The following is a 113288-nucleotide window of genomic DNA, read 5'->3' on the forward strand; positions in this document are numbered from 1 at the left end:
GATTTCGTCGAAGTCCTCCAGGAGCTCCTGGTAGTCGTTCAGTTCCATCAGACCCTGGTAGAGGGGGAAGGAAAAGAGCAGCCAATCGCCGAGCAATGAAACGAAAGCAATGAAATAAGCCATAGCTCCGCACCTTTCCGTATGCAATAGAGACCATTGAAGTGTACTAAAGACGAGCGATTGCTCAGATCATGAGATACAAACAACCATCTTCTTCATTCGACCGACCGATAAGCGACAATCTTCCGAATTCCGGCCCGACTTGACGACCAGATGCAAGGACGCACATTATAATGCAGTTTACATTGTGCTCCGTGGATTGTCACCACTTTCCCAAGATATGTCGGAGCATGACACTCCGATCTTCAAGGTGATAAGAGTCACATACAAAGCAGTCTCAAATTCATCGGGGACCCAACGGAACCGAAAGATCGGCCATGATCGGAAACACGGCGAATCTGCCACGGTGAGAAGCCCGGGACGGGACTGATAGCTGAAAAGGTGGGCCGCCCCTGCCCGACCACCGGCATCCTTCCAATGATTGGTATTGCAGACTGACATGCTATGGAGAATCGCATTGGCTGGTTTCCATCCATGTTCAATATCAGGAAGCAGGGGATGGTAGGGGCCAGAAGCCATGGGACGAGCATCCACCGTCGGGGGGCGTGGGAAGCCCGTAGGGGATGAGGTTGTTTCTGTGACGTTTTGAAGGAATGCCACACCTGTCACAGGTCGCTGCCGTTCTGCTTGCTCTGGCTCCGCCTATCGGACCCTGCAGTCGGCGACAGCCCTGTTTCTTCTGCCGCATCCACAGCGTCCGCGGACTCTGAAATAGCACGGTGGGGGGGGGGGGGTCGATGAATCTCAGCCCCCTCCCGTAGACCAGGGTCGACAGAACCCGCCAAAGATAGATAACCCCTCAACCGCTTCTTCACAGGACAAGGCACCGACACCGGCGGCATCACCACCGGCCGGCGTTCCGACCAGCCCGATCTTGCCACCGGCAAAGGAACCGACGGGACCCTTGTCGATGCTGTCACCGTTGACGGGCGTCGGCACTCAGCCATGGGTCCCCTCGACCTTTACGATCACCTTCGATACGAACCATGTGATGCTCCTACGCCGAACACACAGACCATCAACTGGGGGGGGGGGGGGGGGGGAAGAGAATCAAGAAAAAGGCCCCGGATATCACGAGGCCTTGCTGCGGACAGGGCGGGATTCGAACCCGCGGAACTTTCGTTCAACGGTTTTCAAGACCGTCTCTTTCGGCCGCTCAGACACCTGTCCATCAGCCCGATTTACCGGGCACGTCTACCATGATACGACACCCCGAAACCCGACATTCCGCCGGGGCGTCTTTCGACCCTGCCGGGTAGGCCCCTGAATCAGGCCTCCCAAGTGGTGGGCTCGATGAGCTCCTTGCCCCCCATATAGGAACGCATGGCCTGGGGCACCTCGATGGAGCCGTCCGCCTGCTGGTGATTCTCCAGGATGGCGACAAGCCAGCGGGTGGTCGCCAGTGTGCCGTTCAGGGTGCTGACCGGACGGGTGGACCCATCGTCCAGACGTTCACGCTCGTTCAGACGACGGGCCTGGTACTCGGTGCAGTTCGAGGTGGAGGTCAGCTCACGGTACCTCCCCTGTGTCGGCACCCAGGCCTCGCAATCGAACTTGCGTGCGGCCGAGGAACCCAGGTCGCCGGCCGCCGTATCGATGATCCGATAAGGTACATCGACCTTGGCCAACATCTCCTGCTCCATGGCCAGGAGCTGCCGGTGCTGGTCGCGGGAATCCTCCTGCCTGCAGTAGACGAACATCTCCACCTTGTTGAACTGATGGACGCGGATGATGCCCATGGTGTCCTTTCCTGCGGCCCCGGCCTCACGCCGGTAGCAGCTGGACCAACCGCAGTAGCGCAGAGGCCCGTCCGACAGGTCCATGATCTCATCCTCGTGCATGCCGGCCAGGGCCACCTCGGAGGTGCCCACCAGGTACTGGTCGTCGGGTTCACGCAGACGGTAGATTTCATCGGCATGGGAGTTGAGGAAGCCCGTGCCCGCCATGACCTCGGGACGGACGAGGGTGGGGGTGATGGTGGGAATGAACCCGTGCTGCTGGGCCTGGTCGACGGCCATGGTCAGCATGGCGATCTCCATACGGGCCACGTCACCACGCAGGAAGTAGAAGCGGGAGCCGGAGATCTTGACGCCGCGGCGCATGTCGATGCCGGCGACGCCCACACCAAGGTCCAGGTGATTCTTGGGCTCGAACCCCTCGTCCTCGAAATCGCGGGGGGTGCCGACTTTCTTGACGACCACATAGTCGTCTTCGCCACCCTCGGGGGCCTCGGCTTCAACCAGATTGCTGAACCGCCAGAGCAGGTTCGTGTACTCCGCCGTGGCCTCCTCGGAAGCCGATTTGTTCAGCCCGACCTGCTCGGCCAGCTTCTTGGTCCTGGCAATCAGTTCAGCCTTGGAGTCACCCGAGGCCGAGGCGACCTGCCTGCCCAGGGACTTCTGCTCGGCCCTGGAGCTCTCATAGGTCTGGAGCGCGGTTCTGCGCTCGTCATCGGCCTTGAGGACCTCGTCCACCAGCTGCACGGACTCCCCACGTTTACGCTGGGATTCCTTGACGACATCGGGATGCTCACGAATGAACTGAATATCTAGCATAGTTGGATTCTACTGCCGCCAAGCGACACGGGGGCATCGGGCCAGGGCCGGGGGACCGGGCGTCTTCATCCCAGGCAACCGGTCGGTCCCGGCAGGCCTAATCGCCGAAAATTGTCTTGCGGAACTCGCTGCCGACGGGGGTGCCGGCCAGGCCACCGACCCCGGTCTCGCGCAGGGAGGCGGGCATGGCCTCGCCGATGGACTTCATGGCTTCCACCACCTGATCCGCCGGAATCTTGTTGGTGCCTCCCGATAGGGCGATGTCGGCACAGATCAGGGCATTGGCCGTCCCTATGGCGTTCCGTTTGACGCAGGGGACCTCGACCAGTCCGGCAACAGGGTCACAGACCAGGCCCAGCAGGTTGCTCATGGCCATGGCGAAGGCCTCGGCACAGGTCTGCGGATCACCACCCGCCGCCTCGACCGCGGCGGCTGCCGCCATGGCCGAAGCGCTGCCGACCTCCGCCTGGCAACCGCCCGTCGCTCCCGCGATCATGGCATTGTTGGCGGTGACCAGACCGAAGGCGCCGGCGGTGAAGAGGCACCTTACCTGGCCCTCCCTGGAGAGGTCGATCCGTTCCCGCAGGGCTGTTATGACACCCGGCAGAGTACCCGAGGATCCGGCGGTCGGCGTGGCGCAGATGACCCCCATGGCGGCGTTGACCTCGTTGGTGGCCATGGCGGCCACCAGGGCCCGAACCATGGTGTCCCCACTCAGGGTGGTCCTCTCACGTCTGTACTTATCCAGAAGAGCCGCCTCTCCCCCGCTCAATCCTGTCTTGGAAAAGACCCCCCGGCCCTCGGAACCCCTCTTGACCGCAGCCAGCATGACGTCCAGGTCACGGTCCATCCTCGACCAGACCTGGTCACGGGTCCGACCGGAACCGGCGCACTCCTCCCGGATCATCAACTCGGAGATGGGTTCCCCGGATTCCTCGGCGGCACTCACCAGATCAGCGATCGAACCGAACATGACACATTCCTTTACTCGAGATACATGATTCTCGACGAGAGGGAGCCGATCCTCTCCCGCTGTGCCGCGGAGAGGGGGTGATCCAGGTCGAACCCGACCATGCGCCGGTCCTCATCATCCACCATGGGGTAGATGGTCTTTCGCACCGGTTCGCCTTCCTGCCCCAGCACCGCCTGAATCCTTGCAAGGGACGCGTCAACATCGTCCTGCCTCCCATCCTCCTCGACGAAGAGCATGGGGAGCGGACCGGACGGGCGCACGTCATAGCCACCCAGGCGGATTCTACGCACTTCAATGGTTCCTCCGCCGATGGAGCAGGCCCAGAGTGATATGGTCTCCCCGGCCCTGACCATATCAAGAACGACCGTATTGGGATGGTGGATGGGACTGTCACCATCCTCCTCGACGAATTCAATATCCACACCCACGGCGCGGGCGATGGCCATGGCATTGGGCACCTTGGGGTCATCCGGATCCAGACCCAAAAGCCCGCTGACGATGGCATAATCGGTGCCGTGACCCCTATGGGTACGGGCGAAGGACTCATAATATCGAATGATGACCCTATCGGGCATGCCCCCGGCCAGGATATGCCCGATCCGCCCAATGGAAACGGCCCCGGCGGTATGGGAGCTGGAGGGCCCGATCATGACCGGGCCGATGATATCGAACACACTGCGATATTTACCCATCATCACGTCCCATCACTGCTTCCTCCCGACACCTGAAGCCCCGTCCGGCAGCAAGCGGCCAATCTCACCAAAGCATTGTTTACACCCCGCGGGCCGAATGCGCAAGAAGCCCGGCAACGTAGAGGATTCGTTCATGTCTGACACGCCTTGACCGCCCCCTCCCACAGGGAAAGGCACAATGGAACCATGCCAACTCCAGCACTCATAATCCTGTGCATTCTGGCAGGATTGGCCATCGTCGCAACGATGGTGGTCCTCCTTTCGCGCGCCTACAGGAGGCGGGAGTTCGCCCGCAGGATGGAAGCCAGGGATGACGACCAGGTCAGCTACGCTTTCATCATCAACCCATCCAAGCCCCAGGCCGCCCAGACCCGCTGGCACATCCAGAATTACTGCAGGGCCAAGCACATCCAGGATATCCGCTTCATCGAAACACAGCTGGACAAGGACGGAAGAGCCTGTGCACGAATGGCCCTGGACCAGGGGACCGAGGTGGTCGTGGCCGTCGGCGGAGACGGCACGGTCCGCACCGTGGCGAGCGCCATGGCAGGCACGGGCCACGCCATGGGAATCATCCCCATCGGAACCGGCAACCTCTTCGCCCGGAACATGGGCATCCCCGTCGGCGATCTGGACGCAGCCCTTGCCGTGGCCACCTCCCACGGGTCCAACCTGGTGGATGTCGGGCGCATGTACCTCCTGGACGGGAAGGAGAAGGACCGCGGCCATGCCTTCCTGATCATCGCCGGCATCGGCTTCGATGCCCTGATGATCGACGACACCGATCCCAACCTGAAGAGGACCGTCAGCTGGCTGGCCTACTTCATCAGCGGGGCCAAGCATCTCTTCGCCCCCAAGTACACAGGCGACATCTCGATCACCCGCCAGGACCAGGTGACCCAGACCAACACCTCGGTGACCTTCCGCACCTTCATGGCCGGCAACTGTGGCGAAATACCAGGCTTCTCCCTGATGCCCAACGCCTCCTGGAACGACGGGCTCCTGGACTTCGAAATCATCGACACCTCGGCCGGACTGATCGGCTGGGCCAATCTCTTCGGCGATGTCATGCACCAGACCATCACCAGGAAGGCCAGCCAGTCCCCCTTCTCCACCAATTCGACCATCGTCCAGCTCCAGGGTGCCCGGGCGGAGATTCGACTGGAGGACCCTGCCCTGGCCCAGGTCGACGGCGACATCCTGGGAGAGACGCAGCATATAGCCCTTGAAGTGGAGCAGCGGGCCTTGAACGTTCGGGTCCCCCAGACCGACTGACCCCGCCTGGGGGGTCATCCCGGAAGTGGTTTCTCGCATACCGGTGGCATGATGGAAGGCATGACAGCACAGAATGCGGGTATGCCCGCCACCCCTGACGACCTGATCGATCTGGATGACCTGATCGGCAAGTATTATGACCTGGTCCCCGAACCCGGCAACGATGCCCAGAAGGTCTCCTTCGGCACCTCCGGTCACCGCGGATCGTCCCTGACCACCTCCTTCAACGAGGCCCATATCGTCGCCATCAGCCAGGCCATCGCCGAACGACGCAAGGCCGAGGGGGTGACCGGTCCCCTCTATTTGGGGCGGGATACCCATGGTCTCTCCCTGCCGGCCTGGAAGACCGCCATCGAGGTACTGACGGCCAACGGGGTCCGGGTGCGGATCGATGCAAACGACGACTACACCCCAACCCCCACCATTTCCCAGGCGATCCTGACCCATAACCGGGCGACCGACGGCACCCAACGCTTCTCCGGCGAAGACCTGGCGGATGGCATTGTGGTCACCCCTTCGCACAACCCGCCCACCGACGGCGGGTTCAAGTACGATCCGCCCACCGGCGGCCCGGCATCGGCCGGGACCACCAACGCCATCGCCCAGCGCGCCAACGAACTCCTGGGCGACTACCGGCAGGTCAGACGGATCCCCTTCGAGCAGGCCATCAGGTCCGACCTGGTGGAACGGTTCGACTTCCGCGAGCACTATGTGGCCGATCTGGGCAACGTCATCGACTTCGACCTGATTCGCTCCTCGGGCGTGCGCCTGGGCATCGACCCCCTGGGAGGGGCCTCGGTCAACTACTGGCCCTTGATCAACGAGAAGTACGGGTTGAGCATCGGAGTGGTGAACCCCGAGGTGGACCCGACCTGGCGGTTCATGACCATCGACCATGATGGGAAGATCCGCATGGACCCCAGCTCCCCTTACGCCATGAAAGGCCTGGTCGACAGACTCAACTCCGGGGCCTGGGGCTCATACGACCTGGTGGGCGGCACCGACCCCGACGCTGACCGACACGGCATCGTCTGCCCGGACAGCGGGGTGATGAACCCCAACCACTACATCGCCGTCTGCGTGGACTACCTCTTCTCGGGCAACAGGCCCGGGTGGCCCCGGGACGCAGGAGTCGGCAAGACCCTGGTCTCGTCCTCCCTGATCGATCGTGTGGCCGCCTCCATCGGGGCCAGGCTGATCGAGGTTCCGGTGGGCTTCAAGTGGTTCGTCGATCCCCTCTTCAAGGGCGAGGTTGCCTTCGGGGGCGAGGAGAGCTCCGGGATGAGCTTCCTGCGCCGGAACGGCCGGGTCTGGACGACCGACAAGGACGGGCTGATCCCCGATCTCCTGGCCGCCGAGATCACGGCCCGCACCGGAAAGAACCCGGCCCGGCTCCACCAGGAGCAGGCCGAGCGCTTCGGCCAGAGCTGGTACAAGAGGGTTGACACCCCCACCACCCTGGAGCAAAAGCAGAAGTTCGCCCACCTGAGCGGCGATGACGTGACCGCCTCCACCCTGGCCGGGGAGCCCATCACGGCCAAGCTGACGGAGGCCCCCGGCAACCAGGCCAGGATCGGCGGCCTCAAGGTGACCACCAAGAACAACTGGTTCGCCGCCCGCCCCTCCGGAACGGAGAACATCTATAAGGTCTACGCCGAGTCCTTCGTCTCCCCCGAGGCCCTGGACCAGGTCCTGGACGAGGCCGGGCAGGTGGTCGACAAGGCCCTGAACTGAGCACTCTCCAGGGCTGAATCGAACCCAAGCGAAACCCCGCAACCAAGGTATTCGGTTGCGGGGTTTTCTCATGCCCTGTCTAGGCTTGGATACATGAGCAACGAGATGGAACTGGTGGTTTCGACCGATGGCAGCGCGCTGGACAACCCCAACGGGCCCATGGGGTGGGCCTGGGCCGATCACAGGGGCGGGGATGCCGATGCCGGCGGCGCCAGCAATGGAACCAACCAGATCGGAGAACTGTGCGCCGTCCTCCAGGCCCTGAGGGCGCATCGTGGAAGCCGTCCACTGGTCATCGAATCGGACTCCCAATACGCGATCAACTGCTCCTCCAAGTGGGTGCACAGTTGGAAGAGGAAGGGATGGAAGAACTCCCAGGGCAAGCCGGTCAAAAACCGCCAGCTGATCATGGCCATCGATGAGGAGATCCGCCAACGCAAGGGATCGGTCAGGTTCGTCTGGATCAAGGGCCACGCAGGGGACCGGTTCAACGAGAAGGTCGACACCCTAGCACGCGGCTATGCCGCCGATGCCCGGGATGGCAGCCGCCAGGGTTCACTGCCCATCGAGGGATGGCAGTCCCTGCTGGATTCCGACTATGCGGAGGGGCTGGATGTTCCCGACCCGGTTCGTCAGGAATTGGATGGCGGCCCCACCGTCCTGGATGACCAGGGACGCAGACGGGATAGGATGAGCCCGTCCGAGCAGACCTCCCTGGCAGAGGATGCGGGCGAGTCGGGCGCAGCGGATACCGCGGAGGCGATGGACGACGTCACCACGATGAGCGAGGCCAAGGATACCAAAACGCCTGATCCGGTGGACGAGGAAGGGACCGACCAGGCCTACGACATCGACCAGGACCAGGAGACCGTCTCTGAAGGGCAGGTGGAGCCGATAACCGATACCTCCGATAAGAATCCGGATACGTCCGGGACCGGCTCCCAGGCAAGGGGACTCCAGGCCACCGGCAGGGTCCGGATCACCCCTCCCCCTTCGGGCAGCACCAGATTCGCCGGGCAGGCCTTGCACATTTCGGGTCGGATCGAGCTGGATGCGGATATAGCACCGGACGGAACGGTGATCATCGATCAGGCCCCCTTCCGGCTTCACAGCATCGAGACTCGGGACTGAAGGGGACATCCTGGAGGCCAACGCGTAGGATGGGAAGCACTTGAGTGTTGAGTTGCGCCGCCCGAACGGGAGCGCGTAAAGGAGTTCACATGGATAAGTCCGAACAGGATGCGTTGAAGAAGGCCGCCGGCATCGAGGCCGCCAAGCTGGTCGAGGAGGGCATGGTCGCCGGTCTGGGCACCGGTTCGACCGTGCGCTTCTTCGTCGACGAGTTGGGCCGCCGCGTCCAGGAGGAGGGCCTGGAGTTCACAGGGGTGACCACCTCACGCCGGACGAAAGAGCAGGCGGAGGGGTACGGCATCAAGATCGTCGATGTGGATGATGTGGACCACATCGACGTCACCATCGACGGGGCCGACGAGGTGGACAGGAACTTCGACGGCATCAAGGGCGGTGGTGCGGCCCTGCTCTGGGAGAAGATCGTCGCCACCAATTCCCGCAAGATCGTATGGATCGTCGACGAGTCCAAGGTGGTCGACACCATCGGCCGCTTCCCCCTGCCCGTGGAGGTCATCCCCTTCGGCGAGCGCCACGTGCTGGACCGCTTCAAGGAGCGCGGCTACCAGCCCGTCCTCCGTCTGGATACCCAGGGCCAGCCGGTTCTGACCGACGAACACAACCACATCATCGACCTGCACATGGAACGGATCGACCACCCCCGGGACCTGGCCGAGGACCTGATCACCACCGTGGGTGTGGTGGAGCACGGACTCTTCCTGAACATGGTCGACACGGTCATCGTCGGAGACCCCAACGGCCCCAGGATCATGACCAATTCCAACAAGTAGGCGCGGACCAGATCCGCGGAACCCCTCCGAGCATTCCATGGATTCGGAGGGGTTCGTTGCTTGTATGGGTCGTCTGACCACCGTGTTCGATTGGCTGAGCATATCCCTTTGCCGGTGGTAACATAGACATCGAGACGTGGTTTCAGCGGAGAATCCGGCCGGTGGGGGCCATGCGGATGGGGGTGGGCCAGCAATGGATGACTTCTATGCTGAAATAGGCGGCCTGGCACTGATTGTCGCATCAATTCTGATACTGATCTTGGGCACACGCATGCGCAGGGGAAGTGTTCATCGCAGCGCCATGCTGAGTGGACCGTCACGATACTATCGCACGGATTCCCTGTGGAGGCACGTGCAGAAAGCAGAATCAACCGGAATGCTGATTATGGGCACCATCTGGTTCAATTTCGGCATCGCCATCCTGATCCTCCCCAACATGGACTCCCTGTCTTTCATGATAGGCCTGGGCGCATTCAGCATCGAGACGGTGCTGGCCATCTGTGATATGAATTTCGCCGCGCGACGCACATACCGAGCATCCACCGCGGCTGGCCATGACCCGGCATGAGTCCTCACATGACGGATGACTGTGCCCAACCTCTCCTGGCGAACCCGGGTGGACCGCCGACGGGCGCCAATACACGAAGTCCCCGGATCGGTATGATTCGGGGACTTCTTCAGGCCCAAAAGCCATAAGTCATAAAGCTACTTGCGCTGGTGACGAGTCTTGCGCAGCATTTTACGGTGCTTCTTCTTGCTCATCCGCTTGCGGCGCTTCTTGATGACAGAACCCATCCGAGCCTCCGATCCTTATATACCTGGAAGTGTCCAACTTGCCCAATCGTACACCGTTTGCGGGACTACTAGAGCGGGAATGCCCTGTAGAAGGCTTCCAGAGCCGCCTTGGATCCCTGTGCCTGAAAGACGACGGTATCGTTCTGCCATACGGCCTGAGCCGATTTGGCATCCCCGGCCACCTCCTTCTCCACATAGGAGCCGGTGGCACTACCCCCGGCCTTGACCTTGCCGGAGGCCAGCTCCTTACCGGTCATCCCGGTCGTCAACGAATCATAGGCCTGCCTGGCATCTTCGGCCTTGGTCCATTGGGCCAGGTGGAGGGTCACATCCTTGCCGGGCTGCCCCGTGGAATAGATCAGGGTGTACTCCTCAATGGGGGTCCTGGATCCCCACTCCGTAGCGGGATCCGCCTTGGTGCGGGCGAAGTCGGCAACGGTGTCGGGCATGGCCTTGAGCAGTTCGCTGGCATTCTGCGGCAGCGGCTGGGCGTCTATCTTCGGCTTGGGCCTGCCCTGACCCTGGCTCTGACCGGAGGTGGTGCCGGCGCTGGGTTCCTGCCCCTTCACGGCCCAGTGCGGCCAGACGAATGCGGACAGGAGGACCAGGACCACCACGGCGGCCAGGGCCATGACCAGGGTGATACGACGACGACGAACTGTTGATGATGGAGTAGTGGACATGGCTCCATTCTCTCATAGGCCGGGTGATGTCAATGCGAAGAGTCGATGCAGCCGCTTCGCTTTCAGGTGAACCACGGGGCCGGTAACGAACAGGTCTGGCCCTTGTCGCTCAAATTGGATAGCGTGCAGGTATGGCCAAGACTGCGATGCAATACGTCTGCACGGACTGCGGATGGACCGGAGGCAAGTGGTTCGGACGCTGCCCGCAGTGCGGGCAGTGGGGTACCGTTGAAGAGTTCCGCGAAGCCCGGTTCGGCAGCGCCGAGGGACCGGGGGCCACGGCAGGCGGAAGCCACACACGCCCGGTCGCGCCCGGCTCGCTCCAGGCGAGGCCCATCACCCGTGTGGGGCCGGGCCGTCTGACCCGTGTGCCGACCGGATTCGCCGAGTTCGACAGGGTCCTGGGCGGGGGAATCGTCCCCGGATCGGTGATCCTGGTGGCCGGGGAACCAGGCATCGGCAAGTCCACACTCCTCCTGGAAGCGGCAGGGAAGGTGGCCGGAAGTGATGGGGCCGGAGCCAAGGTCCTCTATGTCTCCGGCGAGGAATCCCAGGCCCAGGTAAGGATGAGGGCAACCAGGGTCGGAGCCGTCAAGGAATCCCTCCTCCTCGCATCAACCACCGACCTGGCCACGGTCCTGGGGCTGATCGAGCAGGAAAAACCCGACCTGGTCATCGTCGATTCGGCCCAGACCGTCGTCTCCGACAAGGTGGATGGAATCTCAGGGGGCTCCACCCAGGTACGGGAGGTGGCCATATCGCTGATCGACATGGCCAAGACCTATGGCATCCCCGTTCTTCTTGTCGGGCATGTGACCAAGGACGGGTCCATAGCAGGTCCACGCACCCTGGAACACCTGGTCGACGTGGTCTGCCAGTTCGAGGGAGACCCCCAGACCGCCCTGCGCATGTTGCGGGCCGTCAAGAACAGGTTCGGACCGACCGACGAGGTCGGCTGCTTCGACATGGGCGAGCAGGGCATCGAAGAGGTGAACGACCCCACCGGGCTTTTCCTCTCCACCTCCCATGACCAGGTGGACGGGACCTGCGTCACCTTCACCCTGGACGGTCACCGGAGCCTGCCCATTGAGATTCAGGCCCTGGTGACCGGGTCCGTCCTGCCCACGCCCAGACGCAACACCAACGGTATCGACCCCAACCGCCTGGCCATGCTGGCGGCCGTCCTCTACCGGCACGGGCATGTCAACCTGCTCACCAAGGACCTCTATGTATCGACGATCGCCGGTGGCCTGGCCAAGGAACCCGGGTGCGACCTGGCCATCGTCTCCGCCCTGACCAGCGCAGCCAGGTCCAAGCCCATCGAAAAGACCACCTGTGCCATCGGCGAGATCTCCCTGACCGGCCAGGTCCGGCCCGTACCCCAGTTGAATCATCGACTGAGTGAGGCCGCACGGCTGGGCTTCACGAAGGCACTGGTACCGGTGACCAGGGGGAAGCGGGCCACCAAACCCGTTCCCGGTCTGGAAACGATCGAAGTCGCCACCCTGGCCGATGCCCTGGAGGCCCTGGAGGTTCGTTGAACACCGACCACGGCCGGTCGCCTGCCGCAGTCCACCACCCAGGCAGGTAGCGTTCCGGCGCTTTGGGGAATACCGGCGCAAAGAGATAACGCCCCGCCCCCGCCCATGCGGGTGGCGCCGGTGCCGACACACTATAAGATGGCAGCAAACCCGGACCGTCAGGAGACAGTATGGCCAAGAATCAGATGCCCGAAGAGGATATGGACTTCCCCATCTGGGCGGCAACCATGTCGCAGTCCAGCAACCGTTCCCTGGCCGGGGCCAGGCTGGTTCCCCCCCTCGACGCCTTACATGGCCGGGAGCTGAGCGAAAGGGTGATCAGCCAAGCCGGGCAATGGGGGATGATCATCGCGGACGCCGATGGGACCGAACACCCGGATGTCACGCATGCCAAGGCGAACCAAGGGGTGTCAGCCGAATCCGGATGCCCTGGACCGGCACGGCCCTGCGATGAGGAGGGCAGGGGCGTCACCGACCCGGATCCTGACGGTTCCCTGCATCCCGGAACCAAGCCGGCAGGAAGCCCACAGGCCACCACCGCCAGTGATTTCGACATGACATTCGGTTCCGTCGAGACGATGAACGACATGCGCCGGGTCAGCGGGGCCGAAGCCATTGCCTGGGCCCAATCCCGAATGCCCGTCCTGAGAGGGCTCCTGGAGGAGCTCCGGACCGAAGTGGATTTCGGGTCGGCACGAATCGCGGCCTGCCTGATCCTTGAACCCAAGACGGCCGTCCTGCTCAGGGAGTTGAAGCGGGCGGGGGCGCAGGTGGGCGTCTACTGCGAACCCGGAGCCGTGGATCAGAGGGTGGCCGAACAGCTCAAGAGGGAAGGAATCACCGTCTGCGCCGATTCCTCCTGGGATGATGATGAGGCCAGGCAGGGGGCCCTGGACCTGATGGACAGGATTCAACCCAACCTGATCATCGACGACGGTGCCTCCTTCGCCCGCCTGGCCCTCCGCGACCGCCCGGAACTGGCGGCCAACCTGATGGGTGTGGCGGAGGAGACCACATCCGGGGTCAGGGCCTTCGCCGCCATGGAGGAGGATGCCGCCCTGACCTTCCCGGTCATAGCCGTCAACGACAGCCGGATGAAGACCGATTTCGACAATGCCCATGGCACCGGCGAGACCTGCCTGACCACCATGCAGGACCTCCTTGGGGCCCAGTGCTTCCAGGACCAAAGGGTCCTGGTCATCGGCTACGGACCGGTGGGGCGCGGCTTCGCCCTGGGCGCCCGGGCCCTGGGTGCCCGGGTGAGCGTCAGCGACATCGACCCCCGGGCCGCTCTGCGGGCCGTCTTTGACGGATTCCCCGCCCTGGACACCCCACAGGCGCTCCCCCGGGCCGACATGGTCATCTCGGCCACAGGGGTCGTCCATACCGTGGACCTGGACGACATGCGGGCCATGAGACCCGGAGCCGTCCTGGCCGTCATAGGCGGTATCGCCAATGAGATAGCCCTGGACCGCCTTCCCGGGCGGGACTTGTCCCAGGAGGACCAGGTCTCGACCATCGAGGTTCCGAACGGACCGGAGCTGACCCTGCTCAGCCATGGGGACGGGGTCAACTACACGGCCGGGGGAGGCAACCCGATCGAGATCATGGACCTGAGCTTCGCCGTTCAGGTCTCGGCCCTGGCCCACCTGCTCCGGCAGGGACGGAACCTTGCCCACCGGGTCCACAAGCTCCCCGACCAGGTCGACAGACGCATCGCCTCCCTGGCGCTGAAGGTCCGTGGCCACCAGGCCCGAAGGCAGGCATGTCCCTCCGCGCAGGACTGGAGAACCACCCGATTCGATGCCCGAAGGGGGTCGAGAGAGGCATGAGCACCACATCATCGACACTGGGCAACCTGGGTCTGGGCGAGGACAGCCTGGCCAATGTGACCGTCTACTCGGCCAGGATGGTCATACCCGTCACCGCACCGGTCATCCTCAATGGAGCCGTCGCCGTCAGCGGTGACCGGGTCATCCACGTGGGCACGCGCGCATGGGTCATGCAGGAACTCAAGGGGGAAGCCCCCCGGGGCAGGGTGACTGAACGGCACTGGGACGGGATCATCATGCCCGGGCTGGTCAACGCCCACACCCATCTCCAGTACACCGGCATGGCCGAGGTCGGCCAGGGCGAGTACGAGGACTTCCACGCCTGGGAGGAGGCCTTCAACCGAATCTACGATGACGAGACCCGGCCACACGCCTGGCGGTCCTGGGCCATGGAGGGTGCCAGGCAGTGCGTCGAATCCGGAACCACGGCGGCTGCCGACATCGTGACCGACCTGGATGCGGCGGCGGGTATGGTCTCCCAGGGCATGCACGGCATCACCTATTGGGAGGTCATGGGCTGGGGAAACCGGGAATGGGATGACCGGGGCAAGTACCGTCTGAACCTCCAGCTGCGGCGGCTGGAGGAGGAACACGTCCGCCACCTCGGCATCAGCCCCCACGCCCCCTACACACTGGAGGCGGAGCCCTTCGTGGATCTGCCCGACATCGCCCGCCGTCTGAACATGCGCCTGCACATCCACCTGGCCGAGACACCCCTGGAGGCCGGATTGGAGGCCGACGGGTCAAGGCCCGCCAGGTCGACCGCCCTCCTGGGCGACATGACCTGGTCCAGTTACAGGGAACTCAAGAGGGAGGGGCAGGGACTCTCGGCCATCCAGTTCGTGGACCAGTTGGGTTCACTGGGGCCCGATGTCCACATCGCCCACGGTGTCTGGGCCGACGAGGAGGACCGGCGCACCCTCCGTCAGCGTCAGGTCTCGGTGGCCCTGTGCCCCCGATCCAACCGGATCACCAACACCGGCAGGGACGCACCCGTCAGCCGGTACCTGAAGGAAGGCAACGCCCTCTGCCTGGGAACCGACTCCCTCTCCAGCTCCCCCAGCCTCGACCTGATGGATGAAAGCGCGGCACTGTACCGGTTGGCACGCCAGCAAGGCTATGGGGGACGCGACCTTCCCCGCCGCCTGATTCACATGATGACCCTGAACGGGGCCGCCGCCATGGGTCAGCACCTGGCCGCCAACCGAATCGGGCAGATCAACGCCGGAGCCCTGGCCGACCTGGCCTTCATGGACATACCCGTCCAGGCGGCAAACGCCGAGGCCATCGACCGGACACTGGAGGAACTGGTGGCCTCGGGCGGAGGTCACAACAGGGCCACCCTCATTTCCGGGCAGGTGGCTTACAATGCCGGTATCTTCTGACCGTACCGGAAGGATGGAGAGACCCTTATGAGCATCGCACTGCAGGATATGAGCGCCTACGCACGATCCCTGGTGGACCGCCTGGGCCTGACCCCCCACCCGGAAGGCGGCTGGTACACCAGCGACTGGCGGAGCCTCCACGAGGACGCCGCCAGCGGCCGACCACTGGCCTCCCTGATCTACTTCCTCCTGGCCGAGGGGGATGCCAGTGCCTGGCACAAGGTGGATGCCGACGAGATCTGGCTCTGGCACGGTCCGGCTCCGGTCCACCTCCAGCTGGGCGGGTACGGGGACTTCCCCTCCCAGGATTCCGCAGAGCTGACGGACATCACCCTTGGGGCGCAGCTGACCGGGGTGGGCGACATCGGTCCCGGCACCGACCCCTGCGGACACCACCTGGTCCCGGAGGGGTGCTGGCAGCGCACCCTCCCCGGCCGGGGCGACGCCTTGGTCTCCTGCGTGGTCAGTCCCGGCTTCACCTTTGAGGGATTCACCCTTCAGGATTCAGCAGACTGATCATCTTCAGGACCGTCCGTGCGGCTGTATCGGCTGCCCTGCCCATGTTCGCCTCACTCTTGTTCAGGTCGTCATAGGCCTGGCCGCAGGGGTTGCTGATGCCTCGCAGACAGAGGAAGGGCACCCCGCATTTTCCGCTGATCTGAGCGGCGGCGGCCTCCTCCATGGCCTCGCCATCCGCTTGGAACCTGGTGACCAGGTCATCAAGCACCTCAGGGTCGGTGTTGAAACGATCGCTGGTCGAGATGTTCCCGACCACGAAGTGGCCCCCTTGGCCCCCCGCCCCGGGGTCAGACTCCGGGGCGACCTCCGCGGCCGGTGCCGGCAGGGCGATGCGTCCCCTCCACCGACCCGACCCGACCAGGTCGCCCACGGAATCCGCCCGTCCGTACCCCAGGGCCTCGGCCGCCCGAATGGCGACCTTGAGGAGGTCGGGGTCGGCGGGGAAATACTCCAGATAGGGCGGGCATTCGGCAATGATGGCCGTATTGGACTCGGCATAGTGCTGCTCCGCCCCTATCAGCAGGTCACCGATGGTCAGGGAGGGGTTGATGGAACCCGCGATGCCACTGAATATGAGGGCCTGCGGGTTGAACCTGTCAATCAGGAACTGGGTGCAGGAGGCCGAATTCGCCACCCCCATCCCTCCGACGCAGACCACCAGATCCATGCCTGCGCAGGTCCCGATCGAGAGCCGATAGCCCATCAGGGTGAGCTCGCGGGCATGGTCCAGGGCGGCCAGGATCGGGGCTGCCTCCCTGTCCAGGGCGCACTGCACCGCAAGTGTGGTGACATTGTTCCTATCCATGGTTCGATGGTCCCCGACAAGGCCGACAAATGCGCGGCATTCATGAAACCTTGAAGCCGTTATAAGAAAAACCGAAGTGTCATCATCGGCCGTCCCGCCAAAACGGGTATCACCCGGTAGGGCTCTGCCGGTAGTATGGTTCAGTCCGAACGGTTGAGAAGTTGATTGCCGAGACCGGTTGTTGACCGGGATCGACCCAGTAACCGCCACCGTCATTGTCACTAAGGAGCAATCCACCATGACCCTCTTCAGCAGAAAGACGACGACCAGGTTGATGGTCGCGACCCTCACCTTCGCGACCCTGATGTCGGGGGCGGCCTGTGGTTCCGGCTCCTCGGGGGAGTCATCAGCCAAGTCCGGATCGATCACCGAGGAGACCATCAACCCGGGCACCCTGACCATCGCCACCGGAGATCCCGCATACACCCCCTATGTGCAGGACAACAAGCCGGAGTCCGGCAAGGGGTATGAAGCCGCCGTGGCCTACGCCGTGGCCGAGAAGATGGGATTCGGCAAGGACAAGGTGAAGTGGATCCGCACCTCCTTCGATGCCGCCATCGCGCCGGGAACCAAGGACTTCGACATGAACATCCAGCAATTCTCGATTACCTCGGAACGCAGGAACGCCGTGGACTTCACACCCAGCTACTACAACTCCACCCAGGCCCTGGTCATCCACAAGGGTTCCAGATTCGCCTCGGCCAAGTCCATCGACCAGCTCAAGGACGCCAAGATCGGCGCCATGGTCGGTTCCACCTCCTACACGGTGGCCCAGGACAAGATCAAGAAGGACATCCAAACCTTCAACGACAACGCCACACTGGCCCAGGCCCTGGATACCAACCAGATCGACGCCCTGGTCATCGATACCCCATCGGCCTACAACATCGTGGAATCCAAGCAGGTCAAGGAGGGTTCGGTCCTGGGCCAGATCAAGGGCTCCGAGGACCCCGAGGGCATGGGCATCGTCCTGCCCAAGGACTCCAAACTGACCAAGGCGGCCTCCAAGGCGGTGACCGACCTGGACAAGGACGGCACCCTGAAGAAACTCCAACAGCAATGGCTGCACGAGTACACCTCCACCCCCACCCTGGGCTGACCCAAGCAGGGCCAATCGAATCGGAATCGGTCAGGTATGTCATCAACCGCTCAAGTACACATCAGTGATGTCCAGAGGGAACGGGAGCAGTACGACCGTCGCCAGAACCTCCAATCCGTGGCCACCAGCATCGTCAGCACCCTGGTGCTGGCCTTCCTGGTGGCCCTGGGCCTGCATTACGCGCCTGGTTGGCCCAAGGTCAAGGAGTCGTTCTTCTCCGGCAAGTACTTCGCCCAGGCCTTCCCCAAGGTACTGCAAGGGCTCTGGCTGAACCTTCAGGTCCTCTTTTTCGCCGTCATCGGCGTGGCCATCCTGGGCACCCTCCTGGCCATGATCCGGACAAGCCGCTCACCCTTCCTCTTCCCGCTCAGGGCCCTGGCCCAGATCTACACGACCATCATGCGCGGCATCCCGATGATCGTGGTCCTCTACCTGATCGGGTTCGGCATCCCCGGACTGGCCATCTTCGGCCGCATCCCGGTGGCCCTTCTGGGAACCGTGGCCGTCATCCTCTCCTACTCCGCCTATGTGGCCGAGGTGCTCAGGGCCGGGTTCGAGGACGTGAGCCCTTCACAGCGGGCCTCGGCACGCTCCCTGGGGCTGACCTCCGGACAGACCCTGCGGATCGTGGTCATTCCCCAGGCCCTCCGCAAGGTGGCACCGGCCCTGATGAACGATTTCATCTCCATGCAGAAGGACGTGGGCCTGATCTCGGTCCTGGGTGCCGTCGACGCGGTCCGGGCCGCGCAGATCCTGGTTGCCACCAGCTACAACTTCACCCCCTATGTGGTGGCCTCGGTACTCTTCATCGCCACCTCGGTGCCTTTCATCCTTCTCAACGACTGGTACTCCAACCGGCTACGCAAGCGCGAACAGAGCGGAGGGATGGTATGAGCATTACGACCAGCACCCCTGAAACCGGACCGGAGGCCCCGGTCCTGCGCCTGGACCAGGTGCGGAAGTCCTATGGCGGCAATGAGGTCCTCAAGGGCATCTCCTTCGATATCAGACCCCATGAGACCGTGGCCCTGCTGGGTCCATCCGGGTCGGGCAAGTCCACCCTGATGAAGTGCATCAACCTGCTTGAGCGCGTCAATGACGGGCAGATCTGGCTGGGCGACACCGACATCACCGACCCCCGGGTCGACCGGGACCGGTGCCGGTCACGGATCGGGGTGGTCTTCCAGCAGTTCAACCTCTTCCCCCACATGAACGTCCTGAAGAACGTGACCCTGGGTGCGATCAAGGTCCATGGGGTTCCCAAAGACCAGGCCAGGGAGCGCGCACTGGAGCTCCTGGACAGGATCGGCATGCGGCAGAAGGCCAATGCCTACCCCGACCAGCTCTCCGGCGGGCAGCAGCAGCGTGTGGCCATCGTCCGGTCCCTGATGACCGACCCCGAACTCCTTCTCCTGGACGAGATCACCTCGGCCCTGGACCCCATGCTGGTCGGCGAGGTCCTGGAGATGGTCTCGGAGCTGACCGACAAGGGGACCACGATTCTCATGGCCACCCACGAGATGGGTTTCGCCCACCACGCGGCCGACAGGATCGTCCTCCTCCTGAACGGGGTCATCGCCGAGAACGGATCACCCCGCCAGGTCATGGACGAGTCGGAGAACCCCCGGACCAAGGAGTTTTTCAGCCACTTCCGTAGCCTCTAGGCGCACCTGCAGGCAAGGGCCCCACCAGTGGTTGACCTCTGGTGGATCCTGCATGTTCGCTTGCGCATGCAGGGTGCCGGTTCCGCTTGAACCGGCACCCTGCCTCCACCAGGTCAGCCCACCTCCCATCTGCCAGACTCCCAGGCCGACCCGGACCGAGTGTCCTTGTCGACCTGGTCGGGCCATATGAACCGGACCAACCGGACCAATGTGAGTCTGGCCACTCGAATCAGGCCGCCTGAATCCCCTTCGCCGCCTGGTCGGTCAAGGCCTTGGCCCGACCGGCATCAAGGGCCAGCTGGGTCTTGAGTTCCTCCGCACCGGCATACCGCTCCTGGGGGCGCAGGAAGTCCAGGAATTCGATACGAACCCGGTGCCCGTACAGCTCCAACCAGTCAGCGGTGATGACGTTGGCCTCCAACACCCGTTCCGCTCGTCCTCCCTCGGGCAGGAAGGTCTCCTTGGTACCGATTGAGATGGCCGCGGGCATCCGCCAGGGCGATCCAGGGGCCAGGCGGACATGAAGGTCGAGCCCCATAGACGAGTCCCGGGGCGGAACAGCCTTCCCATCCCCGCCTCCGGCAGCCCGGTACGGGCCCATGTCGACCAGCCAGCCGGCGTAGACCCCGTCCATCGGCATATAACCGCTGTGCTCCCGGCTCAGGTTGGCTGTGGGGAAGCCGAGCCCGCGTCCCCGCTGCTCACCATGGACCACCTCCCCCTCAACCGAATGGGGACGGCCCAGTATCACACCCGCCTCCCGCACACGGCCCCGGGCCAGGAGGTGCCGCAGGTTGGATGTACTCCAGGCCCTGATCTTCCTATGACCGGCGGGGGTGGATTCTCCCCTCTCCCCGCTACCACCTCGGGCCGGACCTGATGCCTGCCCATCCAAGGAGACGTACCCGGGGCCCCTGTCATCCACCAGGTCCAAACGGAACATACCCGTTTCCTCGGCCAGGTTCCCTATGGCCGTGACATCGCCGGCCCGTCCCGACCCCATCCGGGCATCCCTGCCCAGGACCAGGGTCTGCATGCCCAGCTTGTCGACCAGCTGCCTGATGAAGAACCGGTATGATTTGGCGGCGAAGGCCAGGGTGTAGTGAACGACCAGGGCCCGGTCCAGTCCCAGGTCCTCCATCAGGCGGATGCGCTCATCTACCCCCATGACCTCTTCCGGGTCATAGCCCAGCAGGCCATCGGGCAGGTCGGCCATGACATGGTCGGCCGCGTAGAGATGGACCCGCTTGGGACTGGGATCGAACATGATGGCCACCGAGGTGGAATCGGATTCCGCCGCCAGGTCGACCACGCGTTTCAGCAGGGCCTGATGCCCCCGGTGCACCCCATCGAACTCGCCCACGGTCAGCACGGAACCCCTGGTCGTACTCAACATCGGCCATTCCACTATCCCGGCCGGATTTGGTTTCAACCTGCTGACTTTCATCTGCTTCCCGTCGACTGTGGTGGCCCTCCCGGTATGGAAGAGGCCCGGTCAATTAGCACTTTAACCCAGGCCGGGAGCCCAGGCAATACACTTCACCATTGGGAACCGCGGTGGAAGACCACGTCCGGCTTGGCCAAGGAATCCTTATAAGGAACCAGGACCGCCGCCAGGTACGGGCCCTCGCCATCCCGGGCCACGGCAGCCGTCGGCCCATTGACCTGCGCCTTCAGGAAGCGCCCGTTGGCCAACATGGCCGCCTCCTCCCGGTCCACCTCGACTGTGGACATGATCAGGTTGGCTGCGTCGACCAGACTGATCGAGTCCCGCAGAATCTCCTCCGCGGGCTGTGCCAGGTCCACCCGGTTCCTGGTCTCCTCCTGGCCCTGGCGGTTCCTGTAGGTCCGGGAGGAGACCTGACCGGTGACGATCCTGCCTTGAAGGGCCGGGTCTCCTATATCGAACCGGCCCACCCGGGTTCGGCGCAGGCTGGTCAGGTGACCACCCGTGCCCAACAGGCCGCCCAGGTCCCTGGCCAGGGCACGTATATAAGTACCACTGGAGCAGGTCACCGCCACATCCAGATCGACCACTTCCGTATCACGTGCTTCAGTATCGACCACTTCCGTATCGACCCGGTCGGTCCCGACCGTTTCTGCCCCGGTCGCATCCGTCTTGCTCGCATCGGTACCGGTGAGGTCTCTGCCCTGATTCTGGGAGGTTTCGCCCGGTGGGCCGCCATGCAGGGTCAAGGGTCGATAATCCAGGACCTGGAACCGATCGATATGAATCGGCCGGGACTGCAGCTCGACCTCCTTGCCCTGCCTGGCCAGGTCATAGGCGCGGCGGCCGTTGACCTTGATGGCGGAGAAGGAGTCGGGGACCTGGTTGATGTCGCCGGTAAGGTGATCGGCGATGGTGCTCTCCACCATGGCTCGGCCAAGGTTCTTGACAGCCAGCCGCGAGTCCGCCTTGGCCGGCAGGATCTTACCGTCGGCATCGTCCGTGGTGGTGGCCTGGCCCAGCCGGATCGTGGCCAGATACGTCTTGTCATGCCCGACGATCACCTTGAGCAGGCGGGTGGCCTGGCCGAAACCGATGATCAGAAGGCCTGTGGCCATGGGGTCCAGGGTTCCGGCGTGCCCCACACGGCGTATGCCCAGGGTGGACCGTATGGCCGCGACCAGGTCGTGGCTGGTCACCCCTTTGGGCTTATCGACCAGGACGATCCCCGACCGGTCAGCCTGTTCGGGTCCTTTCATGCTATTCGCCTTTCCCGTCTCTCCTTGGCCCGAAATGACCCTGCCTCCACACGCTTTACGGCGTCCATGAACCGACCGCACGTCATCATTCCTCGTCGGGCCAGGACAGCATGGAGGCCGTTTTCACCGAAGCACCGCTTGGCTGATCGTCCTGTTCCTCTCGATCATCCAGATCGTTTCCTGAACGGCCGCCCCGGTCATCATCCCCGGGCCATTCACCGTCCCTGGTCGAGTCATCTTCGTCAAGGCTCGATTCGTCCTGATCGGCGCCATCAGGCTCTTGGTCCTCATCGTCGTCATGCCGGTAGGGGTCCGGGTCACCGGCGTACTGGGCGGTGGCCCTGGCCTTGGCGATCTCCTCGTCCCTGTGACGGGCGGCGGTGAGCACATCCTCGATCTCGTTGGCCTCGGCGGGCACCTCGTCATAGATGAACCGCAGGGTCGGGGTCAGACGGAGCCCCGCCCTGGCGCCAACCAGGGAACGCAGGCGTCCACTGGCCTGACGAAGGGCCTGTTGGGCCCGCTTCCGATCACCCTGCTCACGACCTTCCCGTCCCAGCTGTGTCCAGTAGATCTTGGCTATCTGCAGGTCGTTGGTCACCCGTACCTCGGTGATGGTGACACCGTTCAGCCGCTTGTCATGCAGTTGTGATTCCAAGGATGACGCAATGACCCGCTGAATCAGCGCCGCGACTCGTACGGCGCGCGGATTGGATCCCATCCCCGTTCCTTTCTCATGCCCTGTCATGGAAGTCCGCCCCGGTCGGGATGACCCGAACCGGGGCGGAGGACCAGACCCGGTGTCCGGTCAGGTCGACGACCGCTGCCGCCGACCTCCGGCCACCTTGTGTGTCTCTGGTTACTTGCGTTCGACCTCGCGCATCTCGAAGGTCTCGATGATGTCGCCGATTTCGATGTCGTTGAAGGAGCCCAGGTTGATGCCCGCCTCGTAGCCCTCGGAGACCTCGTTGACGTCGTCCTTGAACCGACGCAGGGAGGAGATCTCCAGGTCGTTGACGGTGACGACACCGTTTCGGGCGATACGGGCCTTGGTGCCGCGCTTGACGGTACCGTCCTGGACCATGACACCTGCGATGTTGCCGAACTTGGAGGAACGGAAGATCTCGCGGATCTCCGAGTGGGAGGTGGTGACCTCCTCGTACTCCGGCTTGAGCATCCCCTTGAGGGAGGCCTCGATGTCCTCGATGGCGTTGTAGATGACCGAGTAGTACTTGATCTCCACACCCTCGCGGTCCGCGAGCTCCTGGACCTGACGGTTGGGCCGTACGTTGAAGCCGATGATGACGGCCTTGTCGACGGTGGCCAGGTTGACGTCGTTCTGGGTGATGGCACCCACACCGCGATGGATCACCTGGATGCCGACCTCGTCGGAGACCTCGATCTTCATCAGGGAGTCTTCCAGCGCCTCGACGGAACCGGAGGAATCGCCCTTGATGACGATGTTGAGCATGTCGACCTCGGACTTGGCGAACTGCTCCTTGAGACTCTCCAGGGAGACCACCTTGCGGCGCTTGGCCAACTGGGCCGCACGGGCCGTGGCCTCACGCTTCTCTGCGATCTGACGGGCGGTGCGATCGTCCGGGGCCACCAGGAAGAGGTCGCCGGCGGTGGGCACGGAGGTGAGACCGAGCACCTGAACAGGAGTGGAGGGACCGGCGGCATCCATCTGATTGCCGTTCTCATCCAGCATGGCGCGGACACGGCCATAGGCCGAACCGGCGACGATGGCGTCTCCCACATGCAGGGTCCCCTGCTGGACCAGGACCGTGGCCACGGCTCCGCGGCCCTTGTCCAGACGGGCCTCGACCGTGGCGCCACGAGCGTCCATGTCGGGGTTGGCCCTCAGGTCCAGGTCGGCATCGGCCGTCAGAAGGACGGCCTCGAGCAGTTTGTCCACGTTGGTACCCAGCTTGGCGGAGATGTCGACGAACATGGTGTCGCCGCCGTACTCCTCGGAGACCAGACCGAACTCGGTGAGCTGGCCGCGCACCTTCTCGGGGTTGGCCCCGTCCACATCGATCTTGTTGACCGCCACGACAATCGGCACGTGGGCCGCCTGGGCGTGGTTGATGGCCTCGACGGTCTGGGGCATGACACCATCATCGGCCGCCACCACCAGGATGGCGACGTCGGTCAGCTCGGCACCGCGGGCACGCATGGCCGTGAAGGCCTCGTGACCAGGGGTGTCGAGGAAGGTGATCTTGCGGTCCTCGCCCTCCAGCTTGACTGTGGCCTGGTAGGCGCCGATGCGCTGGGTGATGCCACCGGCCTCGTGGGTGGTGGTGTTGGTCTTGCGGATGGTGTCCAGGAGTCGCGTCTTGCCGTGATCCACGTGGCCCATGACCGTGACCACCGGCGGACGGGGCTTCAGGTTCTCGTCGTCCTGGTCCTGACGCTCCTCGTCCAGGTCGATGTCGAACTGCTGGAGGAGTTCCTTGTCCTCTTCCTCGGCGGAGACGATCCTGATCTTCCAGCCGATCTCCTCACCAAGGATCTGGAAGGTGGCCTCGTCCAGGGACTGGGTGGCCGTGGCCATCTCGCCCAGGTGGAAGAGGACCGTGACCAGGGCCGCGGGGTTGACGTTGATCTTGTCGGCCAGGTCGGCCAGGGTGGCGCCCTGACGCAGCTGGACGGTACGACCGTTACCGGCGGGGATGCGGACACCGCCGATGACGGGTGCCTTCATCTCCTGGAATTCCTGCCTCTTGGCCATCCGGTTCTTGCGGGCCTTGGAGGACTTGCCTCCCTGACGACCGAAGGCACCTGCGGCACCACCACGACCACGACCACGGGGGGCGCCGCCACCGGGATGGAATCCACCCGAGGCGGGGGCTGAGGAGGCTTCGAACTTGCCGCCACCGCCACCCTGACGCTGCTGGCCGCCGGGACGGTTGTGGCCCCACTGGCCCGGACGTGCGCCCTGGCCACCATGGGGAGCGCCACCACGTCCATTGCGGAACCCGCCATGACCACCCCTGCGGGTGTCGTTGACGGTGGGCCTCGCCATGGGGTGCGGCCTGGGAATGTCAGAAGGAACCGGTGCCTTCATGCCCTGCTTGCGGCTGAAGGGATTGTTGCCCGGACGAGGCGAGGACGCACCCGGACGACCGGTGTGGTGTGCCCCCGGTGCGCCGCCTGCGCCCGGACGCCCGCCACGCTGCCCCTGCGGACCAGGGCGGCCCATGGGAGACGAGGGCCTGGCCTGACGGGACTCGTTGCCATCATGCCCCTTGGAGGGCCGGGCCGGGGACCCATGCTCGGATCTGTCCTCCTCGCTGGACGAGGAGGAACCGGGCTTGGGGAAATGAGTGTTCGAAGACTGCCGGGGCTGCGAGGTGGGAGCCTCGGTCTGTGCTGCTGGGCGGGACTGGCCCGGCTTGGGGCCCTTGGCGGTTGCCGTTGGGCCGGGCTTGGCGCTGGTGCGCTGTGGTGATGAGGAGGTATGTGCCGACTGCCCGGGCTTGGCACCCTTGGCGGTGGTCTGATCGGACCCGCTCTGCGGGAAAGCGCTCTTGAGACGGCGCACTACCGGTGCTTCTACAGTGGAGGAGGCCGACTTGACGAACTCCCCCATGTCCTTCAACTTTTCAAGGACAGTCTTGCTGTCCACGCCAAATTCCTTGGCCAATTCATACACGCGTGCTTTGGGCACTTACTTTTCTCCTAACCGGACCGCGCATATGAATGGCGCGATCACTCTTCCATGACGGCGAACATATCCTGTATCATCGTGCGACCATGATTGTGTTACCTCGTCTCAGTGCCGGAGCCGGGAGCATGGGCCACCCGGCTCGGAATATCACATTCAGCATACTCGTCCGACTGGATGTTGCAGGTCACTTCTCTTCACTGGCGGAAGAAGGCTGGTTCCTCTCCTGTTCACGCAGTTTCTGCTGACGTGCCTCCTCGGACTCGATTCCGATCTTCCAACCGGTCAGCTTGGCGGCCAGCCGGGCGTTCTGCCCCTCCTTGCCGATGGCCAGGGAGAGCTGGGCGTCCTTGATGAAGGCGATGGCTGTGTGGTTGGTCTCACTGACGATCTCGACCTGGCGGACCACCGCAGGCGAGAGGGCCGCGGCCACGAACTTGGCCGGATCATCCGACCAATCGACGATGTCGATCTTCTCCGGCCCCAGATTCTCCATGACGGCACGCACCCTGGCTCCGGCAGGCCCGATCAGGGCCCCTTTGGGGTTGACCCCCTTCGTGTTGGCGCGGACGGCGATCTTGGTGCGGGCCCCGGCCTCACGGGCGATGGACATGATGGAGACGGCCCCGGAGACCACCTCCGGGACCTCCCTCTCGAAGAGACGGCGGACCAGTTCGGGGTGGGAACGCGAAACCACGATCTCCGGCCCCTTGAGACCACGGTTCACGTTGACCACATAGACCCTGATCCGCTCACCGTGCTTGTAGCGTTCGCCGGGAACCTGCTCACGTCTGGGAAGAATGGCCTCCACATCGCCAACTGCCACGTGGACATTGCTGGGGTCGTTGGCATCCTGCTGGACGACACCGGTGATCAGACGTCCCTTCTGGCCGGAGAAAGCCCCGAAGATGCGCTCATCTTCCGCCTGGCGGAAGAGCTGACGGATGATCTGCCTGGCCGTGGAGGCGGCCAGCCTACCGAAGTCCCTGGGCGTGTCGTCGTATTCATCCCCAAGGTCGTAACCTGGGTGCGGGTCATCCTCAGTGGGTTCCCGGGGAATTTCATCCTGGGCCCAGACCGTGAAGGCGCCTGCCCGTGAGTCCAGTTCCACCCGGGCATGACGGGCTGCGTGCGGTGATTTTTGGTAGGCAAGCAAGAGGGCCTCGCCCAAGGCTTGGTCCAAGGTCTCGGCATCAATCCCTTGCTCATTTGCCAGCTGATGAATCTCAGCCAGGTCCAGTTCCATGTCAAGACCTCCTATGAAGTTATCAGACCGTGCTTCTTACTGGTCTGCAATCCCTACTATCCTAACCATTCATGCAGACACTCCAGGATTCTTGCCTCACCAGCGCAACAGGGCGTGCAAGGAGGAGGATCCTTCGTCTTCTGTCGGCAGGGCTGGTGGGGGTCCTGTTGACCCCTGCCGTATCGGCCTGCTCCAATCGCACCCCCATCAGGGTAGCCAGCCAGGAGCCCGACGGGCTGAAGACCAGTGCCTGTGAGTCCGCCTATTCCAGGGCCTCCATCAGGGAGCATCGGGACAGGGGTCCACTCGGCATCCCCACCCCGGAATCCTTCGAAAAGACCGCCCAGGCCTGGGTGGATGCGGCCGTCAATTGCCCGGCCAGGAGGGACGAGGCCACCGTCTACAGCGCCCGTGCCCACCTCCGGGCCTGGCATCAGAAGACCGGGGACGACCCCCGGGCCAGACCGTCCACGGACCTGACCGTCGCCTCATCGGCGGATCTGGATACCGCCGCCTCATCCATGGGGAAGGATGCGGCCACCCAGGCAGCCGAGGGCGAGGACCAGGCGGGGTTCGCCGTATCGGTCCTGGCCTCCCGTACCGCCGGAGCGGAGTGGATGTTGGCCCTCTCCGATGCCCATACCACGGCCGGGCAGACCCTGGTCTCCCACCTGGATGCCGACCCACGCCCCGGCACCTACTCGGTTCAGGAACTCCTTGCCCATCCCGATACCATCATCGACAAGGCCAACGGGCTCCAGGCCCCGACCATCGCCGTGGTGGAGATGAACGCCGCCCGGACCATCGTGGCCTCCATACATGCCATGACAAAGACCACAACCGGATTCAGGCAGAACGGCGAGCGCCATGGCGGTTCGGCCAAGCAGGCCGCCGGCGACCACCAGGAGTCCCTGCGCGTGTTGACCAACCTGGCCATCTCGCACCTGTATCTGTCCCTGGCTTTCGGCTACCCCGATGTCGAGGCCGCCATCTTCGAGCCAACCGTCAAATCCTGAACTCAGTCCCAAATGACGGGATCAACCACCTTGAAGCTTGTACTCCCCAGGAGCACAGTCTGCAGACCGGTGATATCATGGAACGTGTTCCATACGGTGATTCCGATGGGACAGGGGGGGTCACCCTCGTCAGGGTAGGGGATGACATGGCGGAAGCCTATATGTCATCCCCTACCCTGACGAGGGCCTGAACCGTGTTCGGCCATCGCCACCACAACCAGGATCAATTGGACCAGGGCCAGTGCGGCCATGGCCATGAAGGCCATACCAACCCCCCGGTATCCCTCGGCCAGGGTCTGGACCTCCATGAAGCCGGCCGAACCGAAAGCACCGCCAAGGGTCCTCAGGGAGGTCAGGAGGGCACTGCCATCGGTCACCTGGGCTGGGGTCATGGTTCGCATGCCCCAGGTCACTATCGGGGTCATGATGCACCCCACTCCCAGGAGCCTGATCAGGTAGCAGAGGGCCAGGAGCCAGAGCTGGTCTGGATCATTGACGGCGGCCGTGCCCAGGCAGGAGGCCAGGAGGAGAAGACTGCCGGGAATGGCCAGCCCCCTGATACCGTGACGGTCATATATGCGGCCTGCCAAAGGGCTCATCAGGGCCATGGCCAGGGAACCGGGCATCATGACCAGCCCGGAGACCATGGCGGTGTCTCCCATGGTCTCCTGAATCAGGAGGGGATAGATAGCGGAACCGCCCATCATGACCAGATAGAGAAGAATGCTGACGACAAGGGCCACCCTGAACTCCCTGTTGCCCAGTGCGCGCAGGTCCAGGAAGGGATGGGAGGACTTCAGCTGCCTGCTGACGAAAACCGGGCCTGCCACAAGCCCGACGGCCAACGGGACTACCATATTCGGCCAGGGGCTGACGGTCATCTGCCCCAGTCCCCACAGGAGACCAGTCATGGTCAGGGCGCACAAAACCATAGAGACCGGGTCAAAGTCCAAGGAGATGGTCTGCCCGATGTTTCCGACCAGGACCAGGGAGGGGACCAGGACCAGGAGGGAGAGGACCAGCGTGATCAGGAAGACGCTCCTCCATCCGTGGGCATCGACCAGTAGGCCGGTCAGGGTGGGGGCGATCACCGGGGCCGCACTCGCGGCCAGCCCGTAGATTCCCATGACCAGCCCCTGGCGGTCGGGAGGATAAGCGGTCATGACCACGACCTGCAGGAGGGGAAGGATCATGGCGCTGCCCAGGGCCTGGAGGACCCGACCGCCCAGGAGGATCGGGAAATTCCAGGCCACCAGGTCGAGGAGGATGCCCAAGGCGAAGAGGCTCATGGCTGAGATGAAGACCACCCGGGTCGGGAAGCGCTTGATCAGGTAGGCCGTGGCCGGGACCATGATGGCCATGGTCAGGCTGAAGGCGCTGGTCAACCATTGGGCCCTGTCGGCCGTAAGAGAGAAGTCGGCCATGATGGCCGGCAGGGCCGTGGTCAGGGCCGTCTGCAGGAGGGATGTGACAATGGCTCCGCTCAGCAGTGTGCCGAAGATGGCATTGAGACGACGTCCAGTCATGGAGGATGGACCTTTCCGCCAGACCCCGATGCCCTCGTATGACATCTGTCGGGTTTTCGATAATTGCTCAGACATTGTGGAACAATACAAATCAGGCAACAATCATCAATCATTCGAAAAGTGTTGGATTAATACCCGCACGGAAGGGGACCATCCATGGCCAACACCAGATACAACCAGCGATACCGGGATGCCGAGACCCGGATGGAGGCCGCCATGCTCCACCTGATGGAGCGCATGGACTTCGATGACATCACCATCACCACCCTCTGCCAGGAAGCGGGGGTCAACCGTTCGACCTTCTATGCCCATTTCAGCGACATGGCCGAGATGCTGGATGCCATGGAGACCACACTGAGCCAGGAACTCCTGGACCGCTACACCGGTTTCACCCCACCCGGTCGGGGAAGCAGACAGATCCTCTCCCTGGCCGCCCTCGGCCCCTTCCTGGAACACATACGCCGACATCGCTTCTTCTACAGTGTGATCCTGAGGACCAGGAAGACCTTCCCCATCGAGCAGGGACAGGAACGCCTCCTGGAGGAGGTAATAAGACCGGCCTGCCTGCGTGTCGGCATCGACCGGCAGGAGGATATCGACTATTACCTGATCTACTTCGAGGCGGGCTTCTCGATGATTCTCAAACATTGGGTGGAGACGGACTGCGCCAAGGAGGTTGATCAACTGGCCAAAACCATCCACGCCTGCATCCCCGCCGTCCTCCAGGGCACCGACGACACAGGTTGACTTGAACAGAACCGGATCGACATCAGGCAAGAAAAAAGCCCCGCAGGTTACCCGGGGCTTGGATGGCGGTTGAGGAGAGATTCGAACTCTCGGAGGGGGTTACCCTCACACGCTTTCGAGGCGTGCTCCTTAGACCGCTCGGACACTCAACCGATGTCGTTGCACGACGCTGCCGAACAACAACTTTTCCATTATGCCACACCTTCCCCGACCGGCAAACCGCGTGGCGCACTGATGGGGACACCTATGGAGGCCATGGGCCCTCGTGCCCGGCAAGCCCCCTGTTGCAACCCTCCGGAAAGACCGCAATGGTTCGCGTTTCCCGATTGATTCAAGCCGGTTGGCACATGGAATCAGGAAGTCTCAAGGGTCCGCTTGGCCCTGATGGATGCCGCCCTGGCGGCCAACCGGTCGTCCGAGGGATACCGCACATGCTCAAGGGTCAGTCCGCAGGCGGCGGCAGGGCCCGTCGCGCCCTCCCTGACCGGGTGCTCCACCTTCCGGCAGAACCAGGAGACGGTCTGCTTGCCCAGCCCGACCCTCAGGGAGGCGTTGACCAGTGAGCGCACCATGTTGTGGGCGAAGGCGTCGGCCACAATCGTGAAACAGACCAGGCCCGACTCCAGCACGGGGGTGTCGTAGGCAGGGCCGGCCCAGTTGGAAGACTCCCCAACCCCGGAAGGCCTTTCAAGCAGGGAGCGTCTCGGCACCCTGTCCCAGTGGGCATAGAGGACCTTGCGAATCGTGGTTCCACCCTCATTGGCCGTGGCGAAGGACCCGAAGTCGTGCAACCCTGGACAGGAGGCCACCGCCTGGTTCATGGATTCGAGATTCAGTTGTCCATCCAGGGGCAGGACGAATCCTCGCATCCTCGGGTCCAGGTCGTCCGGTCGGTCACAGACCCGGTAGACATAGGTCCGTTCCAGGGCAGAGAAACGGGCATCGAATCCCTCAGGAGCCAGGCGCAGGTCGTGGAGGGCCATGTCGGCCGGCAGGAGGTGCCGCAGGCGGCGTTTCAGCGCCTCCACCGGATCCACATCCATGTGCCCCTGGCCGGATTCCAACAGGGCCCTGGGAATATCCAGATGGCAGACCTGGTGGGAGGCATGCACCCCGGTATCGGTACGTCCGGCCACCACCAGGTGAGGGTTCCAGACCGGACCTTGATTTCCCGCCCTCCTCCCCCGCTGGTGGGTGACCACTGCCAGAGCCTCCTCCAGACAGCCCTGGACGGTCCTCAGCGTGGGCTGCCGTGCCCATCCATAGAAGGCCCCACCCTGGTAGGCGAGTTCTAGGCGCAGCCGGACGGTGCCGGTCGAGCCTTCCACCTGGGGCGCCCCGCCTTCTTTCCGAACTTCTGCCACCGGTTGTCCTTTGCTCTTCGTATCGCGCTGCCGTTTAGCCCCGACTTAGGGCCAGGCGGGACGGGATATAGGCCCACTGATAAGGAGAAGGGCCGGGAAGTGATTCCCGACCCTTTACACAGGTCCGAACCGGCACCTGCAGACTTCCCTGTGAGTCCTACTTCTTGGAGGCCTTCTTGGCGTCCTCGGCCACGTCGGCGTCCTCTTCGGCGGCTGCCTCGGCCTGGTCGGCCTCATCGGCCGTCTTCTCCAGGTCCTCGGCGGCCTCATCGGCCTGGGCCACGTCCGTGTCGGACTCGTTGGCCTCGACGGCCTGGTTCACGGCGTCGTCGGCGGCACCTTCGGCGACGGCTGCATCGGCTGCTGCGGCAACCTCGGCATCATCATCCTTGGCAGCGACCTTGGCTGCAGCCTCGGCCTCCTTGACGGTGGCCTTCTTGGCGGACAGAGGCTCGGTAACGAGCTCGATGACGGCCTGGGGGGCGTTGTCGCCACGGCGGGGGGCGATCTTGGTGATACGGGTGTAGCCACCCTCGCGCTGCTCCATCTGCTCGGCGATCCGGGTGAAGAGGATGTGGACCACGGACTTGTCGCGGATCACCCTCATGACCCTGCGGCGAGAAGCCAGGTCACCACGCTTGGCGAAGGTGATCAGGCGCTCGGCCAGGGGGCGAAGCCTCTTGGCCTTGGACAGGGTGGTGGTGATACGACCATGGGCGAACAGGCTGGTGGCCATGTTGGCCAGCATCAAACGCTCATGGGCCGGGCTGGAGGCCAGACGGGGGCCCTTGCTGGGTTTTGGCATTGGATTATCTCCTTACAGGCCCCGGTAATCAGGTGGGCATTCGCCCGAACATCCGATTCCGGGGATTTCTTACTTCAACGGGCACCATAACAGAACTCGGGCATCCGCTCCCACGAAGGTTGACGGCAACCTCACTCGTCGTCAGGCGAGAAGAAGGTGCCCCCCTCGAGATTGTTGGTGTCGAAGCCCAGAGGCGACGCCTTCAGGGAAAGACCCATGCCTTCGAGCTTCTCCTTGACCTCGTCGATGGACTTCATACCGAAGTTGCGGATGTCGAGCAGGTCCTGCTCGGTGTGCGAAACCAGCTCACCGATGGTGTGGATACCCTCGCGCTTGAGGCAGTTATAGGAACGCTGCGTCAGGTTCAGGTCCTCGATCGGCACTGACATCTCCGGATCGGCCTCTTCGACAACAGGCTCGGGCCCGACCTCGACACCCTCGGCCTGGGTGTTGAGCTCGCGGCAGAGACCGAAGAGCTCCACCAGGGTGGAACCTGCCGATGCCACGGCGTCGCGCGGCGAGATGGCGGGCTTGGTCTCCACATCCAGGACCAGCTTGTCGAAGTCCGTGCGCTGCTCGACACGGGTGGCCTCGACCTTATAGCTGACCTTGAGAACCGGGGAGTAGATGGAATCGACCGGGATGCGGCCGATCTCATCGCTGTCCTGCTTGTTGAGCTGGGCCTGGACGTATCCACGACCCCTCTCGACGGTGAACTCGATCTCCAGCTCTCCATCATCCGCCAGGGTGGCGATGTGGAGATCCGGGTTGGCGATGGTGACGCCTGCCGGCGGGGTGATGTCCCCGGCGGTGGCTTCGCCCTTGCCGCTCTTACGCAGATACATGACCACGGGCTCGTCGTACTCGCTGTTCAGCACGATGCCCTTGATGTTGAGGAGGATCTCGGTGACGTCCTCTTCCACACCCGGCAGGGTGGTGAACTCATGCAGGGCTCCGGAGATACGGACCGAGGTGACGGCCGCACCGGGAATGGAGCTCAGCAGGGTACGACGCAGGGAATTACCCAGGGTATAGCCGAATCCGGGTTCCAGGGGCTCGATGGTGAAGCGGGAGCGCTGGGCATTGACGACTTCTTCGGTAAGTGTCGGACGCTGTGCAATAAGCACTGTTGCTATCCTTTCAGCTCCGACCGGCGGTGCACACACCGGTCTTCGCGGGTGGATTCATGGTTTTTCTAGTGCTCAGACGCGACGGCGCTTGGGAGGACGGACACCATTGTGTGCCTGGGGGGTCACATCGGAGATGGACCCGACCTCGAGACCTGCGGACTGCAGGGAACGGATGGCTGTCTCACGACCAGAGCCCGGGCCCTTGACGAAGACATCGACCTTCTTGACGCCGTGCTCCATGGCCTTGCGGGCTGCGGACTCGGCTGCCATACCCGCTGCATACGGGGTGGACTTACGGGAGCCCTTGAAGCCGACATCGCCACCTGATGCCCAGGCGACGACCGCGCCGGAGGGGTCCGTGATGGAGATGATGGTGTTGTTGAACGTTGACTTGATATGCGCCTGCCCGACGGGAACCGACTTGCGGTCCCTGCGACGAGGCTTGCGCGCGGCCTGCTTTGCTGCTGCCATTGATCCTCGTTTCCTTCTAACGAATTACTGATTGCTTGCTCGGGATAAGCGGGGGCGAACCCCTGTCCCGAATCCGGCCTTACTTCGTCGCCTTCTTCTTTCCGGCGACTGTGCGCTTCGGTCCCTTGCGGGTACGGGCGTTGGTCTTGGTACGCTGACCGCGCACGGGCAGACCCCTGCGGTGGCGCTGGCCCTGATAGCAATTGATCTGGATCTTACGGCGAATATCGGCGTCAATCTCACGACGCAGATCACCCTCGATCTTGTAGTTGCCTTCGAGGTAATCACGCAGCGTAATCAGCTGCTCATCCGTGAGATCCTTGACGCGGGTGTCCGGATTCACTCCGGTCGCGGCAAGTGTTTCCTTGGCACGAGTACGCCCGACACCGAAAATGTAGGTGAGGGCTATCTCGATGCGCTTCTCGTTGGGGATGTCGACTCCGGCAAGACGTGCCATTGCGATTCCTTTTTGTTCTACGCAGGTCGTGCACCAAGTCTTCCGGTCTCCCGGCCCGGGCCTGCGCACCCGGGGTTCAGTCTGACGACTGTGACTCAGCGCCTTTGTGTTTCGTTGCCGCTGGAAATCCGCTCAGCCCTGGCGCTGCTTGTGGCGCGGGTTTTTGCAGATCACCATGACGCGGCCGTGTCGACGAATCACGCGGCAGTTCTCGCAGATTCTCTTCACACTAGGGCTGACCTTCATGGTTTTCCTTTACTTGTGTACCTATCACTTGTACCGGTACGTAATACGACCGCGGTTCAGATCGTAGGGACTCATTTCAAGCACCACCCTGTCCTGGGGCAGAATGCGGATGTAGTTCTTGCGCATCTTGCCTGAAATGGTGGCCAGGACAATGTGCTTGTTCTCGAGCTCGACGCGAAACATTGCATTCGGCAACGCCTCGACGACCCGCCCCTCAACTTCAATCACACCATCTTTTGCCATAAGCCTTCTATCCGATCCTCGGCTGATTACACAACGCGTCAGAAGACACGCCAAATTGCAAGTATAGCATCAATGGATACAACTCGGTTAAGTGGCGTGTTGATATAGCAAAGGGGCCGCACCAATGTGGCCTGCCATGCACAACCATCATAGCAGGACACCGGCGCGGTCCCTCCCGGATCGAAGAACAAACCGGAAAACCGCGGACCGACAGGGGGTGGAGAAATCCCGAATCGACCCGCGGAGCTCTTATACGGCTTTACCCCGGACCGTCGCCGGACCGGAGCAGAAAGCGGCCCTCAGTCCTCGATGGCGATGGACTGCTTGTTGTCGACCTGCTTGACGCTGGCCTTGGGCAGGCTGATCTCCAGGGTGCCGTTGGTGTACTTGGCGTGGATGTCCTCCTGGCGGACATTATCGCCGACGTAGAAGCTGCGTGAGCAGGAACCGGTGTACCGCTCGCGACGGATCCACTGACCCTTGTCATCCTTGTCGCCCTGATCGGCGTTCTTCTGGGCCGAGACCACCAGGTAGCCGTCCTCCAACCGCAGGGAGATGTCCTTCTTGTCGAAGCCGGGCATATCCACGTCGATCTGATACTGGTCATCCTTCTCACGAACATCCGTGTTCATCAGCGGGCCGGCCATGGCGACACCCTTGCCGTCATCCTGACGACGGGCGTCACGCCAGTTGTTGAAGAAGGGATCGTCAAAGAAATCACTGAAAATCGAGTTGTTCATCAATGCAGGGAACATTGCCATAATTGCACTCCTTAATGCTGTCAAGTCGTTACCGCGGCAAGCGCCCCGCCGATGCCGCCCCCAGAAACCTGCGACCGACGGGACATCCGAGGCCTGTGACCTCTTCCTTGCCTGTCACTATCTTCAATTCCCCGGGTGCCCTCTTCATGCCCGGTTTTCACCCAGGGAATAAAAAGTTGAGTCAGACAGACTCAACTTTGAATCTTGGTCTTTCCGGCTTTCGAGAGGCAAGTGCCCACATCCTAAGACACATTGCGGTCCGGCTCTTGTTCCAGGGGGGCGCAGGACTTTAGAATGAGACCGATTCACTCAATCACGACACCGGTGGATGGGGACACGGTTCCCGTCGCACAGCCGACTATCAAGAATCATCAAGACCTAAGGAGCCTTGCATGTTTACCAATGAATATGTCAAGCGTGTCTACCAGCAGGTAGAGCGCCGCGACGGGAACCAGCCCGAATTCCTCCAAGCCGTCCGGGAGGTGTTCGAGAGCCTGGAGCCGGTGGTGGCCAAGCATCCCGAATATGAGGCCAACGGCGTCCTGGAGCGCCTGGTCGAACCGGAACGGGTGGTCAAGTTCCGCGTGGCCTGGACGGATGACCAGGGCAGGGTCCAGGTCAACCGGGGGTACCGGGTCCAGTTCAACTCGGCCATCGGGCCCTACAAGGGTGGTCTGCGCTTCCACCCCACCGTGACCGAGTCGGTAGTCAAGTTCCTCGGCTTCGAGCAGATCCTGAAGAATTCCCTGACCGGCCTGCCCATGGGCGGCGGCAAGGGCGGCTCGGACTTCGACCCCAAGGGGCGTTCGGATGCCGAGGTCATGCGCTTCTGCCAGGCCTTCATGACCGAGCTGCAGCGCCACATCGGCCAGTTCACCGACGTGCCCGCCGGCGACATCAACGTGGGTGGCCGAGAGATCGGCTACCTCTTCGGCCAGTACAAGCGCCTGCGCGACGAGTACTCGGGCGTGCTGACCGGCAAGGACATGACCTTCGGCGGATCCCTGGCCCGCACCGAGGCCACCGGCTACGGCCTCTGCTACTACACCCAGGAGGCCCTGAAGGCCCTGCGGCAGGACTCCCTTCAGGGCAAGACCGTCTCCATCTCCGGCTCGGGCAACGTGGCCATCTTCGCCACCGAGAAAGCCCAGCAGCTGGGCGCCAAGGTGGTGACCGCATCCGACTCCGACGGGTACGTCTACGATCCCGATGGAATCGACCTGAACCTGGTCAAGGACATCAAGCTGGGTCACCGCGGCCGAATCAAGGAGTACGCCGACCGGGTCCAGGGTGCCGAATACCACGAGGGCTGCAAGGGCGTCTGGACCGTTCCCTGCGATATCGCTTTGCCCTGCGCCACCCAGAACGAGATCGACGAGGAGTCCGCCGGGACCCTGGTCGCCAACGGGTGCACCGTGGTCTGCGAGGGTGCCAACATGCCCTCAACCCCCGGGGCCATTGCCGTCTACCAGGAGCAGGGACTGCTCTATGGCCCCGCCAAGGCGGCCAACGCCGGCGGCGTGGCCGTCTCCGGTCTGGAGATGAGCCAGAACTCCCTCCGCCTCCAGTGGACCTTCGACGAGGTGGACCAACGGCTGAAGGACATCATGACCGACATCTTCCAGAAGTCCTACGAGGCCTCCAAGGAGTATGGCAAGCCCGGTGACCTGATGCTGGGCGCCAACGTGGCCGGCTTCACCAAGGTCGCCGATGCCATGGTGGCCCAGGGCGTGCTCTGAACCCACGGGCGGTGAGTCCGGAAAGGGCGCAGACCCGCCCCGGAACCCGCTGAGATACGAATGGAGGGGGTCGACCCATCGGGGTCGGCCCCCTCCACTGACATTCATGGCCCTCGCCCGTCCCCGGACCGGCAGGGAGACCTACTCCAGTTCCAAGGCTCCGGTATAGAGCTGGTAGTACTCACCGTGCTTGGCGATGAGCTCATCATGGTTGCCGCGTTCGATGATCCGCCCATGGTCCAGGACCATGATCACATCGGAGTTGCGGACCGTGGAGAGCCTGTGGGCGATGACGAAGACCGTCCTCCCCCGCATCAGGGCGTCCATACCCTGCTGGACCACCTCCTCGGTCCTGGTGTCGATCGAAGAAGTGGCCTCGTCCAGGATCATGGCCGGGGGGTCCGCGACGGCGGCCCTGGCAATGGAGATCAGCTGGCGCTGCCCCTGGGAGAGGCCGCTCCCATCCCCCTCCAGGACGGTCTGGTACCCCTGGGGAAGCATGCGGATGAAACCATCGGCGTTGGTCATCCTGGCCGCTTCCATACACTCCTGGTCGGTGGCGTCCAGGCGACCATAGCGGATGTTGTCCAGGACTGTACCGGTGAAGAGGTTGACGTCCTGGAGGACGATGCCCAGGGAACGACGGAGGTCCGGCTTACGGATGTTCCTCACGTCGATCCCGTCGTAGAGGATCTGGCCCTGCTGGATGTCGTAGAAGCGATTGATCAGGTTGGTGATCGTGGTCTTGCCGGCACCGGTGGCGCCGACCAGGGCCACCTTCTGCCCCGGCTTGGCGAACCAGGTGATGTCATGCAGGACGGGCTTCTTGGGGTCATAGCCGAAGCTGACATCGGTGAACCGCACATCCCCCTGGAGGAGGGTGTAGCGCCCGTCAGGCGAGGTAATGGCCTGGTCCTTGGCTTTCAGGGCCACATCACGGGCTTCCCCGGGTAGCTTCATGGCGGCCTCCAGCGAGCGCCTGCCGTCATCGTTCACGTCACGCTTCCAGGCCCAGTGCCCGGTCTCGTGGTCGACCGGGGTCATGGTGCGGCCGTCCGAGGCCAGCTCGACGCTGACCAGGCTGACCGTACCATGGTCGGACTCGGCGGGTTGGTCCATCAGGTCGAAGATCCGGGAGGCACCGGCCAGGGCCATCATGACCATGTTGAACTGCATGGAGACCTGACCGATGGGGTTGATGAAGGAGCGGGACAGGGTCAGGAGCGAGACGATGGTCCCCAGGGTGAGCGGCCCCGCCCCGGTCAGACCCGCATTCCTCATCCCCGCGATGCCGGCCAGACCACCGACGATGGCCAGGATGACATAGAGGAGGTAACCCATGTTGCCCACGACCGGCATGGTCACGTTCCCGTAGGTATTGGCCTGGGCCGAGGCATGGAAGAGCTCCTTGTTCCGGGCCTCGAAGACCTTGGCCGTGGCATCCTCATGGTTGAAGACCTTGATCACCTTCTGCCCGTTGACGGCCTCCTCGACAAAGGCGTTGACCTGGCCCAGATAGCGCTGCTGGTGGACGAAGTACCGTCCGCTTCGGGTGACCAGCACCCGGACGACCACGATCAGGACGGCCGAGAAGACCAGGGTCAGGACGGTGAAGGGGATGGAGAGCCAGAGCATGGAGATCAGGGCCGCCAGGGCGGAGAGGACCGAGGAGACCATCTGCGGGAAGGACTGGGAGATGGCCTGACGGAGGGTGTCTGTGTCGTTGGTGTAGCGGCTCATGGTGTCGCCGTGTTCATGGGTGTCGAAGAAGCCGATGGGCAACTCCTGCTGGTGGGCGAACATCTGGTCGCGGATGGTCTTCAGGGTGCCCTGTTCCACCTTGACGATCAACCAGTTCCAGAACCAGGAGCAGAAGGTCCCCACAGCATAGAGGCAGCCCATCAGGATCAGGGTACGCATCAGGGGGCCCCAGTCCGGGTCGGTGGCTCCCACCAGGGGAAGGATGTAGTGGTCGATCAGAGGCTGGAGGAAGAAGGCCGAGGCCGCCTGAGCCCCCGCGCTGATGATGATGCACACCACGATCACGACCAGCTGCCAGCGATAGGCCATCAGGTAGCCCAGGAGACGACGCGTGGTTCCCGGGGCGGCCCGGTCCAGGCGGGGCTTGCGGTCCTTGAATGATTCGTCACTCATGGTCCTCGTCCTCCTTGCCCCGGTTCCTGGTCTGCGATTCGTATATGGACCGGTATTCCCGACAGGTTCGCAGAAGGTCCTGGTGGGCGCCCCTGTCGAGGATCCGACCCTCCTCCAGGACCACGATCATGTCGGCGTCCTCGACCGAGGCCACGCGCTGGGAGATGATGATCTTGGTGGTGTCCGGAATCTCCTGGCTGAAGGCCTGGCGGATCAGCCGGTCGGTCTTGGTGTCGACGGCGCTGGTGGAGTCGTCCAGGATCAGGATGTTCGGCTTCTTCAGGAGGGCCCGGGCTATGCAGAGGCGCTGACGCTGCCCGCCGGAAAGGTTGGTGCCACCCTGGTCCAGGTGGGTCTGGTAACCGTCGGGAAACTCATTCACGAAACCATCGGCCTGGGCCAGGGTGCAGGCATGCACCAATTCCTCGTCGCTGGCCTGGGGATTGCCCCAACGCAGGTTCTCGGCGATGGTCCCGCTGAAGAGGACGTTCTTCTGGAGGACCATGGCCACCTGGTCGCGCAGGACGGCCAGGTCATACTGGCGCACGTCGACCCCGCCCACCTGGAGGGATCCCTCGGTCACGTCATAGAGGCGGGGAATGAGCTGGACCAGACTGGACTTGGAGGACCCGGTCCCGCCCACGATGCCCAGGGTGGAGCCCGAGGGGATGTCCAGGTCGATGTGGTTCAGGACCGGGCGCTCGGACCGGTCGGAATAGCGGAAGGTCACGTCCCTGAAGCTGATTGAACCGTCAGCCACCTCCATGACCGGGTTCGCGGGATCGTGCACAGTGCTGGCCTCGTCCAGGACCTGGCAGATGCGTTCGGCGGACGCCTGGGAGATGACGACCATCACGACGATCATGGAGACCATGTTCATGGCCATCATGATCTGGATGGCATAGGTGACCAGGGCGGTCAGGTCACCCGTGGTCAGCCCAAGGGAGGCGTTGTTCCCGGAGGCCACGATCTGGGAGGCGCCCATCCAGGAGATGACCAGAAGCGAAGCGTAGATGCAGAAGTTGAGCAGGGCAGGGTTCAGGCTCATGATCCGTTCGGCCTTGCAGAAGGCCCGGTATATGGCCAGGGAGATCCCGTCGAACTTGCGCTCCTCGTGGTCCTCCCGGTTGTAGGACTTGACCACCCGGATACCCTGGAGGTTCTCGTCGACCACGTTGTTGAGGTGGTCGTAGGTGTGGAAGACCCGCTCGAAGATCGGATGGACCAGGAGGGAGAGGCCGATGAGGCCGAACCCGAGGATGGGGATGGCAATCAGGAAGACCATGGATATGGGCCTGGAGATCCTGAAGGAGAAGATCCAGGCCACGATGACCATGATCGGGGCCCTGACCCCCACCCTGATGACCATCTGGTAGGCGTTCTGCAGGTTGGTCACATCGGTGGTCAGCCTGGTGATGATGGATCCGGTGGAGAAACGGTCGATGTTGGTGAAGCTGAAGGACTGGACCTTGGCGAAGAGGTCGCTGCGAAGATTCTTGGCCAGGCCCGATGAGGCGATGGCCGCGTACCTTCCGGACATGAATCCGGAGACCAGGGAAACGGCCGAGCAAGCCAACAGGATCAGGCCGAACTTGAAGATGGCCGGCATGGATCTCCCGGAGACACCCTGATCGATCAGGGAGGCCATGATGGTCGGGATGACGATCTCCAGGACGCTTTCCAGAAAGACGAAGGCCGGGGTCAGGAGGCTGGCCTTCCGGTATTCCCGCAAGGAGTGCAAAATGGTGCGGATGGTGTGCTGCGGATGGGTCGGTTCCTGCTTGTCCGATCTGAGCTCGGATGCCGTAGAACCCTTCAAGTCGCCCTCCCTCATTAGTTTCAACACAGTTTCCGGGCATTTCCGGCCCGAATCCGGTCGACCATCAGGCTATCACCAGGCCCGACCCGGGCCGCTCATTTCAGCCAACCGGTACAGATGATATGGGGGGGGGGGAAGAAGAGAGAAGGAAGAGAAAAAGCTCAATCTGAGCGTTCATTCGCTCGCGTCTGGAAATAAGAGGGCTCCGCGACGATTCGCCGCATCTTGCCATCCAAATCGTATCGTACCAAAAGAATGGCAATAAGGAGAACCATGACCAGAGGAACCCATACGAAGGTTCCCACCATGGCCGAAAGGGCCCTTTCTGTCTGGTGGCTGGTTTCGGCCTTGTAACCGGAAGCGGACAGGACCCAGGCTATGGCCGCCGACGATACCCCCATGGCCACCTTCATGGAGAAGCTGGAGGAGCTGAAGACCATTCCGTCCGAGCGGACACCGTAACGCCACTGGCCATAGTCCACAACATCGGCACTCATGGAATTCAACGATGCATTCAGAGGAACCATACCTGTCATCCTGAGTAGGATGGATAGAAAGAAAATGCCAAGGCTGGAGGAATCGATACGGATTAGCAGACTCCCCGCCACTACGAGAACCAGACCCGCCAGGGAAGTGGTACGCTTCCCGAACCGCGCAATGATGGGTCCTGACAGGGGCAGGCCGAGAATCATCGGCAAGACCGTGGCAAACCCCAATGCCGAGGTAAGGCTCGGATTACCAAGGACATACTTGGCCAAATAGGCCGCCATTCCATTTGCTATGCCGTTGTAGACCCATAGGAGGAAATTGAGTCCGAGGGTGATCCACCAGTACCGGTTCTTCGACAGGGCGGCAAACTGGCTGCCTAGGGTAACCCTGTCCTCCCGGCCACCACCAAGGTCCTGTTCGCGTGTCATCCGGAAGGTATACCAGTACCCGAAGGGAATCATGAACGCTATGCACCCGAAGAAGACGCCCCAACCGGTCGCACCCCCGCCGAGTCGAGCAATGAGTGGCATGGCCAGCAGGTAGACGAGCATGGCTCCGATGTTGGCCGTGGTCATCCGGAAGATGTTGAGCCGGGTTTTTTCGTCGACATCACTGGTTATCAGTGAGGTAAGGGAAGCGTATGCCACGTTCACCGTCGAGTAAGCCAGATTCACCAGGATGAAGGATATCCAGGCGTATCCGAGCCTGCCAGCGGACGTTCTGCACGGATCAAGGAAGAGCAGGAAAAAGCAGGGACCATAAAGGACACCCCCGGCCAGCATCCATGGCCGGGCCCTCCCCCACCTGGTCCTTGTTCGGTCAATCAACACGCCGACCACCACATCCCAGATCGCCGCCGCCAATCGCACCAGCAGGAGCATGAAGGCGACATTGGCAGGATTCAGATGAATCACATCCGTATAGAACATGGTCAGATAGGTAGCCATCGCGATGTTGCCGATGGATGTCCAGAAATCACCCATACCGAAGGCGAATTCCTCCGATAGGCCGACCCCTCCTCTACCGCTTCCCCGACACACCATCCTAGGCGACTCTGCTGAGTCGGACTGCCATGTACTGGCGCTGTCCCAGATTGACCCGGATCCGATCCCGACATTCTTCAGGCAGTGTCGTCACGGTCATGTTCCAGGTGTCAATCACATCAACCTTGTAGCGATGCCCCTCGGGAAGGGCGAACTCACGGTAGAGCGGCTGATACCAGCCGAAATAGACCAGGCTGTAATCAACGCCGCTACGAATCACAGGAACATCCCAGTACTGGCCGGCCTTCTCCCAGGCTGCATCACTGACGGCATTCGGGGCCTTGGGTGAGGACAGGGGCCAGACGGCATCCTGGGGCGTTCCCGCATCCAGGGGAGTTGCATCCCGTGGCATCTGCTCAAAGATGTCACGCATGAAGGCGATACGGGCAGGTGACTCCCCATGCAGACGACCTCCATGCGCCCACCAGATCTGAGGGCCCTTGTCGATGAAGGTCTCACCATGTGTTACATACCCGCACCTCATGCAACCCTGCCAGAACCGGCGCACCATCTCCTGGGCGGAGAGATTTCCCCAGCCCCAGTAAATGTTGCCCTCGTATCCTGCTTCATCACAGATTACGGGCTTGTGAAAGCGCTGCCTCCAATCCTCGATGTCCTCGGTGGTCCTGGTCACGTCCGTGCGCTGGATGGAACAATGGGTGCACCAAGGCTCGTTGTAATCGTATATCGTGAGGCAGTTGTGGATGGAGCGCAGATGGCCGAATGCATCGTCTGCCATAACGACCCTTGCATAGCTGCGCCAATCCTCGAGGGACTTGTGGGGCATGAGGTCATATTCATTGGCGAGTGACCACCAGACGTTCTTGTAGGCACCATATCTGCGGGCCATATAACTCAGATAGAACCTGTCCTCGTCGGTGGTCATCCTGGAGAACCCCCACTCCGGCTTGTCATAGGGATGCAAAAGGATGACGTCCGCCTGAATGCCAAGCTGGTCGAGCTGGGTTATGCGCCTGTCGAGATTCTCGAAGAAGTCCTCGTTGAACCTGCTGTGGTCAAACCCCTGGGCCATGGAACCCTGATAAGCGAACATGGGTGGATCGGCCGTGTTGAAGTCATAAAACTTGGGAAAGACACACATACGCACCTTATTGAAAGGCGATGTGGCCAGGGTCTGCAGGGTCTGGTCCTGAACGGCAGTGTCCTGGCTAATCCAGGCATAGCATGTGGTGCCGAAGGGGACGTAATCAGTGCCGTCCTCGTAAGCGAAGCGAAAGGGCAGCTCCCTGCCGTATACCTGGGCCCGCTCCCCTGAAACCACTTCCTTGGCCGGGAGGACACGACCGTGGTTTTCGCCTCGGGCCGGTGCGGCCTCAAGAGTACCCTGACAGTCATCCAGATTCGGATCATTGCTGTGGGTTTCGTAGGTCCACAAGCCGGTTGTCAATGGCATGAACCTGATGGAAAAATGCCCCTTGCCGCGATAAAATCCCTTGACGCTGATCAGCTCGCCGGTTTCCCGCGAACGGAAATCCGCCCTAAGCTGCGTCTCGACGTACGGGTTTCCCCGCTCGCTCCCCTGAAGGTTGATTTCATATAAGCCATATTGCTCTGTTGCCTCTGACTCTGTCATGATTCTGCCTCTCCTGAACCGGCGCACACCAACGTGCGCCTTATATACGGTTGTGGTAACCGATAAGCCCTGGATACCGGAACTGATCTAGTTATTATTAGTTACTGACGAGTAATTTAATTGAAGAGACAAGGACTGTCAACTAGAGGACGTGTCTCAGCGATACCCGGCCCAGATCGGCAGAGGGAAAAGGTAATCAGCGTAGCGATCCCACTCGGCCAGGAAATCGATGGTTTCAGGATTGGCCAGCCAGCGTCCCTCCAGGCCATACATGGCGGCATTGGCCAGCATATAGACGAACTCTCCATCCACCCCGTCGGGAAGGGCCCACTCATGCCTGTTGTATAAATCCGCCATGCGGGCAGGGCGGCTCGCAAAGTAATCATGAGCGGGATGATCGGGGGCCATGGCCTCGGAATTGAGCATCTCGAAGACCCTGACCAATTCAGGTTGACGCACATTCTGCTCAACCACGCACCTCAGCGCTTGTGGAATCCTGGGGAGCCGGCCAGCCATGGGGCCATTGTCTTCAAACTGTCCAAGGTAGGAATCAATGGCATCATCGCGATCGTAGTGTCGCTCAACGACCGCAATAAGGAGGCCCCGCTTACTCTTGACCCTATGGATCACCGCCGTCTGGGATATCCCTATCTCCTTGGCGACATCCTGCAGGGACATCCCGTAGTAGCCTTTTTCGCCGATCAGCCGTACGGCTACATCAACTATCTGCTCGAAGCGGTCCTCCGCACTCATACGCCTGGGATGGACAGGATGAGCCTGTTCACCACCGATCAGACGACTGATACTGGCTCGCTCTTCATCTTCCACAACCACACGACCAGACCCGCCTCTACCTGATTCGTCGGTGCTCTCCGGCATCCCAGTCTCCCCTCTCAACCCGAACAGACAAGACACAGACTGATTGTATTGGACCAGTATGAGAATCCAAATGAATTGAAGCCTTTATACCCAGTTTTTTGACAAGAGGTAAGGCACCGCCTATATTCTAAGTTACTTAGTAGTAATGGCTAACTACTAACCGGAACAGTGTTGTACCGATTCTTCAATGCCAAGGAAGGTGCGGGATGGAAACAGCAATTACAAACAAGGACGAACTGGCACCAGATACAGGCAAGCCAGTCAGCACATTGAATCTTGGACGTTTCGGCGCTGGATTCATATTCTTCTGCATCGTATTCATGATGTCCGGCACCATCGGCTCCACAGTTCTCCTCCCTGCCCGGTTCAACACCTTGGGCATTGGTCAGGGGGAAACGATCCTGGGCACGATGAATTCCATCGGTATCATCTTCGCCTTGATATCGAACGTGATCTTCGGCGCCTTGTCGGACGCCTCCAACAGCAGATTCGGCAAGCGCACCCCTTGGATCATCATTGGTGGCCCCATAGCCGGTATCGGGTTCTACCTGACCTCGATCTCACCTACGCTGGTCACCATCGTTGCCTCCTGGTCGCTGCTCCAAATCGGACTGAACTGCATGCTGGCACCTTGCGTGGCCATCCTGTCGGACCGAATCCCACAGAAGTACCGAGGCACCATGAGCGCCTTCTATGGAGCCGGCCAGATCGTCGGACAATCGCTTGGCACAATCATAGGTTCCGCTTTCATCAAGACCCCGACTGTCGGATTCCTTATAGGCACCATCTGCTGGTTCCTTTGCGGTGTGGGGACCGTCTTGCTGATTCCTCGCGAACTGCCCGGCAAGACCGCCGAGAACGAGCGCTTCAGCCTCAAACAGGTCATCGTCCAGTTCAGGCCCCCCACTCAAGGGGCCAGTGATTTCTACAAGGCCCTGATCGGCCGGTTGATGATGATCTTCGGCTACAACATGATTGTGGGCTATCAGCTCTACATCTGCATGAAGTACATCAAACAGAGCGACACGGTGGCGGCATCCACCGTGTCGACCATGGCCGTTATCACCATGTTCGTCTCCCTGGCTGTCTCCCTTCTGTCCGGCCCCCTTTCGGACAGAATCGGCAAGCGCAAGATCCCGGTCTTCATCTCCTCGGTCATCATCGCCGTTGGCATCGCCGTCCCCTGGCTCTGGCCCACCAAGATTTCGATGATGATCTATGCAGCGGTCATGGGACTCGGATACGGCATCTACATGGCCGTCGACCAGGCCCTGAACGTTGATGTCCTCCCCAATCCTGATGAGGCCGGCAAGGATCTGGGCATCCTCAACCTGGCCAACACCCTGGGCCAAGTCATCGCCCCCATCGTCACCTCATCCATCGTGGTTGCCACGGGTGGCTACTTCCTGGTCTTCCCGGTCGCCATGGCTGCCGTCTTGGTTGGTGCAGTGGTCATCATGTTCATCAAGAAGGTCCAGTAATCCATATTCCGCTAAACGAAAGGGTACGAACCATCCTATCTGCGGTTCGTACCCTTTGCTATCGACGCTCTGGAAGTGCCAGAAAGGATAAATACCCTCCGCGCCTTCAGCGCCTGTCCAGCTCGTCGACGATTGCCTTGGAGATCTGGTCGACCTCCCCCTGACCGTCCACGGCCATCAGGAGACCCCGTGACCTGTAGGTGTCCAGGAGGGGTGCGGTCTCCTTGGCATAGATGTCCAGACGCTTGGCGATGGCCTCAGGGGTGTCGTCGGCACGACCCTCCTCCTCGGCCCTCTTGGCGATGCGTTGCATAAGGATGTCGTGGTCCGCGTCCAGGGCCACCACGGCCGTCAGTGGGGTGCCCAACTCCTGGAGCATCTGGTCCAGGGCCTCGACCTGGGTGGCGGAACGAGGGTACCCGTCCAGGATCCATCCATGGGAGGCGTCATCCATGCCCAGGCGGTCCTTGACGATCTTGTTGGTCAGCTCATCGGGCACCAGTTCACCCTTGTCGGTATAGGCCTTGGCCTGTTTGCCCAGATCGGTCCCGTTCTTCAGGTTGTACCGGAAGATGTCACCGGTGGAGATGGCCGGAATCCCGTAATGCTTGCTGAGCAGGGCCGCCTGCGTGCCCTTTCCGACTCCCTGAGGTCCCATGATCAACAGTCGCTGTGCCATTCCTTGTCCTTTGCTTGATTCCTTGCTTTTCCGGTCCTCAGCGAATCGTCCGCCGGAACCCTCACCTACGTATGCTAGTGATTGCCCGGTCCAAGAGGGCGGACCGGTTCCCGAATTCAAGAAGGTCTGGTCAACGGACCGTACGAAACCGCTGGCCAGACCTTTCAGAGTCTGTGGTCGAATCCTCCCGAGAAGGACCCGGTCGGAGGGTTCAGCCCTCCTTGTGGTCACCTTCCAGGAGGAAACCGGTGTACTGGAATTGTTCGGTCTGTGCCTTGGCCTGGCGCAGGGTGTCCAGACCGACGCCCGCGATGATCAGGATGGTGGTGCCTCCGAAGGGCAGCTTGGAATTGATCTTGAGCAGCATGATCAGGACGGTGGGAATCAAGGCCACGAAGAGCAGGTAGACGGCACCCACGGTATTCAGCCTGTTCATGACATAGTTCAGATACTGGCTGGTGGCACGTCCGGCCCTGACACCGGGGATGAAGCCACCGTATTCCTTCATGTTGTCTGCTGTCTCGTCCGGGTTGAAGGTGATCGAGGTGTAGAAGAAGCAGAAGAAGACGATCATGACCGAGTACAGGACGATGTACCAGACCGAGGTGGTGTCGGCCAGATTCGCGTCGATCCACTTGACCCAGTTCTGATCGGACTTGCCGAACTGGGCGATCAGGGTGGGGATGGCCAGAATGGACGAGGCGAAGATGGGTGGGATGACGCCGGACATGTTGATCTTCAGGGGAAGGTAGGTGGATGATCCGCCATACATCTTCCTGCCGATCATGCGCCTGGTGTACTGGACCGGGATACGGCGCTGGGCCAGCTCCACGAAGTCCACGAAGATCAGGATGAAGACCAGGACAGCCACTACGATGCCGAACTTGGTCCAGTCGCCGTTCTTGCCGTTGGTGCCCCAGCCGATGTTCCAAAGCTGCGGCAGGAATCCGGAGCAGATGGAGGTGAAGATCAGGACCGACATACCATTGCCGATACCCTTGTCGGTGATGAGCTCGGCCATCCACATGATCAGGCCGGTGCCGCCGGTCATGATCAGGACCATGACGATCAGGTTCCAGACCGAGCTGTCGGGGATGACCTGGCTCTGGCATGCCCCATTGAAGAGGGCGCCGGACCTGGCGGTGACCAGGATGGTGGTGGACTGGAGGATGGCCAGGCCGATGGTCAGATACCTGGTGTACTCGGTGAGCTTGGCCTCACCCGACTGGCCCTCCTTGTGCAGGGCCTCGAACCGAGGGATGACCACACGCAGCAGCTGAACGACGATGGATGCCGTGATGTATGGCATGATGCCCAGTGCGAAAATGGAGAGCTGGAGGAGTGCGCCACCGGAGAACAGGTTGACCAGGCCTATGAAGTCCTCATTGCCGGCTGTGGTGATGCACTTCTGCACAGCGGGGTAATCCACTCCGGGGGTCGGTATGAATGAACCGATCCGGTAGATGATGATGATACCAAAGACGAAGAGGATCTTGTTCCTCAGCTCCTTGGTTCTGAAGGCCTGGATTAACGTCCTCACCTAAGTTCCTTCCCTACCGCGCCTGAGTTCTCCATAAGCCGCGCTCATCCTTGTGCTCCGACCAGCATAACCGATGGGTCTGTCAACCTTGGTCGAATCTGGAATCGGCCCTCGCCCGTAAGACGGGGAGGGCCGATGAACCATGTCCTGCCGTGCAGGTCAGTCCCTCCGATACTCAGCCTTCGGAGATGGACCCGCCTGCAGCCTCGATCTTGCTCCTGGCAGAGGCCGAGGCCTTCATGCCCTTGAGGGTGAAGGCCGTCTTGGCCTCACCTTCCCCGAGGACCTTGACCGGGTAACCCTTGCGGACCGCTCCGCCCTTGACCAGGTCGTCGACGGTGATCTCGCCGCCCTTGGGGAAGAGCTCGCTCAGTGCCCCAAGGTTGACGACCTGATACTGCTTCTTGAACGGGCTGCGGAATCCGCGCAACTTGGGCAGCCTCATGTACAGAGGCAACTGGCCGCCTTCGAATCCTGGACGCACCTGGTAACGCGCCTTGGTACCCTTCATGCCACGGCCCGAGGTCTTGCCCTTGGACCCTTCGCCTCGGCCCACACGGATGCGGTCGCGCTTGGCTCCGGGAGCCGGACGCAGATCATGCATCTGCAGGATCGTAGGCTCTTGCTTCTCGCTAGCCATTGTCAGTCAGCCTCCTCTACGGTGACCAGGTGGCGGACCTTATTGGCCATGCCCCTGTAGACGGGCGTATCCTCACGGATGACGGACTGCCCGATCTTGTGCAAACCAAGGGACTTGACGTTTTCCTTCTGGCGTGCAGTCGAATGCACCAGGCCCTTGGTCAGTGTGATCTTGATCTGCTTGGCCATCACTCACCTGCCTTAGCGTCATCGTTGGCCTTTTCCTTGGCCTCTTCACGCTCCTTACGGGCCTCGGCGATGCCGGCTGCGCGGGCACGGAGCAGGGAGTCGGGAGCAACCTCTTCCAGGGGCAGACCACGGCGGGCCGCGATCTCCTCGGGTTCCTCCAGCTGCTTGAGTGCATCCACAGTGGCGCGGACCATGTTGACGGCCGTTGCGGATCCCATGGACTTGCTGAGGATGTCGGTGATGCCGGCGCACTCCAGGACGGCGCGGACCGGGCCACCGGCGATAACTCCGGTACCGGGGGCCGCAGGCCTCAGGAGGACGGTACCTGCCGCATCATGGCCGATCACCGGGTGGGTGACGGTGCCACGGATGCGGGGAACCGTGAACATGTGCTTCTTGGCGTCCAGCTGGCCCTTGGAGATGGCAGCAGGAACCTCACGGGACTTGCCGTAGCCGACCCCGACGGTGCCCTTGCCATCGCCCACGACCACCAAAGCCGCAAAGCTGAAAGTACGTCCACCCTTGTGGACCTTGGACACACGGTTGATGGTCACGACCTTGTCCAGGAGCTCGTCACCACGGCGGTCGTCGCGATCGCGACGACCACGGCGACCGTCACGACGGCCATCGTGGGAGCCGCCGCGACGACCGCCACGGCGATCATCGTTCCGGTCGTTCCTGCCACCCCGGCCGGACTGAGTGTTCTTGGAATCTACAGTCACCTGGGTTGCTTCCTTCGTGTTCTCATTGTCGCTCACAGTGCCAAACCTCCCTCTCGGGCGCCTTCCGCAACCGCTGCGACCCTGCCATGGTACTTGTTGCCGCCACGGTCGAAGACGACGGCGGTGATGCCGGCATCCTTGGCCTTGGCTGCAATCTGTTCGCCCACCTTGCGGGCGGCTTCGGTCTTGGTCCCCTTGAAGGAGGAGTAGTCCGAGGCCATCGTCGATTCGCTGACCAGGGTGACCCCCTTGGAGTCATCGACTATCTGGGCGATCATGTTGCGGTTGGTACGGGTGACCACCAGGCGAGGGCGCTCGGCGGTTCCCACCACGTGCTTGCGCAGACGGGCGTGACGACGCAGGCGGGCGACCTTCTTGCCTTTACCTAGAATCGTGACTGTCATATCACTTACCAGCCTTTCCGGCCTTGCGCATGATGTGCTCATCGGCGTACTTGATGCCCTTGCCCTTGTAGGGTTCGGGGGCGCGCAGGCGGCGGATGTTGGCCGCTGCCTGGCCGACGGCCTGCTTGTCGATACCGGAAACGATGACCTCGTTGGCGTTCGGGGTCTCGAACGTGATGCCCTCCGGGGGGTTCACGGTGATGGTGTGCGAGTAACCCAGAGAGAACTCCAGGCCCTTGCCCTTGGTCACCACGCGGTAACCGGTACCCACGATCAGCAGGTGCTTGTTGTATCCTTTGGAGACACCCTCGACCATGGAAGCCACGATCGAGCGGCTCAGGCCATGCTTGGCCCGGGTGGGACGCTCATCATCGACGGGGGTCATGATGATCTGGTTGTCCTCGACCTTGCCGACCACCCCGTCGGGGATGGTGTAGCTGTCTGAACCCTTTGGACCCTTGGCCGTGAATTCCTGGCCCCTGATGGACACCTCCACACCCGCCGGTACGGCGATGGGGAGCTTACCAATATGCGATGCCATGTTCAGCTCTCCTTTCTCACCACACGTAGGCGACGATCTCGCCACCAATGCCCCGGTCGAGGCATTCCTTCTGGGTCATCAGTCCCGAGCTGGTCGAGATGATGGCGATTCCCAATCCGCCCAAGGGCATGGGCAGGGAGTCCGACTTGGCGTACCGGCGCAGACCGGGCTTGGAGACTCGCTTGATGCCCTGGATGGACTGACGGCCGTCAGGACCGTACTTGAGCGTGATCTCCAGATCCTGCCCGACGCGTGCATCCTTGGCCCTGAAATCGGCGATGTATCCCTCGCGCTTGAGAATCTGCGCGATGGCCGCCTTGAATTTGGAGTACGGCATGTCGACTGTTTCATGCTTGGCCGCACTCGCATTGCGCAGACGTGTGAGCATGTCTGCGATGGGATCTGTCATTGTCATGTGGGCTTATGCCCTTCCTCGCCGTGGTTTCCGCCGCCGTGCAGATTCCTGCTGCGACCGCGGACCTTCAGCGTCGATCTTTACCAACTGGACTTCGTAACTCCGGGCAGCTCGCCGCGGTGGGCCTTCTCTCGAAGGCAGATGCGGCACAGGCCGAACTTGCGATAGACGGAATGAGGACGACCGCAGACCTGGCAGCGCGTGTAGCCACGCACCTTGAACTTCGGCTTGCGTGCCGCCTTGTTTCTCAGAGCGGTTTTTGCCATATCAGTTCTCCTTGAAGGGGAAGCCGAGCTGCTTGAGCAGTGCCCTGGCCTCCTGATCGTTCTTGGTGGAGGTCACCACGGTGATATCCATACCACGCTGGTGATCGATCTGATCGGGATCGATCTCGTGGAACATGGACTGCTCCGTGAGACCGAAGTTGTAGTTGCCCTGACCGTCGAACTGACGGTCACTGATGCCGCGGAAATCGCGGATACGGGGCAGGGCCAGGGTCAGCAGACGGTCCAGGAACTCCCACATGCGCACGCCGCGCAGGGTGACGTAGGCGCCGATGGCCTGGCCTTCACGCAGGTGGAACTGAGCCACCGACTTCTTGGCCTTGGTGATCTTGGGCTTCTGGCCGGTGATGGCCGTCAGGTCCTTGACCGCACCCTCGATCAGCTTGGAGTCCCGAGCCGCGGCACCCACACCCATGGAGACCACGATCTTCTCGATCTTGGGGACCTGCATGGGGTTGGAGAAGCTGAACTCCTTCTCCAGCTCGGGCACGATCTGCTCGCTGTACTGCTGCTTCAAACGAGGGACTGCCGGTGCTTCAACGGTTGTATCGCTCATGACAGCTCCTTGCCTGACTTCTTCGCGAAGCGGGTGCGCACGGTCTTGACCTTGCCGTCACGCGCCTCCTCCTTGATGTTGACGCCGATACGGGTCGGCTTCTTGGTCTCGGGGTCGATCACCATCACGTTGGAGCGATGAATCGGGGCCTCGGTGGGGACGATGCCCGACTCCTGGCCCTGCTGGGTCGCCTTGACGTGCTTCTTGACGATCTGGACACCCTCGACGATCAGACGGTCGTTGGGGAGGATCCTGAGGACCTTGCCCTCCTTGCCGCGATCCTTGCCACGGATGACCTTGACCTGGTCGCCTGTCTTGATCTTGGCCACCATCTCAGATCACCTCCGGTGCGAGGGACACGATCTTCATGAAGCGCTTGTCGCGCAGTTCACGACCGACCGGCCCGAAGATACGAGTGCCGCGGGGTTCACGGCCATTACCCAGAATGACCGCCGCGTTCTCGTCGAACTTGATGTAGGAGCCGTCTGGACGACGGTGCTCCTTGACTGTGCGGACGACGACCGCCTTGACGACCTCGCCCTTCTTGACCGACCCGCCGGGAATGGCATCCTTGACGGTGGCGACGATGACGTCGCCAATGCCGGCATAGCGACGCTTCGACCCACCGAGCACGCGGATGGCCAGAATCTCCTTGGCACCCGTGTTGTCGGCGATATGAAGCCGCGATTCCTGCTGAATCATTGATTCTCCTTAGCCGCGCTGGTTCTCCGCAGACACCCTGCCCGAGGACGGATGGATGCGGAGCCTGGCCGAACTTGTTACTTGGCGCGCTCGACGATGGAGTCGAGACGCCAGCGCTTGGTCTTGCTCAGAGGCCGAGTCTCCATGATACTCACGAAGTCGCCAACATGCGCCTCGTTCTTTTCATCATGCGCCTTGACCTTGCGGTTGCTGCGGACGACCTTGCCGTACAGGGGGTGGGTCGAACGCTGCTCCAGCTCGACGGTGATGGTCTTGTCCATACCGTCGGAGACGACATATCCGGTGCGTACCTTGCGGAAGTTGCGCTCCTGCTTGTCAGCCATGCTTACTTCTCCTCAGCTTTGCTATCGGCCTCTGCTTCGGAGGGCGCCTGGCTGATGCCCAGTTCGCGCTCGCGCAGCACCGTGTACATCCTGGCGATGTCGTGCTTGACGGCCTTGAGGCGGGAGGTGTTCTCCAGCTGGCCCGTGGCGGACTGGAAGCGCAGGTTGAAGAGTTCTTCCTTCGACTTCTTCAGGAAGTCCTCGATCTCCGCATCGGTCTTCTCGTTCAGATTCTTGATGGAATATTCGGCTGTTCCGACTGACATCAGATGTCACCGCCTTCACGTGCAATAATCCGGCACTTCATGGGGAGCTTGTCGACTGCACGACGGAGGGCCTCACGGGCCACATCCTCCGAGACGCCGCCGATTTCGAAGAGCACCCTGCCGGGACGGACATTGGCCACCCAGAACTCGGGCGCCCCCTTGCCGGAACCCATTCGGGAACCGAGGGCGTGCTTGGTCAGGGGCCGATCGGGGAAGACCGTGATCCAGACACGACCGCCACGCTTGATGTAGCGGGTCATGGCGATACGGGCAGCCTCTATCTGACGATTGGTCAGGTAAGCCGGAGCCAGGGCCTGAATGCCAAAATCGCCGAAGGCGATCTCGTTGCCGCCCTTGGACATGCCCGAACGACCGGGACGATGCTGCTTGCGGTATTTAGTCCTCTTTGGGATAAGCACAGCTCACTCCTTTGCTTCCGTTGCGACGGGGGCCGCTGCGGTCTGTTCCTCAGCTGCCGCCGGCGGAGTCGCCACACCGCTGTTCTCCTGGGCTGCGTCCTGCTCGCGACGGGTGCGACCCTCGGCGGGGCGGGCACCACGGCGGGGACGACGGTCCCCCCGACGACCGGGACGGTTGTTCTGCTGAGCCTGCTGCTCCTCGAACTCACGCTCGGTCATGTCGCCCTTGTAGATCCAGACCTTGACGCCGATGCGACCGTAGGTGGTCCTTGCCTCGAAGAAGCCGTAATCGATCAGGGCGCGGAGGGTCTGCAGGGGTACACGGCCCTCGCGGTAGAACTCCGAACGGCTCATTTCGGCTCCACCCAGGCGGCCGGAGAGCTTGATCCTGATGCCCTTGGCCCCGGCGCGCATGGCGTCCTGCTGGGCCTTGCGCATGGCACGACGGAAGGTGACGCGGTTGGTCAGCTGCTCGGCGATGCCCTGGGCGACCAGCTGGGCATCGATCGAGGCGTTCTTGACCTCGAAGATGTTCAGCTGAACCTGCTTGCCGGTGATCTTCTCCAGCTTGGCGCGGACGCGCTCGGCCTCGGCACCGCGACGGCCGATGACGATGCCCGGCCTGGCGGTGTGGATGTCGACGCGCACCCGGTCACGGGTCCGCTCGATGACGATCTTGGAAACGCCGGCGCGCTCCAGATCCTTGTTCATCTCCTTGCGGATCCTGTCGTCCTCAAGCACGAAGTCGCTGTAGCGCTCCCCCGGCTTGTGGGAGTCGGAGTACCACTTGCTGCGGTGCTCTTCGGTGATGCCGAGTCGGTACCCAAACGGGTTGATTTTCTGCCCCATTACCGGGCTCCTTCCTTGTCGGCCACCACGACGGTGATGTGGCTGGTCCGCTTGTTGATGCGGGCCGCACGACCCTGGGCGCGGGCACGGAACCTCTTCAGGGTGGTGCCTTCGTCCACATAGGTCTCACGAACCACGAGCTCGTTCTCACGGAAAGGCTCATTGGCCTTGTCCGCCTTGACACGGGCGTTGGCGATGGCGCTCTCCAGGCACTTGCGGACCGGAATGGCCGCATCCTGGGGGGCGAACTTCAGAATGGTCACGGCCTCGGTCGCCTGCTTGCCTCGGATGAGGTCGACGACGCGGCGAGCCTTGCGCGGCGTCACGCGGACGTGACGTGCAATTGCCTTAGCTTCCATGTGTCTCTACTCTCCCTCGCCTCAGCGGCGTGCTTTCTTGTCGTCCTTCACGTGACCCTTGAAGGTGCGCGTGGGGGCGAACTCACCGAGCTTGTGACCGACCATGGCCTCGGTAACGAAAACCGGGACATGCTTGCGGCCATCGTGCACAGCGAAGGTGTGCCCGATGAAGTCCGGGGTGATCATGGAACGACGGGACCAGGTCTTGATGACGTTCTTGGTGCCCTTTTCGTTCTGCTCGTCGACTTTCTTCTGCAAGTGGGCGTCGACGAATGGGCCCTTCTTGATGCTACGAGTCATCTGTTCGGCACTCCCTTACTTGCGGTTCTTACCATTTGGACGGCGGCGCACGATCATCTTGTTGGATGCCTTCTTGGGCCTGCGCGTACGGACCTCGCCCTTGCCCCAAGGAGACACTGGCGGCTTGCCACCGCGAGTGCGTCCACCATGCGGGTGGTCGACGGGGTTCATGGACTCACCACGGGTGATCGGTCGGCGACCAAGCCAACGTGCACGACCGGCCTTGCCGAGCTGGATGTTGGCGTGGTCGGAGTTGCCGACCTCACCGACGGTAGCGCGGCAGCGGGCGTCGACGTTGCGAATCTCACCCGAGGGCATACGCAGCTGGGCGTATGCACCGTCCTTGGCGACCAGCTGAACGGCCGCACCGGCGGAGCGGGCGATCTTGGCACCGCCAAGTGGCCTCAGCTCGATGGCGTGGACGATGGTGCCGGTCGGGATGTTGCGCAGGGGCAGGTTGTTGCCGGGTTTGATATCGGCCTTGGGACCGGTCTCGATGGCGTCACCCTGCTTGATGCCCTGAGGAGCAATGATGTAGCGCTTCTCACCGTCTGCGAAGTGCAGGAGGGCGATGCGTGCCGAGCGGTTGGGATCGTACTCGATCTCGGCAACCTTGGCGGGCACGCCGTCCTTGTCCCAGCGACGGAAGTCGATGAGACGGTACTGGCGCTTGTGGCCACCACCGCGATGACGGCTGGTGACCCGACCGTAGGAGTTGCGTCCACCGGTCTTGCTGAGCTTGCGAACCAGCGACTTCTCGGGCTTGGAGCGCGTGATTTCGGCGAAGTCCGAAACCGATGCGTTGCGACGGCCCGCGGTCGTCGGCTTATATGTACGGATAGCCATAATGTAGTTCTTCCTTAACTTTTCTCGGCTAGCCTTCAGTTACCACTACCGAAGACATCGATCGACTGCCCCTCGGCCACCTTGACGATGGCCCGCTTCTCGCTGGCACGCTGGCCGTATCCGGTACGGGTACGGGTGCGCTTGCCCTTGCGGTTCAGGGTGTTGACCGACGTGACCTTCACATTGAAGATCTGCTCGATGGCCTGCTTGATGGCCACCTTGTTGGCGGAAGGATCCACCACGAAGGTGTACTGGCCGCGGTCCGAGTTGGCATAGCTCTTCTCGGAGACGACCGGGCGCAGGATGATGTCGTGCGCGGGCTTGTGGATTGCTGCCATGTGAATCAGGCCTCCTTGACGGTCTCGGACTTGGTGTCGCCCCTGGAAGCCAGGAAGGCGTCGAAGCCGTCCTTGCTGAAGACGACATCCTCGGCGGTGACCACGTCGTAGGTGTTGAGCTGATCGGCGAAGAGGACATGCACGGTGGGCAGGTTCCTCACGGAGAGCCACTCGTTGATGTTCTCACGGGAGAGCACGATGGTCGTGAAGCGGTTCTCGACCAGGGGCAGGAGTGCCGCCTTGGCGGCCTTGGTGGACGGGGTCTCACCGATGCCGAAATCAACCACGTGGATGCGCCCTGCATTGGCCCTGTCGGAGAGGATGTAGCGCAGTGCCGCAGCCTTCATCTTCTTGGGGGTGCGCTGGGAGTAGTCGCGGGGCTGGGGTCCATGGACCACGGCACCACCGGCCCACTGGGGGGCGCGGATGGAGCCCTGACGAGCACGGCCCGTGCCCTTCTGCTTCCAAGGCTTGCGACCGCCACCGGAGATGGTGGAACGGGTCTTGACCGAGTGGGTGCCCTGGCGGGCCGCGGCCAGCTGGGCCACGACGACCTGGTGGATCAGGGGCACATGGGCCTGGACCTCATCCTCGGCGATGCCGAAGATGTTCTCGGGGGCCTCAACCTTGCCGGCTGCCTTGCCCGTGGCGTCCGTGATGTTCAGAGTCAGCTTAGCCATGATTTCAAGCTCCCTTCACTGCCGAACGGACCAGGACGATGGCGCCGCGGGGGCCGGGGACGGCACCCTTGATGGCGATGACGCCCTTCTCGGCATCCGCGGAGACGATGGTCAGGTTCTGGACCGTCGAGGTGTCGTGACCCATGCGGCCGGCCATCCGCTTTCCCTTGAGGATGCGGCTGGGGGTTGCGCATGCGCCCACGGAACCGGGACGACGTTCGTTCTTGTGCGAACCGTGGGTACGGCGGTAGGACTTGAAGCCCCAGCGCTTGATGGTGCCCGCGAAGCCCTTGCCCTTGGTGGTGCCGGTCACGTCGACCTCACTGCCCTCGGGCAGCAGGTCCAGACCGAGCTCCTGGCCGGGCTGGTAGCTCTCGGCGTCACCGGTGCGCACCTCTACCAGGTGGCGGCGCGGGGTCACACCGGCCTTGGCGAAATGACCTGCCAGGGGCCTGGTCACCTTGGTGGGGTCGATCTGGCCGTAGCCGATCTGGATGGCCTGGTAGCCGTCCTTTTCCTCGTTCTTGACCGCGGTCACCACGTTGGTGGAGACATCCACCAGGGTCACCGGGACGAAGAAGCCGTTCTCATCCCAGACCTGGGACATGCCCAGCTTGCGGCCCAGGAGAGCCTTTCGGTTCCTCTGCTCTTCAGCCATACGGTTTCCTCCTCCCTTACAGCTTGATTTCGATGTTGACGTCCGCCGGCAGATCGATGTGCATCAGCGAATCCACCGCCTTGGGCGTGGGATCCACGATGTCGATCAGGCGCTTGTGGGTGCGCATCTCGAAGTGCTCGCGGGAGTCCTTGTACTTGTGAGGAGAACGGATGACGACATACACGTTCTTCTCAGTCGGCAACGGAACGGGGCCAACAACCGTTGCGCCCGCGTTCGTCACCGTCTCGACGATTTTCTTCGCCGATTGGTCGATGACCTCATGGTCATAGGACTTTAGCCTGATGCGGATTTTCTGTCCCGCCATTGCCGTCCGCCCTTTCTAGCGATCTATATAACTGGTTATCCAACCTGTTGCAAGGGCATCGAGGGCCGGGACTCAGCGGGTTTTCCACCCGGCAAGCCAAAACCGCATCCATGCACAGCCAACAGGAACCCAGTGGGGTAGGTTCCCGTGCTGCACCCGCTATTGTGAATTACAAATGTGCGAGCCCAAAACAGGCAACTTCCTTATTTAACCACGAGGGTACCCCTAGCATAATCCGGGCGTGTCGCACGGGCTTTGACCCCGGAGCCCGTCCGTACCATGGCTTTGGGCATGGCAAGGCCGGTCTCTCCACCGGGAGTTCACTCTCGGTGGAGAGACCGGCCGATCGATCATGCACTGGGCAGGTCAGATGCGCTGTGAGGCCTCTTCGGTGGCCGCCTCGCCCTCCCTGCTGACACGCAGACGGTGTCCCTCCTCCTGGGGGACGCCGTAGTAGGCGGCGATGGCGATGTCCTTCATGTCCTCGATCAGGGGGATCCGGGGGTTGGCCGGGGTGCACTGGTCTTCGTAGGCACGCATGCCGATCTGGTCCAGGACGCTCCAGAAGTAGTCCTCGTTCACACCGGCGGCCTGGAAGGACCTGTCCATGCCCAGCTTCTGGTCACGGTAGTCCTCGACGGCCTGGGCCAGGAGTTCCACACCCTCCTCGGGCGAGGAGGACTCGATGCCCAGGACGTGGGCCAGCTCCTGGTAGCGCTCGGCGGCGATGTACTCGCTGTATTTGGGCCAGGAGGTGGGCTCCTGGGGAATCTGCCCGTTGTAGCGGATCACGTAGGGCAGGAGGATGGAGTTGGTCCGGCCATGGGCGATGTGGCAGAGGGCGCCGATGGTATGGGCCATGCCGTGGCACATGCCCAGGAAGGCCGACCCGAAGGCCATGCCGGCCATGGTGGCCGCGTTGTGCATCTTCTCCTGGGCCCGGATCTTGGTCCTGCCGCCCTCGGTGCCGACCGAAACCGCCAGGTTGTCCCAAATCAGCTTGGCGGCCCTCAGGGCCATGGCGTCCGTGTAGTCGTTGGCGTAGACCGAGACGAAGGCCTCCATGCAGTGGGTCAGGGCGTCGAAACCGGAATCCGAGGCCAGGCGCTTGGGCTGGGTCCGGGCCAGGACCGGGTCCACGATGGCCACACTGGGGGTCAGGGCGTAATCGGTGATCGGGTACTTGTAGCCGGTCTTGTGGTCGGTGATGACCGCGAAGGGGGTCACCTCGGAGCCGGTGCCCGAGGAGGTGGGGATGCAGACCAACTTGGCCTTGGTTCCCAGCGGCGGGATCTTGAAGGCCCTCTTGCGGATGTCGAAGAACTTCTCGCGCACGTCGGCGAAGGAGATCTCCGGGTGCTCATAGAGGAGCCACATGATCTTGGCCGCGTCCATGGGGCTGCCGCCGCCCACGGCGATGATGGTGTCGGGACCGAACTCGTCACGCATCATCTCGGCTCCACGCTCCACGGTCTCGACGCTGGGCTCGGGCTCCACGTAGTCGATGATCCTGAAGGTGACGGACTCGGGGCGCGCCCGCAGCTGATCGATGATCTTGTCGATGATGCCCAGCTGCTCCATGACCTTGTCGCAGACGATGACGGCGCGGTGGATGCCGAACATGTCACGCAGGTACCGCACGGAATTCGGCTCGAAGTAGGTCTTGGGCGGCACCTTGAACCACTGCATGTTGTTGTTCCTCCGAGCTATGCGCTTGACGTTGATCAGATTGACCGCCTGGACGTTACCAGCCACGGAGTTTCCGCCATAGGAGCCGCAGCCCAGGGTCAGGGAGGGGGCGATGGAATTGTAGATGTCACCGATCCCACCCAGGGAGCTGGGCTGGTTCCAGACGATCCTGCAGGCGTGCATGCGCAGGCCGAACTCACGCACCAGTTTCTCGTTGTCGGTGTGGATGGCGGCTGTATGACCGGCACCGAAGTGGAGCATCTGCTCACACATGGTGAAGGCTTCCTCCTTGTTGCCGGCCCTGAGGACGGCCTGTACCGGGGCAAGCTTCTCCAGGGTCAGGGGTTCCATCTCGCCGACCTCCTGGCATTCGGCCGCCAGGATGGTCACATCCTCGGGGACCTCGAAGCCGGCCTCATGGGCGATGAACTGGGGCGATTTACCGGGAACCACCGAGTTCAGCTTGGGAGCGGGGGCATCCTTGCCGGCGTAGGCGGTGACTCCGAACATGTACTGCTCCAGCTTGGCCTTCTCCTCCTTGTTGACGAAGTAGGCACGGCGGCGCTTCATCTCGTCCACCACCCGGTCGTAAACGTCCTGGTGGGCGATGATGGCCTGCTCGGTGGCGCAGATCATGCCGTAATCGAAGTGCTTGGAGAGAATCAGGTCGTTGACCGCCCTGGGCACGCACACGTCCTTGTCGACGTAGGCGGGGGCATTGCCGGCACCGACGCCCAGGGCGGGCTTGCCGGAGGAGTAGGCGGCCTTGACCATGCCGGGGCCGCCGGTGGCCAGGATGGTGGCCACACCCGGGTGCTTCATCAGGGCCCCGGTGGCCTCGACGGAGGGGTGCTCGATCCACTGGATGCAATCCTCGGGGGCACCGGCCTCAATGGCCGCGTCACGGACGATCCTGGCGGCCTCCACGGAGCATTTCTGAGCGAAGGGATGGAAGCCGAAGACGATCGGGCAACGGGTCTTCAGGGCGATCAGGGACTTGAAGATGGCCGTGGAGGTCGGGTTGGTCACCGGGGTGACACCGGCCACCACACCAACCGGCTCGGCCACCTCGATGATGCCGTCCACGTCGTTCTCGTTGATGACGCCGACCGTACGCTGCTTGGCGAGGTGGTTGGTCACATGCTCGCAGGCGAAGATGTTCTTGGTGGCCTTGTCTTCGACCAGGCCTCGCCCGGTCTCCTCGACGGCCAGCTTGGCCAGGACCAGATGCTTGTTGAGGGCGGCGATGGAGGCCTTGGCGACGATCCGGTCGACCTGGGTTTGATTGAGCTCCTCAAATTTCTCCAGGGCAGCCTGTGCCCTGGTCACCAGGGCATCAACCTCCTTATCGGGGCTGACCGTCGCAGCTTTCTCCCGCTTGGCGGAAGCCCCCGTATTGGTGTGCATATTCTTCTTGTCCGAGACCACATGCCCCCCTTAATGAGCAGTTGTCAGGTATCCGGAAAACCGGACGACCCTATGTCTACCAGCCATACAGCAACGTCGGTATGGTGATCAAGGTCACAATATAGCGAAGAGGGGCTACCAAATCGGCCCTGAGAGTGGCGACGTTCGTTTGTAGCGTGTCGTGTGGGGAATCGTTCCGTTTCTGGTTAATACGTAACAGTTTCCGTTCAGTTTCACGTTCGGTTCCAACCACTGCTCGTATTGGGACACCCGGGATCTGAGACGCACCGAGACGGGTCCAAACATACAAAACCCGCGGCCCGAAGGCCGCGGGTTCGTAAGGGGTGACCTGCCGGTCAGCGCTTGGAGAACTGAGGAGCGCGACGTGCCTTGTGCAGACCGGCCTTCTTGCGCTCCACGACGCGGGCGTCGCGGGTCAGGAATCCGGCCTTCTTCAGGGCGGGACGGTTGGCGTCACGGTCGATGGCGTTCAGGGCGCGGGCCACACCCAGGCGGATTGCGCCTGCCTGGCCGGTCACGCCGCCGCCGTCGACGCGGACGATGATGTCGAACCTGTTCTCGAGCTTGAGCAGGACGATCGGCGAGTTGACCTCGCGCTGGTGCAGACGGCTGGGGAAATACTCCTCCAGGGTGTGCCCGTTGATGGTCCACTTGCCGGATCCGGGGACCAGTCGCACACGGGCGACGGCCTCCTTGCGGCGGCCGGTGCCGTAGCCCGGCTCGATGGCGGAGGTTCCGGTGCCGGCACCGGCGTTGGTCTCCGAAGTGTAGGAAGCTGCGGTCTCCTCGGACTCGAGAACCGCGGAGCTGTTGTTGTTTTCAGCCATGATGATCTATCTCCTCTGGTTCTACTTGGCCTGCTGAGAGACCTGGTGGATCTCGTAGGGAACGGGCTTCTGGGAGGTGTGGGGATACTCCTCACCCGCGAAGACGCGCAGGCGGGTCAGCTGGACCTTGGCCAGCTTGTTCTTGGGAAGCATGCCCTTGACTGCGGTGGTGATGATCCGCTCGGGATTGTGCTGGAGCAGCTCGCCATAGGAGTCACGACGCAGACCGCCAGGACGACCGGAGTGGGTGTAGAGCACCTTGTCGTTCTTGTCGCCGGTCAGGGCGATCCTGGCCGCGTTGATGACGATGACGTTATTGCCCGAATCGGCATGGGGCGCGAAAGTGGGCTTGTTCTTGCCACGCAGAAGGTCCGCCACCTGGGTGGCCAGACGGCCCAGCACCACATCGGTGGCGTCGACTACATACCAGTCATGAGTCAGATCGGCTGGTTTCGGGGTGAAAGTCTTCACGATTCAACCTTTTCCTTGCATTGTGTTTCGGGCTCCCCGCTCTGCATGCTGCCATGCCGGCGAGAGGCCATATTATCCGTGGGCTCCCTGAAAGTCCTAGACGGCGAGTGGGAAAAGCGCTTTGAGGACCCCTTAGGGAAACACAACAATCCATAATTGTAACGCCTTAGCCCCGTTCGTCAAAACGCGAGTCGAACATTACCGGCCCAATCGCTCCTGGGCCGCATGGGCGACCTCGACACGGTCATCCCGGGCCAGGGTTCTGATGGTCTCTTCAGGGGTGGTGGGGTTCAGGGCCACGGCCCTGCGAACCATGGAGGCCAGAATCATCGGTCCGTCCTTCTCCTCTGAGACCCCCAACCCAGCCAGGTAATCCAGGGTGTCCGGATCGGTCGCCGGGTCCTGGGCACCCTCCAGGCGCATCTTCCAGGAGGTCATGGGGTTGAGGAGGGCCGCTGCCCTGACCTGTGGGTCCTCGTCCTTGGTGAGGAGGCCCACCAGCCAGTTCTTGTCATCCCGGTTGGCAGCCACCGCCCGACGCACCTTCGGATCGGCATCCTGGGAAAGCTTGACCAGGATGTTGGGGAAGGGCATGGTCTCGGCCAGGAAGATCCTATCCTCGACCGGGGTGTGGCCGTTGCCTGCCACGGCCTCCAGGAGTGCCGTGAACCGGGAGAAGGCCGCCTGGTCCGCCCTGTCGGGCAGGGGTCGTCGGGCGAATTCATGCAGCTCATCCGCATCAATGGAGTGCCTCAGCCGCTCATAGAAGACGGTCAGTGCCTCGTGGGGCTTGTGGTCCTCCCCCCGGTCATCATTCGTCTGGTCCTGGGATTCTGGTTCCGGCTGGTCCTGGGGATTGGTCATGGTGCAAGCTTATGTCCACTCCATGATTTCCCTGACACTCCATGACGTATGGCCCTACCATGGAGGAAGACCATAGACCGAACGATCCTGAAGCCTGAGGGGACCGCCATGCAGACCATCCTGGACCCTTGCGACCACCCTTCCACCGGATCCCTGACCGACAGGAAGTCCGAGTTCATCGGGAACGCCTGCCACATTACGGACCAGGATACGGCCATGGACTTCGTTGAACAGATCCGTCTGGCCAACCCCAAGGCCCGGCATGTCTGCCACAGCGCCATCTGGGGTCCCCATGGGCACACCAGCGAGCGCATGAGCGATGACGGGGAACCCTCGGGCACTGCCGGCAAACCCATCCTCGAGGTGATGAGACGCCAGGACCTGACCGACTGCGTAGTCACCGTGACCAGGTACTTCGGTGGCATACTCCTCGGTTCGGGTGGGCTGATCCGCGCGTATTCCTCGGCCGCCTCCCTGGCCCTGGAGGCCGCCAGACCGGCCAGGATAGTGACCTCACGCCGGTACCGGATCTCGGTCGCCTACCCCGACCACGACCACCTGCGCCGACTCATTGAATCCGTCCAGGGCGGCATCGTCAAGGAGACCTTCACGGACAGGGTGACCATGACCTATGACATCCCCCTCGACCAGGTCGAGGGGTTCGGCAGGGCGCTGACCAATCTTCTCCAAGGCAGGGTGTCCCCCACCGAACTCGAGACCGTGCAGAGCCCGGTCCCCGCGCACTGATGGAACACCCGGCCCCATTCCACGTCCAAGGAAGGCAACCCCGGCTGACTGACACAACAATGAAAAACCGGGAACCGTTGGATATCAACGGTTCCCGGTCACTTGCGGAGACGAGGAGATTCGAACTCCTGGACCGCTTGCGCAGTCAACACCTTAGCAGGGTGCCCCTTTCGGCCACTCAGGCACGTCTCCCGGATCCAACCCTATCATCGGCATCAGGAGGACACCCGGATAAGGCCAGAACAAATCACCAGAATACCATCCCACCACGATGGGACTCGCCGAGCGGATTCCGGACAGCCACGCAGATCAATGCATGGCCCCGCAGAGAAGATCACCGCTGAATCCGGAGACGGCTCTTACCGGTTCCGAAGGCACCCGACTTGTATTCGTCATACGTATCTTGGATACTCACCTTTTTCCCTCAAGCCTTTCGACCAGCCGGCACTCGTTGGTTTTGTCCGGTGTTGTCATTGGGACCCCTGCCTATCATGGAACCATGAGCACCGCACCGAGGCTGGCATCCGCCAAGAGAGACTGGGGACATGACGAGACCGGATGCACCGTACTCCACATAGACATGGATGCCTTCTATGCCTCCTGTGAGATCGCCCGGCACCCGGAACTCAAAGGGAAGCCCGTCATCATCGGTACCGGCACCCGCTCCGTCGTCTCCGCGGCAAGCTATGAGGCCCGCCCCTACGGTGTCAACTCGGCCATGCCCGTCAGCAGGGCCCGTCGGCTCTGCCCTCAGGGGATCTTCCTGCCAGTCGACATGCCCTACTACCGATCCGTATCGCATCGGATCTTCGAGACGGTTTTCTCGCACATCACCGACCAGATCGAACAGGTCTCGGTGGATGAGTGCTTCATGGACGTGTCGGGCGCCCTGATGCAATGGGGGATGCCGACGGCCATCGCCCGGTGGATCCGCGCCACCGTGGCCAGGAACTTCAATGTGACCTGCTCGGTGGGCATCGCCACCAACAAGCTGGTGGCCAAGATGGCCTCGACCAACGCCAAGCCCAACGGGATGCTGCTCATTCCCAAGGCCCGACAGGCCGATTTCGTCCGGCTCATGCCCCTGAGGGGGATTCCGGGCATCGGGCCGGCCCTGGAAAAGCGCCTCAACGCCTGGGCCATCAGGAACGTGGCCGACTTGGCCAAGCTGAGCGTGCATGACCTGGTCAGGGCGACCGGTTCGGAAATCACGGCCAGGATGCTCTACCTTTCCGCCCGCGGCCAGGACCAGGGAAGGGTGCATCCCCGCCCCCCGGAGAAGTCCATCGGGGCCGAGCGCACCTTCCTGCACGACACGACCAGCATGGAGCAGGTCTGCCACCTCCTGCGCACCTGCAGCGACGAGGTGGCCACCAGCCTCAGGGCCCATGACCTGATCGCCCGGACCATCACTGTCAAACTGCGCTTCGATGACCTGCGGTATATGACCAAGGCCAAGACCCTCGAGATGCCCGTCAATTCGGCCAACCGCATCTACCCCCAGGCGGTCGTACTACTCAAACGCATGCTGGGACTACCGGACCTGGCACCGATGACCACCCCACTCCCCCGCCTGATTCGTCTGGCAGGTGTCAGCGCCTCCGGGCTGGGCCGGGTGGAGGAGACCCCCATTCAGCCATCCCTGGAGGATGTCATCGAGGAGAGCAGCCACAAGACCGGTTCAGGCACCCAGAGGATGGACCACGCAGAGGCCGCCATGGACACCATCAGGAACAGGTACGGCAAGGGGTCGGTGAAACTGGGGGTGTGAACCCCGCTGACCGGCAGGACCAGGCAGGGGCCGCACCAGGCGGAAAAGACCCGATCGAGGGCCATCCACAGTCAGTGATTCCCCTGGCAGACCGCCTGGAGGTGTCACTTGCCGAGCCGGTTCAGGACCAGGTCCAGGACGGCATCGCTGATTGTTGCCGAAAAACGCAGGTGGGTGGCATCCCCGTAGAATTCTCCCGGGCTGGGCAGGATACCCAGCCCGGCCAGGGTCTCCATGTCCTCCCAGCAGTCCCCACCCCGGGTCCCGACCCAGATATAGAGACCTCCCTGGGGCATGGTCGCCTGGTATCCGAATGATCGCAGTGCCGCAACCAGGTCATGGAGGCGACGGTAATAGCGGTCACGCTGGGTCTGGACGGCCTGCTGGTCGCCCAGGGCCGCCACCATGGCCGCCTGGACCGGTCCGCTGATGATCATTCCCATCTGCTTGCGGTAGGTGGCCATGGGCCCGAGGATGTCCGGGTCCCCGGCCATGAAAGCCGAACGGTAACCAGCCATGTTGGACTGTTTGGACAAGGAATACAGGCAGATCAGGCCTGCCGGGGACCCCTGGCAGACATCGGGGTCGAGAATGCAGGGAGCCGGTTCCCGGGCGGGGCCGCTCGGGGTCCAGGTCAGGAGGGCATAGCACTCGTCGCTCAAGACGACCGCGCCTATGGAGCGGGCGGCCCTGACGATGGCGGCAAGACCCTCGACATCGACCACATCGCCGGTCGGATTGGAGGGGGAATTGACCCAGATGGCTCTGACTCGGGGAATGGACACCCAGGAATCCACGTCGGCGGGATCGGTCACCGTAACAACCCGAGCCCCGGCCAGCTGGGTCCCGATGGCATAGGTAGGATAGGAAACGGCCGGCTGGACCACCACGTCACCCTCCCCCAGGTGAAGGAGGGAGGCCATCAGCGAAACGGCTTCTTTGGAACCGACCGTGGGCAGGAGCGCCGCCCCGCAGGAGGCCAGGTCGACACCGCGTTCATCCCTGAACCACCCGGTCAGGGCCTGACGGAGTTCGGGACTCCCGACGGTTGCGGGGTATCCATGGGCATCCTTTCCGTCGGCTGCGCGGGTCAGTCCCTCCCGGACGGAGTGGGGTACAGGGTCCACCGGGGACCCGACCGAAAGGTCGGCCAGGCCTCCGGGCCGGGTCGAGGCAATCTGACGGTAGCGGTCTATGCGCGACCAGTCATAGGGAGACGAGAAGGTCTGAAAGCCCATGGAACCCCCTAACGACGTGCTTGACGGAATCGGTCTCGAGGCCAGGCGGCCTTACTTCTGGGGAGGGAGGGCCGTGACCCCTTCGGGGTCGTGATCGTAGGAACCCACAGCGGCAGCCCCACCCGCATCGCCGACCTCGGCGAAGAAGTCGCTGGCGGCATCCTTGTACCAGGCCCACTCATCGGGAAGGTCATCCTCGTAGAAGATGGCCTCGACCGGGCAGACCGGCTCGCAGGCACCGCAGTCAACACATTCGTTGGGGTTGATGTAGAGCGAACGCACACCCTCGTAGATGCAGTCGACCGGGCATTCGTCCACGCATGCCTTGTCCCTGACATCGACGCAGGGTTGGGCGATGACGTAGGTCATAGGTGAACCTCCTGAATAACTTGGTCCAGTCTACCCCCGGATTGGGACCCCTGGTCCTCGATCCCCTCCCGGGTGGACTCGGAAACGTCACTGGTCAGCTGGTGACGGCCCAGGAGGGAATGATGGTAGGAGTAGCAGAAGTAGATGACGAAGCCGCAGGCCAGCCAGACCACGAACCGGATCCAGGTCAGGACGGTCAGGTTGAGCATGAGCCAGAGGCAGGCCAGGGCGATCAGGATGGGGACCCAGGGGTTGCCTGGCATCTTGAAGGACCTGGGCAGGTCGGGACGACGCTTGCGCATGATGGGCAGGGAGATGGCCACCAGGAGAAAGGCCGAAAGGGTGCCGATGTTGACCATGTCGGAGAGGACGTCGATCCGGAAACAGGAGGCCACTATGGCCACCAGGATGCCTCCGGCGATCTGGATCCGGGCGGGTGTGCCATGCCTGCCGGTCTTGGAGAACGACCGGGGCAGAAGACCGTCGCGGCTCATGGCGAAGACGATACGGGTAAGACCCAGCAGGAGGACCATCACCACGGTGGTCAGGCCGACGACGATGCCGAAGGAGATGATCTTGGCGGCCCAGGAGGCTCCCACCATCTCGAAACCGGTGGCCAGGGACGGGCTCTTGGACTTGGCCAGATCCTTGTAGGAGACCATGCCGGTGGTGACGATGGCCACCAGGATGTAGAGGACGATGACGATCAGCATGCCCAGTCCGATCCCCCTGGGGATGGTCTTGTGGGGTTCCTTGGCCTCCTCGGAGGTGGTGGCCACGATATCAAAGCCGACGAAGGCGAAGAAGACCAGTGCGGCGCCCGAAAGGATGCCGGGAATGCCATAGATGGTGGGCTGCATACCGGAGACCCACTGCCAGAGAGGCTGCCCCATGATACCGGAAACGGATGCGCCGGGGACATCGGAGGCGGGCTCGGTCGGCGGGATGAAGGGATGGTAGTTCTCGGCCTTGATGTAGAAGAAGCCGACCACGATGACGAAGACCACGATGCCGATCTTCAGGACGGTCAGGGCGCCGTCGAAACGGGCCGAGAGCTTGGTGCCCAGAACCAGAAGGACCGTGAAGAGGGCAACGACGACCAGGGGTGCCAGGTCTACGGTGAGCGGCCCCAGCCGGAAGCTGCTGGAGAAGGACTTCCCACCCATCAGATGGATGAGGTCATTCAGGTAGACGCCCCAGTACTTGGAAATGACCGATGCGGCCATCAGCATCTCCAGGATCAGATCCCAGCCGATGATCCAGGCCACCAGCTCACCTATCGTGGTGTAGGTGAACGTGTAGGCGGATCCCGACACAGGGATGATCGAAGCGAACTCGGCGTAGCACATGACGGCCGCTCCGCAGACGACACCGGCGATGACGAAGGAGATGATGACGGCGGGTCCGGCGTGGAAGGCCGCCGCCTGGGCACCCACAGAGAAGATGCCCGCTCCGACGGCTACTGCGACGGCCATGATGGCCAGATCCCACGTGGACAGGGTCCGCTTCAGCGAACGCCCCTCCTCACCGGTCTCGGCAAGGGTCTGCTCCACCGACTTCTTTCTGAAAAGTTCCATCGCTCTCCCGATTCTTGGATCATGGTGCACGCAAGTATCTCCAGCCCATCACTATAGGAGAGGGGGACCCCGATTGGGACCCTGCCTTTTATGACATGGCACCCCCCGGAACCCCGGCGGGCTTCGGCGGACTGGTCAAGCGCGGAAACCGGCGGGACACAGCAAATGCCCGGACCATCATGGCCCGGGTATCCGATGCCCCATATACGACCTACTCGGTCGGGCCGTCCTTGAAGATGGCTATATCCTGCATGCCGTTACGCTCGTTGCAGGTCTCCTCCCCGTTGACAACGGCGAGGACCTTCCTGCGGAAGTCTTCGAAGACACGGTCACCCGGCTCATCCAGGAGACGGCCGGCGTTGAAGTCGATCCACCGGTGTTTCTTGGTGGCCAGGGGGGTATTGGTGGCCACCTTCAGAGTAGGGACAAAGGTCCCGAAGGGCGTCCCCCGCCCGGTTGTGAAGAGGACCACCTGGGCTCCGGCCGCGGCCATCCCGGTGCTGGAGACCAGGTCGTTGCCCGGCGTCTGGAGGAGGGAGAGACCAGGCCTGCGAATGTGGTCTCCATAGTGGAGAACATCCTCCACCTCGCAACGACCGCCCTTGCGGATACACCCCAGGGACTTGTCTTCCAGGGTGGTGATTCCGCCCTTCTTGTTCCCCGGAGAAGGGTTGTCGGATATGACCTCGTCGTATTTGCGGAAGAATCCCTTGAAATCGTTGATCAGATCAATGATGTCATGGAAGACCTGCTCGTCGCGAGCCTGACTCATCAGGACCTGCTCCGCCCCGAACATCTCGGGTACCTCGGCCAGGACCACCGAACCACCCTGGGAGACCACCCATTCCGCAAACCGACCCACCAGAGGGTTGGCCGTTATGCCTGACATGCCATCGGACCCACCGCACTTGACACTGACATTGAGCTCGGAGAGGGGAACCTCTTCACGGTGGTCACCGGCCGCGGCCTCGTTGATCTGGTCCAGGAGGGCATCGGCCTCGTCCAGCTCGTCCTCCACCTCCTGGCAAATGATCCAACGGACACGGTCCTTGTCGTAATCACCCAGTGTTGCCAGCATGTCCTCCATCTGGTTGTTCTCACAACCCAGGCCGACCAGGAGGACCCCGCCAGCGTTGGGATGGGTGGCGATGTCCTGGAGACAACGCCTGGTGTAGACAAGGTCGCCTCCCAACTGGGAGCACCCATAAGGATGACGGGCCACAACCACTGAGTCGAAGGACCCGTTGCCATGGTGGCGGGCCGAGAAGGACCGGGCCATGGCATTGCAGAGACTGTTGATGCAACCGACCGTGGGGACTATATAGAGGTCATTACGGATGCCGACCTTGCCCGTCGAACGCTTGTACCCCCGGAAGGTTCCGGACGGACTGCCCGGCTTGACCGTGTCGGTGACCGGCCGGTACCGGTAATCCAGGTTGGCCCCCAGGTTGGTGGCCAGGTTGTGGGTGTGGACCCACTGCCCCTTATGGATGTCCTCCTTGGCATGGCCGATGGCATAGCCGTACTTGACGACGTCCTCCCCCCTGGGGATGTCCCGGAGGGCCACTTTGTGTCCACGGGGGACCTTGTCGAGCACGACCACCTCACCATGGCCCTCCACCTGAACCTTCTCGCCCGGTTCCAGGCTTCTGGCGGCCACGGCCACCATATCCTTCGGATTCAGGAGGATCGTATCCCGCCCGGTCTGTTCCGGTATCTCCTTGACATAGTCATGTTTCAGGCCGGTGTCATCTCCCGTATCACAGGTGGGAACGAATCCCGTGGAGCCACCCTCTGGAACCATGCACTGTCGCGTTGTCTCACTCATACCTTCAAGCTAATGGGCGGCTTCAGACACGAATCACTTTGTTGCCAGCCTTTGCGAAGGTTGCGACCGCCGGTCCGGACCAGTTCTCCACGTGGCAACATCGTGGCTGTCATATCCGCGATTCCGACAAGTACACATGCATCATCGCGCACACGGCCGGTTACGTCTCAGCATGAAGAAAGACACCGCTGCGTAAGCCGCATTGCTTATGTTCGGCCTAGATAGGAATTCAATGCGCAAGGGTACCGACAGAGAACCGCAACCCGCAATGAATACCATCTTTCCATGCACACCGGAAAGAGGAACCGGACCAATCCAGGGCAGATGGAAACATTTCCTTGAGTGGATACCTCATAGTCGGGGAACGATTGGCGGGGAACCTAAACAGCAATATCAACCAAAGGTTGTTCCATGGAAATCAGGATCGTGCCGTCTTGCGCGATTGTCGCCGATCCTTTGAATACCAAGCAGGACAGGCGGGGAAATGAGCACTCGGATGTACCGGATACCCTAACAGGATATTCATGAAGGACCCTGCCGAACTGGTGGACCAACGCCTGCTCACGGCCTTAGGGGACGGCAATCCGTCAGCCGCCGACGGTCGACAGACAACCAGCCCAATATTCCAGGACAGAACGTGCCTGCTTATACGGATTATCAATTCATATAGGCAAACACGTTATTCACAACCTACTGATATATCAGTCCTCGAAGAGGGCCAGGGCGTTCTCATAGGAGACCGCACGGACCAGAGGAGCCAGATACTCCTTGTCATCGGGGATGGTACCCTGTGCCGCCCAGTCGCCCAGGAGACCGCAGAGCACCCTGCGGAAGAGCTCATGCCTGGGGAAGGAGAGGAAGCTGCGGGAGTCCGTGGTCATCCCCACCGCGTTGCCCAGGAGGGATGTCTCGGCCACAACCTCAAGCTGGCGGCGCATCCCGGTGACCGTATCGTTGAACCACCAGGCGTTGCCCAGCTGGAGCTGGCCGCGATTATCGCCTCCGAAGCAGCCCAGGTCAGTGGCTATGGCCATGTAATCATTGGGGTTGAGGGAGTAGACGATGGTCTTGGGCAGGGTGCCCGAGCTCTGTGCCTGGTCCAGGAGGGCCACCAGCGGGGCTGCCACCAGGCCATCGGCAATGGCATCGTAGCCCGTGTCGGCCCCCAGCTCCCGGAAGGCGGTCGAATTGTTGTTGCGGCTGGCATGAAGGTGGAGCTGCATGGTCCAACCCTTGTCCTTGTAAATCCTCATCAGCTCCAGAAGAAGGGCCGCTCGATACTGGGACTGCTCGTGGTCGTCGAGAACCTGGCCCGCCCTGGCCTTGCCGAAGATGGCGTCCAGTTCCCCGGTCGTGGCCGGTGCGAACTCCACCACATCGACGGCGTGGTCGGAAAGCCTGGAACCGTGCCGATGGAAGTAGTCCACACGTTCCCTCAGCGCATCGACCAGGTCGCCGAAACCGTTGATTGACCTGCCACAGACCGACTCCATGACGCCGATCCACTCCCCATAGTCGTCGGCAGTCGGATTCAGGGCCACATCCGGACGGAAGGCGGGAACCATCCTGAAGGACTCCCCCTCCTTGGCAAAGAGCTCATGGTATTCCAGACTGTCCTCGGGAGAATCGGTGGTGCAGACTACCTTGGCCTTCATCCGGCGTAGGAGGGCCCTGCGCGAAAACTCCGGGGTGGCCAGCTGCTCGTTGGTCTGCTCGAAGATGGACTTGGCGGACCTGCCGGTCAGGGGCTCGGTAATGCCGAAGTAACGACGGAGCTCCATATGGGTCCAGAGGTAGACGGGGCTGCCCACGGCCTCTTCCATGGTCTGTGCGTAGGCCAGGAACTTGTCCCATGGGTCACCGTCACCGGTTATCAGCCGTTCAGGCACCCCGTTGGCCCTCTCCAACCTCCACTTGTAGTGATCGCCGTAGTTATGCCCATCAGTAAGCCAGGCATCGACAATATTGCCGAAGTTGGGATCCTCGTAGATCTCCTTGGCGTGGAGGTGGCAATGATAATCCACCAGGGGCAGATCCTCAGCCACATCATGGAAGAGTTCCCGGGAAAGCTGCGTCCCGAGCAGATAGTCATCATCCAGGAAAGCCACTGCAAACTCCTTAGTCGAAAATGGCGAGTCCGGGATTCCTGCCCCCATGAATTCAGGAGCCGCCTGTGCACAGGGCAAGGAGGCAGTCGGGACCGCATGGAATCGGAACTCGTATATACCATGGGTCAGCCTATCCGTGCCCGGAAAGGTATGGGGATGGTGTTGCCATGATTTGCCGGGACACCGTCCTCCTCAGGATGATCGGGTTCCGGTCTTCCCTACGCTCTCCCGTACGATCAGGTAGGAGGGGACCATGATGCTCTGCCCCAGGTCGGTCCGACCATTCAGCCGTTCCAAGAGGAGGGTGGCCGCGGTCTTGCCCAGCTTTGGCGGTGAATTACCCACACTCGAAAGAGGCGGTTCGCTGACCTGGGCCATGGTGTCATTGTCGAACCCGATGATCACATAATCCTCCGGACAGCGGCGACCATGACGACGCATGGCCGCCATGAAACCCAGAGCCATGAGGTCGTTGTGCGCGATGACCGCCCCGGTGGGGTCCTTCAGGTACCGCCCGACCATGGCATACCCTCCGACGAAGGTGGGAGAACCGGGCCAGATGCGCCGAACCGTCACCCCACGCTTACGGAACTCCTCGGAGGTATGGTTCCACCTGACCCCGACGGACCATGACGAGGAGGGACCATCCAGGTAGGTCACCCGCTCGAATCCCATGGACACCAGAAGATCAACCGCCTGTCGGATTCCTATCGTGATATTGATTGCCACGCTGGGTACCCCCCGCACGGTCCGGTTGACCACGACGATGGGCCTGGTCTGGGCACACTTGCGGATCATGGCCTCGGGCATCCGGGAGGATGTCAGAATCACCCCGTCAACATAGGCCGCAATCTTGTTGAAAGCCGCCCTCTCCCTGGTTGCGCTCTCTTCGGATTCGGCAACGATAAGAGCGAAACCGGCCTCGTTGCACTCGTGCTGTACTGAACGGATGATGTCGGAGAAGAACTGGTTGGCGATATCGGGAACGATTATGGCCACCATTCCGCGCAGGGTCCGGGAGGGGACCGTGTCGACCAGCTCCGTATAGTACCCCAGGGCATCAGCCGCTACGAATATCCGCCTGGTTGTGGCAGCGCTGACCCGGTCCGGCCGGGCAAAAGCCCTGGATACCGTCGAGGGGGAGACACCAGCCTTCTCGGCTACTTCCCTAATGGTTACGCGATGAGGCCGGGGGTGGGAACTCATGATAGGGATTCACTCTCCGCCACGTTCCGCCCTGAGGGCTTATCCAGTCTGGCACCGGTGCTCTGCCTGATGATCAAGTGAGCCGGGACGATCGGAGTGGCTGCAGTCGAAGTCGTACCGGCCAAACGCTGCATGAGAAGGTCGGCCGCCCCCCTGCCCAAGGCGGACAGGGACATATGAATGGTGGTCAAGGGTGGACTACTGACCATGGACATGGTGTCGTTGTCGAATCCGATAACCGAAACGTCTCGTGGGCACTCACAACCCAGCCGCCTCAGGGCCACAATCAGTCCAATGGCCATCAGGTCGTTATGGGCGATGACCGCCCCGGTGGGGTCATCCAGATACTTCTCGGCGTATGAGTAGCCGCCATAGAAGGTAGGGGCGCAGGGTAGCGAACGCTTGACGGTTATCCCCTTGGCATCGCACTCGTTGAAGATGTGCCGCCACCGGATGCCCCCCGACCAGGAGGCCGCCGGCCCGTCCAGGTATGTCAAACTCCGGTAGCCCAGGGTGTGGAGGTGATCAACCGCCTGGCGTGCCCCCTTGGAAACGTCGATACAGATGCTGGAGACACCCCGAACGTCGCGGTTGACGCTGATCAGAGGGCGCAATTGGGCACACTTGCGAATCATGGCATCAGGCATCCTGGGGGAAACCAGGATGATACCCGAAACAACAGGGGCCACTGTATCGACGATGCGGCGCTCCTTGGTGATGGACTCCCTGGTCTCCAGAATCAGGGTCTCGAATCGAAAGCGCTCGCATTGGTCCTGTATGTTGCGGATGACCCCAGTGAAGAACTGGTTGCCCAGATCGGGCACGATGACAGCCACAAGGCCCCTCCCCTGGGTGCCCGGCCGGCTGTCGACCATGTCGCTGTGGTAGCCCAGGGCATCTGCAACCTGCTGGACCTTCCGAGACGTCGAGATGCTGACACGGTCCGGACGTGAGAAGGTGCGTGAAACCGTGGAGGGGGAAACACCGGCCTGACGGGCCACATCATAAATGGTGACGCGGTGGTTGCCGTTGGAGGAATCACCCTCCGAGTCCGCTTCGGTCTTCATCTATCCGTATCAGCCTTCCCCTCACCGGCCCCCGGCGTCCAAAATGGACGCCTGCGTCGCAAGTACTACTTATGGCCAAGTATAGGTGAACCCAGCCTTCCCATGGCAACCTCATGAGTCATGAGAAACAAACGGCAACTCAGGAGGCCGATGTGGACCGGCTTGATAGGTTCGATATACAGAGAGGACAGGACGGAGACGCCCCCGCCTCCGCATACGGTTCTTTTTGCAAAGGAAGACGCTGATGCTACACCTGAGTGACAATATCAATACCGAAAACAAGGTCTGGCAGGAGACAGGTGTGGCCCTGCCATCGTTCGACATCGATGCGATGCGCCAGGCCACCAACCGTTCGCCCGCCTGGGTCCACTTCGGGGCCGGCAACCTCTTCAGGGCCGTTCACGCCCCCATCGCCCAGAAACTCCTGGATCTGGGATCCACCGACAGGGGCATCCTGGTGGCCGAGTCCTTCGACCCGGCCATCATCGACCAGGCCTACACCCCCTTTGACGACCGTTTCCTCCAGGTCATCCTGAAAGCTGACGGATCCATGGAAACCTCGCTGATCGCCTCGGTGGCCGGCACCTACCCCCTGGGGGAGGATCCGAAACCCCTGCAGGACCTGAAACGGGTCTTCCGCGATCCCGGACTGCAGATGATCACCACCACCATCACAGAAAAGGGATACGCCCTGGTCGACGCCAAGGGTGAGCCCCTGCCCTGGATCGCCCCGGAATTCGAGGGAGGACCCTCCCAGGCCAAGAGCGCCATCGGCGTCATCACGGCCCTTCTCCTGGAGCGATTCCAGGCGGGCTCCTTCCCTCTGGCCCTGGTCAGCACCGACAACTTCTCCCGAAACGGGGAACGGTTCGGACAAGCCGTCAGACAGATGGCTGACGAGTGGATCAAGAGGGACCTGGCCGGGCAGGACTTCGGCGACTACCTCAGGGACGGGAAGAAAATCACCTTCCCTCTGACCATGATCGACAGAATCACCCCCAACCCCGACAGGGAGGTTGGCCGACGGCTCGAGGCCCTGGGCATCGCCGACGCCGCACCCTTCCGCACCAAGGGCGGAACCGCCATGGCCTCATACACCAATACCGAGGAGACCTGGTACTGGGTGGTCGAGGACGACTTCCCCGCAGGCCGTCCGCCACTGGAGAAGACCGGGGTCTACATGACCGACAAGGACACCGTCAACGCCGCCGACCAGATGAAGGTCACCACCTGTCTGAACCCGCTCCACACGGCCTTGGCGGTCTTCGGGATGCTCCTGGGGTATCCGACCATGTCCAGGACCATCGCCGACCCGGACCTGAAGGCCCTGGTCACCCGCCTTGGTTATGTGGAGGGGTTGCCCGTGGTCGAGGACCCGGGCATCTTCTCCCCCAAGGAATTCCTCCGTCAGGTCATCGAAATCAGGGTCCCCAACCCCGGACTGCCCGACACCCCGGCGCGTATCTCCACCGACACCTCCCAGAAGATTCCTGTCAGGTACGGCAATACCATCAGCAAGTACATCCGAACCGAGGGGCTGGACGCGGCCGACCTGGAGGCCATTCCCCTGATCATCGCCGCCTGGCTGCGGCTCCTGATCGGTTCGGATGGACAGGGAACCGACGACGCCGGGCGGTCCATCAAACTCAGCCCCGACCCCCGCATGGAGGAACTCCAGAAGATCCTGGGCGGCATTCCTCTGGACGGCTCCGTCAAGGAGGAGACCCTGGCCGCGACCATCAAACCCATCCTGGCCGACGCCACGATCTTCGGGACCGACCTGAACACCACACCGCTGGCGGGCAAGGTCGCGACCGACATGGCCTCCATGTGCCTGGGCCAGGGAACTGTGGCGGACACTCTTCACAAGGCCACGGCCGCCTGGCAGAACCAATAGTCATTCCGGCGTCCTGCCCCGGACCGGGGGACGGAAAACACAAGGGCCGTGTCCGATGGATTCGACCGTAAGGAGAGAACATCATGCATATGGGATTCCGCTGGTACGGTGAAGGCAACGACACCATCAGCCTGGATGACATCCGCCAGATTCCCGGGGTGGAGACCATCGTCTGGTCCCTCCACCACAAGCAGGCCGGTGAGGTATGGCAACCCGACGAAATCGAAAAGGCCATGGCCACGATAACCGGGCTTTCGGCCAAGGACCGGGCTGCGGGCATCACCAAGACCTTCAATGCCGATGTGGTCGAATCAGTCAACGTCCACGAATCAATCAAGACGGGGTCGACGGTCCTGGGAATGAGCCGGGACCAGGCCATAGAGGCCTACATCGAGACCGTGGCGAACCTGGGGAAGGCCGGGGTCAAGGTCGTCACCTACAACTTCATGCCGGTCTTCGACTGGCTACGGACAGAGATGTTCCATCCCTGCCCCGACGGGTCGACCGCCCTCTACTACAACCAGCACCAGGTGGACCAACTCAGCCCCCAGGGCATCATCGACGAGACCCTGAAGGGGGCAGGCGCCCTGACCGTGCCGGGTTGGGAGCCCGAACGACTGGCCCACCTCCCCGAGCTGATGGAGGCCTATCAGGGGATGGACCACGAGAAGATGTACGCCAACTACAAGTACTTCCTGGATGCCGTGATCCCCACCTGCGAGCGCTACGACGTCAAGCTTGCCGTCCATCCGGACGATCCCGCCTTCGACCTGTTCGGATGGCCGCGTGTGGTCTCCAGCAAGGAGGGGATCCAGCGGGTGCTGGACCTGAATCCGAGCCCCCGCAACGGCCTCTGCCTCTGCCTGGGCTCTTTCTCCTCCAGGAGGGGGAACGACGCGGTGGACGCGGTCAAGACCTTTATGGACAGGATTCACTTCAGCCACGTGCGCAACATCCGCTTCACCGACCAGGACGGGTCCTTCTTCGAGGTGGGGCATCGGGCCAGCGAGGGCGACGTGGACACCGTAGGCATCATGAAGGCATATGCCGAAGCCGATTATCAGGGCTATATCCGCCCCGACCACGGGCGGCATCTATGGAGTGAGAACACCGAGGCCGGCCGTCCGCGCCCTGGTTACGGCCTGTACGACCGTGCCATGGGCATCCAATATCTGTTGGGAGCATGGGACGCATTCCGGTATAACCGCTGAGGCAGCCCGGTAGCAACACCACCAGGGGTCCACTCGTCCCGTCCGACGGGGGACCCTGTCCTTTGACTATGGAAGAGACCACGCCGGGCCAGGTCTGGTCTCTGGGCGATCTCAGGAAAGGCACCGGATTCCAGACTGGAACCGGCCTCGGGAAGAAACTGGTGACTGGACCCCATAATAGGGAAGTGCCCGATGAAAGGTTCTGGTCAATCGCGAAACCCGATCTGACATCAGGCACCTGTTCAGTGTTCTCCATCAGGGCTGATACCCCGATGAAAGCTTCATATGACCGCCTGAGACGGCGGACAGGTTGTGGCCGTTCGGCCCTCCACGGGAAGCCCAGCCTTCCGATCAATCAGGCCAAACGGTCGATCAGGGGCTGAACGCCCTCATCAGCAATCCGGTTCAGGTCCGACCGAACGGCATCGACCAGTCCCTCGATCCGTGTCAGGTCATGGCCCCAAAGGGAGGTGGCGGAGAGGACCCTGCGGGCATAGTCATCCCGGTCAGCCGCACGACGGAAGGTGTCGATGACCTCCGGATCATCCTGGATCCGCACCGCATCACCTGTCCTGCCTCCATAAATCCACAGGAGGCAGGACAGGGCCAGGACGATACGCTTCGGGAGACCACGCCCCTGCTCCGCATTGGCATTGATCAGGGGGAGGAGACGGGCGACGAACTTGGAGACCGAGTTGAGTCCGATGGAATCAAGAGAGTGCCGGATGAAGGGATTGTCGAACCGCTCCCGTACGGCCGCCGCGAAGTTCTCCAACTCCTCCCTGGGCAGACTCTGGACGGGGATGATCTCCTCCTCCATTTCACGGGTGATGAAGGAACGCATGGTCTTATCGGCCATGACCTCTCCGACGGTCCGGAATCCGGCCAGGCGGGCCACCTGGGCCATGGTCGTGTGGGGTCCGTTGAGCAGGTATACCTTGCGCTCCCTGTAGGGCTGAACGGCATCGCAGGTCACCAGGTCGATGCCGGCCTTCCGGGCGGGAATCAGCTCCTCAACCTTGCGTTGGGCGGCCTGGTCACCGGCCACCACCCAGAGAAGGAAGGGCTCGGCCTTGACCATGTTCCGGTCCTCATAGCCCAGCTTCCCCCATAGCTCCTCCGCATCGTCGCGCGGGTAACCGGGGACAATCCTGTCCACCAAGGTGCAGACGAAGGTATTCTCCCGGTCAAGCCAGTCGATGAAGTCCTGTCCCCATCCGAACCGGGTGGCGACCTCGATCAGGGCCCGATGCAGGGCCAGACCGTTTTCGGCGATCAGTTCGCAGGGCACAATCAGGAAGCCCGGCAGTGACTTGTCAAACCTGCGCTTGAGGAGGTGGGCCAACTTGGCCGGATAGCCGACGGGGGGCTGGGTTGCGACCGTATCCGCATCATCGACCGCAATGCCGGCCTCGGTGGTGTTGGATATGATGATCTGCGTCTCCGGGTCATCAGCCAGGGCCAGATAACCCTCCCAATCCCGGTAAGGGTTGACGGTCCTGCCGATGGAGTCCACCAACTCATGACTGCGGACGGGCCGGCCATCCTTGAGCCCCTCCAGGATTACGGTATAAAGCCGATCCTGGTCCTCCAGGGCCTGGACCCTACCGTATTCAAGGGGTTGCACCACTGCGACGTTCCCCCCGAACAGGCCCTTATCGTTCAGCTGCTGGACTATCCAGTCCACAAAGGCCCTGAGGAAGTTCCCCTCGCCGAACTGAATGACCCTGATGGGCCGTCGGGCCGCCTTCGAATCGGTTAGCCCCAGGCGGATGGCCTCCGCTTCTTGCAATCTCTGCACAATCGCTCCTCTCCGCTCTCCTGTCTCCACCTCTCCCGGAAGGCCTGCCAGGCCGGTTTCCCCTATAGCCGAAGACGGGTCCGGACCAGCCAATCAGCCTTGTACCAGCTTCCTGGCCTGCCCGCAAGCATCGGTGACGGCCTTCCAGTCGCCTTGGCGCTGGGCCGCGGACGGCACCGGGAAACTTCCACCCACAGCGAAGACGTTGGGAAGGTCGATGTACTCGCGGACGTTCTTCAGTCCCACCCCCCCGGTGGGCAGGAAGCTCATCTCGGCAAAGGGGCCGGACAGGGCCTTGAGGGTCTTGACCCCGCCATAGGCCTCGGCAGGGAAGAACTTGGTGAAGCGCAGACCGCGGTCGTAGGCCTTCTCGATGTCGCTCGGGGTTGCCGTTCCCGGCAGGACCGGAATCCGGGAGTCGATGCACCAGTCGACCACGGCATCGCTGAAAGCCGGGGAGACTATTCCCCTGCAACCCGCCTGGATGGCCTGGCGGGCCTGATCCACCGTATGCACGGTCCCAGCCACCAGTGTCACCTCGGGCACCTGTTCGTGAATGGCCTTCATCCCATCCAAGGCGGCCGAGGACCGGAAGGTCACCTCGGCGATCGGTACCCCGCCTGCAGCCAAGGCCCTGGCCAGCGGGACCGCTTCTTCGGCGGAATGCAGGGTGACCAGGGGAACCACCTTAATCTTACGGATCAGGTCGATCAGTCCGGTCTCATCCTCCAGAACACCCGACTTGTCAAACTCGCTCATACTTGCTTCCTTCTCTTGTGGAATCCGTCGTTCATCTTCAAGCAGCACGCCCGGTCAGGGCATCCCCGCACCAGTTCAGACGACCTGCCGTACAGCTGCACGCTGGTGACTGGCCATGAAGTCCTCCAGCTCAGCCTTGGTGGGCAGGCCCTCGTTATCGGAGACCACCTGGGTCTGCATGGCCCCGATGGCACACCCACGTTCCAGAGCCTCCGACATGGGTCGTCCCTCCAGAAGGGCGGACAGGACCCCGGCCGCGAAACCATCTCCGGCACCGACCGTATCCACGACCGCATCAACCTTGAAACCAGGAACGTAAACACACTCGTGGCCGTCCGTTGCATAGGCCCCGTCGGGGCCATCCTTGACGACCGCGTAATGGGCGCCGTTGTCGATGAAAGCCTGACCGATGTCGCGCACCTTTTCCAGACCGAACAGGTGCTTGCCCTCGGAGATGCCCGGCAGGACAAGGTCGGCCTTGGAGCTCAGGGCCAGAAGGGTCTGCTTCATCTGCCCATCGCTCTTCCAGAGGGCGGGGCGCTCGTTGGGATCGAAGGAGACAAAGACATGGTTGGCCCGGGACTGTTCCATGAGAGTCTTGCTGGCTTCCAAGGTACTGGCTGAAAGGGGCGGGAGGATGCCGGTCATATGCGTCAGGGATATGCCCGTGTAGTCGATGCTCTTAATCTCGGCGGGACCGATGGCCGAGGCTGCCGAATCTTTACGGAAGTAATAGGTCTTGGGATCGCCCTGCTCGACCTTGGTCTTCATCATGAAGCCTGTGGAGCGGGTGGTATCCACCCCGACCAGAGAGGTATCCAGACCGTTCTGCCGCATAAAGTAACGTATCCGATCGCCAATCGGATCCTGTCCGACGCGGGTCATATAGACCGGACACTGGCCCAGGCGTTTCAGACCGATGGCCACGTTAAGCTCAGCACCGGCCACCGATGCACTGAAGGATCCGACCTCACTGCAAGGCCCCTCCTCACCGGCGGCGAAAAGCCCCATGCCCTCACCTACCAGAAGAACCTTGCCGGGGTGGACGCCATTGACCGATATGTCGTGTGAGACCGCCATAACATTCCTTCCATGACCAGGACACCGATGGACCCGACAGGCCCGCTTCACCCCGCACCACCGCGGGAGGCAGCCTGATACAGTCACTGCAGTCTCAAAGCTATGTGCCTGAAGGAAGGCACAGGAAAATGTTGCCAGCTGTTGCTTGTTCCCGACAACGGCGTCGGGAACAAGCAGGCATTCAGATTCGCGATATAAGCGATACGGTCACCGAATCACTCCAGCACCGACCGATGCCGGGGCAACCACACCGGATGCGACTCCTGTCAGACCAGGTTGATGCCGGGTGTGACCGGCTCGGGGATCAGATGGATGCCGAAGGTCCGGTCCACCCCCTCCTGGATGGCGCGGGCCAGGGCCACCAGGTCATCGGAACCCGCCCCCCCGCGGTTGGTCAGGGCCAGCGTGTGCACGTCCGACAAGGCGGCGGCCGACCCCCGCCCCAGGGCGAACCCCTTATGGAAACCGGCATGGTCGATCAGCCAGGCCGCAGAGGTCTTGACCATGGGGACATGCGCGGCCCGCCCGCCTTCACCGGCGGGATACCTCGGGGCATCCTCAGGCAGGGCGGCCGCGGCCTCCCGGCTGATGACCGGGTTGGTGAAGAAACTGCCACAGCTGTGCCGGTCCAGAAGCACCCGTCCGCCCCCGGGGCCGTGGATGTCATCCTGAACGGCGGTCAGCGCCTCCTCCAGGTCGGCGGCCCTCCGGCAGGACCCCATCCAATCGGTCAGGTACCGGTACGGGTCCTCCAACATCCCCTTGCCCGCCCTGACGGCCAGGACCGCCTGACGAACCCGCCCCAGGGGAAGGACCGACCCGGGAACCACCCCCAAGGCCCCGGCCAGCTGGACGGAACCCACCCGGGCGGCCGACCCATGCCGCAGGACCAGGGTGACCGAGAGGACCACATACCTGGGGGTCGGGAAGAAACGGTCATCCGGGACGGCCGGCGCCTGGTACATGGTCCGCTTGAGGAGGGACGTCCTATAGCCGAAACCCAGATCCGACGCCCGCAGACAGGCCGTGACCTTGTCCTGACGGTCCCACACCTCGACGGAGTCAACCACACGGCCGACCTCCTGGCCGTAGGCACCGATGTTCTGCACAACCGAGGCACCCACCGTCCCGGGGATCCCCGAAAGCCCCTCGACTCCGATCAGGCCCATCCGGACGCAGTAGGAGACCAGGTCGTCCCAATTGGTCCCGGCCGGGGCATTGACGTGCACCATGGGCTCACCACCCTCGGGCGGAGCCACCTCGTCGGGCACCGAGACACCCTGACGGGCATCACGCACCACCACCCCCGGAAAGTCCCCATCCGACACCAGAAGATTGGACCCGCCACCAATCACGCACAGGGGCAGCCCCCTGGAATCGGCGTCCTCAACGGCCTCGATCAACCCGACCCTGTCACGCGGCTGGACGAAAACCCCAATCCGCCCCCCCACACCCACGGTGGTGATATCGGCAAACGCCGGAGTCACGGCATTGACGGAAACAACATCTGGCATGCCCTTCACTGTATCATCGCCCCTCACAACAACGCCCCACCCCCCGACTGGCAGAACCCAGGGGCACCGCGCCCAAACCACAGAACCCGAAAACACGAATCTCAACCCAAGGAAGCACCATGACCGATGACAGACGCGCGCAAATGCTCAAAGAAGTATCCAAGAGCTAGAAAATCGGCCGTTCCCCCTGGGGACAGGTGGCGTTGAACCATATCCTCATCCATGGTGCGCAGGGCCTGAGGGAGATCCCCGTCCCCGACTTTCTGCAGCTCCCGTGCACGATGACGGACCCAGGCCAACCCAGCTGTACCTGCCCGGTGCAGAAGATTGCTGTCCTCCAGGACCATCATCAACCGCAGCATCAGGCGAAGATAAAAGACATCATCATGAGCGGCGGGCGCACAAAGGCAAGGAAGGACACAGGTACGCAAGGTGGGGCAGCCGGCCATCACCTCACCTCGGACCCCCTTGACCCCATCAGTCAGGTAGAGCCGCTGTCCATAAGTGAGCGGCCCATCCTTTTGGAGATTCCTGAAGTCTTCGCCCACATCGGAGCAAAGGGAGGCCACCAGCGGAAAGAGGGAGGAGAAATTCTGGCAGACCAGAGCCTCCAGTGTGAATCGGTTCATCAGACGTCCGAGACCGGCAAGGAGAAACCCAAGAGTGAAGTTGATGCCTTTGTGGGTGTTCACCCCCCCGGTGGCCCGGAGCATGGCGCTTTCGGCCGCTAGACCTGTCTTTCTCACACGTCGGTATACCAGATTTGTCCCGCCGGGCTGGGCACCGAGTCGGACGTATTCCGGAAAGAACGGTGAAAGGGCCGCGATGCTGGCCGCGAAGGTGTCGAGGTCCATGTCATCGTGCGCCCCGGAGGAGTATGGGTCGACCAGGCCTGGCTTGGGGCTGAGTAACACCTCGTCCGTCAGGGACTGAGTCGCGGCGCCGGCCAGGAGCTGTGCGGTTTCAACCAACGTGCCGAGCCTCCATGACCGAAAGTATGAAATCCAGGGAATGGGCCAGATGTTGACGAATGATGGACTCCACCCGGTTCTGATCACCGGTCAGCATGGCGTGGTAGATGTTCCAGTGTTCGTCAATGGCCAGCTGGCGGCGGTCATTCCCCCTGACCGAGATGTCTCGGAAGTAAACCAGATAGTTCTTGAGCCTGGTGACGATCACTTTCAGCCTGGGCATGTCGCAGGCATCGTAAATGAAATCGTTGAAGGCGGTGAACATGGTGAGTACCTGGTCGACCTGGCCCTGTCCGTTGCAACGATCAGTCTCCTCCAGGATCTCCCGGAGACTGAAGAACTGGTCGTGGGTCATGATCTGCATCGCCCTGATGGTGGCCAGGGTATCCAGTTCCCTGCGGATGTCGAAGATCTCCCGGGCATCCTTCCGGGAAACCCCACGGGTGATGATACCCACCCCGCTCTTGCGTTCCACCAGGTTATCCCGATCCAATCGGTCCATGGCTTTCCTTATAGGAGTGCGGCTCACGTTCAGTTCCTTGGCCAGGCTCTTCTCGTTGATTCGCTCGCCGTCAGGTATCTCACCCATGAGTATGGTCTGTCGGAGGGCCTGATAAACGGCTTTGCCAATGGATTTGCCCGGAGAGAGGTCCAGGTGCTGATGAACGGTCTGCGCAACCTGATCCATCAGTATTCCCATCCGCTGCCGGCCAAGGTCTCGACCACCGACCTGATTTCCTCAGGCCTGTGTCGCCGTGACCGGGCACATTCCTTGGCAGGACGTTCACAGATCAGACAAGGCCTGGGCACCCTGCCAAGGTCTTCACGGGATATCTTGACAAGCCGACCATTCTCGAGAGTGAGCACATCCAGATCCATCAGAGTGCAGAAGGGCCGGTATCCTTCAAAATCCAACACGTCCTCCTTGAGCTCCCTTGCCGGCATGAGACTGACCAGAAAGGCCTCAGGTCCTGTGGGAAGGTGGAGGACGTCCTGATCAAGCAGCCCCGCCTCCAACAGCTGATGGAGCCGATTGACAGCCTGGTCGAACACCTCCTCCAGGGCACGCCCTGTCTTGACGGGGCCGGCGATGCGCAGACCGACATGGAGGAGGCTGGAATGGGGGTTGTCTTCCAGAAGGCTGCGCTGGCGCTCCACGCGGGCATCCCTGGCCTGGAGCATCTGTCGAAGGTCGACGGGCGGGCCGTCCATGATTCCTGATTCATCCATGATTCCTCCTGCTGGGACGATGGGATTCACCTGCCTGGTCTCGGGTGCCCTGCATGCGGGTCCTGATGATGTATGAAGCCACCGAGTCCGGACAGAGACTTCTGACGGCCTTCTTGTCGCCCGCATCGATGGCCTTACGGACGGTTCCTGCACTGACCACCCGCCCGTTGAGCTCCAGACGGGGCAGAACGATCAGCTCCGGGTGCCCCTGGAAGATTCGCTTGAGCTCCCGGTTATAGATGGCCGTAACCGGTGAGAGGGGCTCGGTTCCCACATAGCGGCGGGCAATGGAGAGTCGAGGGGCGATGGAATCCTTGAAAATACAAGCGTCGACCGAGGCCTGGGCCGCAGCAACAGCCGAGGGGACCCTATCTTTCAGAAAGTAGGAGGGGAAGGTCGTGGCGGAAACCAGATAGTCACTGGTCGACAAGACGACCACTCCGGTACGGTCGGCCACCATCCCCCTGACCAATCCCAACCTTTCTTGGGCGTTGAAGGTCGTGTCCTGAGCGGAGAGAACGAAGAGGTAGACGACTGCGTTGTCCTTGGCCGCGCGGTCGATCAGATGCAGGTGACCCAGAGTCGGGGGGTCGGCCTTGACCACAACCGAGGCAACGGGGGAACCCGGATGTGCCTTGGCACCGAGACTGGCCAGATAATCGTTCAAATCCGGGTGGCCGCACTCCATCAGGTGCACCACCGGGGTGGATGCGACGTGATGGAATCCCAGCGAGCGGAAGTAGGGTGCCGTGTCCGGCTTGGTGTAGACGAAGGCGTGGTCGTCCCTGCCCTCCTCTGACAGCCTGTCGAACAGGGCCTGGACTACGGTGGCCAGAAGCCCACCCTGACGCTCGTCCGAACGGACAGCGACCTCCTTGATGATCCTGCCGGACAGGGAACCGGTGGCCAGAAGCTCACCTCCACGGAAAACCCCGACCGTGTAGTCCAGACCGAGTTGGGGAGTCAAACCCGCCGAACGAAGCAGGCTTGACCAGGCCTTTCTGCCCTCCTGGTCGAATTCCAACCAAATCCGCCTCAGCTCGTTCATGGCCGCCCCTCCGACATGATCCGCAGCAAATATGTCTCCGAGTGGTCCAGGTGTTCAGCGACCATGGCATCCACCAGGCCGGAATCATGGTTGACCATGGCCTGGTATATGGCCTTGTGTTCATGTATGGCTTGCCCGCAACGCTGCGGATTGGACAGGCCCATGATTCGGAAGTGACGCAGATAATCCTCCAGCTGGATGATGATGTCCCTGAGTCTCGGCATTTCACAGGCCTGGTAGATGAACCGATCGAAGTCCCCCATGGCACCAATCACCTCAGAGATGCACCCCTCGGCGTATAGGTGATCGATGCTCTGCAGAAGTCGGCCGAGCTGGTCGAATTGCGCCATGCTCATCCACTCCATAGCCCGGCGTGAGGCCAGGGACTCCAGACGAACACGAATGGTGTAGATCTCCTTGGCATCATCCAGGGTCACCCCTTTGACCACCATGCCGGAATGGCCACGCACCTCAATCAGCCCCTCGTCTGCCAGTCTGTTGAAAGCATACCGGACGGGTGTCCGGGAAACATTCAATTCCTGGGCCAGCCAGGTATCACTCATGGGTTCGCCGTCGGGAATGGCTCCCTGGATGATGGATCTACGAAGGGCATCATAGAGGTTTTCCCGCACCGTACCATGTCCCTCCACCTCCATCCGTGACACCACCGCCCTGGCGACCGGCCCTAGGACGCGACCGTCATCACCCATCTGGAATCCCGGTATGACTTCCATCATCTTCCTCACCCGGCCCGCATTGGACGGGCCAATAGGGACCTTGGTCCCTCACACTTCGTGGACGGCATCAATCAGTGAGCCGTCCCGGTACTCGACCAGGGCGACCGTCCGGTCCTTGAAGCGAATCGGATCGGGCGTGCCCGTGATGGCGTAGGCCTTGTCACGGAGCTGGTTGATGTCCAGGCGGGGAACATCCAGTCCGTCCAGCATGGTGTTCAGGTCTTCGCGCCTGGGATTGACAGCCACGCCATACTCGGTGACCACCACATCTACGGAATCTCCGGGGGTGACGACCGTCGTAACCCGATCCACGACCGTGGGAATCCTGCCCCTGACCAGGGGTGCCACGATCATACTCATCCTGCAGGCTGCCGCAGTGTCGCTGTGCCCGCCCGACGCCCCGCGTATGACCCCATCGGATCCCGTCAGGACATTGACGTTGAAACCGGTGTCCACTTCAAGGGCGGAGAGTATGGCCACATCAAGCTGGTTGACCACGCTCCCTTTGGAGAGGGGGCTTGCGTACATCTCGGCATCGATTTCGTAGTGGTTATCGTTCCTGGCCAGCGAGAGGGCGCTAGGGTGGTCGAAATCCTGAACATCCAGGATCTTATCGACCTGGCCAGCCTCCATCATTTCGACCATGGTATTGGTGATGCCTCCCAGGGCGAATCCCGCCTTCAGACCATGCTCCTCCATCATGGGACGAAGGAATCTAGTGACAGCCAGGCTTGCCCCGCCAGTGCCGGTCTGGAAGGAGAATCCGTTCTTGAAGTAATCAGTTGCAGCGATGACCTTGGCGGCGTATTCCGCAATGAGCAGTTCTTTGGGATTCTTGGTCAGCCTGGTTGCCCCCTTGGCGATACCCTCGGGATTGCCGATGGCATCTACACGGACCACGTAATCCACATCGGTCTGCGGAATCGAGACGGGCGTATTGGGGTAGGGCACCAGACTATCGGTGATGGCGACCACCTGGTCGGCGTATCGGGCATCCATCCGGGCATATCCCAAGGATCCGCATGTCGCCTTACCGCTCGTCCCATTGATGTTCCCGTAAGCATCGCAGGAGGGCGCTCCGATGAAGGCGACATCGATATGGATATCTCCGGAAGCCATGGCTCTTGCTCTGCCACCATGCGATCGGATGACGACCGGCTTGTCCATGATGCCGTGCGAAACGGCCGCACCCAACTTGTCGCGCAGCCCCGAGGCCGTGATGCCGGTGACCACGCCCTTTTCGATCAGGTTGATCAGGGGTTCGTGGACATTGGCTATGGAACTTGGGGCTATGGTCAGGTCCTTGATTCCCATCTTGTCGATTTCCTCCATGACCATGTTCATGACATAGTCGCCTTCACGGAAGTGGTGGTGGAAGGAGATGGTCATACCAGACTCCAGGCCGGTTTTGACGATGGCCTCGTGAATGGAATCCACCAGTTTCGACTCGCCCGGCCGACGGGGATGAACCCTGGTTTGCGCCCTGCGGTAATCATGGATGCGGGCGAATTGTCCTTTATAGAGTCCGAAGACCGATGCATAAGGCTCCGGGATGTCCCTGTCGATACTGTTTTCCGTCATGACTCCACCTTCATTCCTGCAGCCTTGGCCAGGGCAAGGGTATACCTGGCGCGCTCCACGACCGGCTTGTCGACCATTTGCCCGTTCACGGCCACCACGCCCGAGCCTCGTTCCTCGGCCTCTTTGAGCCCGGCCACTATTCCCATGGCTTTGGTGATCTGTTTCCTTGTGGGAGCAAAGATGGAATCGATGACCGGAATCTGCCTGGGATTGATGACCGACTTCCCATCGAAACCGAGCTGTTTGATGGCCTTGGTCTCACGAATCAGGCCCTCCTCGTCATCGATATCGGAAAAAACGGTATCGATGGCCGCGATGCCGGCCTCGCGGGCGGCATGGAGGATGAAGTTCCTGGCAAAGAAGAGTTCCGATCCGTCCGGGGAACGGTAGGTCTTCTGAGAGGTCACGTAATCCTCCGCACCGAGTGCAATCGCCATCATCCGGGGAGAGGCATGGGCAATCTCCCGGGAGTTCAGAACGCCGGCAGCGCTCTCGACGGCGGCCATCATCCTGGTACGCCCCAACGGAATATCGTGTTCCCGTTCGGTATGGGTGATGACCGCGTCCACGTCTCGGATATCCTGCGAGGTTTCGGTCTTGGGCAGACGGATGACGTCAATACCAGCCAGAACCATGGCCCTGACATCCTGATCGCCGCCTGCGTCCAAGGCATTGATGCGGACCACCTTCTCCACATCTCCATAGTCAAAGCTCTTCAGAGCCGAATAGACCAGCATCCGGGCTGAATCCTTCTCCTTGAGGGAGACGGCATCCTCCAGGTCGAACATGATCGAGTCGGCCCCGTACAGGGTACAGTCCCTGAGCATGGCGGCATTGGATCCTGGTACGAACATCATGGTGCGTCTCAGCCTATCCATGAGTTGATCCCCTCCCAGTCGTAATCCTCACGGTCGGCCGCACGATAGGCGGCCACCAGGGTACGTGCTTTGATTGTGCAGTCCAGGGCACCCTGGTCCTGCGCCTGCACCTCGGCCGCATCGATACCGAGTTCTTCCAGGGTCTGACTGATCAGCTTCTCGATCTGCGCGCCGAATTGTTCCTTGACACTGCTCTCCAGATCAATCCGTATACCCTGACGAGCGGGTTTGAGTGTGACGATGATATCACTGGATTCCAGACTACCCGCGGAAGCGGGGTGAGTGATGTTCACGCTGCATCCTCCTTATGCTTGCCTTCTTCTGCAACATAGTTTGAAACGGCCTGGGACACCGCTTCTACCACCCCAGGGTCGAAGACACCGGGGATAATCCTGTCGGCCGCAGGGTGCGCCACCAACCTGGCCAGACTGGATGCAACGGACACCTCCAGTCCGGGGGTGACGCGCTTAAGCCCGGATGCCAGGAGCCCCTTGAAAAGACCCGGGTAGGCCAGCACATTATTGACCTGATTTGGGTACTGGCTCGACCCGGTGGCGAAGACGGCGGTTTTGGTGCCGGGCACCAGACGGGGATCTATCTCCGGCTTGGGGTTGGCAAGGGCGAAAACAATAGGGGACTCCGCCATGGAAGAGATCTCCGCTGGATCAAGGACATCGGCCACGGACAGTCCCACGAAAACATCACACCCACGAATAGCCTCGCCCAGGGGCGCACGCGGTTCGATGCCCCGATGTTCACCTGCCTGGGCACGCTGGTAGGCGTTGTAGACTTCATCCGAAGCAGTGACATATCCGTGGACGTCGACCAGGACCAGGTCATCAATACCATAGGCCCGCAGGAGTCTGGCCGTAGCGATACCCGATGCACCGGCACCGTTGATCAGAACCCGCAGTTTCCTCACGTTTTTGCCCACAACCTTGGCGGCATTGATCAGAGCCGCCAGAATGACGATGGCGGTCCCCTCCTGATCGTCATGGTAGACCGGGATATCCAGGCGTTTGCTGAGCTTCTCCTCGATTTCGAAACACCGGGGAGCTGCTATATCCTCCAAGTGGATTCCCGCGAAACTATGGGAGATATTGGCCACGGTATCCACGAAGTCATCGACCGAAACCTGCTGAATGGCCATGGGTATGGCATCCACACCGGCCATGTCCTTGTAAAGGAGGGCCTTTCCCTCCACTACCGGAAGTCCGGCACTGGGGCCTATATCGCCCAGCCCCAGTACGGCGGATCCGTCAGTGATCAGGGCGACCAGTTTACCGCTCATCGTATAGCGGTATCGCAGGTCGGGATCCTTTTCAAGCATCCTGGAAAGCACCGCCACTCCTGGGGTGTACAGCTCGCCAAGGTCCTGTTTGTCATGGACCTCAAATTCGGATTTAATGCTGAGCACACCTTCATGTTTGGCGTGCATCCGTAAAATCTCGTCATTAGCCGACATGGGTCACATTCCTTCTTGTGTGTATATTCTGGTTCATATCCTGCGGATCAGGACAAGAGAAGCATGGCGACACTCAGGGTCACGAAGGACAGGACGGTGCTGAGGAACTGGGTGGAGGCCATCTCGGACTCCGCGATCTTGTAATCCAAAGCCAGATTTGTCGGCATGGTGGCAGTAGGAATCGCCATGGTGATCACAACGATGCGGGTCAGTTCCGGACCACAACCGAAAGCCGCCATAATACCCCAGACAATCGCGGGGAAAGCCAGGTTCTTCAGGAAGACGGTGACGAAGACATTCCTGTTGAAGGCGATCTTCCTGGTGACCAGAACGATTCCGGTAGCGAACATGGCCACACCACCGGCCGTCTTGCCCAAAACAGAGAAGGTGCTCTCCAGCTGCCCGGGCATCCGCAGTCCGATCAGGCTCAGGAAGAAGCCAAGGAAGGCGGCGATGACCAGGGGCTTGGTCAGGGACTTCTTCAACCGTTGGACCACGGTAATCTTCGGGGCGTCCGAATCCTCCTTGTCTGCGAGCGCGCTGAAGACGAAGGGAAGAAGGACCACATTGATGATCAGGCTTGCGATGCCGATGTCGATGGCGCTCAATTCAGCGTTGAAGAGCAGAGGCAGAACAGCGGAGCCAATGAAAGGGATCGATGGGTCGGCAACCGAAAGAGCCCTCAGCACGGATATGTCACGGTCAGCCTTAATTACGAAGGCATAGACGATATAGAGGAGGGCGAAACAGACAACCATGCTGCCCAGCATCCACAGCGCCAGAGGAATGTCCTCGATGATCAGTTTGCGCGGGGTCTTCCATATGCCTCCGAAGACGTGCATGGGCAGGGCATAGGTCATGACGAACTTGATCAGCATGCTGCTGCTCTTGTCATCGAAGTGACCTCGCTTGGCTGCAAACATGCCCAAGAGAATGGTCACCAGGATAGGCAACAGAGCGAAAATAACGGTTACCAGCATATTGCACTCCTCTATCTGTCTGTGTGACTTGTCCCTTGTCGGCTGATGACTGCACCGTCAGACGAAGGGACCTTTTTGCGTACGTTTATTGGGGGGGGGGGATGCAGAGGGACCGACCGATCAGCTGAGGTCAAGCCCTCATCCCTTTGATTCAAGAACCTTGTTCAGGATGCCCCCCACCCCCAAGTAACTGATTTCCGCCTCTGAATCCAGCCGAAGGATGGTGCTGATGGAGGTCTCACGTCCGTCAGCGAAGACGATGTCCACGGAAATCTCCTGACGTGGCTTCAGGTCGTCCGGCAGGACGAGGCTGAAGCGCTCCCCTCCGTCGAGTCCCAGGCTCTCGGCATTCTGCCCGTTCTGGTACTGGAGGGGCACCACACCCATCATGGCCAGGTTGGATCGGTGGATTCGTTCAAAGGATTCAGCCAGGACCGCACGAACACCCAGCAGTTTGACCCCCTTGGCCGCCCAATCACGGGAGGAACCCATCCCGTAATCCTTGCCGGCGATGATGATCAGCCCGGTACCATCCTTCCGGTAGCGTTCACAGGCCTCGAAGATGGTCATGATCTCCGCGGTGGGATGGTACCTGGTGAAGCCGCCGGACTTGCCACCCGCCAGTTGGTTGTGGAGCTGGGTGTTGGCCAGGGTTCCCCGGACCATCACATGGTGATTGCCACGGCGGGAACCATATGAGTTGAAGTCGCGCACCGACACCCCCCGCTCCGTCAGGTACTGCCCTGCCGGGGAGGCACTGGGAATGACACCGGCGGGTGAGATGTGGTCGGTGGTCACCGAATCGCCCAGCTTCGCCAAGACCGATAGGTTGGTCAGATCGGGACGGCCGGAGATTCCCTTAACCTGCTGGTCGAAATAGGGTGGATTCGCCACGTATGTGGACGTTGGATCCCAGGAGTAGGTCTCGGATTCGTCAACCCGGAGCTGATCCCACTCCTCCCGACCGTCGAAAATGTTCTTGTAGGCCTCGCGATAGGAATCCGAAGTCACGAACCGCTTGGCATAAGCGTCGATTTCTTCGGTCGTAGGCCAGATGTCGCGCAGGTAGACGGGATGACCATCCTTACCTGTGCCCAGGGGCTGGGTCTGAAGATTCCTACGCATGTTACCGGCCAGGGCGTAGGCCACCACCAGGATCGGGGAGGCCAGATAGTTCCCACGGATCAGGGGGTGAATACGACTCTCGAAATTCCTGTTGCCACTCAGAACGGCCGCCGTGGCGATGCCGGTCTCTTTCAGGGCCTGCTCGATGGCTGGATGAAGGGGTCCGGAATTGCCTATGCAGGTGGTGCACCCATAAGCGACGATGTTGAAGCCGAGTTGCTCCAGATAGGGCATGAGTCCGGTGGCCGTCAGGTATTTGGTCACCGCCTGAGAGCCGGGGGCGAAAGAGGTCTTCACCTTGGGCGACACGCTCAGCCCCTTCTCGACTGCTCTCTTTGCCAGAATCCCGGCCCCGATCAGGACCGAAGGGTTGGATGTGTTGGTACAACTGGTCAGGGCGGCGATCATGATGTCGCCTGTGCGGATGATCTCCCTGTGCCCATCAAGGTCGATGTCCACGCTGGCATCCAAGTCATCTGGGCTCATGCCAAAACCCTGGTTCCCCAAGGGGGCGGTGACCTCCGCCTCGAAGGCTTGGCTCATGTCGCCCAGCTTGATCAGATCTTGAGGACGTTTGGGACCGGCAAGACTGGTGGAGACCTTGGAGAGATCACATTCGATGACCTCGCTGTAAGCGATCCGACCGGACTGGTCAGGCTGGTAGAAGAGCCTGTTGGTCTGCATATAATCGACAGCCCGCTGAATGACCTCGCTGTCACGTCCGGTCAGACGCATATAGTCGATGCTTTTCTGGTCGAAAGGCGAATACCCGCAGGTCGAACCGTACTCAGGCGCCATGTTGCCCAGAGTGGCACGGTCGGCAACACCAAGGTGCTCGTAACCGGGGCCGAAGTACTCCACGAACTTGCCTACGACATCATGCCGCCGCAACAGGTTGGTGATGGTAAGAACCAGGTCCGTGGCCATGACACCCGAGGGAAGGCTGCCGGTCAGATGAACCCCGACCACCTCGGGGATGGAGAAGATCGAGGGTGCACCCAGCATACAGGCCTCGGCCTCAAGACCACCCACCCCCCAGCCCAGGACGGCAAGCCCATTGATCATCGTGGTGTGGGAATCGGTGCCGAACACCGTATCCGGATAAAGCAACCGGCTCTTGGGATCGAACTGAACCACCGGAGAGAGATGTTCAATGTTGATCTGGTGGATGATGCCTGTATCCGGAGGAATCGCCCGGAAGTCGTGGAAGGATTTCTGGGCCCATTTCAGCAGGCGGTAGCGTTCGGAATTGCGTTCATATTCACGCTTGACGTTGTAAGCCATTGCTCCTGGGTTGCCGGCCTCATCAATCTGGACCGAGTGGTCAACCACCAGATCGACCGGTATTTCGGGGTTGACCTTGTCAGGGTCGATTCCCATCCGGCCCGCCGCATCCCGCATGGAGGCCAGATCCACCACGCATGGGACGCCCGTATAATCCTGGAGAATCACCCTGGCAGGATAAAAATCAATGGGCTGGCCGACGTGTTCGTCCCAGTGCAGGATGGACTGGACGTTTTCGGTCGACAGGTCACCACCCGACTCTCTCACTGCGTTTTCCAAGAGAATCCGTATGGTGTACGGCAGGGTATCCAAATCGATGTCAGCCTCCCGAGCAACGGTTGGAAGGTCCACATACCGCTTGTCGTCCATCGTTTTGATGCACTTCATTGTCATTCCTTTCGGGAGCGAAATCACGTATCGCACACTCGACCATGAGCTACTGTTCTCCTGATATCCCTCAGTGTATTGAGGTGGAAAATGTGTAATGGGTCACATCCGGTTTTAGATTGTTTTTCCGCCTCAAGGGCCGACCAGACGTATGCGAGGGTTTGAAATAACAAAAACCGACCTCGGAAGGCCGAGGCCGGTCAATAATGGGAAAGGAGATGACGAACCTATGCCAGGTTGATGCCGGGTGTGACCGGCTCGGGGATCAGATGGATGCCGAAGGTCCGGTCCACCCCCTCCTGGATGGCGCGGGCCAGGGCCACCAGGTCATCGGAACCCGCCCCCCCGCGGTTGGTCAGGGCCAGCGTGTGCACGTCCGACAAGGCGGCGGCCGACCCCCGCCCCAGGGCGAACCCCTTATGGAAACCGGCATGGTCGATCAGCCAGGCCGCAGAGGTCTTGACCATGGGGACATGCGCGGCCCGCCCGCCTTCACCGGCGGGATACCTCGGGGCATCCTCAGGCAGGGCGGCCGCGGCCTCCCGGCTGATGACCGGGTTGGTGAAGAAACTGCCACAGCTGTGCCGGTCCAGAAGCACCCGTCCGCCCCCGGGGCCGTGGATGTCATCCTGAACGGCGGTCAGCGCCTCCTCCAGGTCGGCGGCCCTCCGGCAGGACCCCATCCAATCGGTCAGGTACCGGTACGGGTCCTCCAACATCCCCTTGCCCGCCCTGACGGCCAGGACCGCCTGACGAACCCGCCCCAGGGGAAGGACCGACCCGGGAACCACCCCCAAGGCCCCGGCCAGCTGGACGGAACCCACCCGGGCGGCCGACCCATGCCGCAGGACCAGGGTGACCGAGAGGACCACATACCTGGGGGTCGGGAAGAAACGGTCATCCGGGACGGCCGGCGCCTGGTACATGGTCCGCTTGAGGAGGGACGTCCTATAGCCGAAACCCAGATCCGACGCCCGCAGACAGGCCGTGACCTTGTCCTGACGGTCCCACACCTCGACGGAGTCAACCACACGGCCGACCTCCTGGCCGTAGGCACCGATGTTCTGCACAACCGAGGCACCCACCGTCCCGGGGATCCCCGAAAGCCCCTCGACTCCGATCAGGCCCATCCGGACGCAGTAGGAGACCAGGTCGTCCCAATTGGTCCCGGCCGGGGCATTGACGTGCACCATGGGCTCACCACCCTCGGGCGGAGCCACCTCGTCGGGCACCGAGACACCCTGACGGGCATCACGCACCACCACCCCCGGAAAGTCCCCATCCGACACCAGAAGATTGGACCCGCCACCAATCACGCACAGGGGCAGCCCCCTGGAATCGGCGTCCTCAACGGCCTCGATCAACCCGACCCTGTCACGCGGCTGGACGAAAACCCCAATCCGCCCCCCCACACCCACGGTGGTGATATCGGCAAACGCCGGAGTCACGGCATTGACGGAAACAACATCTGGCATGCCCTTCACTGTATCATCGCCCCTCACAACAACGCCCCACCCCCCCGACTGGCAGAACCCAGGCCAGGCAGACACCAGATGAGTCCCGAAGCCCTATCGGATTTCCCTATACCGCATGCAAGTTCCGCAGATTGCCGGGACGCAATGAAAAGCCATAGAAATTAGCTATATATCAGAGCGTTGACCCGGCCCTGACAAGGCGCTATGATGTGTGACAAGGGCAGGGAAAATCACCTCCTCGCCCCGGGGCGATCGCCTCCCGAATCACACAATCCAAAAGCACAGGTTTCAACCAAGGAATTGCCATGACCGATGACAGACGCACAGCATTTCATAGGATCGCCAGGAAGAATGGAGACAGGGCCTTTCTGACGAGTGCCTGGCAGCATCATGTAGGGCACGAATACGGGGCCGCCGAATTCGCAGGAGCCACCGTGGACTTCGTCAAACGATGGGACTGGGATTGGGTCAAGATTAATCCGCGGGCCATTTACTACGGAGAGATCTGGGACGCCGTCTATGACCATGAGGATTACGACTGGCTGGTACCGAAGACCATACGACCGGCCATCCAGAGCGCTTCGGACATATCGCGCATCGACGTTCGCGATCCCGAAACCAACCAGGTGCTCAGGGAACAGGCGGACGCGGCTCGACTCATCCGGACAAGCCTGTCGGACAGAGCCATCCTGGATACGATCTTCTCCCCTCTCTCCGTACTCCTCCAGCTGGCGGATCTTCCCCTCTACCCCGAGGGCCTGGGATCCGATCAGAACGAAAAGGACGATCTGACCAGACAAGAACTGATTTTCGACCAACCGGACGCTTCCAAGGAGGCACTGGGCAGAATCGCCCGCACCCTGGCCGACTTCGCGGCCCTCCTGGTCACCCCGAGGGAGCAGGGAGGGGCAGGACTGGATGGAATCTTCTTTGCCGAGACCGGTTTGGCCAGCCACGACTACTTCAATCAGGAGCAATTCGAAGAGTGGGCGAAACCATACGACCGTATCGTCATCCAGGCGGTGAGATCAGCCAATCCGGATGCGGTGGTCCTTCTCCACACCTGCCGTGAGGAGGCCCACCCGGAACGGTTCATGGACCTGAATCCCGACCTGCTCCACTGGGACCAGTTCCTCCCCGGCAACCCCGAGATTGACGTTGACTTCCAAGCCGTACCCGTTGGCGGGGCCAATTTCGAACTCTTCAACCCGGGGAACGACACCAGTCAGATCCTCAAGGAACTGGATCGCACCATCGAAGCCCGTCAAGGGCATCCCTTCCTCCTGGCGCCCTCCTGCACCATTCCAACGCCGGCGGATGAAGGTGCCCTTCGGGTACTCAGCCAGACCAGGGCTCCGATCCAAGACTGAACCTGCTCAAACCGACCACACCCGACAACCAACCCAAGAACAATCGTCATCATTCAAAAAGGAGACCTCATGGTGAGAGGAACCGGACAGGAACGTCTGCATCGAAGCATCATCACGGCAACAGCATCAATCACGGCCGCTATGACCATGACCGGAGCCCTCTCCGCCTGCGGACTCGGGGGTGATACCGACTCCTCCTCCGGGCCTGAAGACCATGTGACCATTGCAGCCATCTACCCCAAGACCGGACTGTACGCCGAATACGGGAAGATGTTCCAACAAGGGTTCGATCTTGCCAAAGACGAAATCAACGAGAAGGGCGGCATCAAGGGCAAGCAGCTGAACATCGCTTACTATGACACCCAATCCGACGCCAAACAGGATGCGGCGGTGGCACCCAAGATCGCCTCCGACAAGTCGGTCATCGCCGTGGTGGGCGACTACTCATCGCCTGCCTCGTCCGCGGCATCCCCAATCTTCCAACAGGCCGGACTGGTCCACTACGGATTCAACAATTCCTCTCCGGTCTTCACCAAGTCCGGCGATCACGTCTGGACTCCCCAGATAGGCGACAACACCTATCAGGAGGTTAACGCGGATGCAGTGTCCAAACGTGCCAAGAAGGTCTCCGTGGTCTATCTCGAAAACGACTGGGGCAGGGAATCATACCGGTACTTCAGGCAGGAAGCCGAACGCCGGGGATTGCAGATCGCCTACCAATCCTCCTACCTGCCCGATTCCACCGACCTGACTCCCATACTGATACCCGCCAAAGATGCCGCCCCGGATGCTGTGGTGGACATTGGCTATGGACCGGACGGAGCGCTGATCCTCAATACGCTCAGGGACAAACTGGGGTACAAGGGGCCCTTCTTCGGCGGCCAGGAAACCAAGGAATTCCTCGCTCTCACCGGAGCGAACTCTCAGGACACCATCATCACCGGCAGCTTCTCAGCCACCGGCACCAAGGACAACAAGGCCCAGGCCTTCGTCAAGAGCTTCGAGAAGCGATACCATACCGTTCCCGGCAACTTTGAAGTCACCTCCTACCAGGCCATCATGGACCTGGCCCACGCAGGGGAAAAGACCAGTCCCACCCGCCAGGGCATTCAGGAAGCCCTGAAGACAGCGGACGACTTCCCTCTCTATCAAGGCAATGGCGGCACCTTCCGGTTCAATACCCGGACCCGTCGGGCTGATGAGATCAAACCCATCCTGCTTCAGGTTGACAGGGGCAAATTCAAGCAGATCGAGGAATGAGTCCATCCATGATTGAAACACTCTTTTCCGGACTCATCCACGGCGGGGTTTACGCCTTGGTGGCCGTAGGCATGTCACTCGTCTTCGGAGTGACCAACGTCGCCAACTTCGCCCAGGGATCCCTGGTGGCGGTCGGCATGATGACGGCATGGTGGGTAGGTTCCAGCCTGGGTTGGGGGCTGATCCCCACATTATTGGCCGTCATCCTGGTCACAGGCCTGGTAGGACTGGTCATGAGCCTCCTGGTCATCACCCCTTTGGAGGGCCGTCAGCCGATTGCGGCACTTCTGGGCACCGTAGGTGTCGGACAGGTTCTCGACAATGGCATGCAGCTGATCTTCGGATCCCAGACCCGCCCCTTCCCCGAGCTTCTGCCGACACACAACCTCCATGCCCTGGGCATCCGCTTCGGAACCTCAGACCTGGTCATGAGCCTGGTCGCCCTGGTCAGTATGGCCGTCCTCTGGGGCTTTCTGACCTACGGGAAGGACGGCCAGGCAATCCGGGCCACATCACAGGATTCCCAAGCTGCAAAACAGATGGGGGTGCCCGTCACATCAATCCGCACCCTCGCCTTCGTCATTGGATCGGTCCTGGCCGGCATCGCCGGGATATTCATCGGACTCTTCAAGACCAACATCAATCCCATGGACGGCGGCGCAATAGGCATGACGGCTTTTGTGGCGGCTGCCATAGGCGGATTGGGGTCCATTCCCGGAGCCATCGTCGGCGGATTGGTTCTGGGGTTGGCGGAGGCCGTCGGGGTGGGCTTCTTCGGCGACGGAGTGCATGACCTGATCACCTTCGGCACCCTTCTTCTGGTTCTGATCCTCAGGCCGTCCGGTTTCATGGGAAGCAAGGCCAACCTGCATAATGAACCGATGGCCGGAACCTTCCTGGAGGCTGCCAGACCCATACGACTGCCTCATTGGGCAAATCCGGGCCTCGCGGCAGCCGCCTTGGCCACCCCTTTCTTCTTCTCCGATCACCTGTCCGGAATCGGGACCCAGGTGACCATATACGCCATTGCAGCAGTAGGCCTGACTCTGATCTCCGGGTCCGCCGGCCAGACCATCCTGGGACTGGCCGGACCTGTGGCCGTAGGCGCCTATGCATCGGCCCTGCTCACCATGCGTCTGCATTGGCCCTTCGCCGTCTCCCTGCTTGGGGCGGCCATCATTGCAGCCCTGGCCGCCTCCTTGCTGACCTTCCCGGTCTGGAAACTATCCGGTCACTATGTGGCCATCGCCACCATCGGGGTCGGGGCGGTCATGGTCGCCATCATCCGTATCTGGGAACCCCTGACCAGGGGATCCCTCGGTCTGCAGGGGATTCCTCTGCCCACCTTCCTGGGCAGGCCGCTCTACACCCAACAGATGCAGTACCTTCTGGACCTGGTCATCCTGCTCCTGGCCCTCCTGGTGGTCTCATCAATCCAATCATCCCACCTGGGGCATGTCTTTGAATCCATCGGCGAAGATGCCCAGGCCGCACAATCCCTCGGCATCAGAACCGGGGCTTACAAGGCACTGGCCTACGCCTTGGCCAGCGGATTGGCCGGCATCGCCGGTGCCCTCCTGGCTCACCAGTACACCTATATCGATCCGACGCTCTTCAATCCGGTCATGTCATCTCTGATTCTGACCATCGTCGTTCTGGGCGGTATGAAGTCACCGACCGGAGCCGTCATCGGCTCTCTGATCCTGGTCGGTGCCCCGGAACTGCTGCGCATATTGCCGGAAGTGAGAATCATGGCATACGGATTGCTCCTGGTCATCTTCATCATATGGAGGCCTCAGGGAATATTCTCAACCAGAAGGAGGGCATCATGACCAGCAGTCAGCATTCTCACGGGCCCTTACCCGGCGAAGAGGCACAGCCCCTGCTCCAGGTGCATCACCTCGCCAAGAGTTTCCAAGGGCTCCAGGCCGTGGCCGATGTGAACATAAGCCTGTCACCCGGCCAGGTGATCGGCATCATCGGTCCGAACGGATCCGGCAAGTCCACCACCATCGATCTGATCTCCGGATTCATCAAGCCGGACTCCGGCGATATCCGTCTGCGGGGGCGTTCCATCGTCGGCCTGTCTGCGGCGGACGTAGCCGAGCTGGGACTGTCCAGGACCTTCCAGAACGGCAGGGTCTTCCCCACCATGAGCGTGGAGGAGAACGTAGCGGTGGGATTCCATAGACGTCTTGAAGCCAACAGACCCTTCCGCTCCCTGGAACGCCTGCCCATACTGCGGTGGGTTCCCCTGATAGCACAGACCTGGCTGACCCTGGTGCCCGGTCCCGCCAGCAGAAAGGAATTGGTCGTCGAGCGGGAAGCCGTCCAGACCGAAATCGACCGCTTCAGCGAACGTCTGGAAGGGCGTCGGTTCCAGGCCACCTACACCCTGTCATATGCAAACCGCCGCCGTACCGAGATAGCCCGTGCCCACGTCAGTTCACCCGACATCCTGGTCCTTGACGAGCCCACCGCAGGGATGAACCAGTCTGAGACCGCCGAGGTTCTCCAACAACTTCTCGACCTCAAATCCCAAGGGCAGACCATGCTCCTGGTCGAACACAAAATCGACCTGATCGAGGCCCTATGTGACCAAGTCCTGGCCATGGACGGTGGCCGGATCATCGCCTCCGGACCTCCTCGACAGGTCAGTTCCGACCCTCGTGTGGTCGCGGCCTATCTGGGCAACCGGAGACCACCCACCGATACCCCTCTGAAGGGCCAATCACATGTCCTGAACAGGCAGAACGCCCTTCCTCCGGTCTCCTCCCCAGCACAAAGGCCGGAAGGCCAGGACCCCGCCAGCCCGGGAAGTCCGGCAGGAAAGGACACTGTTGCCGAAACGGAAAGCCAATCGGAGCCCACGACCGGAAAGGACCACGTCCTGCTTGACCTGGAAGGCATCGATGTCAGTTACGGTCAGGTCAAGGCCCTGGATCAGGTCAGCCTGCGAGTGCCCGAGGGAAGCATCGTCTCCCTCCTGGGCGGCAACGCCTCAGGCAAGTCAACGACCATGAAGACCATCCTTGGCCTGCTGAGCCCGAAGGAGGGTGCAATCCTGTTCGACGGACGTGAGATAACTCGTACCTCGACATTACAGCGGGTCCACTCCGGAATAGCCTCTGTTCCTGAAGCCAGGCGGGTATTCGCAGCCATGAGCGTGGAAGAGAATCTGCGTATGGGCGCCTTCACCCGCAAGGGCCGACAAGAGGTCGACCAGGATCTGGAAACGACATATGAGCGGTTCCCACGTCTGGCCGAACGTCGCAGGCAACAGGCTGGAACCCTGTCCGGCGGCGAACAACAGATGCTGGCCTTCGGCAGGGCCCTGATGAGCCATCCCCGGTTGATCTGCATGGATGAGCCCACCATGGGCCTCTCCCCCAAACTGGTCGACCAGGTCCTGGAACAGATTGCGGCGCTACGGGACCAACTGGGCATATCGATTCTTCTGGTCGAGCAACAGGCCGAGTTGGCCCTGTCCATCGCAGACTACGGGTATGTCCTCCAGAACGGCAGGATACGGCTGGACGGTCCCGCCCGACAGCTCCTGGGTGATGAACGGGTCCGTCAGGCTTACCTGGGCAAGGTCTCAACAGAATGACCCCGGTCCTTGATAACGCCTCATAAAGAACACGTATGGGAGAGGCGTTGCCCGGGGACCCGGAACCGGGTTTGATGGTGGATTGAATAGGGTCCCAAACAAGCAGAGGAGTTGGCCGTCATGAGCCAAGGATTTGCAACCAGAGCCGTCCATGACGGCTACGACTGTCAGGGCCAGGGTGGCGGCGCGGCCAGCGTACCCATCTACCAGTCGGCCGCCTTTGACATGGTCACCGCCGACCGGGGCGATGCCCTGGCCGCAGGCAAGATCGAAGGCTTCTCTTACTCCCGCCTGGCCAATCCGACGGTCAAGGTCCTGGAGGACCGTCTGGCCGGCCTGGAGGGCGGCAAGGGGGCCGTGGCCATGGCCTCGGGGATGGCCGCCGTCTCCTCGGCCCTCCTCTGCGCAGCCGAGGGCGGCGGACGGCTGATTGCGCCGGTCGACCTCTATGGAACCTCGGTGGACGCCATGAAGACCTTCTTCCCCAACTTCGGCATCGAGACGGATTTCGTGAAGGACATCAACGACCTTGACCAGGTGGAATCCCTGATCCAGGACGGGACCCGGGCCATTTTCACCGAGTCCGTGTCCAACCCCTCCACAGCGATCGCCGACATACCCGGCCTGGCCGACCTGGCCCACCGGCATGGGGTGGCCCTGATCATCGACAATACGGTTCCCACACCGTATCTGTTCAACCCGATCGACTTCGGGGCCGACATCGTCGTCCACTCCACCACCAAGGGGGTGACCGGACACGGCAATGCCCTGGGCGGGGTGGTCGTGGACGCCGGACGGTTCGATTGGGGCAATGGCCGCTTCCCGCAGATGAGCCAGCCGGAACTGATCATCAGCGACGAACGGCACGGATCCATGGTCAGCTTCCTGGATGCCTTCGGCGATCTGGCCTTCCTCCACCGGGTCCACACCAAGTACCTACACACTTTCGGGGCGGTCATGAGCCCCTTCACCGCCTACCTGCAGCTGACAGGACTGGAGACCATGGCCCAGCGGGTCGCCGCCCAGGTCAAGACCGCTGAAATCCTGGCCCGTCACCTCCTGACCATCCCCCAGGTGAAAGGAGTCAACTACTCGGGCATACCAGAGGGAAGGCACCAGGGCGATACCGACCTGCAGGACCGTCTGGCGGCGGACCTGCTCCCCAAGGGGGTCGGCACGATCCTCTCCTTCACGGTCCAGGGTGGCTATGACCAGGTGAAGCGAATCGTGGACTCGGTTCACCTTATGGCATACATGCCCAACATCGGCGACTGCCGGACCCTGATAGTGGACCCGGCACGGATCACCCACCGTGAGGTCCCCGGACCCTTCCGTCTCAGCGCCGGGGTGGGTGATGACCTGATTCGGATCTCCGTGGGTTTGGAGAACCCGGACGACCTGATGGCCGATCTGGACCAGGCCTTCGCCACGGCCTATCGGGACCAGGGCTGAAACCGTCATCCCCTTGCCGGGTTCACAACCGCTGAAGCCGGAATCAAGACAAGACCACAAACAAAAGGGACCCGGCCATTGGGCCGGGTCCCTTCATAAGAATTGTCCGATCAGCGGGTCTCGCGATGCAGGGTGTGCTTTCCACAACGGGGGCAGAACTTCTTGAGCTCCAGACGGTCGGGAGTGTTACGACGGTTCTTGGTCGTAATGTAGTTACGCTCCTTGCACTCGGTGCACGCCAGCGTAATGCCAGGACGGATATCTGCGGCTTTTGCCATGGTTCACCTCTATAGTCGTTGCGCGACCGACGTATGTCGGCCTCAGTAGCGAGGAAGAGACTCGAACTCTTGACCTTACGATTATGAGTCGTACGCTCTAGCCAGCTGAGCTACCCCGCCAGAGAGCCTCGGGTGAGAATCGGACTCACGACCTCTTCCTTACCAAGGAAGTGCTCTGCCACTGAGCTACCGAGGCGTGGCGGATAGTGGATTCGAACCACTGAAGCATTACGCGGCTGATTTACAGTCAGCTCCCTTTGACCGCTTGGGAAATCCGCCATGCCGCACTGGAACCAAGGTTCCGTACGGCAACTTGCCTATAATGACACGTTTTGTTCTTTTGCGCAAGTTCCGCCGACCTCGTGTCGCAGGCCGTTTCGGACACGCCCTTCAGGACTCAGAAATCCCAATCGTCGTCGTCGGTCTCCACGGCCTTGCCCATGACGTAGGAGGACCCGGAACCGGAGAAGAAGTCGTGGTTCTCGTCGGCGTTGGGGCTCAGGGAGGCGATGATGGCCGGGTTCACATCGGTGGTGTCAGACGGGAAGAGGGCCGGGTAGCCCAGGTTCATCAGGGCCTTGTTCCCGTTGTAGCGCAGGAACTTCTCCACATCCTCGACCAGACCCACCCCGGAGTAGAGACTCTCGGTGTACTCCACCTCGTTGTCGTAGAGGTCGCCCAGGAGCTCGTAGGTGTAGTCGCTCATGGCCTGGCGCTCGGACTCCGAGACCTTGGCCAGGCCCTTCTGGTACTTGTAGCCGATGTAGTAGCCGTGCACGGCCTCGTCACGGATGATCAGGCGGATCAGGTCTGCCGTGTTGGTCAGCTTGGCATGGCTGGAGAAGTACATGGGCAGGTAGAAGCCCGAGTAGAAGAGGAAGGACTCCAGGAGGGTCGAGGCCACCTTGCGTTTCAGGGGGTTGTCGCCCTCGTAGTAGTCCAGGACGATCTGCGCCTTGCGCTGGAGGAACTCGTTCTCCTCGCTCCACTGGAAGGCCGCGTCGATCTCGGGGGTCGAGGCCAGGGTGGAGAAGATGGAGGAGTAGGACTTGGCGTGCACCGACTCCATGAAGGAGATGTTGGTGTAGACGGCCTCCTCGTGAGGGGTCAAGGCGTCCGGGATCAGGCTGACGGCACCCACCGTGCCCTGGATGGTGTCCAGGAGGGTCAGGCCGGTGAAGACACGCATGGTCAGCGTGTGCTCCTCCTCGGTCATGGCCTGCCAGGAAGGCAGGTCGTTGCTGACCGGAACCTTCTCGGGCAGCCAGAAGTTCCCGGTCAGACGGTCCCAGACCTCCAGGTCCTTGTCGTCCTCCAGACGGTTCCAGTTGATGGCGGAGACCCGGTCGATCAGCTTCAGGGGCTGACGCGGGATGGAAATCGGTGGGACCATGATGATGCTCCTTTTTCGGGCGGGGACGGGTCCGTGCTCGTCCTCTGGTTGCTTCTACACAATGATGCGATGATTCCGATGCCCTGAATCGCGGTCGGTCGGGCATCGGGCCGGGATGACCAGTCTATCGGACAATCCACAAGGAAGACCGGAACTGGGTGACCGGCCCCGACCAGGAAGGGACGAAACCGGTCATTGCGTCGGGCCGGGCAGCCCGGGCGTGGGGGGGGGGGGGTCAGAGCATGCAGCTCACGCAGCCCTCGACCTCGGTGCCCTCCAGGGCCTGCTGACGGATGCGGATGTAGTAGAGGGTCTTGATCCCTTTGCGCCAGGCATAGATCTGAGCCTTGTTCAGGTCCCGGGTGGTGGCCGTGTCGGGGAAGAAGAGGGTCAGCGAGAGGCCCTGGTCCACATGCTGGGTGGCCTCGGCATAGGTGTCGACGATCTTCCGCCAGCCGATCTCGTAGGCGTCCTCGAAGTATTCCAGGTTCTCGTTGGTCATATAGGGGGCCGGATAGTAGACCCTCCCGATCTTCCCCTCCTTGCGGATCTCGATTTTGGAGGCAATCGGGTGGATGGAGCTGGTGGAGTGGTTGATGTAGGAGATGGACCCGGTGGGCGGTACAGCCTGGAGGTTCTGGTTGTAGATGCCGTCCTTGAGGATGGCCGTCTGAATCTCCTTCCAGTCCTCGACCGTGGGAATCCGCACCCCATACCGGGCGAAGAGCTCTTTGACCCGCTGGGTCCTGGGCTCCAGGGACCGGCGTCCGTCGGTGTACTTGTCGAAGTAGTTCCCCTGACCGACGGGCTTGGCATAGTCCGACTTGGCGAAGGATGCGAAGGCCTTGCCCCGCTCGACGGCCAGATCGTGGGAGGCTCTGTAGGCGTGGTAGGCCACCGTCATGAAGTACATGTCGGTGAAGTCCAGGCCCTCCTCGGACCCGTAGTGGATACCCTCGCGCGCCAGGAAGCCGTGGAGGTTCATCTGCCCCAGACCGATGGCGTGACCCTCGTCGTTGCCCCGCTTGATGGAGGGGACCGCCTCGATCCTGGTGTGGTCGGCGACTGAGGTCAGGGCCCGCACCGTGGTCTCGACCGTGTCGGCAAGACCGCCGTCCATGGCCTTGGCGATGTTCAGGGAGCCCAGGTTGCAGGAGATGTCACGGCCGATGTGATCGTAGTCCAGGTTCTCCTTGTAGGTGCTCGGCTCCTGGACCTGGAGTATTTCGGAGCAGAGGTTGGACATGGTGATCCGGCCGTCGATCGGGTTGGCCTTGTTGACCGTGTCCTCGAAGAGGATGTAAGGATAACCGGACTCGAACTGGATTTCGGCCAGGGTCATGAAGAAGTCCCGGGCATCGATGTACTTCTTGTGGATCCGCTTGTCCTTGACCATCTCCTCGTAGTGTTCGGTGATGGAGATGTCCGCAAAGGGCTTGCCGTAGACCCGTTCCACGTCATAAGGGGAGAAGAGGGCCATGGGGGCCCTCTGCTTGGCCAGGTCGAAGGTGATGTCGGGAATGACCACGCCCAGGGCCAGGGACTTGATGCGGATCTTCTCGTCGGCGTTCTCCCGCTTGGTGTCCAGGAAGCGCATGATGTCGGGATGATGGGCGGAAAGATAGACCGCACCGGCACCCTGGCGGGCACCCAGCTGGTTGGCATAGGAGAAGGAGTCCTCCAGGAGCTTCATGACCGGCACCACACCGCTGGACTGGTTTTCGATGTGCTTGATGGGGGCGCCCATCTCGCGCAGGTTGCTCAGGAGGAGGGCTACGCCGCCGCCGCGCTTGGAGAGCTGGAGGGCTGCGTTGACGCCACGGGAGATGGACTCCATGTTGTCTTCGATACGGACCAGGAAACAGGAGACCGGCTCACCCCTCTGGGCCTTTCCCAGGTTGAGGAAGGTGGGGGTGGCGGGCTGGAAGCGGCCGGAGATGATCTCGTCCGTGTACTTGATGGCCGCACCTTCATCACCATCGGCCAGCTCCAGGGCCACGGCCACTGAGCGCTGGGGGAAGTCCTCCAGGTACTGCTTGCCGTCGAAGCTCTTCAGGGCATAGGAGGTGTAGAACTTGAAGGCACCCAGGAAGGTGTCGAACTCGAATCCGCTCTTGGCGGCATGGTCGAAGATCGTATCCAGGAATTCGGGGGTGTAACGCTCGAAGACCTTCCGACTGTAGTATTCGTGGTCCAGGAGATAGGCGATCCGCTCCGCCGTGGAGGGGAAGGTCATGGTATTGGCCGCCACATGGCGGATGACATACTGGCGCTCGGCCTCCTTGTCCTTGTCGAACTGGATCCTGCCATCCTTGTCGTAGAGGTTGAGCATGGCGTTCAGCGCATGATAGTCATGCGCCGGGTCGCGGTCCTGGCCCTCGCGGGTCCCCGTCTTGTCCAAACTGAGCGAAGTGTCGTCGTAGGCGCCCATGGTTTCCTTTCCTGGATTGTCCTGTCTTGATGTCCTCGTGATTGCCTGGTCCCTCGGCTCCGGGCCGGTGGACCTTATTCGGGATGGTTGCGGAAGAAGTCGAGCACCCCGCTGCGGACCTTGGCCTCATCCTCCTTGGTGCCCATGAGCTCGAAGTAGTAGAGGAAGGGCACCTGGCACTTGCGGGAGATGATGTCGCCTGCCATGCAGAAGGCATCACCGAAGTTGGTGTTGCCGGAGGCGATGACCCCCCGGATGCCCGCCCGGTTCCCCGGATCGTTCAGGAACCGCTTGATCTGCGGCATGACGGCCTTCTTGGCCGAACCCCCGCCGTAGGTCGGCACCATCAGGATGTAGGGCTGATGGACCTTGAGGGCCGGTTCCTTGGGCCGCAGGGGGATCCGGAAGACGTCGATCCCCTCATCCTCCAAACGGCAGTTGGCGATGAACCTGGCCGTGTTCTGGGAGGCCGAGGAGAAGTAGACCACCGATCCTATGCGTTCCCCCAGTGCAGCCAGTTCGGGAGGGCTGGTCTCCCCCCGGTCCTGCGTCCCCTCTGAGCCTGGTTCCGCCATATCCGACATACACTTGACCTCCTGATGGTACCGGGAACCCCGGGTCCGATCCTGTTTGTCTCCGACACATGGGCCGAAGAGCCTCAACTACTATATATGGGACACGGACAAAAAACGAGCACCACATATTGTGTATATTGTTCATCATCTCACATAGATCACCACAGAGGGCAGGATCCCAGAAATCCCAGTCGCCATCATCCGTGGACTCGGGGTGTCCCATGGCATAGGAGGAACCGGACCAGAAGAAGGAATCATGGTTTTCGGTGGCCGACGTGGAGAGGACGGCCATGATCTCCGAGCCGACCGCGGTCCGGTCCGCCCCAAAACGAGCCGGGTGGCCCCGGTTCATCAGCGCCTTGTTGGCATCGTAATGGACGAAGGCGAAACCATCGTGCCGAAGGGGAGACCTGGTAGACCTGGTCGGAATAGACCATCTCCAGGTCATAGAGCCTGTCGAGGAGGTCATTTGGCGAGGGGGACCTTCTCGGGCAGCCGGAAGTTGGAGATCAGGCGGTTCCAGACCTCAAGGTCCTTCTCGTCGGTGATTCGGCTCCAGTTGACCGGGCGAATCCTGCCTTCAAGGTCGGTCCGGTAGCGGGGCGGGGTGATGCGGGGCGGTCGCCCTTGACCGCCCCGGCTTCACCGGATCACCGGGCCAGGCCCTGATCCCTGAGGGAGGCGCAGACCCGGATGACCCGGTCATTGGCCTCGGCCTCGCCGATGGTGATGCGGATGCCCTCACCCGAGAAGGCTCTGACCGAAAGGCCCTGGGCTTGGAATTGCTCATAGGCAGGGTCGGTGGCCTGCCCCAATGGCAGCCAGACATAGTTGGCCCGGGAGCAGGGAATCCTCCATCCCTGTCCTTCCAGGGCGGTGACCACCTTGGCACGTTCCCGCACGATGCCATCCACCCGCTCCTGCAGCTGGTCGGTCACATCGAGGCTGACCATGGCGGCCGTCTGGGCCACATCGCTGACCCCGAATGGCAACGCCACCTTGCCCAGGCCCTGAACCACCTCGGCGGGGGCGACGGCATAGCCGATCCGTAGACCGGCCAGCCCATAGGCCTTGGAGAAGGTCCTGGCCACGACTGCGTTGGGGTGCTCCTGCCTGAGTTGCAACCCCATGGCCTGGTCGGGGTCATCGTTGAACTGGAAGTATGCCTCATCGAAGAGGACCAGGACATCCTCGGGCACAGCCTCAAGCAGACGCAGGGCCTCATCCGTGGAGACCGAGGTACCCGTCGGGTTGTTGGGGTTGTTGACGATGACCAGACGGGTCCGGTCGGTCAGGGCAGCGATCATGGCATCAATGTCGTGCCGGCCTTCGGCGTTTAGGGGAACGGGGACACAGGTCGCCCCGGCACCGGTCACGATGATGGGATAGGCCTCGAAGCTCCGCCAGGGGTAGATCACCTCGTCGCCCTCGCCGGCCACCAGATTGACCAGCTGGGTGATGACCTCGGTCGACCCGCAACCGAGTTGGATGTTCTCCGGCTCCACCTGGTGCAGACGGGCCAGGCGCTCCACCAGGGCCGTGCCTCGCATATCCGGATACCGGTTCAGGTGGACCAAGGCACGGTCGGCCACGGCCCGCCTGACCGACTCCAGGGGTGGATAGGGGTTCTCGTTGCTGGAAATCTTATAGGGGTTCAGACCCGGCGTCACCGGGGCTGGCCTGCCCTGCTTGTAGCCGGGCAGGGAATCAAGGGAGGAGCGATGCATGTATGCCATGGCCACCATGGTAGCGGGCCGGACCTGCCGGGAAACACTCCGGGACCACCTATCGATACCCCTCTGGTCCGCATACCATACCTGCAGGGCATCGCGGATACAAGAAGGCCGGGGCCCCTTGGGGACCCCGGCCAGCAAAAATCGTTCGGACCGACTTACTTGAGGATGGCCAGCACGTCGCGTGCGGACACGATCAGGTAATCCTCGCCACCATAGGTGACCTCGGTGCCGCCGTACTTGGAGTACAGGACCTTGTCACCAACCTTGACATCCATGGGGATGCGTTCACCCTTGTCGTCACGGCGTCCGGGTCCGGCGGCCAGGACCTCGCCCTGCTGGGGCTTCTCCTTGGCGGTATCCGGAATGACCAGACCCGAAGCGGTCTTGGTCTCCGCCTCAGCCTGCTTGATGACGATCTTATCTTCCAACGGTGTGAGTGCAATCGACACTGTGGACCTCCTACATCTGTGAGAACAGCCAATAAACCCACGCCGGAACGTCGATGAGAGGCTGACGAACACTCACCACGCATTCCTTTGCGCTATTCGTCATCGTAGCGCGAAATTAGCACTCTGCCAACTTGAGTGCTAATGCCGACAGTGAACAGTGGCGATGCCTGTGCCGGAAATCAGCTCTGCTTGGAGGGCTGGCGCCGGGCCAGGATGGCCTCGACACCTATGGCCAGGGAGTCCGAGCTCTGCTTGGGCGCCTCAACGTCGGCCTTGATCTCGCGCTGATGGAAGTCACTGGGCCGATCCCCCCGGTCCTTCCCGGATGAATCGGTCTGACCCTGGTCGGCAGTTGCACGGGGCCTGTCCACCCTGGTCCCCCGGGCGGAATCGGTCTTGACCGGCTCGGCCTTGGAGACCTGTCGGGTTGACTTGATCTCCAGGCTCTGTGGACCCTCGCTCTTCAGGGTCACCCCGTTGCGGGGGGAACCGAGCGAGAAGGAGATCAGATCCTGGGAGGCGGCCATCTCAAAGGCATCCAGGGCAGGAGATGGACTGATCCGCTCCAGTTCGTGGGTGGCATCCTCGCCCTGTTCGGGCTCTACCCTGACCGCAGGGGCCGCAAGCTTGGACCTGGATTCTGGCCGCTTCCCCTCGGGGATGGCCGTCCCGGTCCTGCCTTTGTTCTGTATGGGCTTGCCGGCTTCGGTCCCCTGCCCGGACTTCTGCTTCGTCCCTGTCCGAGCGGACCGGGATGCATTCTTGGCGGAGGTGACCGCGGTATTCTTGACGGTCGACCGCTTGGCATGGCCCACTGACTTGGGGTCCTGCGAGGAGGTCTTTACGCCCTTGGCCTCGCCATCTGCACCGGTTCTGGTCTTCGCGGCCT

Annotated in this window: 108 protein-coding genes and 6 tRNA genes (2 of these 114 running past the window's edge); 25 read left to right on the forward strand and 89 right to left on the reverse strand. The window is 61.8% G+C overall.

Going from position 1 to position 113288, the window contains the following annotated elements; genetic code table 11:
* The 5 genes from AACP59_RS04990 to AACP59_RS05010 form a co-directional block, all read right to left on the reverse strand.
* Window positions 1–123 carry the 5' end (the start) of a hypothetical protein gene (locus tag AACP59_RS04990; protein ID WP_297316789.1) on the reverse strand. It extends 375 nt beyond the left edge of the window, so only the first 123 of its 498 coding nucleotides appear in the window; it begins with the start codon at window positions 121–123; its stop codon lies beyond the left edge, outside the window.
* Between the two features lie 1084 nt (window positions 124–1207).
* Window positions 1208–1290, reverse strand: a tRNA-Ser gene (locus tag AACP59_RS04995).
* A gap of 98 nt (window positions 1291–1388) precedes the next feature.
* Complete coding sequence (gene serS / locus AACP59_RS05000) at window positions 1389–2675, reverse strand: serine--tRNA ligase (protein ID WP_339350156.1); 1287 nt, start codon at window positions 2673–2675, stop codon at window positions 1389–1391.
* Between the two features lie 97 nt (window positions 2676–2772).
* A complete protein-coding gene (sdaAA, locus tag AACP59_RS05005) occupies window positions 2773–3648 on the reverse strand; it encodes an L-serine ammonia-lyase, iron-sulfur-dependent, subunit alpha (RefSeq protein WP_297316791.1) in 876 nt (291 codons plus the stop codon).
* An 11-nt stretch (window positions 3649–3659) separates the two neighbouring features.
* Window positions 3660–4343 carry a serine dehydratase beta chain gene (locus AACP59_RS05010; RefSeq protein WP_297316792.1) on the reverse strand — a complete coding sequence of 228 codons (684 nt, stop codon included), beginning with the start codon at window positions 4341–4343 and terminating at the stop codon, window positions 3660–3662.
* 183 nt (window positions 4344–4526) lie between these two features.
* Between AACP59_RS05010 and AACP59_RS05015 the strand changes: the two genes are divergently transcribed.
* The 5 genes from AACP59_RS05015 (at window position 4527) to AACP59_RS05035 (ending at window position 9836) form a co-directional block, all read left to right on the forward strand.
* A complete protein-coding gene (locus AACP59_RS05015; protein ID WP_297316793.1) occupies window positions 4527–5615 on the forward strand; it encodes a diacylglycerol/lipid kinase family protein in 1089 nt (362 codons plus the stop codon).
* A gap of 60 nt (window positions 5616–5675) precedes the next feature.
* Window positions 5676–7349, forward strand: coding sequence for a phosphoglucomutase (alpha-D-glucose-1,6-bisphosphate-dependent) (gene pgm / locus AACP59_RS05020; RefSeq protein ID WP_339350160.1), 1674 nt, complete (start codon window positions 5676–5678; stop codon window positions 7347–7349).
* A 105-nt stretch (window positions 7350–7454) separates the two neighbouring features.
* On the forward strand, window positions 7455–8480 hold the full coding sequence (locus AACP59_RS05025) for a ribonuclease H family protein (RefSeq protein ID WP_339350412.1): 1026 nt from the start codon (window positions 7455–7457) through the stop codon (window positions 8478–8480).
* An 89-nt stretch (window positions 8481–8569) separates the two neighbouring features.
* Complete coding sequence (gene rpiA, locus AACP59_RS05030; protein WP_297316795.1) at window positions 8570–9268, forward strand: ribose-5-phosphate isomerase RpiA; 699 nt, start codon at window positions 8570–8572, stop codon at window positions 9266–9268.
* Window positions 9269–9461: 193 nt separating this feature from the next.
* A complete protein-coding gene (locus tag AACP59_RS05035; protein ID WP_339350162.1) occupies window positions 9462–9836 on the forward strand; it encodes a glycosyltransferase family protein in 375 nt (124 codons plus the stop codon).
* A gap of 137 nt (window positions 9837–9973) precedes the next feature.
* Here AACP59_RS05035 and AACP59_RS05040 read toward each other — a convergent pair whose 3' ends face one another.
* Window positions 9974–10063 (reverse strand): 30S ribosomal protein bS22, encoded by a 90-nt coding sequence (locus AACP59_RS05040; protein ID WP_003817716.1) that lies wholly within the window; start codon window positions 10061–10063, stop codon window positions 9974–9976.
* A gap of 68 nt (window positions 10064–10131) precedes the next feature.
* The gene (locus AACP59_RS05045; protein WP_297316797.1) at window positions 10132–10746 is read right to left on the reverse strand and encodes a hypothetical protein; all 615 of its coding nucleotides are present in this window, start codon (window positions 10744–10746) and stop codon (window positions 10132–10134) included.
* A 131-nt stretch (window positions 10747–10877) separates the two neighbouring features.
* Here AACP59_RS05045 and radA point away from each other — a divergent pair, with 131 nt between their 5' ends.
* The 4 genes from radA (at window position 10878) to AACP59_RS05065 (ending at window position 16020) form a co-directional block, all read left to right on the forward strand.
* Window positions 10878–12287, forward strand: a complete 1410-nt coding sequence (radA, locus tag AACP59_RS05050; RefSeq protein ID WP_339350165.1) for a DNA repair protein RadA — start codon at window positions 10878–10880, stop codon at window positions 12285–12287.
* Between the two features lie 554 nt (window positions 12288–12841).
* Window positions 12842–14119 carry an adenosylhomocysteinase gene (locus AACP59_RS05055; protein WP_339350413.1) on the forward strand — a complete coding sequence of 426 codons (1278 nt, stop codon included), beginning with the start codon at window positions 12842–12844 and terminating at the stop codon, window positions 14117–14119.
* Window positions 14116–15504 carry an amidohydrolase family protein gene (locus AACP59_RS05060; RefSeq protein WP_339350167.1) on the forward strand — a complete coding sequence of 463 codons (1389 nt, stop codon included), beginning with the start codon at window positions 14116–14118 and terminating at the stop codon, window positions 15502–15504. The genes AACP59_RS05055 and AACP59_RS05060 overlap by 4 nt, the downstream gene beginning before the upstream one ends.
* 27 nt (window positions 15505–15531) lie before the next feature.
* A complete protein-coding gene (locus AACP59_RS05065; protein ID WP_297316801.1) occupies window positions 15532–16020 on the forward strand; it encodes a cupin domain-containing protein in 489 nt (162 codons plus the stop codon).
* On the opposite strand, the gene AACP59_RS05070 is transcribed toward AACP59_RS05065, so the two are convergent.
* Entirely contained in the window at window positions 15995–16828 is an 834-nt protein-coding gene (locus tag AACP59_RS05070; RefSeq protein WP_297316802.1) for a 5'-methylthioadenosine/S-adenosylhomocysteine nucleosidase, read from the reverse strand. The genes AACP59_RS05065 and AACP59_RS05070 overlap by 26 nt on opposite strands.
* Before the next feature lie 238 nt (window positions 16829–17066).
* Here AACP59_RS05070 and AACP59_RS05075 point away from each other — a divergent pair, with 238 nt between their 5' ends.
* Genes AACP59_RS05075 through AACP59_RS05085 form a run of 3 tightly spaced genes read left to right on the forward strand, consistent with a single transcriptional unit; the run spans window position 17067 to window position 19591 of the window.
* The gene (locus tag AACP59_RS05075; RefSeq protein ID WP_339351193.1) at window positions 17067–17927 is read left to right on the forward strand and encodes an ABC transporter substrate-binding protein; all 861 of its coding nucleotides are present in this window, start codon (window positions 17067–17069) and stop codon (window positions 17925–17927) included.
* A 36-nt stretch (window positions 17928–17963) separates the two neighbouring features.
* A complete protein-coding gene (locus AACP59_RS05080) occupies window positions 17964–18821 on the forward strand; it encodes an amino acid ABC transporter permease (protein WP_297316804.1) in 858 nt (285 codons plus the stop codon).
* Window positions 18818–19591 (forward strand): amino acid ABC transporter ATP-binding protein, encoded by a 774-nt coding sequence (locus AACP59_RS05085; RefSeq protein WP_297316805.1) that lies wholly within the window; start codon window positions 18818–18820, stop codon window positions 19589–19591. Before AACP59_RS05080 ends, AACP59_RS05085 begins: the two co-directional genes overlap by 4 nt.
* Before the next feature lie 229 nt (window positions 19592–19820).
* Here AACP59_RS05085 and ribF read toward each other — a convergent pair whose 3' ends face one another.
* The 5 genes from ribF to nusA all read right to left on the reverse strand — a co-directional run bounded on the left by ribF (window position 19821) and on the right by nusA (window position 27213).
* Complete coding sequence (ribF, locus tag AACP59_RS05090) at window positions 19821–21038, reverse strand: bifunctional riboflavin kinase/FMN adenylyltransferase (RefSeq protein ID WP_339350170.1); 1218 nt, start codon at window positions 21036–21038, stop codon at window positions 19821–19823.
* Window positions 21039–21130: 92 nt separating this feature from the next.
* Window positions 21131–22297: a tRNA pseudouridine(55) synthase TruB gene (truB, locus tag AACP59_RS05095; RefSeq protein WP_339350172.1), complete on the reverse strand. Its 1167-nt coding sequence runs from the start codon at window positions 22295–22297 to the stop codon at window positions 21131–21133.
* 85 nt (window positions 22298–22382) lie between these two features.
* The gene (rbfA, locus tag AACP59_RS05100; RefSeq protein ID WP_370465968.1) at window positions 22383–23018 is read right to left on the reverse strand and encodes a 30S ribosome-binding factor RbfA; all 636 of its coding nucleotides are present in this window, start codon (window positions 23016–23018) and stop codon (window positions 22383–22385) included.
* Window positions 23019–23156: 138 nt separating this feature from the next.
* A complete protein-coding gene (gene infB / locus AACP59_RS05105; protein ID WP_339350174.1) occupies window positions 23157–25970 on the reverse strand; it encodes a translation initiation factor IF-2 in 2814 nt (937 codons plus the stop codon).
* A 184-nt stretch (window positions 25971–26154) separates the two neighbouring features.
* Window positions 26155–27213 (reverse strand): transcription termination factor NusA, encoded by a 1059-nt coding sequence (gene nusA / locus AACP59_RS05110; RefSeq protein ID WP_339350175.1) that lies wholly within the window; start codon window positions 27211–27213, stop codon window positions 26155–26157.
* A 155-nt stretch (window positions 27214–27368) separates the two neighbouring features.
* Here nusA and AACP59_RS05115 point away from each other — a divergent pair, with 155 nt between their 5' ends.
* Window positions 27369–28229 (forward strand): hypothetical protein, encoded by an 861-nt coding sequence (locus AACP59_RS05115; RefSeq protein ID WP_297316353.1) that lies wholly within the window; start codon window positions 27369–27371, stop codon window positions 28227–28229.
* Between the two features lie 164 nt (window positions 28230–28393).
* Here the strand turns inward: AACP59_RS05115 and AACP59_RS05120 are convergent, their stop codons facing one another.
* On the reverse strand, window positions 28394–29755 hold the full coding sequence (locus AACP59_RS05120) for a DHA2 family efflux MFS transporter permease subunit (RefSeq protein WP_339350178.1): 1362 nt from the start codon (window positions 29753–29755) through the stop codon (window positions 28394–28396).
* Window positions 29756–29911: 156 nt separating this feature from the next.
* Here AACP59_RS05120 and AACP59_RS05125 point away from each other — a divergent pair, with 156 nt between their 5' ends.
* Entirely contained in the window at window positions 29912–30502 is a 591-nt protein-coding gene (locus tag AACP59_RS05125) for a TetR/AcrR family transcriptional regulator (protein ID WP_339350179.1), read from the forward strand.
* A 63-nt stretch (window positions 30503–30565) separates the two neighbouring features.
* Here AACP59_RS05125 and AACP59_RS05130 read toward each other — a convergent pair.
* The 9 genes from AACP59_RS05130 to AACP59_RS05170 all read right to left on the reverse strand — a co-directional run bounded on the left by AACP59_RS05130 (window position 30566) and on the right by AACP59_RS05170 (window position 35979).
* Window positions 30566–30654 (reverse strand) — tRNA-Ser (locus tag AACP59_RS05130).
* Between the two features lie 201 nt (window positions 30655–30855).
* Entirely contained in the window at window positions 30856–31803 is a 948-nt protein-coding gene (locus tag AACP59_RS05135) for a tRNA pseudouridine synthase A (RefSeq protein WP_339350415.1), read from the reverse strand.
* 220 nt (window positions 31804–32023) lie between these two features.
* Complete coding sequence (gene rplQ / locus AACP59_RS05140) at window positions 32024–32671, reverse strand: 50S ribosomal protein L17 (RefSeq protein ID WP_339350180.1); 648 nt, start codon at window positions 32669–32671, stop codon at window positions 32024–32026.
* 131 nt (window positions 32672–32802) lie between these two features.
* Window positions 32803–33798 carry a DNA-directed RNA polymerase subunit alpha gene (locus tag AACP59_RS05145; protein ID WP_297316357.1) on the reverse strand — a complete coding sequence of 332 codons (996 nt, stop codon included), beginning with the start codon at window positions 33796–33798 and terminating at the stop codon, window positions 32803–32805.
* Window positions 33799–33873: 75 nt separating this feature from the next.
* Window positions 33874–34272: a 30S ribosomal protein S11 gene (gene rpsK, locus AACP59_RS05150; protein WP_015022328.1), complete on the reverse strand. Its 399-nt coding sequence runs from the start codon at window positions 34270–34272 to the stop codon at window positions 33874–33876.
* 79 nt (window positions 34273–34351) lie between these two features.
* Window positions 34352–34729, reverse strand: coding sequence for a 30S ribosomal protein S13 (gene rpsM / locus AACP59_RS05155; RefSeq protein ID WP_015022329.1), 378 nt, complete (start codon window positions 34727–34729; stop codon window positions 34352–34354).
* A 132-nt stretch (window positions 34730–34861) separates the two neighbouring features.
* Window positions 34862–34975 carry a 50S ribosomal protein L36 gene (gene rpmJ / locus AACP59_RS05160; RefSeq protein ID WP_015022330.1) on the reverse strand — a complete coding sequence of 38 codons (114 nt, stop codon included), beginning with the start codon at window positions 34973–34975 and terminating at the stop codon, window positions 34862–34864.
* A gap of 24 nt (window positions 34976–34999) precedes the next feature.
* On the reverse strand, window positions 35000–35218 hold the full coding sequence (gene infA / locus AACP59_RS05165; RefSeq protein ID WP_004268611.1) for a translation initiation factor IF-1: 219 nt from the start codon (window positions 35216–35218) through the stop codon (window positions 35000–35002).
* 299 nt (window positions 35219–35517) lie between these two features.
* On the reverse strand, window positions 35518–35979 hold the full coding sequence (locus AACP59_RS05170) for an Hsp20/alpha crystallin family protein (RefSeq protein WP_297316358.1): 462 nt from the start codon (window positions 35977–35979) through the stop codon (window positions 35518–35520).
* Window positions 35980–36371: 392 nt separating this feature from the next.
* Here AACP59_RS05170 and gdhA point away from each other — a divergent pair, with 392 nt between their 5' ends.
* A complete protein-coding gene (gene gdhA, locus AACP59_RS05175; RefSeq protein ID WP_297316359.1) occupies window positions 36372–37718 on the forward strand; it encodes an NADP-specific glutamate dehydrogenase in 1347 nt (448 codons plus the stop codon).
* Between the two features lie 141 nt (window positions 37719–37859).
* On the opposite strand, the gene AACP59_RS05180 is transcribed toward gdhA, so the two are convergent.
* From AACP59_RS05180 to AACP59_RS05200, 5 genes are all read right to left on the reverse strand, one after another.
* Complete coding sequence (locus tag AACP59_RS05180) at window positions 37860–39872, reverse strand: ABC transporter ATP-binding protein (RefSeq protein ID WP_339350182.1); 2013 nt, start codon at window positions 39870–39872, stop codon at window positions 37860–37862.
* Window positions 39865–41691: an ABC transporter ATP-binding protein gene (locus tag AACP59_RS05185; RefSeq protein WP_297316361.1), complete on the reverse strand. Its 1827-nt coding sequence runs from the start codon at window positions 41689–41691 to the stop codon at window positions 39865–39867. Before AACP59_RS05185 ends, AACP59_RS05180 begins: the two co-directional genes overlap by 8 nt.
* 161 nt (window positions 41692–41852) lie before the next feature.
* Window positions 41853–43163, reverse strand: a complete 1311-nt coding sequence (locus AACP59_RS05190) for an MFS transporter (protein WP_297316362.1) — start codon at window positions 43161–43163, stop codon at window positions 41853–41855.
* A 61-nt stretch (window positions 43164–43224) separates the two neighbouring features.
* A complete protein-coding gene (locus AACP59_RS05195; protein WP_339352927.1) occupies window positions 43225–44817 on the reverse strand; it encodes a DUF5605 domain-containing protein in 1593 nt (530 codons plus the stop codon).
* Between the two features lie 156 nt (window positions 44818–44973).
* Window positions 44974–45696, reverse strand: a complete 723-nt coding sequence (locus AACP59_RS05200) for a TetR/AcrR family transcriptional regulator (RefSeq protein ID WP_339350186.1) — start codon at window positions 45694–45696, stop codon at window positions 44974–44976.
* 206 nt (window positions 45697–45902) lie between these two features.
* On the opposite strand from AACP59_RS05200, the gene AACP59_RS05205 reads away from it, so the two are divergent.
* The gene (locus AACP59_RS05205; protein ID WP_297316365.1) at window positions 45903–47177 is read left to right on the forward strand and encodes an MFS transporter; all 1275 of its coding nucleotides are present in this window, start codon (window positions 45903–45905) and stop codon (window positions 47175–47177) included.
* Window positions 47178–47283: 106 nt separating this feature from the next.
* Here the strand turns inward: AACP59_RS05205 and AACP59_RS05210 are convergent, their stop codons facing one another.
* The 27 genes from AACP59_RS05210 to AACP59_RS05340 all read right to left on the reverse strand — a co-directional run bounded on the left by AACP59_RS05210 (window position 47284) and on the right by AACP59_RS05340 (window position 64511).
* Window positions 47284–47856 carry an adenylate kinase gene (locus AACP59_RS05210; protein WP_339350189.1) on the reverse strand — a complete coding sequence of 191 codons (573 nt, stop codon included), beginning with the start codon at window positions 47854–47856 and terminating at the stop codon, window positions 47284–47286.
* Between the two features lie 211 nt (window positions 47857–48067).
* Window positions 48068–49396, reverse strand: coding sequence for a preprotein translocase subunit SecY (gene secY / locus AACP59_RS05215; protein WP_339350191.1), 1329 nt, complete (start codon window positions 49394–49396; stop codon window positions 48068–48070).
* A 175-nt stretch (window positions 49397–49571) separates the two neighbouring features.
* On the reverse strand, window positions 49572–50036 hold the full coding sequence (gene rplO / locus AACP59_RS05220) for a 50S ribosomal protein L15 (RefSeq protein ID WP_339350192.1): 465 nt from the start codon (window positions 50034–50036) through the stop codon (window positions 49572–49574).
* Window positions 50037–50038: 2 nt separating this feature from the next.
* Window positions 50039–50224, reverse strand: coding sequence for a 50S ribosomal protein L30 (rpmD, locus tag AACP59_RS05225; protein ID WP_297316369.1), 186 nt, complete (start codon window positions 50222–50224; stop codon window positions 50039–50041).
* Window positions 50224–50982 (reverse strand): 30S ribosomal protein S5, encoded by a 759-nt coding sequence (rpsE, locus tag AACP59_RS05230; RefSeq protein WP_297316370.1) that lies wholly within the window; start codon window positions 50980–50982, stop codon window positions 50224–50226. Before rpsE ends, rpmD begins: the two co-directional genes overlap by 1 nt.
* Entirely contained in the window at window positions 50979–51350 is a 372-nt protein-coding gene (gene rplR, locus AACP59_RS05235; protein ID WP_297316371.1) for a 50S ribosomal protein L18, read from the reverse strand. Before rplR ends, rpsE begins: the two co-directional genes overlap by 4 nt.
* Before the next feature lies 1 nt (window position 51351).
* Entirely contained in the window at window positions 51352–51891 is a 540-nt protein-coding gene (gene rplF / locus AACP59_RS05240) for a 50S ribosomal protein L6 (protein WP_339350195.1), read from the reverse strand.
* A 16-nt stretch (window positions 51892–51907) separates the two neighbouring features.
* The gene (gene rpsH, locus AACP59_RS05245) at window positions 51908–52306 is read right to left on the reverse strand and encodes a 30S ribosomal protein S8 (protein WP_339350197.1); all 399 of its coding nucleotides are present in this window, start codon (window positions 52304–52306) and stop codon (window positions 51908–51910) included.
* An 80-nt stretch (window positions 52307–52386) separates the two neighbouring features.
* Window positions 52387–52572, reverse strand: coding sequence for a type Z 30S ribosomal protein S14 (locus AACP59_RS05250; RefSeq protein WP_015022346.1), 186 nt, complete (start codon window positions 52570–52572; stop codon window positions 52387–52389).
* 1 nt (window position 52573) lies between these two features.
* A complete protein-coding gene (rplE, locus tag AACP59_RS05255) occupies window positions 52574–53146 on the reverse strand; it encodes a 50S ribosomal protein L5 (RefSeq protein ID WP_297316373.1) in 573 nt (190 codons plus the stop codon).
* Window positions 53143–53478, reverse strand: a complete 336-nt coding sequence (gene rplX / locus AACP59_RS05260) for a 50S ribosomal protein L24 (RefSeq protein ID WP_297316374.1) — start codon at window positions 53476–53478, stop codon at window positions 53143–53145. Before rplX ends, rplE begins: the two co-directional genes overlap by 4 nt.
* 1 nt (window position 53479) lies before the next feature.
* Window positions 53480–53848, reverse strand: coding sequence for a 50S ribosomal protein L14 (gene rplN, locus AACP59_RS05265; protein ID WP_297316375.1), 369 nt, complete (start codon window positions 53846–53848; stop codon window positions 53480–53482).
* Window positions 53849–53925: 77 nt separating this feature from the next.
* Window positions 53926–54192, reverse strand: coding sequence for a 30S ribosomal protein S17 (gene rpsQ, locus AACP59_RS05270; protein WP_033490658.1), 267 nt, complete (start codon window positions 54190–54192; stop codon window positions 53926–53928).
* 2 nt (window positions 54193–54194) lie between these two features.
* The gene (gene rpmC, locus AACP59_RS05275; protein WP_297316376.1) at window positions 54195–54458 is read right to left on the reverse strand and encodes a 50S ribosomal protein L29; all 264 of its coding nucleotides are present in this window, start codon (window positions 54456–54458) and stop codon (window positions 54195–54197) included.
* Window positions 54458–54877, reverse strand: a complete 420-nt coding sequence (rplP, locus tag AACP59_RS05280; protein ID WP_297316377.1) for a 50S ribosomal protein L16 — start codon at window positions 54875–54877, stop codon at window positions 54458–54460. Before rplP ends, rpmC begins: the two co-directional genes overlap by 1 nt.
* 3 nt (window positions 54878–54880) lie before the next feature.
* The gene (rpsC, locus tag AACP59_RS05285) at window positions 54881–55726 is read right to left on the reverse strand and encodes a 30S ribosomal protein S3 (RefSeq protein ID WP_297316378.1); all 846 of its coding nucleotides are present in this window, start codon (window positions 55724–55726) and stop codon (window positions 54881–54883) included.
* Window positions 55726–56085, reverse strand: a complete 360-nt coding sequence (gene rplV / locus AACP59_RS05290) for a 50S ribosomal protein L22 (RefSeq protein ID WP_297316379.1) — start codon at window positions 56083–56085, stop codon at window positions 55726–55728. Before rplV ends, rpsC begins: the two co-directional genes overlap by 1 nt.
* 21 nt (window positions 56086–56106) lie before the next feature.
* A complete protein-coding gene (gene rpsS / locus AACP59_RS05295; RefSeq protein ID WP_033490666.1) occupies window positions 56107–56385 on the reverse strand; it encodes a 30S ribosomal protein S19 in 279 nt (92 codons plus the stop codon).
* 15 nt (window positions 56386–56400) lie between these two features.
* The gene (rplB, locus tag AACP59_RS05300; RefSeq protein WP_297316380.1) at window positions 56401–57231 is read right to left on the reverse strand and encodes a 50S ribosomal protein L2; all 831 of its coding nucleotides are present in this window, start codon (window positions 57229–57231) and stop codon (window positions 56401–56403) included.
* A 35-nt stretch (window positions 57232–57266) separates the two neighbouring features.
* Entirely contained in the window at window positions 57267–57569 is a 303-nt protein-coding gene (gene rplW, locus AACP59_RS05305; RefSeq protein ID WP_297316381.1) for a 50S ribosomal protein L23, read from the reverse strand.
* Between the two features lie 5 nt (window positions 57570–57574).
* On the reverse strand, window positions 57575–58249 hold the full coding sequence (rplD, locus tag AACP59_RS05310; RefSeq protein WP_297316382.1) for a 50S ribosomal protein L4: 675 nt from the start codon (window positions 58247–58249) through the stop codon (window positions 57575–57577).
* Window positions 58250–58253: 4 nt separating this feature from the next.
* On the reverse strand, window positions 58254–58907 hold the full coding sequence (gene rplC, locus AACP59_RS05315; protein ID WP_297316383.1) for a 50S ribosomal protein L3: 654 nt from the start codon (window positions 58905–58907) through the stop codon (window positions 58254–58256).
* A gap of 16 nt (window positions 58908–58923) precedes the next feature.
* Window positions 58924–59232, reverse strand: coding sequence for a 30S ribosomal protein S10 (gene rpsJ, locus AACP59_RS05320; protein ID WP_006295278.1), 309 nt, complete (start codon window positions 59230–59232; stop codon window positions 58924–58926).
* 366 nt (window positions 59233–59598) lie between these two features.
* Entirely contained in the window at window positions 59599–62328 is a 2730-nt protein-coding gene (gene adhE, locus AACP59_RS05325; RefSeq protein WP_297316384.1) for a bifunctional acetaldehyde-CoA/alcohol dehydrogenase, read from the reverse strand.
* Between the two features lie 356 nt (window positions 62329–62684).
* The gene (gene rpsI, locus AACP59_RS05330) at window positions 62685–63176 is read right to left on the reverse strand and encodes a 30S ribosomal protein S9 (protein WP_297316385.1); all 492 of its coding nucleotides are present in this window, start codon (window positions 63174–63176) and stop codon (window positions 62685–62687) included.
* 21 nt (window positions 63177–63197) lie between these two features.
* Window positions 63198–63647 carry a 50S ribosomal protein L13 gene (gene rplM / locus AACP59_RS05335; RefSeq protein WP_297316386.1) on the reverse strand — a complete coding sequence of 150 codons (450 nt, stop codon included), beginning with the start codon at window positions 63645–63647 and terminating at the stop codon, window positions 63198–63200.
* Between the two features lie 198 nt (window positions 63648–63845).
* Window positions 63846–64511 carry an AbrB family transcriptional regulator gene (locus AACP59_RS05340; protein ID WP_297316387.1) on the reverse strand — a complete coding sequence of 222 codons (666 nt, stop codon included), beginning with the start codon at window positions 64509–64511 and terminating at the stop codon, window positions 63846–63848.
* A 108-nt stretch (window positions 64512–64619) separates the two neighbouring features.
* On the opposite strand from AACP59_RS05340, the gene AACP59_RS05345 reads away from it, so the two are divergent.
* Complete coding sequence (locus AACP59_RS05345; protein ID WP_297316388.1) at window positions 64620–65258, forward strand: IMPACT family protein; 639 nt, start codon at window positions 64620–64622, stop codon at window positions 65256–65258.
* Window positions 65259–65363: 105 nt separating this feature from the next.
* Here AACP59_RS05345 and AACP59_RS05350 read toward each other — a convergent pair.
* Window positions 65364–65450 (reverse strand) — tRNA-Ser (locus tag AACP59_RS05350).
* A 307-nt stretch (window positions 65451–65757) separates the two neighbouring features.
* Here AACP59_RS05350 and dinB point away from each other — a divergent pair.
* Entirely contained in the window at window positions 65758–67029 is a 1272-nt protein-coding gene (dinB, locus tag AACP59_RS05355; RefSeq protein WP_339350202.1) for a DNA polymerase IV, read from the forward strand.
* Window positions 67030–67133: 104 nt separating this feature from the next.
* Here the strand turns inward: dinB and dapC are convergent, their stop codons facing one another.
* The 7 genes from dapC to AACP59_RS05390 form a co-directional block, all read right to left on the reverse strand.
* Complete coding sequence (dapC, locus tag AACP59_RS05360) at window positions 67134–68267, reverse strand: succinyldiaminopimelate transaminase (protein WP_297316390.1); 1134 nt, start codon at window positions 68265–68267, stop codon at window positions 67134–67136.
* A gap of 51 nt (window positions 68268–68318) precedes the next feature.
* Window positions 68319–68636, reverse strand: coding sequence for a ferredoxin (gene fdxA, locus AACP59_RS05365; RefSeq protein WP_297316391.1), 318 nt, complete (start codon window positions 68634–68636; stop codon window positions 68319–68321).
* A complete protein-coding gene (locus AACP59_RS05370; protein ID WP_297316392.1) occupies window positions 68633–70213 on the reverse strand; it encodes an APC family permease in 1581 nt (526 codons plus the stop codon). Before AACP59_RS05370 ends, fdxA begins: the two co-directional genes overlap by 4 nt.
* A gap of 211 nt (window positions 70214–70424) precedes the next feature.
* Entirely contained in the window at window positions 70425–72041 is a 1617-nt protein-coding gene (locus AACP59_RS05375; protein WP_339350206.1) for a UxaA family hydrolase, read from the reverse strand.
* Window positions 72042–72742: 701 nt separating this feature from the next.
* Window positions 72743–74149, reverse strand: coding sequence for a glucuronate isomerase (gene uxaC, locus AACP59_RS05380; RefSeq protein ID WP_297316394.1), 1407 nt, complete (start codon window positions 74147–74149; stop codon window positions 72743–72745).
* A gap of 192 nt (window positions 74150–74341) precedes the next feature.
* Window positions 74342–75355: a LacI family DNA-binding transcriptional regulator gene (locus tag AACP59_RS05385; protein ID WP_339350208.1), complete on the reverse strand. Its 1014-nt coding sequence runs from the start codon at window positions 75353–75355 to the stop codon at window positions 74342–74344.
* A complete protein-coding gene (locus tag AACP59_RS05390; protein ID WP_297316396.1) occupies window positions 75352–76422 on the reverse strand; it encodes a LacI family DNA-binding transcriptional regulator in 1071 nt (356 codons plus the stop codon). The genes AACP59_RS05385 and AACP59_RS05390 overlap by 4 nt, the downstream gene beginning before the upstream one ends.
* Before the next feature lie 244 nt (window positions 76423–76666).
* Here AACP59_RS05390 and AACP59_RS05395 point away from each other — a divergent pair, with 244 nt between their 5' ends.
* The gene (locus tag AACP59_RS05395) at window positions 76667–78319 is read left to right on the forward strand and encodes a mannitol dehydrogenase family protein (RefSeq protein WP_339350209.1); all 1653 of its coding nucleotides are present in this window, start codon (window positions 76667–76669) and stop codon (window positions 78317–78319) included.
* An 83-nt stretch (window positions 78320–78402) separates the two neighbouring features.
* Window positions 78403–79530 (forward strand): mannonate dehydratase, encoded by a 1128-nt coding sequence (uxuA, locus tag AACP59_RS05400; RefSeq protein WP_297316398.1) that lies wholly within the window; start codon window positions 78403–78405, stop codon window positions 79528–79530.
* A 355-nt stretch (window positions 79531–79885) separates the two neighbouring features.
* Here the strand turns inward: uxuA and AACP59_RS05405 are convergent, their stop codons facing one another.
* From AACP59_RS05405 to AACP59_RS05480, 16 genes are all read right to left on the reverse strand, one after another.
* The gene (locus tag AACP59_RS05405; RefSeq protein ID WP_297316399.1) at window positions 79886–81331 is read right to left on the reverse strand and encodes a tagaturonate reductase; all 1446 of its coding nucleotides are present in this window, start codon (window positions 81329–81331) and stop codon (window positions 79886–79888) included.
* A 93-nt stretch (window positions 81332–81424) separates the two neighbouring features.
* Window positions 81425–82090 carry a bifunctional 4-hydroxy-2-oxoglutarate aldolase/2-dehydro-3-deoxy-phosphogluconate aldolase gene (eda, locus tag AACP59_RS05410; protein ID WP_339350211.1) on the reverse strand — a complete coding sequence of 222 codons (666 nt, stop codon included), beginning with the start codon at window positions 82088–82090 and terminating at the stop codon, window positions 81425–81427.
* Window positions 82091–82165: 75 nt separating this feature from the next.
* Window positions 82166–83170, reverse strand: coding sequence for a sugar kinase (locus AACP59_RS05415; protein WP_297316401.1), 1005 nt, complete (start codon window positions 83168–83170; stop codon window positions 82166–82168).
* A 266-nt stretch (window positions 83171–83436) separates the two neighbouring features.
* Window positions 83437–84684: an FAD-binding protein gene (locus tag AACP59_RS05420; protein ID WP_339350212.1), complete on the reverse strand. Its 1248-nt coding sequence runs from the start codon at window positions 84682–84684 to the stop codon at window positions 83437–83439.
* A 101-nt stretch (window positions 84685–84785) separates the two neighbouring features.
* The gene (locus AACP59_RS05425) at window positions 84786–85655 is read right to left on the reverse strand and encodes a triphosphoribosyl-dephospho-CoA synthase (protein WP_339350213.1); all 870 of its coding nucleotides are present in this window, start codon (window positions 85653–85655) and stop codon (window positions 84786–84788) included.
* Entirely contained in the window at window positions 85648–86343 is a 696-nt protein-coding gene (locus AACP59_RS05430) for a GntR family transcriptional regulator (protein ID WP_339350214.1), read from the reverse strand. Before AACP59_RS05430 ends, AACP59_RS05425 begins: the two co-directional genes overlap by 8 nt.
* On the reverse strand, window positions 86343–86885 hold the full coding sequence (gene citX, locus AACP59_RS05435) for a citrate lyase holo-[acyl-carrier protein] synthase (protein ID WP_339350215.1): 543 nt from the start codon (window positions 86883–86885) through the stop codon (window positions 86343–86345). Before citX ends, AACP59_RS05430 begins: the two co-directional genes overlap by 1 nt.
* Window positions 86878–87933 carry a [citrate (pro-3S)-lyase] ligase gene (locus AACP59_RS05440; protein WP_339350216.1) on the reverse strand — a complete coding sequence of 352 codons (1056 nt, stop codon included), beginning with the start codon at window positions 87931–87933 and terminating at the stop codon, window positions 86878–86880. The genes citX and AACP59_RS05440 overlap by 8 nt, the downstream gene beginning before the upstream one ends.
* Window positions 87930–88670, reverse strand: a complete 741-nt coding sequence (locus tag AACP59_RS05445; protein WP_297317312.1) for a GntR family transcriptional regulator — start codon at window positions 88668–88670, stop codon at window positions 87930–87932. The genes AACP59_RS05440 and AACP59_RS05445 overlap by 4 nt, the downstream gene beginning before the upstream one ends.
* Before the next feature lie 48 nt (window positions 88671–88718).
* Complete coding sequence (gene citF, locus AACP59_RS05450) at window positions 88719–90251, reverse strand: citrate lyase subunit alpha (protein ID WP_339350217.1); 1533 nt, start codon at window positions 90249–90251, stop codon at window positions 88719–88721.
* Window positions 90248–91129 carry a citrate (pro-3S)-lyase subunit beta gene (gene citE / locus AACP59_RS05455; RefSeq protein WP_297317310.1) on the reverse strand — a complete coding sequence of 294 codons (882 nt, stop codon included), beginning with the start codon at window positions 91127–91129 and terminating at the stop codon, window positions 90248–90250. The genes citF and citE overlap by 4 nt, the downstream gene beginning before the upstream one ends.
* Entirely contained in the window at window positions 91117–91422 is a 306-nt protein-coding gene (gene citD / locus AACP59_RS05460; protein ID WP_297317309.1) for a citrate lyase acyl carrier protein, read from the reverse strand. Before citD ends, citE begins: the two co-directional genes overlap by 13 nt.
* Window positions 91419–92594: an NAD(P)-dependent malic enzyme gene (locus AACP59_RS05465; RefSeq protein WP_339350220.1), complete on the reverse strand. Its 1176-nt coding sequence runs from the start codon at window positions 92592–92594 to the stop codon at window positions 91419–91421. The genes citD and AACP59_RS05465 overlap by 4 nt, the downstream gene beginning before the upstream one ends.
* A 47-nt stretch (window positions 92595–92641) precedes the next feature.
* Complete coding sequence (locus tag AACP59_RS05470) at window positions 92642–93574, reverse strand: AEC family transporter (protein ID WP_339350222.1); 933 nt, start codon at window positions 93572–93574, stop codon at window positions 92642–92644.
* Between the two features lie 138 nt (window positions 93575–93712).
* Window positions 93713–96370 (reverse strand): aconitate hydratase AcnA, encoded by a 2658-nt coding sequence (acnA, locus tag AACP59_RS05475; RefSeq protein WP_339350224.1) that lies wholly within the window; start codon window positions 96368–96370, stop codon window positions 93713–93715.
* 227 nt (window positions 96371–96597) lie between these two features.
* Entirely contained in the window at window positions 96598–97845 is a 1248-nt protein-coding gene (locus tag AACP59_RS05480) for an FAD-binding protein (RefSeq protein ID WP_339350226.1), read from the reverse strand.
* 305 nt (window positions 97846–98150) lie between these two features.
* On the opposite strand from AACP59_RS05480, the gene AACP59_RS05485 reads away from it, so the two are divergent.
* From AACP59_RS05485 to AACP59_RS05505, 5 genes are all read left to right on the forward strand, one after another.
* Window positions 98151–99215 carry a uroporphyrinogen decarboxylase family protein gene (locus tag AACP59_RS05485; RefSeq protein WP_339350228.1) on the forward strand — a complete coding sequence of 355 codons (1065 nt, stop codon included), beginning with the start codon at window positions 98151–98153 and terminating at the stop codon, window positions 99213–99215.
* A gap of 69 nt (window positions 99216–99284) precedes the next feature.
* The gene (locus AACP59_RS05490; RefSeq protein WP_339350229.1) at window positions 99285–100475 is read left to right on the forward strand and encodes an ABC transporter substrate-binding protein; all 1191 of its coding nucleotides are present in this window, start codon (window positions 99285–99287) and stop codon (window positions 100473–100475) included.
* Window positions 100476–100483: 8 nt separating this feature from the next.
* Entirely contained in the window at window positions 100484–102307 is a 1824-nt protein-coding gene (locus tag AACP59_RS05495; RefSeq protein WP_339350231.1) for an ABC transporter permease, read from the forward strand.
* Complete coding sequence (locus AACP59_RS05500) at window positions 102304–104085, forward strand: ATP-binding cassette domain-containing protein (RefSeq protein ID WP_339350233.1); 1782 nt, start codon at window positions 102304–102306, stop codon at window positions 104083–104085. Before AACP59_RS05495 ends, AACP59_RS05500 begins: the two co-directional genes overlap by 4 nt.
* 120 nt (window positions 104086–104205) lie before the next feature.
* Window positions 104206–105537 carry an O-acetylhomoserine aminocarboxypropyltransferase/cysteine synthase family protein gene (locus tag AACP59_RS05505; RefSeq protein WP_339350235.1) on the forward strand — a complete coding sequence of 444 codons (1332 nt, stop codon included), beginning with the start codon at window positions 104206–104208 and terminating at the stop codon, window positions 105535–105537.
* 110 nt (window positions 105538–105647) lie between these two features.
* Here AACP59_RS05505 and rpmG read toward each other — a convergent pair whose 3' ends face one another.
* From rpmG to AACP59_RS05555, 10 genes are all read right to left on the reverse strand, one after another.
* On the reverse strand, window positions 105648–105815 hold the full coding sequence (gene rpmG / locus AACP59_RS05510) for a 50S ribosomal protein L33 (protein ID WP_081830819.1): 168 nt from the start codon (window positions 105813–105815) through the stop codon (window positions 105648–105650).
* Window positions 105816–105861: 46 nt separating this feature from the next.
* Window positions 105862–105935: transfer RNA gene (locus AACP59_RS05515), tRNA-Met, on the reverse strand.
* Window positions 105936–105939: 4 nt separating this feature from the next.
* A tRNA-Thr gene (locus tag AACP59_RS05520) sits at window positions 105940–106011 on the reverse strand.
* A 1-nt stretch (window position 106012) separates the two neighbouring features.
* Window positions 106013–106094: transfer RNA gene (locus AACP59_RS05525), tRNA-Tyr, on the reverse strand.
* A gap of 118 nt (window positions 106095–106212) precedes the next feature.
* Window positions 106213–107208, reverse strand: coding sequence for a class 1b ribonucleoside-diphosphate reductase subunit beta (nrdF, locus tag AACP59_RS05530; protein ID WP_339350239.1), 996 nt, complete (start codon window positions 107206–107208; stop codon window positions 106213–106215).
* Window positions 107209–107443: 235 nt separating this feature from the next.
* Window positions 107444–109639, reverse strand: coding sequence for a class 1b ribonucleoside-diphosphate reductase subunit alpha (gene nrdE, locus AACP59_RS05535; protein ID WP_339350241.1), 2196 nt, complete (start codon window positions 109637–109639; stop codon window positions 107444–107446).
* Window positions 109640–109713: 74 nt separating this feature from the next.
* Complete coding sequence (gene nrdI, locus AACP59_RS05540) at window positions 109714–110214, reverse strand: class Ib ribonucleoside-diphosphate reductase assembly flavoprotein NrdI (protein WP_339350416.1); 501 nt, start codon at window positions 110212–110214, stop codon at window positions 109714–109716.
* Between the two features lie 650 nt (window positions 110215–110864).
* A complete protein-coding gene (gene hisC, locus AACP59_RS05545; RefSeq protein WP_339350243.1) occupies window positions 110865–111950 on the reverse strand; it encodes a histidinol-phosphate transaminase in 1086 nt (361 codons plus the stop codon).
* Window positions 111951–112105: 155 nt separating this feature from the next.
* Window positions 112106–112399, reverse strand: coding sequence for a co-chaperone GroES (gene groES, locus AACP59_RS05550; RefSeq protein ID WP_033490691.1), 294 nt, complete (start codon window positions 112397–112399; stop codon window positions 112106–112108).
* Between the two features lie 179 nt (window positions 112400–112578).
* Window positions 112579–113288: the 3' portion of a hypothetical protein gene (locus AACP59_RS05555; protein ID WP_339350246.1), read on the reverse strand. The gene runs 496 nt beyond the window's last position; 710 of the gene's 1206 nt are visible here — the last part of the coding sequence; its start codon lies beyond the right edge, outside the window — the gene reads right to left on this strand; it ends in the stop codon at window positions 112579–112581.

The sequence above is a fragment of the Bifidobacterium indicum genome (assembly GCF_036987015.1).
GTDB classification, from domain to species: Bacteria; Actinomycetota; Actinomycetes; order Actinomycetales; family Bifidobacteriaceae; genus Bombiscardovia; species Bombiscardovia indica.

What these genes read in the sequence shown, in the direction of transcription:
- AACP59_RS05015 (WP_297316793.1), top strand. Translation starts at nt 4,527, where the DNA reads ATGCCAACTCCAGCACTCATAATCCTGTGCATTCTGGCAGGATTGGCC.
- AACP59_RS05415 (WP_297316401.1), bottom strand. Translation starts at nt 83,170, where the DNA reads ATGGCGGTCTCACACGACATATCGGTCAATGGCGTCCACCCCGGCAAG.
- sdaAA (WP_297316791.1), bottom strand. Translation starts at nt 3,648, where the DNA reads ATGTTCGGTTCGATCGCTGATCTGGTGAGTGCCGCCGAGGAATCCGGG.
- AACP59_RS05490 (WP_339350229.1), top strand. Translation starts at nt 99,285, where the DNA reads ATGGTGAGAGGAACCGGACAGGAACGTCTGCATCGAAGCATCATCACG.
- rbfA (WP_370465968.1), bottom strand. Translation starts at nt 23,018, where the DNA reads ATGGGATCCAATCCGCGCGCCGTACGAGTCGCGGCGCTGATTCAGCGG.
- fdxA (WP_297316391.1), bottom strand. Translation starts at nt 68,636, where the DNA reads ATGACCTACGTCATCGCCCAACCCTGCGTCGATGTCAGGGACAAGGCA.
- AACP59_RS05180 (WP_339350182.1), bottom strand. Translation starts at nt 39,872, where the DNA reads ATGAGTGACGAATCATTCAAGGACCGCAAGCCCCGCCTGGACCGGGCC.
- rplX (WP_297316374.1), bottom strand. Translation starts at nt 53,478, where the DNA reads ATGGTGGCCAAGATCAAGACAGGCGACCAGGTCAAGGTCATCCGTGGC.
- ribF (WP_339350170.1), bottom strand. Translation starts at nt 21,038, where the DNA reads ATGAAAGTCAGCAGGTTGAAACCAAATCCGGCCGGGATAGTGGAATGG.
- rpsQ (WP_033490658.1), bottom strand. Translation starts at nt 54,192, where the DNA reads ATGGCTGACAAGCAGGAGCGCAACTTCCGCAAGGTACGCACCGGATAT.
- AACP59_RS05505 (WP_339350235.1), top strand. Translation starts at nt 104,206, where the DNA reads ATGAGCCAAGGATTTGCAACCAGAGCCGTCCATGACGGCTACGACTGT.
- AACP59_RS05340 (WP_297316387.1), bottom strand. Translation starts at nt 64,511, where the DNA reads ATGACCAATCCCCAGGACCAGCCGGAACCAGAATCCCAGGACCAGACG.
- AACP59_RS05035 (WP_339350162.1), top strand. Translation starts at nt 9,462, where the DNA reads ATGGATGACTTCTATGCTGAAATAGGCGGCCTGGCACTGATTGTCGCA.
- rplE (WP_297316373.1), bottom strand. Translation starts at nt 53,146, where the DNA reads ATGAGCGATACAACCGTTGAAGCACCGGCAGTCCCTCGTTTGAAGCAG.
- rpsM (WP_015022329.1), bottom strand. Translation starts at nt 34,729, where the DNA reads ATGGCACGTCTTGCCGGAGTCGACATCCCCAACGAGAAGCGCATCGAG.
- rpsC (WP_297316378.1), bottom strand. Translation starts at nt 55,726, where the DNA reads ATGGGGCAGAAAATCAACCCGTTTGGGTACCGACTCGGCATCACCGAA.
- rpsI (WP_297316385.1), bottom strand. Translation starts at nt 63,176, where the DNA reads ATGGCTGAAAACAACAACAGCTCCGCGGTTCTCGAGTCCGAGGAGACC.
- rpsH (WP_339350197.1), bottom strand. Translation starts at nt 52,306, where the DNA reads ATGACAATGACAGATCCCATCGCAGACATGCTCACACGTCTGCGCAAT.
- AACP59_RS05205 (WP_297316365.1), top strand. Translation starts at nt 45,903, where the DNA reads ATGGAAACAGCAATTACAAACAAGGACGAACTGGCACCAGATACAGGC.
- nrdF (WP_339350239.1), bottom strand. Translation starts at nt 107,208, where the DNA reads ATGGTCCCACCGATTTCCATCCCGCGTCAGCCCCTGAAGCTGATCGAC.
- AACP59_RS05465 (WP_339350220.1), bottom strand. Translation starts at nt 92,594, where the DNA reads ATGTCGGCTAATGACGAGATTTTACGGATGCACGCCAAACATGAAGGT.
- AACP59_RS05125 (WP_339350179.1), top strand. Translation starts at nt 29,912, where the DNA reads ATGGCCAACACCAGATACAACCAGCGATACCGGGATGCCGAGACCCGG.
- AACP59_RS05440 (WP_339350216.1), bottom strand. Translation starts at nt 87,933, where the DNA reads ATGAACGAGCTGAGGCGGATTTGGTTGGAATTCGACCAGGAGGGCAGA.
- AACP59_RS05375 (WP_339350206.1), bottom strand. Translation starts at nt 72,041, where the DNA reads ATGAGTGAGACAACGCGACAGTGCATGGTTCCAGAGGGTGGCTCCACG.
- rpmJ (WP_015022330.1), bottom strand. Translation starts at nt 34,975, where the DNA reads ATGAAGGTCAGCCCTAGTGTGAAGAGAATCTGCGAGAACTGCCGCGTG.
- rplR (WP_297316371.1), bottom strand. Translation starts at nt 51,350, where the DNA reads ATGACAGTCACGATTCTAGGTAAAGGCAAGAAGGTCGCCCGCCTGCGT.
- citF (WP_339350217.1), bottom strand. Translation starts at nt 90,251, where the DNA reads ATGACGGAAAACAGTATCGACAGGGACATCCCGGAGCCTTATGCATCG.
- rplW (WP_297316381.1), bottom strand. Translation starts at nt 57,569, where the DNA reads ATGGCAGCAATCCACAAGCCCGCGCACGACATCATCCTGCGCCCGGTC.
- citX (WP_339350215.1), bottom strand. Translation starts at nt 86,885, where the DNA reads ATGGATGAATCAGGAATCATGGACGGCCCGCCCGTCGACCTTCGACAG.
- rplC (WP_297316383.1), bottom strand. Translation starts at nt 58,907, where the DNA reads ATGGCTGAAGAGCAGAGGAACCGAAAGGCTCTCCTGGGCCGCAAGCTG.
- nrdE (WP_339350241.1), bottom strand. Translation starts at nt 109,639, where the DNA reads ATGGGCGCCTACGACGACACTTCGCTCAGTTTGGACAAGACGGGGACC.
- gdhA (WP_297316359.1), top strand. Translation starts at nt 36,372, where the DNA reads ATGTTTACCAATGAATATGTCAAGCGTGTCTACCAGCAGGTAGAGCGC.
- AACP59_RS05445 (WP_297317312.1), bottom strand. Translation starts at nt 88,670, where the DNA reads ATGATGGAAGTCATACCGGGATTCCAGATGGGTGATGACGGTCGCGTC.
- AACP59_RS05075 (WP_339351193.1), top strand. Translation starts at nt 17,067, where the DNA reads ATGACCCTCTTCAGCAGAAAGACGACGACCAGGTTGATGGTCGCGACC.
- uxuA (WP_297316398.1), top strand. Translation starts at nt 78,403, where the DNA reads ATGCATATGGGATTCCGCTGGTACGGTGAAGGCAACGACACCATCAGC.
- radA (WP_339350165.1), top strand. Translation starts at nt 10,878, where the DNA reads ATGGCCAAGACTGCGATGCAATACGTCTGCACGGACTGCGGATGGACC.
- AACP59_RS05040 (WP_003817716.1), bottom strand. Translation starts at nt 10,063, where the DNA reads ATGGGTTCTGTCATCAAGAAGCGCCGCAAGCGGATGAGCAAGAAGAAG.
- hisC (WP_339350243.1), bottom strand. Translation starts at nt 111,950, where the DNA reads ATGGCATACATGCATCGCTCCTCCCTTGATTCCCTGCCCGGCTACAAG.
- AACP59_RS05385 (WP_339350208.1), bottom strand. Translation starts at nt 75,355, where the DNA reads ATGAGTTCCCACCCCCGGCCTCATCGCGTAACCATTAGGGAAGTAGCC.
- adhE (WP_297316384.1), bottom strand. Translation starts at nt 62,328, where the DNA reads ATGCACACCAATACGGGGGCTTCCGCCAAGCGGGAGAAAGCTGCGACG.
- dapC (WP_297316390.1), bottom strand. Translation starts at nt 68,267, where the DNA reads ATGGGCTTTCAGACCTTCTCGTCTCCCTATGACTGGTCGCGCATAGAC.
- AACP59_RS05190 (WP_297316362.1), bottom strand. Translation starts at nt 43,163, where the DNA reads ATGGGTGATTTCTGGACATCCATCGGCAACATCGCGATGGCTACCTAT.
- AACP59_RS05070 (WP_297316802.1), bottom strand. Translation starts at nt 16,828, where the DNA reads ATGGATAGGAACAATGTCACCACACTTGCGGTGCAGTGCGCCCTGGAC.
- AACP59_RS05055 (WP_339350413.1), top strand. Translation starts at nt 12,842, where the DNA reads ATGACATTCGGTTCCGTCGAGACGATGAACGACATGCGCCGGGTCAGC.
- AACP59_RS05120 (WP_339350178.1), bottom strand. Translation starts at nt 29,755, where the DNA reads ATGACTGGACGTCGTCTCAATGCCATCTTCGGCACACTGCTGAGCGGA.
- AACP59_RS05370 (WP_297316392.1), bottom strand. Translation starts at nt 70,213, where the DNA reads ATGGAACTTTTCAGAAAGAAGTCGGTGGAGCAGACCCTTGCCGAGACC.
- eda (WP_339350211.1), bottom strand. Translation starts at nt 82,090, where the DNA reads ATGAGCGAGTTTGACAAGTCGGGTGTTCTGGAGGATGAGACCGGACTG.
- AACP59_RS05420 (WP_339350212.1), bottom strand. Translation starts at nt 84,684, where the DNA reads ATGCCAGATGTTGTTTCCGTCAATGCCGTGACTCCGGCGTTTGCCGAT.
- AACP59_RS05395 (WP_339350209.1), top strand. Translation starts at nt 76,667, where the DNA reads ATGCTACACCTGAGTGACAATATCAATACCGAAAACAAGGTCTGGCAG.
- AACP59_RS05065 (WP_297316801.1), top strand. Translation starts at nt 15,532, where the DNA reads ATGAGCATCGCACTGCAGGATATGAGCGCCTACGCACGATCCCTGGTG.
- acnA (WP_339350224.1), bottom strand. Translation starts at nt 96,370, where the DNA reads ATGAAGTGCATCAAAACGATGGACGACAAGCGGTATGTGGACCTTCCA.
- rpmG (WP_081830819.1), bottom strand. Translation starts at nt 105,815, where the DNA reads ATGGCAAAAGCCGCAGATATCCGTCCTGGCATTACGCTGGCGTGCACC.
- AACP59_RS05390 (WP_297316396.1), bottom strand. Translation starts at nt 76,422, where the DNA reads ATGAAGACCGAAGCGGACTCGGAGGGTGATTCCTCCAACGGCAACCAC.
- infA (WP_004268611.1), bottom strand. Translation starts at nt 35,218, where the DNA reads ATGGCAAAAGATGGTGTGATTGAAGTTGAGGGGCGGGTCGTCGAGGCG.
- AACP59_RS05345 (WP_297316388.1), top strand. Translation starts at nt 64,620, where the DNA reads ATGCAGACCATCCTGGACCCTTGCGACCACCCTTCCACCGGATCCCTG.
- AACP59_RS05200 (WP_339350186.1), bottom strand. Translation starts at nt 45,696, where the DNA reads ATGCCGGAGAGCACCGACGAATCAGGTAGAGGCGGGTCTGGTCGTGTG.
- rplD (WP_297316382.1), bottom strand. Translation starts at nt 58,249, where the DNA reads ATGGCTAAGCTGACTCTGAACATCACGGACGCCACGGGCAAGGCAGCC.
- truB (WP_339350172.1), bottom strand. Translation starts at nt 22,297, where the DNA reads ATGAAAGGACCCGAACAGGCTGACCGGTCGGGGATCGTCCTGGTCGAT.
- AACP59_RS05080 (WP_297316804.1), top strand. Translation starts at nt 17,964, where the DNA reads ATGTCATCAACCGCTCAAGTACACATCAGTGATGTCCAGAGGGAACGG.
- rplO (WP_339350192.1), bottom strand. Translation starts at nt 50,036, where the DNA reads ATGGCTAGCGAGAAGCAAGAGCCTACGATCCTGCAGATGCATGATCTG.
- rpmD (WP_297316369.1), bottom strand. Translation starts at nt 50,224, where the DNA reads ATGGCCAAGCAGATCAAGATCACACTGACCAAGGGCCTGGTGCATTCG.
- AACP59_RS05045 (WP_297316797.1), bottom strand. Translation starts at nt 10,746, where the DNA reads ATGTCCACTACTCCATCATCAACAGTTCGTCGTCGTCGTATCACCCTG.
- AACP59_RS05250 (WP_015022346.1), bottom strand. Translation starts at nt 52,572, where the DNA reads ATGGCAAAAACCGCTCTGAGAAACAAGGCGGCACGCAAGCCGAAGTTC.
- AACP59_RS05485 (WP_339350228.1), top strand. Translation starts at nt 98,151, where the DNA reads ATGACCGATGACAGACGCACAGCATTTCATAGGATCGCCAGGAAGAAT.
- rplB (WP_297316380.1), bottom strand. Translation starts at nt 57,231, where the DNA reads ATGGCTATCCGTACATATAAGCCGACGACCGCGGGCCGTCGCAACGCA.
- rpsK (WP_015022328.1), bottom strand. Translation starts at nt 34,272, where the DNA reads ATGGCAGCAGCAAAGCAGGCCGCGCGCAAGCCTCGTCGCAGGGACCGC.
- rpiA (WP_297316795.1), top strand. Translation starts at nt 8,570, where the DNA reads ATGGATAAGTCCGAACAGGATGCGTTGAAGAAGGCCGCCGGCATCGAG.
- rplN (WP_297316375.1), bottom strand. Translation starts at nt 53,848, where the DNA reads ATGATTCAGCAGGAATCGCGGCTTCATATCGCCGACAACACGGGTGCC.
- nusA (WP_339350175.1), bottom strand. Translation starts at nt 27,213, where the DNA reads ATGGAACTGGACCTGGCTGAGATTCATCAGCTGGCAAATGAGCAAGGG.
- rplV (WP_297316379.1), bottom strand. Translation starts at nt 56,085, where the DNA reads ATGGAAGCTAAGGCAATTGCACGTCACGTCCGCGTGACGCCGCGCAAG.
- AACP59_RS05480 (WP_339350226.1), bottom strand. Translation starts at nt 97,845, where the DNA reads ATGCCAGATGTTGTTTCCGTCAATGCCGTGACTCCGGCGTTTGCCGAT.
- AACP59_RS05470 (WP_339350222.1), bottom strand. Translation starts at nt 93,574, where the DNA reads ATGCTGGTAACCGTTATTTTCGCTCTGTTGCCTATCCTGGTGACCATT.
- rplQ (WP_339350180.1), bottom strand. Translation starts at nt 32,671, where the DNA reads ATGCCAAAACCCAGCAAGGGCCCCCGTCTGGCCTCCAGCCCGGCCCAT.
- AACP59_RS05060 (WP_339350167.1), top strand. Translation starts at nt 14,116, where the DNA reads ATGAGCACCACATCATCGACACTGGGCAACCTGGGTCTGGGCGAGGAC.
- rplF (WP_339350195.1), bottom strand. Translation starts at nt 51,891, where the DNA reads ATGGCATCGCATATTGGTAAGCTCCCCATCGCCGTACCGGCGGGTGTG.
- AACP59_RS05170 (WP_297316358.1), bottom strand. Translation starts at nt 35,979, where the DNA reads ATGGCAATGTTCCCTGCATTGATGAACAACTCGATTTTCAGTGATTTC.
- dinB (WP_339350202.1), top strand. Translation starts at nt 65,758, where the DNA reads ATGAGCACCGCACCGAGGCTGGCATCCGCCAAGAGAGACTGGGGACAT.
- citE (WP_297317310.1), bottom strand. Translation starts at nt 91,129, where the DNA reads ATGGATAGGCTGAGACGCACCATGATGTTCGTACCAGGATCCAATGCC.
- serS (WP_339350156.1), bottom strand. Translation starts at nt 2,675, where the DNA reads ATGCTAGATATTCAGTTCATTCGTGAGCATCCCGATGTCGTCAAGGAA.
- rpsJ (WP_006295278.1), bottom strand. Translation starts at nt 59,232, where the DNA reads ATGGCGGGACAGAAAATCCGCATCAGGCTAAAGTCCTATGACCATGAG.
- AACP59_RS05495 (WP_339350231.1), top strand. Translation starts at nt 100,484, where the DNA reads ATGATTGAAACACTCTTTTCCGGACTCATCCACGGCGGGGTTTACGCC.
- AACP59_RS05010 (WP_297316792.1), bottom strand. Translation starts at nt 4,343, where the DNA reads ATGATGGGTAAATATCGCAGTGTGTTCGATATCATCGGCCCGGTCATG.
- AACP59_RS05430 (WP_339350214.1), bottom strand. Translation starts at nt 86,343, where the DNA reads ATGGATCAGGTTGCGCAGACCGTTCATCAGCACCTGGACCTCTCTCCG.
- AACP59_RS05210 (WP_339350189.1), bottom strand. Translation starts at nt 47,856, where the DNA reads ATGGCACAGCGACTGTTGATCATGGGACCTCAGGGAGTCGGAAAGGGC.
- AACP59_RS05500 (WP_339350233.1), top strand. Translation starts at nt 102,304, where the DNA reads ATGACCAGCAGTCAGCATTCTCACGGGCCCTTACCCGGCGAAGAGGCA.
- rpsS (WP_033490666.1), bottom strand. Translation starts at nt 56,385, where the DNA reads ATGACTCGTAGCATCAAGAAGGGCCCATTCGTCGACGCCCACTTGCAG.
- pgm (WP_339350160.1), top strand. Translation starts at nt 5,676, where the DNA reads ATGACAGCACAGAATGCGGGTATGCCCGCCACCCCTGACGACCTGATC.
- rpmC (WP_297316376.1), bottom strand. Translation starts at nt 54,458, where the DNA reads ATGTCAGTCGGAACAGCCGAATATTCCATCAAGAATCTGAACGAGAAG.
- nrdI (WP_339350416.1), bottom strand. Translation starts at nt 110,214, where the DNA reads ATGGCGGAACCAGGCTCAGAGGGGACGCAGGACCGGGGGGAGACCAGC.
- AACP59_RS05025 (WP_339350412.1), top strand. Translation starts at nt 7,455, where the DNA reads ATGGAACTGGTGGTTTCGACCGATGGCAGCGCGCTGGACAACCCCAAC.
- AACP59_RS05195 (WP_339352927.1), bottom strand. Translation starts at nt 44,817, where the DNA reads ATGACAGAGTCAGAGGCAACAGAGCAATATGGCTTATATGAAATCAAC.
- AACP59_RS05085 (WP_297316805.1), top strand. Translation starts at nt 18,818, where the DNA reads ATGAGCATTACGACCAGCACCCCTGAAACCGGACCGGAGGCCCCGGTC.